81 protein-coding genes, 1 pseudogene and 1 riboswitch (1 of these 83 running past the window's edge) are annotated in these 98,055 nt (G+C 68.2%); of the genes and pseudogenes, 41 read left to right on the plus strand and 41 right to left on the minus strand.

The window, feature by feature from the left end; genetic code table 11:
* A protein-coding gene (locus AB0M24_RS10815) for a polysaccharide deacetylase family protein (RefSeq protein ID WP_363764085.1) crosses the window boundary here: on the minus strand, positions 1 to 184 show its 5' end (the start). The gene continues 521 nt to the left of window position 1, outside the view; only the first 184 of its 705 coding nucleotides appear in the window; its start codon is at positions 182 to 184; its stop codon lies off the left edge, out of view.
* 45 nt (positions 185 to 229) lie between these two features.
* Here AB0M24_RS10815 and AB0M24_RS10820 point away from each other — a divergent pair, with 45 nt between their 5' ends.
* The 4 genes from AB0M24_RS10820 to AB0M24_RS10835 are packed head-to-tail and all read left to right on the plus strand — an operon-like array spanning position 230 to position 4,700.
* Positions 230 to 1,180 (plus strand): glycosyltransferase family 2 protein, encoded by a 951-nt coding sequence (locus AB0M24_RS10820; protein ID WP_363764088.1) that lies wholly within the window; start codon positions 230 to 232, stop codon positions 1,178 to 1,180.
* On the plus strand, positions 1,177 to 2,016 hold the full coding sequence (locus AB0M24_RS10825; RefSeq protein WP_363764091.1) for a glycosyltransferase: 840 nt from the start codon (positions 1,177 to 1,179) through the stop codon (positions 2,014 to 2,016). Before AB0M24_RS10820 ends, AB0M24_RS10825 begins: the two co-directional genes overlap by 4 nt.
* A 60-nt stretch (positions 2,017 to 2,076) precedes the next feature.
* Positions 2,077 to 3,405 carry a glycosyltransferase family 4 protein gene (locus tag AB0M24_RS10830; RefSeq protein WP_363764094.1) on the plus strand — a complete coding sequence of 443 codons (1,329 nt, stop codon included), beginning with the start codon at positions 2,077 to 2,079 and terminating at the stop codon, positions 3,403 to 3,405.
* Positions 3,405 to 4,700, plus strand: coding sequence for a UDP-glucose/GDP-mannose dehydrogenase family protein (locus AB0M24_RS10835; RefSeq protein ID WP_363764097.1), 1,296 nt, complete (start codon positions 3,405 to 3,407; stop codon positions 4,698 to 4,700). The genes AB0M24_RS10830 and AB0M24_RS10835 overlap by 1 nt, the downstream gene beginning before the upstream one ends.
* Positions 4,701 to 4,931: 231 nt before the next feature.
* On the opposite strand, the gene AB0M24_RS10840 is transcribed toward AB0M24_RS10835, so the two are convergent.
* The gene (locus AB0M24_RS10840) at positions 4,932 to 5,312 is read right to left on the minus strand and encodes a hypothetical protein (RefSeq protein WP_363764100.1); all 381 of its coding nucleotides are present in this window, start codon (positions 5,310 to 5,312) and stop codon (positions 4,932 to 4,934) included.
* The gene (locus tag AB0M24_RS10845; protein ID WP_363764103.1) at positions 5,306 to 6,001 is read right to left on the minus strand and encodes a PIG-L deacetylase family protein; all 696 of its coding nucleotides are present in this window, start codon (positions 5,999 to 6,001) and stop codon (positions 5,306 to 5,308) included. The genes AB0M24_RS10840 and AB0M24_RS10845 overlap by 7 nt, the downstream gene beginning before the upstream one ends.
* Positions 6,002 to 6,035: 34 nt before the next feature.
* Here AB0M24_RS10845 and AB0M24_RS10850 point away from each other — a divergent pair, with 34 nt between their 5' ends.
* Complete coding sequence (locus AB0M24_RS10850; protein ID WP_363764106.1) at positions 6,036 to 6,491, plus strand: SLATT domain-containing protein; 456 nt, start codon at positions 6,036 to 6,038, stop codon at positions 6,489 to 6,491.
* Here the strand turns inward: AB0M24_RS10850 and AB0M24_RS10855 are convergent, their stop codons facing one another.
* Both AB0M24_RS10855 and AB0M24_RS10860 read right to left on the minus strand, forming a co-directional pair.
* Positions 6,492 to 7,259: an enoyl-CoA hydratase/isomerase family protein gene (locus tag AB0M24_RS10855; RefSeq protein ID WP_363764109.1), complete on the minus strand. Its 768-nt coding sequence runs from the start codon at positions 7,257 to 7,259 to the stop codon at positions 6,492 to 6,494.
* A 5-nt stretch (positions 7,260 to 7,264) separates the two neighbouring features.
* Positions 7,265 to 8,221 carry a magnesium transporter CorA family protein gene (locus tag AB0M24_RS10860; protein ID WP_363764111.1) on the minus strand — a complete coding sequence of 319 codons (957 nt, stop codon included), beginning with the start codon at positions 8,219 to 8,221 and terminating at the stop codon, positions 7,265 to 7,267.
* Positions 8,222 to 8,290: 69 nt separating this feature from the next.
* Here AB0M24_RS10860 and AB0M24_RS10865 point away from each other — a divergent pair, with 69 nt between their 5' ends.
* Entirely contained in the window at positions 8,291 to 9,616 is a 1,326-nt protein-coding gene (locus AB0M24_RS10865) for a serine/threonine-protein kinase (protein WP_363764114.1), read from the plus strand.
* On the opposite strand, the gene AB0M24_RS10870 is transcribed toward AB0M24_RS10865, so the two are convergent.
* Positions 9,601 to 10,470 carry a hypothetical protein gene (locus AB0M24_RS10870; protein WP_363764117.1) on the minus strand — a complete coding sequence of 290 codons (870 nt, stop codon included), beginning with the start codon at positions 10,468 to 10,470 and terminating at the stop codon, positions 9,601 to 9,603. The genes AB0M24_RS10865 and AB0M24_RS10870 overlap by 16 nt on opposite strands.
* Positions 10,463 to 10,954, minus strand: a complete 492-nt coding sequence (locus tag AB0M24_RS10875; protein ID WP_363764120.1) for an RNA polymerase sigma factor — start codon at positions 10,952 to 10,954, stop codon at positions 10,463 to 10,465. Before AB0M24_RS10875 ends, AB0M24_RS10870 begins: the two co-directional genes overlap by 8 nt.
* Before the next feature lie 325 nt (positions 10,955 to 11,279).
* Between AB0M24_RS10875 and AB0M24_RS10880 the strand changes: the two genes are divergently transcribed.
* Positions 11,280 to 13,814, plus strand: coding sequence for a glycoside hydrolase family 97 catalytic domain-containing protein (locus AB0M24_RS10880; RefSeq protein WP_363764123.1), 2,535 nt, complete (start codon positions 11,280 to 11,282; stop codon positions 13,812 to 13,814).
* Here AB0M24_RS10880 and AB0M24_RS10885 read toward each other — a convergent pair.
* Complete coding sequence (locus tag AB0M24_RS10885; protein WP_363764126.1) at positions 13,811 to 13,999, minus strand: MbtH family protein; 189 nt, start codon at positions 13,997 to 13,999, stop codon at positions 13,811 to 13,813. The genes AB0M24_RS10880 and AB0M24_RS10885 overlap by 4 nt on opposite strands.
* A 112-nt stretch (positions 14,000 to 14,111) precedes the next feature.
* On the opposite strand from AB0M24_RS10885, the gene idi reads away from it, so the two are divergent.
* Positions 14,112 to 14,687, plus strand: coding sequence for an isopentenyl-diphosphate Delta-isomerase (idi, locus tag AB0M24_RS10890; RefSeq protein ID WP_363764321.1), 576 nt, complete (start codon positions 14,112 to 14,114; stop codon positions 14,685 to 14,687).
* Here idi and AB0M24_RS10895 read toward each other — a convergent pair.
* Positions 14,665 to 15,972: a cytochrome P450 gene (locus AB0M24_RS10895; RefSeq protein ID WP_363764129.1), complete on the minus strand. Its 1,308-nt coding sequence runs from the start codon at positions 15,970 to 15,972 to the stop codon at positions 14,665 to 14,667. The genes idi and AB0M24_RS10895 overlap by 23 nt on opposite strands.
* A gap of 3 nt (positions 15,973 to 15,975) precedes the next feature.
* Positions 15,976 to 16,866: a terpene synthase family protein gene (locus AB0M24_RS10900; protein ID WP_363764132.1), complete on the minus strand. Its 891-nt coding sequence runs from the start codon at positions 16,864 to 16,866 to the stop codon at positions 15,976 to 15,978.
* A gap of 133 nt (positions 16,867 to 16,999) precedes the next feature.
* On the opposite strand from AB0M24_RS10900, the gene AB0M24_RS10905 reads away from it, so the two are divergent.
* Positions 17,000 to 18,043, plus strand: a complete 1,044-nt coding sequence (locus tag AB0M24_RS10905) for a polyprenyl synthetase family protein (RefSeq protein ID WP_363764134.1) — start codon at positions 17,000 to 17,002, stop codon at positions 18,041 to 18,043.
* Position 18,044: 1 nt separating this feature from the next.
* On the opposite strand, the gene AB0M24_RS10910 is transcribed toward AB0M24_RS10905, so the two are convergent.
* The 3 genes from AB0M24_RS10910 to AB0M24_RS10920 form a co-directional block, all read right to left on the minus strand.
* Positions 18,045 to 19,079, minus strand: coding sequence for a ribonucleotide-diphosphate reductase subunit beta (locus tag AB0M24_RS10910; RefSeq protein WP_363764137.1), 1,035 nt, complete (start codon positions 19,077 to 19,079; stop codon positions 18,045 to 18,047).
* Positions 19,079 to 21,433, minus strand: coding sequence for a ribonucleoside-diphosphate reductase subunit alpha (locus tag AB0M24_RS10915; RefSeq protein WP_363764141.1), 2,355 nt, complete (start codon positions 21,431 to 21,433; stop codon positions 19,079 to 19,081). The genes AB0M24_RS10910 and AB0M24_RS10915 overlap by 1 nt, the downstream gene beginning before the upstream one ends.
* A 108-nt stretch (positions 21,434 to 21,541) precedes the next feature.
* A riboswitch (cobalamin riboswitch) is annotated at positions 21,542 to 21,753 on the minus strand.
* A 197-nt stretch (positions 21,754 to 21,950) separates the two neighbouring features.
* A complete protein-coding gene (locus tag AB0M24_RS10920) occupies positions 21,951 to 22,493 on the minus strand; it encodes a LysE/ArgO family amino acid transporter (protein ID WP_363764324.1) in 543 nt (180 codons plus the stop codon).
* Positions 22,494 to 22,595: 102 nt separating this feature from the next.
* Between AB0M24_RS10920 and AB0M24_RS10925 the strand changes: the two genes are divergently transcribed.
* The 7 genes from AB0M24_RS10925 to AB0M24_RS10955 all read left to right on the plus strand — a co-directional run bounded on the left by AB0M24_RS10925 (position 22,596) and on the right by AB0M24_RS10955 (position 27,751).
* Positions 22,596 to 23,453 (plus strand): LysR family transcriptional regulator ArgP, encoded by an 858-nt coding sequence (locus AB0M24_RS10925; protein WP_363764327.1) that lies wholly within the window; start codon positions 22,596 to 22,598, stop codon positions 23,451 to 23,453.
* Positions 23,454 to 23,557: 104 nt separating this feature from the next.
* Positions 23,558 to 24,955: an alpha/beta fold hydrolase gene (locus AB0M24_RS10930; RefSeq protein ID WP_363764144.1), complete on the plus strand. Its 1,398-nt coding sequence runs from the start codon at positions 23,558 to 23,560 to the stop codon at positions 24,953 to 24,955.
* 40 nt (positions 24,956 to 24,995) lie between these two features.
* Positions 24,996 to 25,712 carry a glycoside hydrolase family 16 protein gene (locus AB0M24_RS10935; RefSeq protein WP_363764147.1) on the plus strand — a complete coding sequence of 239 codons (717 nt, stop codon included), beginning with the start codon at positions 24,996 to 24,998 and terminating at the stop codon, positions 25,710 to 25,712.
* 80 nt (positions 25,713 to 25,792) lie between these two features.
* Entirely contained in the window at positions 25,793 to 26,500 is a 708-nt protein-coding gene (locus AB0M24_RS10940; protein WP_363764151.1) for a DUF998 domain-containing protein, read from the plus strand.
* The gene (locus AB0M24_RS10945) at positions 26,425 to 26,835 is read left to right on the plus strand and encodes a hypothetical protein (protein WP_363764154.1); all 411 of its coding nucleotides are present in this window, start codon (positions 26,425 to 26,427) and stop codon (positions 26,833 to 26,835) included. The genes AB0M24_RS10940 and AB0M24_RS10945 overlap by 76 nt, the downstream gene beginning before the upstream one ends.
* A complete protein-coding gene (locus tag AB0M24_RS10950; protein WP_363764157.1) occupies positions 26,835 to 27,401 on the plus strand; it encodes a TIGR03086 family metal-binding protein in 567 nt (188 codons plus the stop codon). Before AB0M24_RS10945 ends, AB0M24_RS10950 begins: the two co-directional genes overlap by 1 nt.
* Positions 27,402 to 27,412: 11 nt before the next feature.
* Positions 27,413 to 27,751 carry a hypothetical protein gene (locus tag AB0M24_RS10955; RefSeq protein ID WP_363764160.1) on the plus strand — a complete coding sequence of 113 codons (339 nt, stop codon included), beginning with the start codon at positions 27,413 to 27,415 and terminating at the stop codon, positions 27,749 to 27,751.
* An 11-nt stretch (positions 27,752 to 27,762) separates the two neighbouring features.
* On the opposite strand, the gene AB0M24_RS10960 is transcribed toward AB0M24_RS10955, so the two are convergent.
* Genes AB0M24_RS10960 through AB0M24_RS10975 form a run of 4 tightly spaced genes read right to left on the minus strand, consistent with a single transcriptional unit; the run spans position 27,763 to position 31,784 of the window.
* A complete protein-coding gene (locus AB0M24_RS10960) occupies positions 27,763 to 28,458 on the minus strand; it encodes a class I SAM-dependent methyltransferase (protein WP_363764163.1) in 696 nt (231 codons plus the stop codon).
* Positions 28,451 to 29,119, minus strand: a complete 669-nt coding sequence (locus AB0M24_RS10965) for an NAD-dependent protein deacetylase of SIR2 family (RefSeq protein ID WP_363764165.1) — start codon at positions 29,117 to 29,119, stop codon at positions 28,451 to 28,453. The genes AB0M24_RS10960 and AB0M24_RS10965 overlap by 8 nt, the downstream gene beginning before the upstream one ends.
* Positions 29,119 to 30,726: a hypothetical protein gene (locus AB0M24_RS10970; RefSeq protein WP_363764167.1), complete on the minus strand. Its 1,608-nt coding sequence runs from the start codon at positions 30,724 to 30,726 to the stop codon at positions 29,119 to 29,121. The genes AB0M24_RS10965 and AB0M24_RS10970 overlap by 1 nt, the downstream gene beginning before the upstream one ends.
* Complete coding sequence (locus tag AB0M24_RS10975) at positions 30,723 to 31,784, minus strand: MoxR family ATPase (protein ID WP_363764170.1); 1,062 nt, start codon at positions 31,782 to 31,784, stop codon at positions 30,723 to 30,725. The genes AB0M24_RS10970 and AB0M24_RS10975 overlap by 4 nt, the downstream gene beginning before the upstream one ends.
* Positions 31,785 to 31,941: 157 nt before the next feature.
* On the opposite strand from AB0M24_RS10975, the gene AB0M24_RS10980 reads away from it, so the two are divergent.
* Together AB0M24_RS10980 and AB0M24_RS10985 are read left to right on the plus strand one after the other, a co-directional pair.
* Positions 31,942 to 33,624 carry a cellulase family glycosylhydrolase gene (locus tag AB0M24_RS10980; protein ID WP_363764173.1) on the plus strand — a complete coding sequence of 561 codons (1,683 nt, stop codon included), beginning with the start codon at positions 31,942 to 31,944 and terminating at the stop codon, positions 33,622 to 33,624.
* Positions 33,625 to 33,968: 344 nt separating this feature from the next.
* Positions 33,969 to 34,601: a hypothetical protein gene (locus tag AB0M24_RS10985; protein ID WP_363764176.1), complete on the plus strand. Its 633-nt coding sequence runs from the start codon at positions 33,969 to 33,971 to the stop codon at positions 34,599 to 34,601.
* A gap of 39 nt (positions 34,602 to 34,640) precedes the next feature.
* Here the strand turns inward: AB0M24_RS10985 and AB0M24_RS10990 are convergent, their stop codons facing one another.
* From AB0M24_RS10990 to AB0M24_RS11005, 4 genes are all read right to left on the minus strand, one after another.
* Positions 34,641 to 35,114, minus strand: a complete 474-nt coding sequence (locus tag AB0M24_RS10990) for an NUDIX domain-containing protein (RefSeq protein WP_363764179.1) — start codon at positions 35,112 to 35,114, stop codon at positions 34,641 to 34,643.
* Entirely contained in the window at positions 35,111 to 36,595 is a 1,485-nt protein-coding gene (locus AB0M24_RS10995; RefSeq protein ID WP_363764329.1) for a glutamate--cysteine ligase, read from the minus strand. The genes AB0M24_RS10990 and AB0M24_RS10995 overlap by 4 nt, the downstream gene beginning before the upstream one ends.
* Before the next feature lie 128 nt (positions 36,596 to 36,723).
* A complete protein-coding gene (locus AB0M24_RS11000; RefSeq protein WP_363764182.1) occupies positions 36,724 to 37,218 on the minus strand; it encodes a ricin-type beta-trefoil lectin domain protein in 495 nt (164 codons plus the stop codon).
* A gap of 90 nt (positions 37,219 to 37,308) precedes the next feature.
* Positions 37,309 to 37,791: an RICIN domain-containing protein gene (locus AB0M24_RS11005; RefSeq protein ID WP_363764185.1), complete on the minus strand. Its 483-nt coding sequence runs from the start codon at positions 37,789 to 37,791 to the stop codon at positions 37,309 to 37,311.
* A gap of 186 nt (positions 37,792 to 37,977) precedes the next feature.
* Between AB0M24_RS11005 and AB0M24_RS11010 the strand changes: the two genes are divergently transcribed.
* Positions 37,978 to 40,836 carry a BTAD domain-containing putative transcriptional regulator gene (locus AB0M24_RS11010; protein ID WP_363764188.1) on the plus strand — a complete coding sequence of 953 codons (2,859 nt, stop codon included), beginning with the start codon at positions 37,978 to 37,980 and terminating at the stop codon, positions 40,834 to 40,836.
* 51 nt (positions 40,837 to 40,887) lie between these two features.
* On the opposite strand, the gene AB0M24_RS11015 is transcribed toward AB0M24_RS11010, so the two are convergent.
* Positions 40,888 to 42,048, minus strand: coding sequence for an FG-GAP-like repeat-containing protein (locus AB0M24_RS11015; RefSeq protein WP_363764191.1), 1,161 nt, complete (start codon positions 42,046 to 42,048; stop codon positions 40,888 to 40,890).
* A gap of 1 nt (position 42,049) precedes the next feature.
* Positions 42,050 to 43,360 carry a VCBS repeat domain-containing M23 family metallopeptidase gene (locus AB0M24_RS11020; protein ID WP_363764194.1) on the minus strand — a complete coding sequence of 437 codons (1,311 nt, stop codon included), beginning with the start codon at positions 43,358 to 43,360 and terminating at the stop codon, positions 42,050 to 42,052.
* Between the two features lie 122 nt (positions 43,361 to 43,482).
* On the opposite strand from AB0M24_RS11020, the gene AB0M24_RS11025 reads away from it, so the two are divergent.
* On the plus strand, positions 43,483 to 46,308 hold the full coding sequence (locus tag AB0M24_RS11025) for a BTAD domain-containing putative transcriptional regulator (RefSeq protein ID WP_363764197.1): 2,826 nt from the start codon (positions 43,483 to 43,485) through the stop codon (positions 46,306 to 46,308).
* On the opposite strand, the gene AB0M24_RS11030 is transcribed toward AB0M24_RS11025, so the two are convergent.
* From AB0M24_RS11030 to AB0M24_RS11060, 7 genes are read right to left on the minus strand one after another with little or no spacing between them, the layout of a single operon-like run.
* On the minus strand, positions 46,277 to 47,077 hold the full coding sequence (locus AB0M24_RS11030; protein WP_363764199.1) for a carbohydrate ABC transporter permease: 801 nt from the start codon (positions 47,075 to 47,077) through the stop codon (positions 46,277 to 46,279). The two genes, AB0M24_RS11025 and AB0M24_RS11030, sit on opposite strands and share 32 nt — an antisense overlap.
* Positions 47,077 to 47,886, minus strand: coding sequence for a sugar ABC transporter permease (locus AB0M24_RS11035; protein ID WP_363764202.1), 810 nt, complete (start codon positions 47,884 to 47,886; stop codon positions 47,077 to 47,079). The genes AB0M24_RS11030 and AB0M24_RS11035 overlap by 1 nt, the downstream gene beginning before the upstream one ends.
* Positions 47,883 to 49,103: a sugar ABC transporter substrate-binding protein gene (locus AB0M24_RS11040; RefSeq protein WP_363764205.1), complete on the minus strand. Its 1,221-nt coding sequence runs from the start codon at positions 49,101 to 49,103 to the stop codon at positions 47,883 to 47,885. The genes AB0M24_RS11035 and AB0M24_RS11040 overlap by 4 nt, the downstream gene beginning before the upstream one ends.
* Positions 49,100 to 49,840: an amidohydrolase family protein gene (locus tag AB0M24_RS11045; protein ID WP_363764208.1), complete on the minus strand. Its 741-nt coding sequence runs from the start codon at positions 49,838 to 49,840 to the stop codon at positions 49,100 to 49,102. Before AB0M24_RS11045 ends, AB0M24_RS11040 begins: the two co-directional genes overlap by 4 nt.
* Positions 49,837 to 50,586: a hypothetical protein gene (locus AB0M24_RS11050; RefSeq protein WP_363764211.1), complete on the minus strand. Its 750-nt coding sequence runs from the start codon at positions 50,584 to 50,586 to the stop codon at positions 49,837 to 49,839. The genes AB0M24_RS11045 and AB0M24_RS11050 overlap by 4 nt, the downstream gene beginning before the upstream one ends.
* Before the next feature lie 35 nt (positions 50,587 to 50,621).
* Positions 50,622 to 51,260, minus strand: a complete 639-nt coding sequence (locus tag AB0M24_RS11055; protein WP_363764214.1) for a 4'-phosphopantetheinyl transferase superfamily protein — start codon at positions 51,258 to 51,260, stop codon at positions 50,622 to 50,624.
* Position 51,261: 1 nt separating this feature from the next.
* Positions 51,262 to 52,080: a metallophosphoesterase gene (locus AB0M24_RS11060; protein WP_363764217.1), complete on the minus strand. Its 819-nt coding sequence runs from the start codon at positions 52,078 to 52,080 to the stop codon at positions 51,262 to 51,264.
* Positions 52,081 to 52,709: 629 nt separating this feature from the next.
* Between AB0M24_RS11060 and AB0M24_RS11065 the strand changes: the two are divergent.
* A pseudogene (locus AB0M24_RS11065) lies at positions 52,710 to 53,108 on the plus strand (transposase); the annotation flags it as partial.
* A gap of 129 nt (positions 53,109 to 53,237) precedes the next feature.
* Here the strand turns inward: AB0M24_RS11065 and AB0M24_RS11070 are convergent.
* Complete coding sequence (locus tag AB0M24_RS11070) at positions 53,238 to 53,771, minus strand: CbrC family protein (protein ID WP_363764220.1); 534 nt, start codon at positions 53,769 to 53,771, stop codon at positions 53,238 to 53,240.
* A 15-nt stretch (positions 53,772 to 53,786) separates the two neighbouring features.
* A complete protein-coding gene (locus AB0M24_RS11075) occupies positions 53,787 to 54,446 on the minus strand; it encodes a hypothetical protein (RefSeq protein WP_363764222.1) in 660 nt (219 codons plus the stop codon).
* A gap of 213 nt (positions 54,447 to 54,659) precedes the next feature.
* Here AB0M24_RS11075 and AB0M24_RS11080 point away from each other — a divergent pair, with 213 nt between their 5' ends.
* Both AB0M24_RS11080 and AB0M24_RS11085 read left to right on the plus strand, forming a co-directional pair.
* The gene (locus AB0M24_RS11080; RefSeq protein ID WP_363764225.1) at positions 54,660 to 55,967 is read left to right on the plus strand and encodes a NucA/NucB deoxyribonuclease domain-containing protein; all 1,308 of its coding nucleotides are present in this window, start codon (positions 54,660 to 54,662) and stop codon (positions 55,965 to 55,967) included.
* A 19-nt stretch (positions 55,968 to 55,986) separates the two neighbouring features.
* Complete coding sequence (locus AB0M24_RS11085) at positions 55,987 to 56,517, plus strand: hypothetical protein (RefSeq protein WP_363764228.1); 531 nt, start codon at positions 55,987 to 55,989, stop codon at positions 56,515 to 56,517.
* Here AB0M24_RS11085 and AB0M24_RS11090 read toward each other — a convergent pair.
* The 6 genes from AB0M24_RS11090 to AB0M24_RS11115 form a co-directional block, all read right to left on the minus strand.
* The gene (locus tag AB0M24_RS11090; protein WP_359852475.1) at positions 56,504 to 57,679 is read right to left on the minus strand and encodes a histidine kinase; all 1,176 of its coding nucleotides are present in this window, start codon (positions 57,677 to 57,679) and stop codon (positions 56,504 to 56,506) included. The two genes, AB0M24_RS11085 and AB0M24_RS11090, sit on opposite strands and share 14 nt — an antisense overlap.
* A gap of 4 nt (positions 57,680 to 57,683) precedes the next feature.
* On the minus strand, positions 57,684 to 59,435 hold the full coding sequence (locus tag AB0M24_RS11095) for a cation acetate symporter (protein ID WP_363764232.1): 1,752 nt from the start codon (positions 59,433 to 59,435) through the stop codon (positions 57,684 to 57,686).
* On the minus strand, positions 59,432 to 59,779 hold the full coding sequence (locus AB0M24_RS11100; RefSeq protein ID WP_363764235.1) for a hypothetical protein: 348 nt from the start codon (positions 59,777 to 59,779) through the stop codon (positions 59,432 to 59,434). Before AB0M24_RS11100 ends, AB0M24_RS11095 begins: the two co-directional genes overlap by 4 nt.
* A 53-nt stretch (positions 59,780 to 59,832) precedes the next feature.
* Complete coding sequence (locus AB0M24_RS11105) at positions 59,833 to 60,741, minus strand: LytTR family DNA-binding domain-containing protein (protein WP_363764238.1); 909 nt, start codon at positions 60,739 to 60,741, stop codon at positions 59,833 to 59,835.
* Between the two features lie 311 nt (positions 60,742 to 61,052).
* On the minus strand, positions 61,053 to 61,340 hold the full coding sequence (locus tag AB0M24_RS11110; protein WP_363764241.1) for a hypothetical protein: 288 nt from the start codon (positions 61,338 to 61,340) through the stop codon (positions 61,053 to 61,055).
* Between the two features lie 390 nt (positions 61,341 to 61,730).
* Positions 61,731 to 63,026, minus strand: a complete 1,296-nt coding sequence (locus AB0M24_RS11115) for a polyketide synthase dehydratase domain-containing protein (protein ID WP_363764243.1) — start codon at positions 63,024 to 63,026, stop codon at positions 61,731 to 61,733.
* A 371-nt stretch (positions 63,027 to 63,397) separates the two neighbouring features.
* Here AB0M24_RS11115 and AB0M24_RS11120 point away from each other — a divergent pair, with 371 nt between their 5' ends.
* The 4 genes from AB0M24_RS11120 to AB0M24_RS11135 all read left to right on the plus strand — a co-directional run bounded on the left by AB0M24_RS11120 (position 63,398) and on the right by AB0M24_RS11135 (position 70,894).
* Entirely contained in the window at positions 63,398 to 65,092 is a 1,695-nt protein-coding gene (locus AB0M24_RS11120; RefSeq protein WP_363764246.1) for a fatty acyl-AMP ligase, read from the plus strand.
* Between the two features lie 108 nt (positions 65,093 to 65,200).
* Positions 65,201 to 68,752, plus strand: coding sequence for a cytochrome P450 (locus AB0M24_RS11125; RefSeq protein WP_363764249.1), 3,552 nt, complete (start codon positions 65,201 to 65,203; stop codon positions 68,750 to 68,752).
* 19 nt (positions 68,753 to 68,771) lie between these two features.
* Positions 68,772 to 69,521, plus strand: a complete 750-nt coding sequence (locus AB0M24_RS11130) for a maleylpyruvate isomerase family mycothiol-dependent enzyme (protein WP_363764252.1) — start codon at positions 68,772 to 68,774, stop codon at positions 69,519 to 69,521.
* A 44-nt stretch (positions 69,522 to 69,565) separates the two neighbouring features.
* Entirely contained in the window at positions 69,566 to 70,894 is a 1,329-nt protein-coding gene (locus AB0M24_RS11135) for a hypothetical protein (RefSeq protein ID WP_363764255.1), read from the plus strand.
* Here the strand turns inward: AB0M24_RS11135 and AB0M24_RS11140 are convergent.
* Genes AB0M24_RS11140 through AB0M24_RS11150 form a run of 3 tightly spaced genes read right to left on the minus strand, consistent with a single transcriptional unit; the run spans position 70,891 to position 76,934 of the window.
* Positions 70,891 to 73,041, minus strand: coding sequence for a VCBS repeat-containing protein (locus AB0M24_RS11140; protein ID WP_363764258.1), 2,151 nt, complete (start codon positions 73,039 to 73,041; stop codon positions 70,891 to 70,893). The two genes, AB0M24_RS11135 and AB0M24_RS11140, sit on opposite strands and share 4 nt — an antisense overlap.
* A gap of 58 nt (positions 73,042 to 73,099) precedes the next feature.
* Positions 73,100 to 75,589, minus strand: coding sequence for a DUF3516 domain-containing protein (locus AB0M24_RS11145; protein WP_363764261.1), 2,490 nt, complete (start codon positions 75,587 to 75,589; stop codon positions 73,100 to 73,102).
* 10 nt (positions 75,590 to 75,599) lie between these two features.
* A complete protein-coding gene (locus AB0M24_RS11150; RefSeq protein ID WP_363764264.1) occupies positions 75,600 to 76,934 on the minus strand; it encodes a glutamine synthetase family protein in 1,335 nt (444 codons plus the stop codon).
* Between the two features lie 316 nt (positions 76,935 to 77,250).
* On the opposite strand from AB0M24_RS11150, the gene AB0M24_RS11155 reads away from it, so the two are divergent.
* The 14 genes from AB0M24_RS11155 to AB0M24_RS11220 all read left to right on the plus strand — a co-directional run bounded on the left by AB0M24_RS11155 (position 77,251) and on the right by AB0M24_RS11220 (position 97,805).
* Positions 77,251 to 77,826, plus strand: coding sequence for a MarR family winged helix-turn-helix transcriptional regulator (locus tag AB0M24_RS11155; protein WP_363764267.1), 576 nt, complete (start codon positions 77,251 to 77,253; stop codon positions 77,824 to 77,826).
* Positions 77,827 to 78,629: 803 nt separating this feature from the next.
* Positions 78,630 to 79,691 carry an ABC transporter ATP-binding protein gene (locus AB0M24_RS11160; RefSeq protein ID WP_363764332.1) on the plus strand — a complete coding sequence of 354 codons (1,062 nt, stop codon included), beginning with the start codon at positions 78,630 to 78,632 and terminating at the stop codon, positions 79,689 to 79,691.
* Positions 79,688 to 80,473: an ABC transporter permease gene (locus tag AB0M24_RS11165; protein WP_363764270.1), complete on the plus strand. Its 786-nt coding sequence runs from the start codon at positions 79,688 to 79,690 to the stop codon at positions 80,471 to 80,473. The genes AB0M24_RS11160 and AB0M24_RS11165 overlap by 4 nt, the downstream gene beginning before the upstream one ends.
* 3 nt (positions 80,474 to 80,476) lie before the next feature.
* Complete coding sequence (locus AB0M24_RS11170; protein WP_363764273.1) at positions 80,477 to 81,286, plus strand: ABC transporter permease; 810 nt, start codon at positions 80,477 to 80,479, stop codon at positions 81,284 to 81,286.
* A complete protein-coding gene (locus AB0M24_RS11175) occupies positions 81,283 to 82,599 on the plus strand; it encodes an MCE family protein (RefSeq protein ID WP_363764276.1) in 1,317 nt (438 codons plus the stop codon). The genes AB0M24_RS11170 and AB0M24_RS11175 overlap by 4 nt, the downstream gene beginning before the upstream one ends.
* On the plus strand, positions 82,596 to 83,627 hold the full coding sequence (locus AB0M24_RS11180) for an MCE family protein (RefSeq protein ID WP_363764279.1): 1,032 nt from the start codon (positions 82,596 to 82,598) through the stop codon (positions 83,625 to 83,627). The genes AB0M24_RS11175 and AB0M24_RS11180 overlap by 4 nt, the downstream gene beginning before the upstream one ends.
* Entirely contained in the window at positions 83,624 to 84,625 is a 1,002-nt protein-coding gene (locus AB0M24_RS11185; RefSeq protein WP_363764282.1) for an MCE family protein, read from the plus strand. The genes AB0M24_RS11180 and AB0M24_RS11185 overlap by 4 nt, the downstream gene beginning before the upstream one ends.
* Entirely contained in the window at positions 84,622 to 85,788 is a 1,167-nt protein-coding gene (locus tag AB0M24_RS11190; protein WP_363764285.1) for an MCE family protein, read from the plus strand. Before AB0M24_RS11185 ends, AB0M24_RS11190 begins: the two co-directional genes overlap by 4 nt.
* Entirely contained in the window at positions 85,785 to 86,936 is a 1,152-nt protein-coding gene (locus AB0M24_RS11195) for an MCE family protein (protein WP_363764288.1), read from the plus strand. The genes AB0M24_RS11190 and AB0M24_RS11195 overlap by 4 nt, the downstream gene beginning before the upstream one ends.
* Positions 86,933 to 88,162, plus strand: a complete 1,230-nt coding sequence (locus AB0M24_RS11200) for an MlaD family protein (RefSeq protein WP_363764291.1) — start codon at positions 86,933 to 86,935, stop codon at positions 88,160 to 88,162. Before AB0M24_RS11195 ends, AB0M24_RS11200 begins: the two co-directional genes overlap by 4 nt.
* Positions 88,162 to 88,662: a hypothetical protein gene (locus AB0M24_RS11205; protein WP_363764294.1), complete on the plus strand. Its 501-nt coding sequence runs from the start codon at positions 88,162 to 88,164 to the stop codon at positions 88,660 to 88,662. Before AB0M24_RS11200 ends, AB0M24_RS11205 begins: the two co-directional genes overlap by 1 nt.
* A gap of 12 nt (positions 88,663 to 88,674) precedes the next feature.
* Positions 88,675 to 89,505: a hypothetical protein gene (locus tag AB0M24_RS11210; RefSeq protein WP_363764297.1), complete on the plus strand. Its 831-nt coding sequence runs from the start codon at positions 88,675 to 88,677 to the stop codon at positions 89,503 to 89,505.
* An 815-nt stretch (positions 89,506 to 90,320) separates the two neighbouring features.
* The gene (locus AB0M24_RS11215; RefSeq protein ID WP_363764300.1) at positions 90,321 to 93,806 is read left to right on the plus strand and encodes a DNA-directed RNA polymerase subunit beta; all 3,486 of its coding nucleotides are present in this window, start codon (positions 90,321 to 90,323) and stop codon (positions 93,804 to 93,806) included.
* 102 nt (positions 93,807 to 93,908) lie between these two features.
* Positions 93,909 to 97,805: a DNA-directed RNA polymerase subunit beta' gene (locus tag AB0M24_RS11220; RefSeq protein ID WP_363764303.1), complete on the plus strand. Its 3,897-nt coding sequence runs from the start codon at positions 93,909 to 93,911 to the stop codon at positions 97,803 to 97,805.
* Positions 97,806 to 98,055 lie beyond the last annotated feature (250 nt).

Below are 98,055 nucleotides of genomic sequence, written 5' to 3' on the forward strand. Positions count from 1 at the left end.
CGCGGCCCAGCAACACGAAGAACGTTGCCGTGCAGCCGAATTCCGCCAACGCGGACAGCACCCGCTCGGTCGCGCCCGGTTGTGGTCCGTCGTCGTAGGTGAGCACGACATCGGGCCGTGGTGAGGAGATCTGCTTGACGGACCCGATCGGCGCTGTGAGCGGAAGCACAAGGCGGCGGAGCATGCCGATCACTGTAACGACACTCCAGCAGCCCTCGATCCAACTGACATGAGTCGTGGCTCCGGGCTGGTCGGTTTGTCGATCTTGATGGTGTCCTACAACGCCGCCGATCACCTGGGTGCCACGTTGCGTTCACTCCAGGGAGCGGCCGCGCCGTCGGATCCCCACGAGGTTCTGGTCACCGACAACGGATCCGCCGACGACGCCGCCGACGTGGCCGAGGACCTGCTCGGCACGGGCGCGGTCGAACGCCTGAACCGCAACACCGGTTTCGCCTTCGCCGTCAACCGGACGGCGGAACGGGCGAAGGGCGACTACTTCCTGTTGCTGAACCCGGACGCGTGTCCCCGGCCGGGAAGCATCGACGCGGCACTGGCTCTGCTGCGCGCCCGGCCGCAGACCGGCATCGTGGGCGGCCGGTGCGTGACACCCGACGGTCAGGTCGATCCGCGCAGTTGTTTCGGCCGCATCACCGCGTGGAGCCTGACCAGCGGCATGCTGGGCCTGTCGAGCGTGTTCCGCGGTTCCGCCTTGTTCGACCCCGAGTCGCTCGGGGACTGGCAGCGCGACGACGACCGGCCCGTCGACGTGGTCAGCGGTGGCTTCCTGCTGGTCTCGCGGGAGACCTGGGAGCGGCTCGGCGGGTTCGACGAGACCTACCGGATCTACGGCGAGGACCAGGACCTGTGCCTGCGCGCGGCCGCCGCGGGACTGCAGCCGCGCATCGCGCCGTCGGCGGAGTTCGAGCACGCCGTCGGCGCGTCGTCGGCGAACCGGGCCAACCGGGACGTGCTGGTGCTCACCGGTCGCGCGACGGTGGTGCGGCAGCACCTGAAGCACAAGGAGTACGGCCTCTTCGCCATGCGCACCGGAGTCGCGTTGCGCGCACTGGCCGAAAGTGTGCTGCGCAAGCAGCCCCGGTGGCGCGAGGTGTGGCGCCGGCGGGCCGACTGGTCGGGTGGCTGGCAGGCGCGCGCACAGGAGATGACGTCGCTGTGACACGCTCGATCGCGGGTGTCGTGATCCCCGCGCACAACGAGGAACGGGGCATCGCGCGCTGCCTGGAGGTCCTGCTCGCCGGGACGTCGGCGGGTGAGCTGGACGTCGTCGTGGTGGCGAACGCCTGCGACGACGCGACCGCGGACGTGGCTCGTGCGGCGGGCGTGAGGGTGGTCGAGACCGCGATCGCCGGCAAGGTGCACGCGATGACGCTGGGGGACAAGGAGTGCTCGGCCTTCCCGCGGCTGTACCTGGACGCGGATGTCGATCTGGACGCGGAGTCGTTGCGCGCCATGGTCTCCGCTCTCGCCGACAGCGGCGCGCTCGCCTGCTCTCCCGTCCCGGAGCTCGATCTGGAGGGGGCCGGTCGGGTCGCGAAGGGTTTCCACCGGGCGATGGGCGCGTTGCTCGCGGATCGGCGTGGCCTGTCCGGCACGGGTGCCTATCTGCTGGCCGAGATCGGGCACAGCCGCGTGTTCCCGATGCCGGAGATCATCAACGACGACGGGTACGTGCAGCGCAGCTTCTCCCCGGCGGAGAAGAGGATCGTGCCGCAGGCGCGCGCGGTCGTGCGTCCGGCGCGGACGGTCTCCGCGCTGGTGCGGCGGCGGGCGCGAGTGCGGCTCGGCAACCGGGAGTTGGACGCGCTCGGGCTGCGCGCGGACCAGCCGCCGCTGGGGCTGGGGCGGTTGCGGGCACTGGTCCGCGCGGGGGAGGTCACCACGCCGGACGCGGCGTGTTTCCTGGCGGTTCTGGTGGTCGAGAAGGTGCTCGCGCGGTGGCGCAGCCTGCGCGGCGAGGCCGGGACGTGGTCCGCCGACCGCACCACGAGGTAACGGAGTCCCGTGGTGCGAACGACTAGATGAGCGTTGAAACCTTTGCTGGAGAGGCTTGCCGTGAGTGCACCGCACGTGTTGATCATCGTGCAGAACCTGCCGGTGCCGCTGGACAGACGCGTCTGGCTGGAGTGCCGCGCGCTGACCGCCGCCGGGTACGAGGTTTCGGTGATCTGCCCGAAAGGTCCGGGAGATCCCGCCTACCAGCTCCTCGACGGAGTGCACCTGTACAAGTACGCTCCGCCGCCGCAGGCCGAAGGTGTGCTCGGCTACGCGTGGGAGTTCCTGTACTGCTGGGTGCGCACGGCGTTGCTGAGCGTGAAAGTCCGTGCCCGCAAGCGATTCCACGTCATGCAGGCGTGCAACCCGCCGGACACGTACTGGGCCCTCGCGCTGCTGTGGCGGCTCGGCGGCGTGAAGTTCGTCTTCGACCACCACGACCTCAACCCCGAGGTGTTCCTGTCCCGCTTCGGCGAGCCGACGGGCGCCGCGGGCAAGCTGCAGTACCGGATCCTGAAGTGGCTGGAGCGCCGGACGTTCCGCACGGCCAACCGGGTGACGTCGACCAACACCTCGTACCAGAAGATCGCGTGGACGCGCGGTTCCGTGCCGCCCGAGCACACCACGGTCGTGCGCTCCGGCCCGGACACCACCGTGATGCGACCTGTCGAGGGCGTGGACGAGCTTCGACGCGGCGGCAAACACCTGGTGGCCTATCTGGGAATCATGGGCCCGCAGGACGGCGTCGACGGTGTGCTCGAAGTCGCACGGAGAGTTGTTTTCGACCGCGGCCGCACCGACGTCCGCTTCGCGCTGCTGGGCTTCGGCGACTGCCTCGAAGACCTGAAGAAGCAGGCCACGGCCTGGGGCCTCGACCCGTACGTCGAGTTCACCGGACGCGTCGGGCCCGAACAGATCACCCGTTATCTGTCAACGTCCGCGGTGGGACTCGGTCCGGATCCGTTGTCGCCTTTGAACGACGTGTCCACTATGAACAAGACCATGGAGTACATGGCCTACGCTCTGCCGGTCGTCTCGTACCGGCTGACGGAGACCGTGGTGTCCGCGGGGGACTGCGCGGTCTACGTCGAGCCGGGTGACGTGGAGGCGTTCACCACGTCGCTGCTCGACCTGCTCGACGACGCGGAACGCCGTGGCCGCCTCGGCTTCGAGGGCAGGCGTCGCTGCGAGGCGGAGCTCGACTGGCGACCGCAGGCCGAGAACTACGTCGGGGTGTTCGACGGGCTCACCGGGTTCGTCTCGCGGGGCCCGTTCCCCGACGGGAGGCCGGAGCTGACCCCGGGCACCGACCAGTGGGGCAACAAGATGATCGACGTGAGCGACGACGCCGTGCTTCGCGCGTTCGCCGTCAATCGAACGGGAGAATGATGTTCGTCAGAAGGATCGCGGTCGTCGGCACCGGGTACGTCGGTCTGACCACCGGCGCGTGCCTCGCGTCGCTGGGGCACAGCGTGGTGTGCGCGGACGTCGACCAGGCCAAGGTCGAACGGCTCTCGCGCGGTGAGGTCGACATCCTCGAACCGGGTCTCGCGGATCTGGTGAGCGAGGGCATCGCGTCCGGCCGGTTGTCCTTCGTGCTCGGTGCGTCCGCCGCGGTGGCCGACGCCGAGGTCGTGTTCCTCTGCGTGCCGACGCCGATGGGTGTGGGCGGCGTCGCGGACCTGCAGGCCGTCGAGTCCGTTGTGGACGAGACGCGCGACCTGCTGCCGTCCGGCTGCGTGATCGTCAACAAGTCCACGGTTCCGGTCGGCACGTCGATCCGCACGGCCGAGCTGCTGCGCCGCGACGACGTGGCAGTCGTCTCGAACCCCGAGTTCCTGCGCGAGGGTTCCGCGGTCCACGACTTCCTGAACCCGGACCGGATCGTCGTCGGCTGCGACCAGCAGGACGCGGCCGAGCGGGTGGCCGCTCTCTACGCACGCCTTGGCGCGCCTACGGTTCTGACGGACGCGGCCTCGGCCGAACTGGTCAAGTACGCGGCGAACTGCTTCCTCGCGATGAAGCTCTCGTACGTCAACGCGGTGGCGGAGCTGTGCGAGCGGCTCGGCGCGAACATCTCCGACGTCACCGAGGGCATGGGCTACGACAAGCGCATCGGCCAGGCGTTCCTGTCGCCCGGTCCCGGCTGGGGCGGCTCCTGCCTGCCCAAGGACACGCACGCGATGCTCCAGGCCGCGGACGCCGCGGACTTCGAGTTCCGCCTGCTGCGCGCCACGATCGACACCAACGAGCGCCAGCGCACGCGGATGGTCGAGAAGGTCCGCCTCGCGGTCACCGGCAAGCGCGGCGGCTCGCTGTCGCACGTGCGCCTCGGGATTCTGGGTCTGACGTTCAAGGCCGGCACGGACGACCTGCGCGACTCGCCGGCACTGGCGGTGGCGGCACTGCTGAAGCAGGCCGGCGCGGATCTCGTCGGCTACGACCCGGCGCTGGCCGCCGGCACGGACCTCGGTCCGGTGTCCGTTGTGGACGATCCGTACCAGGCGGCGAAGGACGTCGACGCTCTGGTCGTGCTGACCGAGTGGCCGGACTTCCGCTCGCTCGACTGGGCGCGTCTCGCGGAGACCGTGCGGCAGCCCGTTGTCGTTGACACGCGGAACATTTTGGACCCGGACGTTATTCGCCGGGCGGGCTTCACCTGCACGTCACTGGGTCGTCGGTAGTCCTATTAAGACAGTCCTTTTAGCTCAATGGTGTGAGTGGGCGCGCGGTGTTCGTGTGCTAGCGCTTTGATTCCCGGCAACACCCGGTGGGACACGCTCACCGGGTCTTGTCGGGGAGGTCCCACCGATGGACGCACTGATGAGCACGGTCATGGGTCTCGTGAACCAGGCGAGCAGCCTTCTCTCCCAGGCGGCCGACCTCGTGCAGGGTCTGCTGTCCGGCCTGGGAATCTAGATTCCCGCGAACAGATCGGTCTCGGGCAACGGGGCGTTCGTCGTGTCCAGGGCGCGGAAGTAGTGCTCCTGGCTCGCGTTCGCCCCGTCCCCGGTGTCGATGACCGTCGAGCCGCCGGTCGTCGTCAGGTAGAGCTTGGCCGGGATTCCGGTGCTGTAGATGGCCTGCTTGGTGATCCGCAGGACGTAGAGGTCCTCGTAGCCGGTGATGACGACCTGAGGCTGGTGCCGCTCGATCAGCGCGGCCAGGTGCAGCGCCGTGAGGTCGTCCGAAGGCGGGACCACGACCGTTCTCACGCCTTCCGCCTCGTAGCGGGCGAGCGTGCCGCGGGCCTCGTCCAGGTCGCCGACGACCAGCAGGGTTCTTCTTCTCACCATCTGGGCAGGTCCGGTCCACTCGTCGTGATGCCGGCGAACAGGTCGGTCTCCGGCAGTGGGGCATCGGTGACGTCGATCTCGCGGAAGTACTGCTCCTGCACGGCGAACGCCCCGTGCACCTGCTGGCTCGCGTGACACCGCAACGCCTTGCGCTTCACGTCGGCGACCTCGCTGATGTCGATCGTGGTCGAGCCCTCGCGAGCGGTCAGGTAGAGCTTGGCGGGGATGCCGGTGCGGCGGACGGCGAGCCCGGCGACCCGGCACACGTGCAGGTGGTCGCGGTGCGAGCTGTAATGCGTCACCACGACCTGCGGCTGGTAGTGCTCGATCAGCGCGGCGAGCCGGCCCGCCGCCGTCTCCACCGGGATCGTGCAGAACCCGCCGGCCGGCACCTCGCCGGTGTGGCCGGAGTCGTGATACCCCAGCAGTTCCACGTCTGTGACGCCCAGCACGTCGCACGCCGCCAGCAGTTCCGCGCGCCGGTGCGACGCCACGGCCTGCGGGTGGTGGCCGACCTCGCCGGGCACCGCTCCGCTCGGCGCGTCGTCGAACTCGCCGTTGGTGCACGTCACCACCACGGTTCTGGCGCCGTGTTTCGCGTACAAGGCGAGTGCGCCGCCCGTTGACGTCGACTCGTCACCGGGGTGGGCGTGAACGGCCAGCAGGGTTCTGGGTCCGGCGAACTGCACGCGCGGAAGGTACCCGCTCACTAATCTCTCGCGCGTGACCGACTTGCCGTCCGGCCTGAAGCCGCTGGAACTCGCCCAGTACGTCCGCGACCAGATCCAGCGCGGCCACACCTACTCCCGTGCCCGCAAGCACCGGTTCCGCTGGAAGTCGGTGACGGTCCGGCTGACCACGCTGGTGCTGTCGGCGGCGTCGACGATCATCCTCGGCCTGCAGAACCTGGATCCCTGGACCGGCACCGCGTTCTCGCTCGTCGCCGTCGTCACCGTGGTCAGCGCGCTGGAGCCGTTCTTCGCGTGGCGTTCTCTTTGGGTGCTGATGGAAGAGGCCAGCTACCGGTTCCACCGGCTGCAGGACGATCTCGGCTACTACATCGCCTCCACCCCGCCCGAGCAGATCGACCTCGAGCGGGTGCGGGAGATGTTCGAGCAGTACCAGCAGATCTGGGACGGGTTGAGCGACAGGTGGCTCAAGTTCCGGGAGAACGGCTGATCAGCGGCCCTGGAACGTGGCCTTGCCCGGACCCTCGTTGAGGAAGCTGCGCACGGCTCGTTGCAGGTCCTGGGTCTCGAACAGCGCGGACGCGATCGTGGTGACGTTCGCGTCCGCCTCCGGGACGCCGCCGTGCTCGAAGTGCGCCAGGACCTGCTTCGTCGCGGCGTGTGCCTGCGTGGGGCCGACGGCGAGACTCGCCGCGAACAGTTCGGCGGAGTGGGCGAACCCCTCGTCCGGCAGCACGCGGTTCACGACGTTCCAGCGCTCCAGCGTGGCGGCGTCGTAGAGGCCGCCGGTCATCACGAACTCCTTGGCGCGTCCGACACCGGCACGAGCGGCGAGGCGTTGCGTGCCGCCCATCGTCGGCGTGAGGCCCACGACCTTCTCCACCAGGCCGAACTTGGCGCTCTCGGCCGCGACGATGAGGTCGCACGCCACGGCCAGCTCGAACGCCCAGGTCAAGCACAACGCGTGCGCGGCGAACACGGTCGGGATCGGCAGCGCGGCGAGTCGCTGGGGCAACAGGAGCATGCGGTCGAACAGCTCCTGGGCCTCCGCGCGGTCTTCCTGGGCCTTGAACAGCGACACGTCGACACCGCCGCTGACGACCCGGCCGGTCGCGTTGATCAGCAACGCCCGTGCGTCGCCCAGCTCGTCCAACGCGTCGTGGAACTCGGCGTCGAGGTCGAGGGCGTAGAGGTTGAGCGGCGGGGCGTCGATCGTGATGATCGCGAGCTCGTTCTGCCTGGTCAGGTGGATCTTCATGGGATTTACAGCCAATCGCGGCGCTTGAACATCAGGTACAGGAGGAAGGAGAGGCCGAAGATACCCAGCGTCGACGCCCACACGCCCCACGGCTGGGAGAAACCGGGGTAGGGCACGTTCATGCCGTAGTAGCCGGAGATCGCCGTCGGCACGGCGATGATCGCGGCCCAGCTGGTGACCTTCTTCATGATCGAGTTCAGCCGGTTGCCCTGCACCGCGACCTCGGCCTCGCGCAGGTTCGTGACCAGCTCGCGCATCGACTCCGTCAGCTCGGCGGTGAACAGCGTGTGGTCTTTGACGTCCAGGTAGTACGGCATCATCGTGTCGTCCACGATCGTGTGGTCCTTGTGCATCAACGAACCGAGGACCTCGCGCATCGGCAGCGCGACCCTGCGCAGTTGCACGAGCGAGCGGCGCAGCTTGATCGCCTTGTGCCCGACGTGGGGTTTCTCCTGGTAGATCTTGTCTTCCAGGTCCTCGATGTCCTCGTCGAGCTTCTGCGCGGCCGTGTACTGGGTGTCCACGACGTCGTCGAGCAGGCCGTGCAGCAGGAACCCGACACCGGACTTCGCCAGCGTCGGCGCGCTGTCCCACCGGCGCTGGAGTTTGCCGAGGTCGTACGACTCGTTCTCCCGCACGGTCACGACCGCGTTCCCGGTCACGAAGACGTCGACTTCCGTGGTCGTGAACTCGTGGTTCTCGTACTCGGCGGCGTAGACCGTCAGGAACAGGTGGGTGGGGTAGCGGTCGACCTTGGGACGCTGGCGTTCGGCCATCGCGTCCTCGATCGCGAGCTCGTGCAGGCCCAGCTCGTCGCGCAGCAGACCTATCTCGCCCTCCGACGGCGCGCAGAGGTCGAACCACACGACCGAACCTGGATCTTGGAGGTGCCGCGCCACGTCGGTGACCGGGAACCCGTGGTCCACGAGTTCGCCGTTGCGGTACAAGCGGGTCCGACCCATGGGTGACAACGATACGTAGATCTACTCAGATGTGAGGATTCGCGCCCAACTCCCGCTACCCTCGATCCGGTGAAGGTGGACCAACCCCAACGCATAGGCGACTACCTGCTGCTGGGCAGGCTTGGTCGTGGTGCCATGGGAACGGTCTACCTGGGCCAAGGCAGCGACGGACGGCAGGTCGCCGTCAAGGTCGCCCGCGCCGAGCTCGCCGACGACCCGCGCTTCCGCGAGCGCTTCCGCCGCGAGGTCCAGATGGCCCGCGCGGTCGGTTCGGCCGGCACCGCGGCCGTCGTGGACGCCGACACGCGCGCGGCCCGCCCGTGGATGGCGACGGAGTACGTGCCCGGCCCGACGCTGCAGGAAGCGATCGAACGGCACGGCCCGCTGCCCGAGCACCACCTGCGCCGGCTGGCCGAGGGGCTCGCTGAGGCGCTGACGGCGATCCACCGGGCCGGTCTGGTGCACCGCGACCTCAAGCCGTCCAACGTGCTGCTGGGCGCCGACGGGCCACGGGTGATCGACTTCGGCATCTCGCGCGCGATGGAGCACACCGCGCTGACCGAGACCGGCATGGTGTTCGGCACGCCGGGCTTCCTGTCACCGGAGCAGATCACCGGCCAGGAGGTCGGCTGTCCGTCCGACGTCTTCGCCCTGGGCGCGGTGCTGGTCTACGCCGCCACCGGCAAGGGGCCGTTCGGCGAAGGGCCGACCGCGACGTTGCTGTACCGGGCGGCTCACGGCGAGCCCGACCTGGACGGGGTGCCGAAGCCGCTGCGTCCGCTGGTGCAGAAGTGCATGCACCGCGACCCGGCCCGCCGCCCGGACCCGACCGAGGTCACGCGCCTGATCTCGCAGGTCGTCTCCCCGAAGCCGCCGACCACCAAGCTGCCCGCGCCGATGACGCCCGCGGCCGCGACGTTCTCGACGTCGCGGATCGTGCCTTTGGCGTGGGGCCTGACGAACCTCGCGGCGGGGCTCCTGGCCGCCGCGATCGCCGACCCGGCCGCGCACGCCAACGGCGCCACGCAGCTGCTGGCGCTGGCCGCGTTCTGCGTGCTCGTCGTGCGTGCCGTGCGGTTCTTCAGCGCCGCCGCGCGCAGCAGAGTCGTCATCGAAATCAGTCGTGAGGGCATCGCCACCACGCGCAACGGCAAGTTCCACCAGTACTGGTGGTACGAGCTGGCGCGCGTCCGGGTCGTGCCGCACAAGAAGCGCCCGTGGGTCGTCGTCTGGCTGAAGGACCCGGCACCGCGCCGCTTCTTCGGCGCGCACAACGGCGGAGTGCGAGTGTTCCCGATCGCCCACGAACGGACCCGCAGGCGGCGCGAGCGCGACGTGGCCGAGCTGCGCGCCGCCCTGGCGTGGTACCTGCCGCGCTCCTACGACGGGCGCTGATCGGTCCACTCGTAGGTGATCGTGACCGACAGCGTCACGGTGCCCGCGGGCAGCGTCCTCGGGGACGACACGCGTTGCTCGACGCCGGCCAGCTCGCCGGTCGCGGGGTCGAGGGTGAAGCTCGTCGGTCCGTCGGTGGTCACCGCGCCGTTGTCGTAGCGGATCTCGGGGGCCGCGGCGAGCTGGCGGTACAGCACCGCCTTCTCCTGGTTGGTGGTGTAGGGCGACATCAACGTCTCCGTCGCGCTGTCCAGCTTCTCCGCCGGCTGCACGGGCAGCGGGTTCAACATGCTCACCTCGTGGCACGGCGTGTGCGTGCACAACGTCTGCCACAGCCCCGGCCCCTTGTCCGCCTTGCCGAGGTAGTGGTCGGCGGGCTTCTGCACACCGCCGATCGCCCGCTCGGCACCGGTGGCCCGGCGGTTGACCAAGGGAACCTGGCCCTGGGCGACGGGCAGCCACACGTCGGTCTCGAACTCGAACTGGGTGGCGCCCCAGGTCGCGGTACCGGGTTCGCCGGTGCTGTAGGTCTGCCACGCGTTGTACTTGATGTGCCGGTACTTGCCGCGCGGCTCCGCGGACATCTCGAGCAGGCCCGCCGCCTCGCTCAGCGAGGTCGCGGGGGCGACGGGCATCGTGGCGACCGGCGCGTCGTGCGGGGCCGGCCGCAGGTACACCACGAGCCCCGCGACCAGCACGACCCCGGCGACCGCCGCCGCGATCCCGATCCACCTGCGTCCGCGGCGTTTCGGCTGCTGGAAGAAGAGCTGTTCGCGCAACCGGGCCAGTCGCACGTCGTCGGCGGGCCGGACCGTGTAGAGCTCCGCCAGGTCGTCGTCCAGCACGTCACGCATGTTCCACTTCCTTCAGCTTGGCCCGCAGGCGGTGCAGCCGGGACCGCGCGGTGCCCGCGTTGAGATCGAGCGCCTCGGCCGCTTCCTGGACGCTCAGACCCGCGAGTGACACGAGCAGCACCAGGTCGCGGTCGGTGTCGGACATCCTGGCCAGCTCACCGGCGATCCGCCGCAGATGCGACCTCGCGTCGATGCGGGCGACCACCGTGTGTTCCAGCGTCTCGGCGACACCGAGGTCGACGCCGTAGCGTTCGGCGGTGCGCAACAGCCGGACCTCGCGTTTGGCGTGGCCGCGCAACAGGTTCGTCGCGATGCCGTAGAGCCAGCCGACGACGCTGCCGCGTTCGGGGTCGTAGGTCCGCTGGCCTTTCATCGCCGTCAGAAAGGTTTCGCTGACCAGGTCGTCAGCCACGTCGACGCCCACCCGCCGCGCCAGATATCGGTGCAGCGGCTGAGCGTGCTCGTCGAACAGCTCCGCGAACATCACGCCCCCAGTTGGCTCGCCACGCCTCCAGTGTTGCAGTGACCTGAGTCACAGTTGGTGGTGCTCGCGGGATGAGCGCATGACCGACTGGATCGTGACGGCTGAGACGTGGGCGGCGGACTCCGAGCTCAACCACGACCGCACTGCTGGGGTCGATGGAGGCCGGGAACCTCTACGACGGGCACTGGTTCGAGAAGAAGCTGCCCTAGTCATCGGAGTTCTCACGGTTGTTACATCCATTGACTCGGACGAAATGCCTGACATAGCGTCCGAGTCATTGGATGTCTTCCGGTGACCGCCGCCCCGGATCACGAGGGGAGTGTCCGTGGCGGTGAGAACACTGGCCGTGATCGCTCTGGTCGCGGGGTTGGTCGTCGTGCCGCCTGCGCAGGCCGGTTCGAGCGGTCCGCAGGCGGTCGTGAACGTTGCCGGGGGAGCTGTCACCCTGGCGGTGAAGTACGGGTCCAAGACGGTCGTCCAGCCGTCGCCGGTCGGGATCACGACCGAGCGCGCCGACCTGTCAGCCGGTCTGACGTTGACCGGCAAGTCGAAGCGGGCGATCTTCGAGCGCTACCACACCACGTCCGGCAAGAAGCTGGACCGGACCGTGCGCGCCACCGAGACCACGTACCGGTTCAAGGCGGGCGTCAACGACCTCAAACTCGTCGTCCGCGAGTCCCAAGACGGCGTCGCCTACCGCTACGAGCTGCCGCAGGACACCGGCGCCGTCACGGGTGAGGCCTCGGCGTTCGTCCTGCCCGCCGACTCGACGACGTGGCTCGCGAAGTTCCGCCGCGACTACGAGAACCCGTTCCTGCAGTACACCACCGGGACCGCCGAACAGGCCGAGTACATGCACCCGGCGCTGTTCGACGTCGGCGGCACCTACGCGCTGATCACCGAGTCCGATGTGGACGGACGCTACTCCGGTGGCCACCTCGTGCACACCGGCGGCGGCAGGTTCCAGATGAAGCTGTGGGACGAGAAGGTCGCGGTGAACGGCGCCCTGAAAACCCCGTGGCGCACGATGATCGTGGGCTCGCTGGCCACCGTCACCGAGTCGACGCTGGTGGACGACCTCGCACCCGCCTCGAAGATCCGCGACACCAGCTGGATCAAGCCCGGCCCCGCCATCTGGACGTGGCTCGCCGGCGGCCGCGGTGTGCAGCAGGACCTGGCCAGGCAGAAGGAGTTCGTCGACTACGCGGCGGCGCGCGGCTGGCCGTACGTGGTGGTCGACGCTGGCTGGTACGACGACCCCAACTGGCGCCAGACGAGCTTCATCCCCGAACTGGTTCAGTACGCGAAGGCGCGCAGGGTCGGCATCCACACGTGGGTGCGGTTCAGCAGCGTCGACACCCCGGAGAAGCGCGCGGACTACCTGCCGTGGCTGCAGAAGTGGGGCGTGCAGGGCCTGAAGATCGACTTCATGGACTCCGACGGCCAGGAGCGCTACCGCTGGTACGACGAGATCCTGCCCGAGACCGCGCGCATGCACTTCCTCGTCAACTTCCACGGCGCCACGTTGCCGCACGGCATCCACCGCACCTGGCCGCACGTCATGACGACCGAGGCCGTGCACGGCGCGGAGAAGTCCAGCGGCCTCACCACTTCGCACATCACCGCGCTGCCGTTCACCCGCAACGTGGTGGGCGGCATGGACTACACGCCCGGCGGTTTCCATCGCACTCGTTCCAACACCGACGCCGGCGAGCTCGCGCTGACCGTGCTGTACGAGTCGGGCATCCAGAACCTCGCAGGACGGCCGGACTCCTACGACGCCAAGCCGTTGACGCGGTGGTTCCTGGAGCAGGCGCCGACCGCGTGGGACGAGACTCGGCTGCTCTCGGGCCGTCCGACGGAAAGCGTTGTGATGGCACGGCGCAGCGACGACCGGTGGTTCGTCGGCGGCGCGATCGCGGGGGAGGCCAGGACTCTGGATCTGCCGGCGCTCGGCAAGGGCCGCTGGCTGGTGGAGGTCGTGCGCGACGGCGCGGCCGGTCTGATCAAGGAAACCCAGGTCACCGACCAGAAGCTGACGATCCCGGTGGCGAAGGACGGCGGGTTCGTGGCTCTGGTCTGCCGCCCGGTCCGCGACACCTGCGCGCGGCCCACGGACGGGTTGCCGTCCACGACCGTGGTCACGACTCCGGAGCAGGTGTCGGTGCAGCCCGGTCAGACGTTCGAGATGAGCGGCACCTTCACCAACACCTCCGCGCAGCCGCTGTACGACGTGACGTTCGCGCCGCGCGTGCCGTCCGGCTGGAGCGCTTCCGTTGCCACGAGGGCGTTCCGGGTCGCTCCTGGCGAGTCCTTGAGCGGCAAGTGGACGGTCAAGGTCGGTCCGAACCCTGTCGTGGGCCTGACAGACGTGCCCGCGGTCGCGCAGTTCCAGCCTTCCCGCTTCGGTTCGGGCGTCGAGGCGGAGAAAGCCGTGCGCACGCACGTCTGGAAACCGTTGCCCGCCGGACAGGTCTACGTCGCGGGCAACGATCGTTCCGTCGAGGGCAGGACGTTGACGACGGGCGGCACCAGGTTCGGCAAGGGCATCGGCACCACGCCCGCCGACAAGGTCTTCGAGCTCGGGACGTGCACGCGCTTCGACGCGACCGTCGGCGTGGACGACGAGGTCGACGGCCGCGTCGACCGCGCGGCAGGGGTCGGAGGATCCGTCACGTTCGTCGTGGTGGGCGACGGTCGCGTGCTCTACGAGAGCGCACTGCGCAGGTCCGTCGACCCCGCGATGCCGGTCAGCGTCGACGTGAGCGGTGTGAAGTCGTTGACGTTGCGCGTGACTGATGGCGGCGATGGCACCAGTCTCGACAACGCTGTGTGGGGTGACGCGCGGCTGACCTGCTAGGCAGCCACGGGCAGGTCGTCGCGGAGCGCGTGCACGTAGTCCACACAGGACTGCTTGCACGCGACGCCGTGGACGACCTGCCAGCCGGCGGGCACCTGCAGCACCGCCGGCCAGATCGAGTACTGGCCCGTTGGGCTGACCAGCACCAGGAACATGGTGTGAGCCTGAACGAACGGGATGGTCATGCCCCCAGGGTGACCTGGACCACCTAGGGCGCGGCTATCTCTGCGCTCAAGCTCACTACTTTCGTGCGGCTTCCGAATCCGGGTGCGGTTGTGATTACGTGGAGTCGTGACTGTGGAACAGGTGGTCCTCCTGGCTGAGGACGGTTCGGCCATCGGCGTCGAGGACAAAGCCGTCGTGCACCACGCGGACACCCCTCTGCACCTGGCGTTTTCCAGCTACGTCTTCGACTCGGCGGGCAACACCGTGCTCACCCGCCGGGCGTTGCACAAGAAGACCTTCCCCGGAGTGTGGACCAACACCTGCTGCGGCCACCCGTTGCCGGACGAGGACATGGCCGAGGCCGTGTTGCGCCGGTTGAGCGACGAGCTCGGCATGAAGTGCTCGGACCCCGAGCTGCTGCTGCCCGGTTTCCGGTACCGCGCCGAGATGGACGGCGTCGTCGAGAACGAGATGTGCCCGGTGTTCCGGGTGCTCTCCGACGACGAGCCGAACCCGAACCCGGACGAGGTCGACTCGACCGAACGCGTGCCGTGGACCGAGTTCGCGTCCAGCGTTCTCGACGGCACGCGCGTGGTCTCGGCGTGGTCGCGGTTGCAGATCGCCGAGCTGGTGAAGCTCGGGCCCGACCCGTTGCGGTGGCCGGTCGCAGGACGCGAAGGGCTGCCTAGCGCGGTTCGACTCGCATGACGGAGTCCTTGAGCCGGTAGGTCAGGTCGCACCTGGCCTCCGGCTCGCCCACCTGCCGCAGCCGCCATCGGGCCGTCACCGCGGCCACCGTCGTGAGCACCTCGGCCTGGCCGAACGCGTCACCGACGCACTTGCGGAAGCCGGTGCTGAACGGGATGTAGGCGTGCCGGGGAGACTCTCCCGCCCGTTCCGGCGTCCACCGGTCCGGGTCGAACTCGTCCGGGCGCGGGAACGACCTCGGGTCGTGGTGCAGCACGTACGGGCTGAAGAACACGTCCGAGCCCGCCGGGATCCGCTCTCCCGCGATGACGACGTCCTCGGTGTTGCGCCGGGACACCAGCCACGCCGGCGGGTGGTGCCGCAACGCCTCGGCGACCACCCGTTTCGCGTACTCCAGCCGCTTCAGGTCGTCGTAGGTCGCGGTGCGCCCGTCCAGCACCTCGTCGACCTCGGCCTGCACGCGCTTCTCGACGTCCGGGTGGGCGGCGAGCGCGTGGAACGTCCACACCGCGGTCTCGGCGGGAGTGGCGACACCGGCGAACATCATCGTGATGATCTCGTCGCGCAGCTGGTCGTCTGTCATGCCCTCGCCGGCGTCGTCCCTGGCCTCGACGAGCATCGACAGCAGGTCACCGCGGTCGCCGGGAGTGGCCCGGTACTCCGTGATCGTGCGGTGGACGAGGTCGTTCAGCTCCCGTTGCGCCGCCTCGTACCGGCGGTTCATCGGCAGCGGCAGCCGGTGCGGCCAGGTGAGCGGCAGGAAGACCCGGCGGCCGAGACCCGCGACCAGCTCGGGCAGCGCGGCGGAGAGGACCTTGGTGACGTCGGCGTCCGTGGCGATCAGCGTGCGCCCCAGCATCGCCGACTTCAGCATGTGCATCTCGTAGGTCATCGAGATCTCCTGGCCCGGCAGCCACGAGGACGCTCGTTGCTCGGCGAGCGCGGCCATCGTGGCCGTGTAGCCCGCCATCCTGCTGTGGTGGAACGCGGGCTGCGCCATCTTGCGGTGACGGCGGTGGATCGGCCCGTCCGACGTCGCGATGCCGTTGCCGACGACGGCGCGCGCGGTGTCGAGCACGGCGCCGCCCTTGCCGAACTTGGCCAGCTGGGTGATCTGGACCTCCCGCACCGCGTCCGGGGTCGTGAGCAGGTAGGCGGTGCTCGGGCCCAGCCGGAAGCCCACCACCTCGCCGAGGTCGCGCAGTGAGCTCAGGAACTCCAGCGGCCGGCGCATCAGGTCGAGCGCGTGGCCGGCGAGGGGCAGACCGCCGGGTGCGGTGATCACGGGTCAGTCCTCCTGGCGGTACGGGACGGTCGGGGTGATCCACTCGCTCGTGTCCGCGAGCGTGTAGCGGGTCGAGCAGGACGTCCACTCGATCAGCCCGGCCACGAAGTCGTTGAGGCCGCGGACGAACTGCCTGATGTCCCGGCGTCGGCCGAGCGGCGAGGCGAGGACGGCGTCGGCCGCTCGGTCCGTGCGGGCGTTGGCGTCCTTGAAGAACACACACGCCTGGGCGACGGCTTCGGTTCGCCCGCAGCCGGTCTCGGCCGCGATCACGTGGACGAGGTTCTCGTGCTCGCCGGCGTGCAGCTCCTTGTGCAACGACAGCACGTCCTGGCAGGCGATGACCCGTTCGACGTCGCACCGGACGAGCTCAGCCATCAGGGGATCGCTCAGGGAGTCGCTCACGTCGATTCCCAGACTGATTTCGATCAGCACGTGGTCGATCAGCTGGCCTATCGTCAGGTATCTCGATTGGAGATAGGAGCCGACGTCCTGCGGAATGTCACCTTGGATTAATTTCCGCTCGTACTCCTCAGTTCCCGCTTTGTATGCCGAAACAGCGTCGGTCAACCGGGACATCTGTCGCGGATCGATGTGCGACGCCAGTCGTGTCCAGATCTCGGCGATCAGCGGATCCCAGTGATCCGCCCAGTCGTCGTCCTGTTCCGACATCGTCGCGCACACCCCGGAGAACTCCCACAACAACCTTTCGTTGCAGGCAGGGAAGGCGATCGAAGCGAGGTAGACGTAATCTTTGGCTGCAAACGAAGCCAGTGCGGCCGGTGTTCGGTAGGGTCCTTTCGCGGCCATCCACCTGTGGAAATCGGTGGCGGTCGCACTGTAGTGAGGGCTCTGCCGAACGGGGTACGTGCGGTCCAAGACCGGAATTTCCATGCGCGGCATCCATCCGATGTGGCGACCTGGGAGAGATCGAGAGTAAATGCGCTCACCTTCTCGGGTAAACGACGTCGTCTCATATCGAACGGTTCGTTGACAACGCACCGACCCGTGCCCTCATCATTGCCGCATGACCACCGCGCCTATTTCCACCGCGACCGCCGCACGCGCCGAACTGACCGCGCTGCTGCGCGACGTCGAAGTGGGTTTGGCCGACCACCTGGCCCTGGAGGCCGCCCGCCGCGCCGATCCCGACCCGCGCGGCGCCCTGCCCGTCCTGGACATCGCGTCCTTGGTGCACGCCGGCGGCAAGAGACTGCGGCCGCTGTTCTGTCTCACCGGGTTCCTCGCCGCGGGTGGCGCCCCGGGATCGTTGCCCGTGCCAGCCGCGATGGCCGTCGAGCTGCTGCACATCGGCGCGCTGATCCACGACGACGTGATGGACGACTCGGACCTGCGGAGGGGTTCGCTCACCGTGCACGCGCGGCATGCGTTGGCGCACAAGGAGAACGGCTGGCGCGGCGAGTCACGCCGCTACGGCGAAGCGCTGGCGATCCTGGCCGGCGACCTCGCGTGGACCTACGCCGACGGCCTGATGGCGGGCTTCGGCGCCGACGTCGCCCGCGAGTGGTGCGAGATGCGCGCGGAACTGTGCGGCGGCCAGGCCCTGGACGTGGTCGCGGCCGCCGAGTTCGCCGCGAACCCGGTGCTGGCACGGCACATCGCGGTCGTGAAGTCGGGCCGCTACACGATCCAACGACCGTTGACCCTGGGCGCGTTGATCGCCGGCCGTCCTGACCTGGCACCGGCCTTCGCCGTCTACGGCGAAGCGCTGGGGGAGGCGTTCCAGCTGCGCGACGACCTGATCGACGCGTTCGGTTCTTCCGTTGCCAGCGGCAAACCCGCGGGCCTCGACTTCCAGCAGCACAAGATGACGTTGCTGATCTCGCTTGCCATGCGGCACAACGCATCGGTGCGCGCGCTCGTCGAACGGGGTGCGTTCGACGAGCTGCGCGACCACCTCGTGACCTCCGGGGCGGTGGACGCCGTGGAGGACCACGTCGCCGACCTGGTGCGGATCGCGCGCACCGCGGTCGGCGAGGCCCCGATCAGCGACGAGTGGCACGACGAGCTGTGTGCGCTCGCCGTGCGCGTCGCCTATCGGGACTGCTGACTCACCACTCCAGCGAGCCGCCGTTCTGGTACTCGATCACGCGGGTCTCGAAGAAGTTCTTCTCCTTCTTGAGGTCCATCATCTCGGACATCCACGGGAACGGGTTCTCCGTTGCCTCCCAGACGGGTTCGAGGCCGAGCTGCGCGCACCGGCGGTTGGTGATGAACCGCATGTACTGCTCGCAGTGGTCGGCGTTGAGGCCGAGGATCCCGTTCGGCATCGTGTCGCGGCCGTAGGCGATCTCCAGCTCACAACCCTCGGCGAGCATCGTGCGCACCTCCTTCTGGAACACGTCGTTCCACAGGTGCGGGTTCTCGATCTTGATCTGGTTGATCGCGTCGATGCCGAAGTTCAGGTGGATCGACTCGTCGCGCAGGATGTACTGGTACTGCTCGGCGATGCCGACCATCTTGTTGCGCCGCCCCATCGACAGGATCTGCGCGAAGCCCGTGTAGAACCACATGCCCTCGAAGACCACGTAGAACGCCACGAGGTCCTTGAGGAACGCCTGGTCGTTCTCCGGCGTACCGGTCTTGAACTCCGGGTCCTCCAGGTGCTGCGTGAACTGCAGCGCCCACGCCGCCTTGTCCGTGATGGACGGGATCTCCCGGTACATGTTGAACAGCTCGCCGTCGTCCAGGCCGAGCGACTCGCAGATGTACTGGAACGTGTGCGTGTGCACGGCCTCCTCGAAGGCCTGGCGCAGCAGGTACTGGCGGCACTCTGGGTTGGTGAGGTGCCGGTACACCGCGAGCACGATGTTGTTGGCCACCAACGACTCCGACGTCGCGAAGAAGCCGAGGTTGCGCTTGATCATGCGGCGCTCCTCCTCGGTCAGCCCGTCCTTGGACTTCCAGAGGCTGATGTCCGCCTGCATCGAGACCTCGGTCGGCATCCAGTGGTTGTTGCAGCCGTTGAGGTACTTCTCCCACGCCCAGTGGTACTTGAGCGGCAGCAGCTGGTTGACGTCGGCGCGACAGTTGATCATCGCCTTGTCGTCGACGGACATGCGTGCCGCGCCTGCTTCGATACTCATTACTGGCAAGCCTCACAGTCGGGGTCGGTGATGGAGCAGGACGGGTCGACGGCCACGGGGGAGACGGCGTTGAGCTTGCCGTCCGTGCCCTGCAACGTGGACTTCTCCACGTGCGTGGCCGACTGCGTCCGCAAGTAGTAGGTGGTCTTCAGCCCGCGCAGCCACGCCAGCTGGTACAGCTCGTCGAGCTTGCGGCCACTCGGCGCGGCCAGGTAGAGGTTCAGCGACTGCGCCTGGTCGATCCACTTCTGCCTGCGCGAACCCGCCTCGATCAGCCACGAGCTGTCGACCTCGAACGCCGTGGCGTACAAGGCCTTCAGGTACGGCGGCACCCTGTCGATCGCGCCGAGGCTGCCGTCGTGCAGCTTCAGGTCCGAGATCATCCGCTCGTCCCACAGCTTGCGCTGCTTCAACGCCCGCACCAGGTCCGGGTTGATCACGGTGAAGTCGCCGGACATGTTCGACTTCACGTACAGGTTGCGGTACAGCGGCTCGATCGACTGGTTCACACCGGTGATGTTGGCGATGGTCGCGGTCGGCGCGATGGCCATGACGTTCGAGTTCCGCATGCCCTTGCGCGCTTTCTCGCGGACCGTCGCCCAGTCCATCGTGGACTCGCGGTCCTGCTCCAGCTCGGCCTCGCCGCGGTTCCGCGCGAGGATCCCGATGGAGTCGATCGGCAGGATGCCCTGGCTCCACAGGGATCCCTCGAACGACTGGTACGCGCCACGTTCCTGCGCGAGCTCGGCACTGGCCGTGATCGCGTAGTAGCTGATCTCCTCCATGCTGCGGTCCGCGAACTCGACGGCTTCCTTGCTGGCCATCGGCGTGCCGAGCGTGAACAGGGCGTCCTGGAACCCCATCAGCCCCAGCCCGACCGGCCGGTGCTTGAGGTTGGAGTTCCTGGCTTCCGGGATCGTGTAGTAGTTCACGTCGATGACGTTGTCGAGCATGCGAACCGCCGTGCGCACGGTCTTCTCGAGCCGCGCGTGGTCGATGCCGTCTTCGGTCACGTGCTGCGCGAGGTTGACACTGCCGAGGTTGCACACCGCGACCTCGTCGACCGTCGTGTTGAGCGTGATCTCGGTGCAGAGGTTGCTGGAGTGCACGACCCCGCTGTGCTGCTGCGGCGAGCGCAGGTTGCACGGGTCCTTGAACGTGATCCACGGATGCCCGGTCTCGAACAGCATCGTGAGCATCCGCCGCCACAGGTCGACGGCCGGGAGCTGCTTGAAGACCTTGATCTCGCCGTTGGCGGCCTTCTCCTCGTACGCCCGGTACCTCGCGGCGAACTCGTCACCGAACGCGTCGTGCAGATCCGGCACCTCGTCCGGCGAGAACAGCGTCCACTGCCCGTTGGCGCGGACCCGGCGCAGGAACTCGTCCGGTACCCAGTTCGCGGTGTTCATGTCGTGGGTGCGGCGCCGCTCGTCGCCGGTGTTCTTGCGCAGGTCGAGGAACTCCTCGACGTCGATGTGCCAGGTCTCCAGGTAGGCGCAGACAGCGCCCTTCCGTTTTCCTCCCTGATTTACAGCTACTGCCGTGTCGTTGGCGATCTTGAGGAACGGCACGACGCCCTGCGACTTGCCGTTGGTTCCCTTGATGTGCGCGCCGATGCCGCGCACCGGTGTCCAGTCGTTGCCGAGCCCGCCGGCGAACTTCGAGAGCAGCGCGTTGTTGCTGATGCCGTGGAAGATGCCGGCGAGATCGTCGTCCACTGTGGTCAGGAAGCACGACGAGAGCTGCGGGCGGGTGGTGCCCGAGTTGAACAGGGTCGGGGTCGAGCACATGAAGTCGAACGACGAGAGCAGCTCGTAGAACTCGACGGCGCGGGCGTCGCGGTCGTCCTCCTCCAGCGCGAGCCCCATGGCGACGCGCATGAAGAACGCCTGCGGCAGCTCGTAGCGGCGGCCGTCGTGGTGCAGGAAGTAGCGGTCGTACAGGGTCTGCATGCCCAGGAACTGGAAGTTCAGGTCGCGCTCTGCCCGCAGCGCGCTTCCCAGCCGGACCAGGTCGAAGGAGGCGAGGCGCGGGTCGAGCTGGCCGAACTCGATGCCGTACGCGACGAACGAGGCGAAGTACGACGGGTAGCGCTCGGTCATCTCCGCGTGCGACAACGGGATTCCGCAGGCCTCGGCGCGGAGTTTGTCGAGCAGCAGGCGGGCGCTGACGTACGAGTAGTCGGGGTCGACCTCGACCATCGTGCGCGCGGCCATGATCGGCGCGAGGGCCAGCTCGGCGTCGGTGATGCCGGCGTAGAGATTTCGCTTGGTCTCGGCCAGAACCGCCTCGGCCGACGCGTTGGGCAGGTCGGCGCAGGCCTCGTTGATGACCACTGACAGGCGGTCGGGCACGCTCTCTCCTCGCGAGCTAAGCCCGAGGAGATGCGCGGCGCACGCCAGCAGGACACGCCGCTGGTGCACACAGCCGCCCTCCCTCGGGGCACCGTGTCGTGCGCGCAGGCTTGCGCGCACACCAGTGGCAGGTCTTCGGACTCGTGGGCGCACTTCCAACGCCTACCGGCCGTCGCTTCCCAGGCCTCACGACCCAGTGCTCAGTTGACGGCTTTCGTTCCCACTCACCGCTGCGGGGCAGTCCTGGTTTTTCACCAGGTTCCCTCTTGCCTCACCGGCCCGTTGCTCCGAGTCGGTGAACCACCAGCGCGGCAGATACTACATGTAGGGGTGGGGTCTGGATCACCACCCAACATGGGCGTGTCGTGGGTTAAGGTCGGAAACGTGGGTGATCATCGGCCGAAAGTCCTCGCAGGTGCTCTCGTCAGTGCGGGGCTGGCTTCGGCGTCGCTCGCGGTCGGTGCCGCGGCGCCCGTGACGAGCGGGGTGCTGGCCGTGTCGGCGGTGCTGGTGATGATCACCACCCGGCGATCAGGGTCACGCCGAGACTGATCATCACGGCCGCGATCACACCGTCCAGGACGCGCCACGCACGGGGCTTCGCGAACAGCGGGCTGAGGATTCGCGCGCCGAAGCCGAGTGCGAGGAACCAGACGACGCTGGCCGTGACCGCGCCGACGCCGAACAGCCAGCGCCCGGCCGCGATCGAACCCAGCAGCAGGACCGTGTCGAGGTAGACGTGCGGGTTGAGCCACGTCAGCGCGAGCGCGGTGAGCACGGGCCTGGCGCTGTCGCCGCCGGCCTGCATCGACTGCGGGCGGAAGGCGCGGCGCGCTGCCAGAAACCCGTATCCCAGCAGGAAAAGCCCGCCAACGATCGCGGCGGCGGTGATGGCCTGCGGGAACATCTTGACGATCGCGCCGAACCCTGCGACGCCCACCGCGACCAGGATCGCGTCCGAGATGATGCAGACGGCGACGACACCGGCCACGGCCTGGCGTCGAAGTCCTTGGCGCAGCACGAAAGCGTTCTGCGCGCCGATCGCGACGATCAGGGTCATCGTGGTGCCGAAGCCGAGCAGCAGGTCAGTCACCCCACCGACGGTATTTACGCGGTCTTGATGAGACCAGCTAAAGATTCTTACGTATCATTAGCAGCCGTGATGGATCTGGACCTGGTGCGCACGTTGCTCGCGGTCGTCGACGCGGGCACGTTCGACGCGGCTGCCGCGAACCTGCACGTCACGCCTTCCGCTGTCTCACAACGGATCAAGGCTCTGGAGCAGCGAACCGGTCGCGTGCTGCTGGTGCGGGCACGGCCGACCAGGCTGACCCCGTCCGGCGAGGTGCTGGTCCGCTACGGTCGGCAACTGCTCGCTCTGGATCAGGACCTCGACGCTGCTTTGGGCGAGGACGCCGTCGTCAGGGTTCCGATCGCGGTCAACGCCGACTCGCTCGCCACGTGGTTCCTGCCCGCGCTGCAACGGGTTTCACCGGACCTCAAGATCTCGTTCGACCTCCACCGCGAGGACCAGGACCACACGACGGCGTTGCTGAGACAAGGTCTCGTGATGGCCGCGGTGACGTCCTCGCGCGAACCCGTCGCGGGTTGCTCGGTGCGCAAGCTGGGCAGCATCCGTTACGCGGCAATGGCCACCGAGTCCTTTGTGGAGCGCTATGCGCAAGGTGGGCTCAAGTCCTGGCTACCTCAAGCGCCAGTGGTGGTGTTCGACCGCAACGACGACCTGCAGGACCGGTTCGTGCGCACGCTGACCCGTGGCCGTGGCGCGTCCGAGCACCGTCACTACGTGCCTTCCTCCGAGGTCTACGTGCGCACGATCGTGGCCGGTCTCGGCTGGGGAATGGTTCCGCCGCAACAACTCCAGGAAGGTCTTGTCGACCTCGCACCTGGCAGGACCGTCGACATCCCGCTGTACTGGCAGCAGTGGAAGCTCGACTCGCCCGCGCTCACCGCTGTCGCCGACGCGGTGACGAAGGAAGCGAGAATCGCCTTGCAGTAACCGGATTCGGGTCGTGGACATTAGGCCATTGTCGTCTCAAATAGGCGCTGCGAACCTCCAACCGCTCACATTTTCGAGCGACACCAACGGAGGAAGCACCCGAAATGAAACGCGTTCTCGCCGTGCTCGTCAGCGCGGCCGTCCTCAGCGGCACCGGCGTCGCCACCGCAGGCCCGCGCATCGGCTGGCTGCCCTGTGAGAAGGCTCCCGCGTCCGAGTGCGCCACGCTGACCGTGCCCGTCGACCACTCCCGTCCACTGGGCGACGAGTTCGGCCTCGCCATCGCCCGGCACAAGGCAGATCCGGCCAAGCGCATCGGCACCCTCGTCGCGATCAGGGACATCGCCGACTCCGGCGTCGACCTCGTGGCGGATCCCGGCGCGTACTTCAGCCCCGCGATCGTCGAACGGTTCGACATCGTTGCCATGGACACCCGCGGCAACGAACGCAGCCGGCCGATCACCTGCTCGCTCGACCTGCTCAGGGCGTGGCCGAGCGGTTTCCCGAAGACCCGGGCCGAGTTCGACGGCGTGCTCGACTTCAACCAGCGCCTGCGCGACGACTGCCGCGCGAACAGCGGGCCGATCTTCGACCACGTCTCCAGCGCCGACGTGGCACGTGACGTCGAGGCGATCCGCAAGGCCTTGGGGGAGCGGCAGATCAGCCTCTACACCACGGGCTACGCCACGATCACCGGCCAGCAGTACGCCGAACGGTACGGCTCGCACCTGCGCGCCCTGGTCCTCGACACCGCGTTCGACCACAGCATGAACGCCGAGCGGTACGTCACCAGCGCCGCTCGTTCGGCGGCCGGCGCCTTCGCCGAGTGGGAGGCGTGGAACACCCGCACGCCGTCGTCCCCGCTGCACGGCCGCGACATCGGGAAGTTCTGGGACGACCTGGCCGCGCAGGCCGACTCCACCGGCCTGGTCGACCCGCGCTACCCGGACTGGACCATGGACCAGCAGGCGTTCAGCTCGGGCTTCTTCGGCCTCGGCAGCCGCGGCGACTTCACGGCCCTGTCGAACTGGGCGCTGTCGCTGAAGCCCGCCTCGCAGCAGCGCATCGCGGCGGACCAGGCCGTCAACTACCCGTTCAACGCGATGATCTGCAACGACTACGACTACCGCCACCAGTCGTTCGCCGACTACCAGCGCCTGACCGCCCTGGAAACCTCCATCGCGCCGCACACCCGCGGCATGTTCCACCCGCACAACACCGTGATCGAGTGCTCCGGCCACCCCAAGCCCTCCAACCCGCAGCGGCCCGTGCGCGTGACCAGCGGCCCGAAGATCCTCGTCACGAGCATCTCGAACCCCACCTGGTCGGCGACCGAGTGGGCGTCGTCCGTGCGCGACCAGCTCGGCGACCGCGCGGTCCTCGCCACCTACGAAGGCGTGCATTACGGCTTCTACGAGAGCGGGACCTGCGGCCGCGCGGTGAACGACGACTACCTGATCGCGTTGAAGGTGCCCGCCGACGGCACCAAGTGCTCCGGCTGAGTTCCCAGCCGCGCGGCAGGTGGTGTTCTAGCCTCGATCCATGACCGGACGAGACCTCGAGTTCGAGGACCGGTTCACGACCCTGGACCGGTGGCACCCGCACTACCTGCCGCACTGGAGCTCCAGCGCGGCCACCGCGGCCCGCTACACGACCGCCGACGGCTTGACCCTCCGGATCGACGCTGACCAGCAGCCCTGGTGTCCCGAGTTCGACGGCGACACCAGGGTGTCCGGCTTCCAGACCGCGCTGACCTCGGGGCAGTCGAGGTTCCGGCCCGACCTGGAAGTGCGCGAGAAACAGCAGGACCTGCGGCTCTACACGCCGACGTACGGCAGGTTCGAGATCCGCTGCAAGGCCGTCGACGACCCCAACTGCATGGTCGCGCTCTGGATGATCGGCCTGGAGGACGTCCCGGAGCGTTCCGCCGAGATCTGCATCGCCGAGATCTTCGGCAAGCACGTGTGGCCCGCCAACACCGGCGTGGGCATGGGTGTGCACCCGTTCGGCGACCCGGTGATCCGCGACGAGTTCGAGGTCGTCGACGTGCCGATCGACGGCCGCGAGTTCCACACCTACGGCGCCGACTGGCAGCCGGGTCGCGTCGACTTCTACGTGGACGACGAGCTGGTCAACACGGTGCTGCAGGCCCCGGACTACCCGATGCAGTTCCAGCTCGCGATCTTCGAGTTCGGGCCCGAGCGGACCGGCCGCTACCCGAAGGAGTTCGAGGTCGAGTGGTTCAGGGCCTACCGCTGAACCTGTCGGCGAGCTGGGAGCAACCTGTCGGCTTCCTGAACCCAGGAACCGCACGGGTTCACGCGGGCGTTGACCGATATGTGCTGATTCCTCGACTAGCCGCCACCGGCGGTTCACTCGCCGTCGTCGCCACCGTGGCCATGGTCGGGCTGCTCGACCTGACCGTCGGCCCGTTGCGCCGCACGATCAGCGAGTACGCGCTGGGCGACTACCGCCCGGTTTTCGACGTCGCCGTGCTGCTGCTGGCCGTCGGCTCGCTCGCGATCCTCGCCGCGCTCGTCCACAAGGGACTGACGAAGTGGCGTTCCGGCGGCTCGATCGCGCTGATCCTGTGGTCGGTGGGCTTGCTGCTGGTGGTCGCGTTCCCCAAGACGAACTGGGCGATGGGCACCAACGCACTCAGCGGCAGCATCCACCGGTTCGGCAGCATGATCGCGTTCGTGAGCCTGCCGATCGCGGTGATCCTGCTGGCGCGGCCGTGGCTCAAGGACCACGTGTGGGGCAGGCACGCGAAGGTCACGCTGGCGTCCGGTGTGCTCAGTGCTGTCGCATTCATGCCGATCCTCTACGCCATTGCGATGGGAGCGGCGTCGGACGTTCGGTGGTGGCGCGTGTTCCCGTTGGGCTACATCGAGAGGATCTTGCTCGCGGCCGAGGTCGGCGCCGTCCTGGTCGTCGGGCTGTGGGCGATCGCGGCAAGTAGGGTTGCGCCATGGCGAGTTGGGGAGACCTCGCGGATTACGTCCGCGCCGAGTACGACGTCATCCACGACGAGGACGAGGAGCTGAGGATCCTCTTCACCTTCGGGGACGAGGAGGAGGGCGACGACGAGCGCACGCAGGTCGTGATCATCGTCCGGGAAGTGCTCGACAAGATGCACGAATGGGTGCAGATCGCCTCCCCGTGCGGCCTCGCGAAGGACGTGAACCTCCGCGAGGTGCTGGAGGAGGTCGGCAAGTCCACCGTCGCGTGCGGTCTCGCGATCATGGGGGAGCACGTCGTGGTCCGGCACTCGTTGCCCCTGGCGGATCTCGACATCCACGAGTTCACCGATCCGCTCCAGCTGCTCGCCGGCACGGCAGACACGCTCGAGGAAACCTTCTGGGGAGGAGACGGCTACTGATGTTCGACTTAACGCCCGCGGCCGATCGGCTCGCGGGGTTGGTGCGCAACGTGACGGACGGGGACCTGAAGGCCCCGACCCCTTGTCCCGATTACACGGTCGGCGACCTGCTGGACCACGTCAACGGCCTGTCGGTGGCGTTCACCATGGCAGCGTTGAAGACGCCGCTCGACGGCACGGCGTCCGGCGACGCGTCCCGGTTGCCGCTGGACTTCCGCGAGTCGATGCCTTTGAGGCTCGGCGAGCTCGCGGAGGCATGGCGCGCGTCGTCGGCGTGGGACGGCATGACCCGGGCGGGCGGCGTCGACCTGCCCGGCGAGGTGGCGGGCGCCGTGGCGCTCGACGAGATCGTCCTGCACGGCTGGGACCTCGCCCGCGCGACGGGCCAGCCGTTCGACGTCGACGAGGACCTGCTCCAGGTCGTGCACGGCTTCGTGTCGTCGATCGGCCCGGACGACCGCGACGGCTCGCTGTTCGGCCGCGCGGTGGAGGTCGACTCGAATGCTTCTTTGTTGGACCGTGTCCTAGGACTCAGTGGGCGCAATCCGGCGTGGAGCCTAGGTTAGGCTCTCCTAACGTGAGAGCGATTACGGTGCAGGTTCGGGCAGGCCTGGGCGTGGGACGCCTGGCCGCCGCGGTGGAGTCCCTCGTGGAACTGCATCCCGAACTGTGTCGTTCCGGCTTCGTACACGTAGAGGTCGTGGACCCCGCCGGCGCCACGGACGCCGCACTGGCGCGGGCGGAGGCGGGGCTCGACCTGCAAGCAGGTGTCTTGATGCAGGCCGTGTGGCTCGATGCGGGACCCTCGCAGTCCGGTCGCATGATCGTGGTGCTGCACGACATCGTGGCGGACCGGATGCCGCGGATCCTGCCGTGGCTGGTGCAGGCGTGGAGGCAGCCCGCGCTGGTCAGCTGACGCCCAGATCTCTACTTCTTCTGGGCCACGAACACGTACTCCTTGCCCGGCCGGTCCGGCGCGTCGCGCACGTCCACGACCTCGAAACCGCACCGAACCAGGCCTGCCTCCACCTCGGCGCGGGAGCGGAACCTCAGCTTCGAGTCGGACGCGAGCTGCGAGCCGTCGGGGAACCGGTACGTGTGGCGGAACGACACGAACGGCAGGCTCACGTCGAGCAGCTCGAGCTGCTCGCGGACCCCGCCCCGCACCCTCGGTCCGGTCCGTGCCCAGTCCTCCCACGCCCGTTGCTCCGGCCGCCGCGTCTCGAACACCAGGTGGTCGCCGGGACGCAGGGCGGCGTGGATTCCGCGGAGGGACTCTTCCCAGTCCTCGCCGAGGAACACCTGCGCCACGTTCCCGGTCATGGTCGCGAGATCGACCTTCAGCGGTGGCAACGACGTCGCGTCGCCGTGGATCCAGGTGACGCGGGAGTCCTTGGCCCGTGCGATCTCCAGGGAGGCCAGCGCCGGATCCACCCCGACGACCTCACGTCCGGAGGAGGCGAGCAGCACCGCCAGACATCCGGTGCCACATCCGATGTCGAGCACCGAGCGAGCACCGACCTCGTCCGCGACACCCGTGTACAGCGCGAGATCGTCACGCTGCCCGTCGAAGGTGTCGTAGAGCCGAGCCAAGCGTGGATCGGCGAAAATGGCATCAGGCATGCCACATCCTAGGTCCGACGACGAACGGCATCAGCAGCTCGATCACCTCGCGGTCCGGCCGCCCGTGCAGTTCTTCCTCCGCGACGCGACGTGCGATCCCAGCCAGGAAGTCCGCGACCTGCACACGAGCGTCGTACTGGGAGTCCACCAGCGTCAGGCTTTCCAGCCGTGGCGCGAGCTTCTTGAGCTGCCGGATCCGCCCGTCCGTCAACGACAGCTGCTGGTCGTGCACGATCGACACCGGTCCGCACCACTGCGCCACGGCACGCAGAATCGCCGGGAACAGCGGATCCAGCGTCCCACGCGGGCCACGCGCGCGCAGCAGGTCGTTGTAGTGCTCCAGCGGCCCGGAAACCGCGCCGAACTCCGCGCGCACCCGCGAGGCCAGGAACCGCCGCTTGTCCACGAGCTGCACCCGAGCCCGTCCCGCGAGAGGCCCGCCGGGACCCAGGAACCACAACAGCACCCACCGGTTCTTCTCGCGCAGCAGGTGGTTCGCCTTGTACTCCACGGCAGGCGACTTGATCATCGAACGCAACGACGAGACACACGCGGACGCCTCGTCGGAAGACAGCCCCACGGCCGCGTGCGCGAAGACCGCCGTGACCCCGCCGACGAGCTTCTCGCCCTCGGATCCCGACTCGTCGCAGGCGATCTCCATCAGGACATCCGGAACACGGGTCCACGTGCGCGGAACGGCAGATGCGCGCCGGCGGGAATGAGGAACGCGTGCTCGCGCCGGATCCGCAGCACGTCGCAGTACCCGTCCGTGATGACCAGAAGAGGCCCGGTGGAAGGAAAGTCCTGGGCGCGTTCGAGCAGGTCGACGCCGGGCTGCAGCACCGTGCCGCCGCGCCCGCGCACAGTCACCCTGCCCGCGATGTCCTCGACGGGCACGTATCCGGCGTCATATGCCATCGCATCACAGAAAACCACGCGCGCGGCGGGCACGTCACGTGCCGCGGCATAGGAAGCGATCGCGCCCAACGCCTTGCCCAGCAAACGAGGATCCATCGAGCCGGACGTGTCGAGCACGACGCCGAACGTCGGCCGCGCGTCCAGGACCTCCGGGCGCACCCAGCCCGGCCGTGGAATGTCCGGAGTGGACGCTTGACGTCGAGAGGCACGCGCGTAGGTGCGGCGTTTTTCCACGGCGGGAACGAATTCCTCGAACCAGCGCGCCAGCTGGGCGTCCCACGACAACGGCGGGTGCTCCAGCGCGCGGATCTCCTCGACCAGCCCGGAGGGGAGCAGGCCGCGTGAGACGGTGTGACAGCTCAATCCGGTCAGCAGCGCGCGGCGGTAGAACTCGTCCAGGTCGGTGATATCGGCAGGTCCGCGCAACGGTGACCCGAGCAGATCGCCCTGATGGTGGCCGCGCAACGTCAGAAGCTTCCGGTACCGCCGCAGATCCGTCGTGATCAGGTCGTACACGGACTCGGCCGACATCCCGCGCAACGACGGGTCGTGCAGCACACCGGAAGGAGCCGACCCGACACCCATCTCGACCAGCCAGCCGTTGACCACGAAGTCCGCGGCGATGTTCCACAGGTACGCGTCGCGCCCGCCGACCCGGTCGCAGTGGCGCAACGCGGCGTGCAGCATCTCGTGCGCGAGAACGAACCGCCACTCCTCGCGGGACAGTCCGGCCAGTGGATTCACGTAGATCTCAGCAGAGGCCGTGGACACCGCCGCGATCGAGATGTCCCAGCCCCGCGCCAGTTCCGCGTCCGCCACCACCGTCATGGACGACGCCAGCGCGCCCAGCAGCGGGTAGTTCGACACGAACCAGCTCAGCGCGAGCTCCCACTCGGTCTTGGACGGCCGCGCATCGGACAACGAGGAACGCGCGCCGCCTGCCACGTCGATCGCGGCCACGGCGGCGTTCGACAGTCCGGTGGCGAACCGCTGCGCCCACTTCTCCGGTTCTTTGGAAGCCTCGCCGCGGACGCACTCGTGCGGTCTCCAGGAGTCCGGCCTGCTGCCGAACTTCAGCGCGGGCTGGAAGTCCAGCACGTCGTCGCACGAGTGCGTGCCGAAACCCAGGTGCAGCAGGCAATGTGCGAACACCCACGCCCACTCGTCCTCGCTCGCCTTCCGCGTCGGGTGGGCGAGTAGCGCGCCGTTCAACGAGATGTCCGCCCACGGGTGATCGGACTCCCGGCGCACGTAGGTGGTGAGCGCGGCGAACAGCGGATGCCTGTCGATCCGTCTGTTCGCCGCGGCGAAGGCCAACGCGGCCGGGTCCACCTGAGCGCGGCGGCTCATGCGCGTGCAGCCACCAGTCGGGGCAGATCGCGCGTGACCTCGACGAGGAACCACGCGGGCAGCACCGGGTTGCCCTCGTCGTCGGCCGCGATCACCATCTGCGCGATCTCCAGCGACAGCTCCGCGAGCTCCAGCAGCAGCGCCTTGCCCCGGTGCGCGAGCTGCTTGCCCGCCGAGGGCGCGTGCGCCTTGTCGTGCGGCAGCTCCTTCACCAGCCGGGCGCGGAACGCCTCGGCCAGGAAGTACAGCAGATCGCGGTCACCGGGCGCGGACGGCCAGCGGACATCCCCGCGCAGCACCGCTTCCAGCCCGTACGCGTGCCGCACGGTCTTCACGAACGCCTTGAACATCGAGGCGTGGTTCGCTGTGACCGTGCCGAACGCCAGCACGCCGAGGATCTCCTCGGAGACGTCCTCGCCGAACGAGTGCAGCGCGTCGGACAGCATGTGCCAGCCGCGCGGCGTGGAGAACGTCTCCTCGACCTTCGGCGCCGCGCTCCACAGGTGGTCCGGGCGTTGCGTGAGGTACTCGAGCACCCACGGGTGGATGTTGTTCTCGCGCGCCCACGCCAGCCAGTCGCGAGCCGACGCGGTGAGGTGCACGTGGACCATGCGGTTCACGAGTGCGGACGCCATGGGGCGCGCCAGCGCGTTGTCGACCGCCCGGTTGCCGGCGCCGATCACGATCGAGCCCTTCGGAAGTTCGTAGGAGCCGACGCGCCGGTCGAGGATCAGCGAGTAGAACGCCTTCTGCACCTCGGGGGAGCTGGCGTTCAGCTCGTCGAGGAACAGGCAGTACGGGTCGTGGCGCGCGATCGTTTCCGGTGGGGCGAAACGAGATCTGCCACCGACCAGTTCCGGAACTCCGATGAGGTCCTCCGGCGCGAGCTGCGTGCCCAGCAGCGTCACGCACTCCAGGCCCAGCTCGGCGGCGAACTTGCGGACGAGCGAGGACTTGCCGATACCCGGTGCTCCCCAGAGGAAGACCGGTCGGACGACGGCGACGTGCAGCAGCACCTCCGGAAGCTGTGCTGGTGTCACGGTGACTGTGGATCTCATCAGGCCTGCAGGATGCCGCACCCGACTTGTTCCGGTCGCCCGAATTTGTTGACACGGGCAGTGGTCTAGTGCTGTGATTCAACGCACAACAGATAGGAAACCTTCTTAACTAAATCGCCGCCGCACCCTGCTGTTCCTCTTACACAGGAGGCACCCTGTGGCCAGATCCCTGTTGCTGGTACTCCCGGCAGCGTTAGCGCTCGCAGTCCCGGCCATCGCGGTCGCCGCCCCGGTCCAGTACCAGGCGGAGAGCGCGACGGTCGAGAACGGCCTCGTCGAGTCGAACCACGCCGGCTTCACCGGCAGTGGTTTCGTCAACTACGACAACGAGGTCGGCAGCTCCGTCGAGTTCACCGTGACCTCGCCGAGTGCGGGTCAGGCGACGCTCACGTTCCGGTTCGCCAACGGCACCACGGCGAACCGCCCGATGGACATCTCGGTGAACGGCTCGCTGGCGGCGGACGAGCTCTCGTTCCCCGGCACGGGCGCGTGGACCACGTGGCAGACCCGAACCACCACGGTCGCGCTGAACGCGGGCACGAACAAGATCAAGACGGTCGCGACGACGGCCAACGGCGGCCCGAACCTCGACCGCCTCGACGTCGAACCGCCGTCGGGCCCGCCGGACACGGTCGCTCCCTCCGTGCCGGGCAACCTGCGCTCGACGGGCACCACTTCGTCGTCGATCTCGCTGGCGTGGGACGCGTCCACGGACAACGTGGGCGTCACCGGATACGTGCTGTCCAACGGCAACACCGCGACCGGCACCACGCACACGGTGACCGGCCTGACGCCGGACACCGCGTACACCTTCACCGTGCAGGCACGTGACGCGGCCGGGAACCTCTCCGGCGCGTCGAACTCTCTGACTGTGCGGACTACTCCTGGTACGCCGGGTGGCACGCGTCCGCACGACATCAACGGTCTGCTGCGTGTGTGTGGTGTGCAGCTGTGCAACCAGTACGGCAAGCCCATCCAGTTGCGCGGCATGAGCACGCACGGCATCCAGTGGTACCACCAGTGCGCCAAGTCCCAGTGGTGGGACGCGCTGGTGAACGACTGGAACGCGGACTTCATCCGCGTCGCCATGTACATCCAGGAAGACGGCTACGAGACGAACCCGCGCAAGTTCACCGACATGATGCACGGGTACATCGAGGAAGCCACGCGTCGCGGCATCTACGTTCTCGTCGACTGGCACCAGCTCTCGCCGGGAGACCCGAACTACAACCTGTCCCGCGCCAAGACGTTCTTCACGGAGATCGCTACGAGGCACAAGGACAAGACCAACATCATCTACGACATCGCGAACGAGCCGAACGGCACGTCGTGGGCGAAGGTCAAGTCCTACGCCGAGCAGATGATCCCGGTCATCCGCAACATCGACCCGGACAGCCTCATCGTCTCGGGCACCAACGGCTGGTCGACGTTCGGCCACTCCGACGGCGAGGACCCGTCGGTGGTGCTGAACAACAAGGTCAACGCGACCAACTTCATGTACTCGTTCCACTTCTACGCCAACTCGCACAAGCAGGCGTACATCGACGTCCTGAACCGCGTCTCCAGCGCTGTTCCGGTGTTCGTGACGGAGTTCGGCACGCAGACCGCGTCCGGTGGCGGCTCGAACGACTTCACGACGTCGCAGAAGTACATCGACCTGATGGCGCAGAAGAAGATCTCTTGGGCCAACTGGAACTACTCCGACGACGGGCTGTCGGGCGCGGTGTTCAAGACGGGCACCTGCTCCGGCACGAACTTCTCGGGGACCAGTGTGCTGAAGGAAGCCGGCGTGTGGGTGCGCGAGCGCATCCGCACCCCGGACAACTTCCCGACCAGCTGATCTGAGGGCGCAACACGAACGGCCTCGTCGCTTCGGCGGCGGGGTCGTTCTTTGTTGCTGTCACAGTGGAATCGGCCCACGATTGGGTGCGTGACGAGCACTCTGGAGGGTGGTGGAGCGGTGTGGCGGGCCGGTGGGTTCGCCGCGCTGTTCGTTGGTGGCGGGACCGTTCGCCCTTTCGTTGCCATCGCAGTGAAAGCGGCCCACGATTGGGTGCGTGACGAGCACTCTGGAGAGTGGCGGAGCGGTGCGGCGGGTGGGTGGGTTCGCCTCGCTGTACGTCGGTGGCGGGACCGTTCGCCCTTTCGTTGCCATCGCAGTGAAAGCGGCCCACGATTGGGTGCGTGACGAGCACTCTGGAGAGTGACAGAGCCCTGCGGCGGGCCGGTGGGTTCGCCGCACTGCTCCTTGCTGCGTGCTACCTGGCCATCACCGCGCTCTACGTCGTCGCCGGGGCCGTCCCGCCCGACGAGGACGGGGCCGCGTGGCTGGCGTACTTCGCCGACAAGACCCTGGTCTGGACGCTCATCGTTTTTCTGTCGGTGCTGACCGATATGCTGTTCCTGCCGGTGGTGGCGCTGGTCCGAGAACTGCGCCGCTCGCCGCCCCTGATCCTCGGTGCCGGGTTCCTGGTTCTCTTCGTCGTGCTGGACCTGGCAGTCACGTGGCCGAACTACGCGGCCCTGATCCGGATGAGCTCGCTTCCGGACCAGGCCTCGCCGGCGGCCGCGGCCACTTATGCGTCATCGGTGCTCGGTTCGGGCCTGTTCGCTCTGTACGCGATCGGGGTTCCCGCGCTGGGCATCGCGTTGATCAGCGTGGAGCTGCGCGGACTCACCCGGTACGCAGGCGTCGTGACGGGTGTCGTCGGTGTGGCCGCGGTGATCGGTGTGGGCGTCCTGGTGATCATCGTGTCCGTGCTGACGATCGCCTGGGTCGCGCTGGTCGGAGTCTGGCTGCTCAGGCTCCGCGACTGAACCGTGCCCGCGAGGGGAAAGGAGGAACCACCGAGGCGCTCAGTGCTGGACGAGGCCGCCGACCGGGACCGTGGCGACGTGTCCGGTCGCGGGCAGGGTTCGTGCGAGGTCGAGGCCGACGTCGACCAGTGACGATCGGCGAAGGCGCGCGACGTCGGAGATCGGCGTCCAGAGCGGGTCGGCGGTCGCGCCGTCCGGCTCCGGCCGCAGGGAGCCGCCGGTGATCCGGACGCGGTAGAACACGCCGACGTTCTGGTGTGGCAGAGGGTTGGGCTCGTGGCGTTCGGCCGCGGGGATCACCCTCGAGTCCACTCCGAGCAGGCGCTCGACCACCGCGTCGCAGCCCGTCTCCTCGGCCACCTCGCGGATCACCGCGTCGAACGGGTCCTCGGCGTGCTCGACCCGGCCACCCGGAAGACTCCAGTGGCTCTCGCCTGCCCGCGGCACGTCGCGGACGAGCAGCACACGCCCGTCCTCGACGCACACCGCGTAGGCGGCCAACCGGAAGCTCATGCTCCGGTGACGGGCCACGAATGCACGGGTTCGTTGGCGTGCATCAGTTCCACATAGGACTTGAGCATCGTGCGGAGTGCGTCCGCGCGGTCCAGGTGCGTGTGGTCGTAGTGCCGGTGGAACTCGCGTGCCTGCCAGGTCGCGCCGTTCACCCCGGTCAGACAGCGCTGCTCGATCACGCCCAGTAAACGGTCCCGTTCCGCCGAGTCGACACCCCAGCGGATCAAACCCTCGTGCGCGAGAGGAAGGAGGCGCCGCAACACCAACTCCACAACAGGCACGGTGCCGACACCGGGCCAGTACATCTGCGCGTCCATGCCGTTGCGGGAGGCGGCGTTGAAGTTCTCCTCGGCGGCCTGGAAGCTCATCTGCGACCACAGTGGACGCTCGTCCTCGGCCAGTGCGCGCACCAGGCCGAAGTAGAGCGCGCCGTTCGCCAGCGTGTCGACGATGGTGGGGCCCGCGGGCAGCACCCGGTTCTCGACGCGCAGGTGCGGCCTGTCCCGCACCACGTCGTACACGGGGCGGTTCCAGCGGTAGATCGTGCCGTTGTGCAGCTTCAGCTCGCTCAGCGCGGGCGTGTCGCCGTGGTCGAGGACGGCCAGCGGGTCCTCGTCGTCGCAGATGGGCAGCAACGCGGGGAAGTACCGGACGTTCTCCTCGAACAGGTCGAAGATCGAGTTGATCCACCGCTCGCCGAACCACACCCGCGGCCGCACGCCCTGTGCCTTGAGCTCGTCGCCACGGGTGTCGGTGGCCTGCTGGAACAACGCGATGCGGGTCTCGCGCCACAGCTCCTTGCCGAGGAAGAACGGCGAGTTGGCGCCGACCGCGACCTGCACGCCGGCGATGGCCTGCGCGGCGTTCCAGTAGGCGGGGAACTGCTCCGGCGACACCTGCAGGTGCAGCTGCGTGCTCGTGCAGGCGGCCTCGGGCACGATCGACGATGCGGTGAGGTGCAGCCGCTCCACGCCGTCGATCGAGATCTGCAGGTCCTCGCCCCGCGCCGCCAGCACCTGCTCGTTGAGCAGCGCGTACCGGGGGTTGCTCGACAGCTGGTCCGGCGTGACGTGCTTGGTGCGCAACGTCGGCAGGATGCCGTTGATGACCATGTGCGCGCCGATCTCGCGCGCCTTCTCCTCGGCCGAGTTCAGCGACCGTCGGACCGTCTCCTCGAACGAGGTGATGCCCCCGCCCGCGAGCCGCCGCGGCGCCACGTTGATCTCGATGTTCCACTGCCCGAGCTCGGTGACGAAGTCGGGATCGTCGATGACCGCGAGCGCCTCGTGGTTCTTCATCGCCGGATCGCCGTTCTCGTCGATCAGGTTGATCTCGATCTCCAGGCCGGTCATCGGCCTCTCGAAGTCGAACCGCGCCTCACGCAGCATCCGGGCGAACACGTCGAGGCACCGCCGCACCTTGGTGCGGTACCGCGTGCGGTCCTCGCGCGTGAACTCGTGCTTCGCGACGTCCTCGCCCATGGTGGCCTCCCGGCGGTCGAGAGCTAACCCCACCACTGTGCATCATGGTTGATCAATCCGACACCCGTGTGTCTTGTTCCGGAACAGCGGACCGCCCCTGGGGGTGACGGTCCGCCGGGTGCCTCGGCTCAGGCCGGGATGAAGCTCCAGCGCGTGGCCTCGTCGCAGTTGATCACGAACCCCCACTTGTTGGGCCCGCCGCTGTTGGTGTGCAGACACTTGGTCGTCTCCACCGCGTGCCTCACGTACTTCGGCGACGTGCCCGGAATGCGCCAGCCGCCCGACGGCGTGTAGCAGTCCTTCATGAGGAAGACCGTCTCGCCGTTCGACGCCAGGCACGCGTTGGCCGCGTCGTTGAGGAACCTGTCGACGCCGTCGCCGTCCGTGAAGTGGAGCCACCTCTGGTCGGACCGGCCGTCGCAGCCGAGGAGGAAGGCCCCGCCCTCCTTGGCCGCGGTCAGGCACAGCCGCGAGCTCGCGTGCCGGATGGTCACCCACCCCGAAGCAGCGCTGACCTCGTCCGGTGCCGCCGTGGCCGAGGCCGGTGCGATCAGCATCGTGCCCACTGCCGCGAGCGCCGCCCCCGCGCCGGCAATGCGGCGCATCAGTCGTCTGAATTCCATGAAACCCCCTTTGTCGGAGCTCCTGCACGAATTGCCGAAGCGGCGGGCCGCCTGGGGGCCGGCCCGCCGCACCCCCGTCTCAGCGGGTGGTCACACGGTCCGCCAGAACCAGCGCGACGCCTGCTCCCGCGGCTTCAGGTAGACGCGCTCGTTGTTGGCCCCCGACGAGTTCGCGTCCTTCTGGGTCGTGCGGTGGGTGATCCACTTCTTGTCACCGGAAGTGGTGTTCCACAGCTGCCACGCGTTGACCTCGCCCGGCTTGGCGCACGGGAAGGTGTAGACGTTCGTGCCGTCGGCGTCGAGGCAGTGGCCCGACTTCGGGTTGCGGATGATGCCGTTGGCGACGACCCAGACCATGGACGGGTTGTCCTTGTCGCACGTCGCGGTCGTGACCGCACCCTTGAAGTCCTGGATCGTCTTCAGGGTCAGGCAGGTGGTGCCCGTGTTCGCGTTGACGATCTGGATCGGCGTCGCGGCCTGCGCCCCCTGCGCGCCTCCGACCAGAAGCGTCGCGACGAACCCCGTGGCAATGCCGGCTCCGGCGACCCGGCGCAGCATCGACTTGAATTCCATGAAAAATCCCCTTTGTCAGAATCGCGCATTTCGCCGCGATCTGAGGGGAATCTAGAAAAACCGATCTACAGGCAACCTACAGAGCCTCTACACGGTGTTACCCAGGCGGGCACCAGCTCAGCTGTGCGCGCAGTGTGGAGCCGCTGCTACGCTCCGAAGTCGTTGCTTGGACCGGGTGGGGGAGCCTTGGTTACTACAGCGACGTTCGCGGTCCTCGGGCCGCTGCGCGTCACGAACAACGGCCTGCGCCTCACGCAGGCCAGTCAGCGTCAACGGGCTCTGCTCGCGGCGCTGCTGGTCAGGCCGCATCAGCCGGTCGGGCTGCCGGACATCGTCGAGGCGTTGTGGGGTGAGCGCCCGCCCGCTTCGGCCATCGCGAACGTGCACACGCACGTGAGCCGGTTGAGGCAGGACCTGGCCGGCATCGGGCTGAACGACCGGGTGGTCACCGACAGCGGCAGCTACCTGCTGCGCATCGAACCCGATGAGCTCGACAGCACGCATTTCCAGAAGGCCGCAGAACAGGCGCGTGCCGCGTTGCGGACGGGCGACGCGGTGACGGCGGTGGCCACGTGGGAAGAGGCGTGGAGCAGGTGGCGCGGGGCGCCGCTGGAGGACGTCGAGCGGGGCGGGTGGCTCGAGGTCGAGGTGGTGCGGCTGGAGGAGATGGCCGTGTCCGCCCGTGAGGACTTCGCCGACGCGCGGCTGGCGGCGGGTCAGCTCGGGGTCGTCATCGCCGAGCTCGGGGCGTTGGTGCGGCAGTTCCCGCTCCGGGAAGGGCTGTGGCGGAGATTGATCCTCGCGCAGCACCGGGCCGGGCGGCGGGCCGAAGCGTTGGAGACCTATCAGACGCTCAGGAACGTGCTGGTCGAGGCGCTCGGTGTGGAGCCGTGCGACGAGGTGAAGAGGCTGCACCAGGAGGTTCTCCGAGGGGCCGCGGCACGGCGGGTGGTGCGGCCGATGCAGCTGCCGTCCGAGGTCGAGAGCTTCACCGGACGCAACGATGAGACGAAGGAGCTCGTTCGGCTGCTCACCGCGCCGACCGAGCCGGGGCGCAGCGTGGTCGCGGCGATCACCGGCAAGGCGGGGGTGGGCAAGACGGCGCTCGCGGTGCGGGTGGCGCACGAGGTCGGCACGGGGTTTCGCGGCGGGCACCTCTACGTGCGGCTGGGCGGCACCTCGCCGTCGCCGCGCGATCCCGCGACCGTGCTGGTGGAGCTGCTGATCGCGCTCGGGGTGCACCCGCACGCCGTGCCGGACGACCTGGAGGCGCAGGCCGCGCTGTACCGGTCGCAGCTGGCCGCGCGGCAGGTGTTGATCGTGCTCGACGACGCGGCCGGCATGGCGCAGGTCCGGCCGTTGCTGCCCGGTTCGGCCGGGTCGGCGGTGCTCATCACCAGCCGGGTGCAGCTGGTCGAGGCGCACACGGTGCAGCTCGACGTCCTGGGTGAGCAGGACGCCGTCCAGTTGCTGGGGTCGATCGCCGGGCAGGAGCGCCTGACCGCGGAGCCTGAAGCCGCCGCCGAGGTCGCGCGCTACTGCGGCAACCTCCCGCTGGCGCTCAGGATCGCCGGCTCCAGGCTGGCGCGGCGTGCGCACTGGACGGTCGGCAGGCTCGCCGACCGGCTGGCGGGGGAGGGCACGCGGCTCAACGAACTGCGCATCGACGACCTGGAGGCGCGCGCCAGCCTGGCGTTGAGCTACGAGACGCTGACCGACGACCAGCAAAGAGCGTTCCGGTTGCTGAGCCTGCTCGACGTGCCCGACTTCCCCGGCTGGGTCGCGGGTCCGCTGCTCGACGTCGCGGTGCCGGACGCCGAGGAGATCACCGACAGCCTCGCCGACGTGCACCTGCTGGAGTCCGCCGGTCCCGGCCGCTTCCGGTTCCACGAGCTGCTCAGGGTGTTCGGCCGGGAGCGGGCAGTGGGAGACGAGAGCACCGAGGCGTTGCACAGAGCCTTCACCGCGTGGCTCGACCTGGCCGTGCGGGCGGAGAAAGACCAGCCGTGCCGGTTCCTCAAGACGAACGTGCCCGATCGGGGTTCGGTGCCGGCGGTGCGCACGGGCGACCCGCTCACTTTCCTCGAAACCGAGCGCGACGCCCTTGTCGCGGTGGCGGGCCAGGCGATCGCACTCGGCATGACGACGCTCGGGTGCGAGGTCACCGGCGTGCTGACGACGTTGTTCGACCTGCACGGCCACTACGACCTGTGGCGCCGCACCCACACGCTCGCGCTGGAGGCGGCTGAGCGCGACGGCGAGAAGCACCACCAGGCGGTGCTGCGCCAGGGGCTCGGAGCACTCGCGTTCTACCGCGACCACTTCCACGAGGCGAGCGCGTACTTCGCCCAGGCACAACGGCTTTTCGCTGATGCCGAGGACGTTCGCGGCCACGCCTACGCCGATCTCGGCGTCGGCAGCGTGCACATGTTCCACGGTCAGCACGACGAGGCGGTCGTGGAGCTGACCCGCGCGCTCGACGTCTTCCGCGGCTGCGAGGACGACTGCGGCGAGGCGTTCTCGTTGCAGGGACTGGGCGTCGTCCGCCGCAACCAGGGCCGTCTCGACGACGCCGAGAAGCTCCTCGACGACTCGCTGGCGATCTTCGTGGAACTGGGCTGCGCGTACGGCCGCGCGTGCACGTTGTTCAGCATGGGCCTGCACCACAACGCCAAAGGCGACCTGGAGGCGACCGAGCGCACTTTGATGGAGGCCGTCGACCTGTTCGGCGCGGCGTCCTGCCCCCGCGACGAGGCATTGGCGTTGCACGTCCTCGCCGCCGTCCACGCCCAGCGGGGCGACGCGAACAGGGCCGCCGAGCTGATGGCCCGCTCGCAGGTCGCGTTCTCGCCGGCGGACGAGAGCGTGGGCAAGGCCGAGACCCTCTACAGCCTCGGCTGGGTCGCTCACCGCACCGGCCGCGCGGACCACGCCGCAGCCTGTTTCGACCAGGCCTGGCGCCTCTTCAACCGCCTGGACATGCCCATGCACCGCTCGTGGACAGAGCACGCGCTGACCGGGCTGGGCCTCCCGCTTCCACGATGAAGGGAACTTCCTCCACGTGAGGTGGAGGAAGGTTCCCTTCATCGAGAGCGATCAGTTCGCTGCCAGGGTCCAGCCGGACCAGCCGGAGCCGACCTGCACACCGGACGAGAAGCCGCCTGAGCCGGTTCCGAGCCACTGCCAGAGGGTGTTGTCGGACGTGCGGATGGCTACCAGGTCGGCCTTGTTGTCGCCGTTGACGTCCATCGACGTCATCTGCCGGAACCCGTTCCAGCCCTGACCGACCTGCACGGCGGTCGCGAAGTCGGCGCCGTTGCGCTTCCAGAAGAAGAGCTCACCGGCCGAGTTCGTCGCCCAGATGTCGCCATCGGAGTCACCGTCGGCGTCACCGACCGAATGCCGTGCCAGCGACGCCCAGCCCTCACCGACGAGGACCCGTTCGGCGAACTTGCCCAGGCCACGGCCGACGTAGAGGTACATCTTGCCGCCATCACGAGCGAGGATGTCGGTTTTGTTGTCCCCGTTCACGTCGCCGAACGCCACGTTCTCCATGGCAGCCCAGCCCGTGCCGACAGCGGTGGCCGAGCCGAAGCTGCCGTTGCCCTGGTTGTGCCAGTAGTAGAGCGTGCCGCTGCCGATCGCCCACAGGTCGGCCTTGCCGTCGTTGTTCGAGTCGCCGATGCCGATCCGCGAGAACCCGCCCCAGCCCGGCCCGAGCCGCACACCGGCCGAGAAACCGCCGCCCGCCTTGCCGTAGTAGACGAACGCGGTCCCGGACGGGTCCACGCCGAGCGCGTCGTCGTACTTGTCGCCGTTCACGCTCTTCGACGGCAGCACCACGGCCGGGGGAGCACCCACCGCGGCACGGGCCTCGTCCATGAACTGCTTGTAGCGCCCGGACTTGTAGGTAGACCACGGCGACCAGTCCGAGCCCTGGTCGGAGATCTTGTACGCCTCACGGGCGTTGCACGCCGCGTTGTAGGCGCACGAGTCGCTGACCTCGGGGTGCCAGTAGTCGTTGATCTGCCACAGACCGCGGTCCACGGAGTTGTGGCTGTCGCTGTTCACGTACCGGGCAGCCGGGTCACACCGGGACTCGGCCATGCCCACCGCCACCGCGACGACGAGCCTCTCACCGCTGAATCCCGCGGCACGGCCGTTGGACACGCACAGGTCGATGTCGCCGGCAGCCTGAGCACTGGGCGTGAAACCCAGCAGCGCGGCCGCCACCAAAACGCCGGAGAGGAGCTTCATCTCAGTTCACCGCCAGGTCGAAGCCGGACCAGCCGCTGCCGATCTGCACTGCCTTGCCGAACGTGCCCGCACCGCCGCCCAGCCACTGCCACAACGTGTTGTCGGACGACCGGATCGCCACGAGGTCGGCCTTCGCGTCGCCGTTGACGTCCATCGACACCAGCTGCCGGAAGCCGTTCCAGCCGGAGCCCACCTGCGCCGCGGTCGAGTAACCGGACGCGTCCTTGCGCCAGAAGAAGAGATCACCCGCCGCGTTGGTCGCCCAGATGTCGCCGTCACCGTCGGCGTCCGCGTCGCCCGCGGTGTGCCGGGCGAGACCCGACCAGCCTTCACCGAGCAGCGACCGCGCCGCGAACGTCCCGCTGCCCTGACCGGTGTAGACGTACATCTTGCCGCCGTCACGGGCGAGGACGTCGGTCTTGTTGTCGCCGTTGATGTCCACAAAGGACACGTACTCGAACGCGCCCCAGCCCGGCCCGACCTCCTTGGAGGCCGCGAACGTGCCGTCACCCCGGTTGTTCCAGTAGTAGAGCGTGCCGTTCTTGACCGCGAACAGGTCGGCCCAGCCGTCGGCGTTGGAGTCGTTCACGGCGATCACCGAGAAGCCGCTCCAGCCGGGACCGAGACGAGTCGCCGCCGAGAAGCCACCACCCGCTTTGCCTCGGTAGATCCACGCGGTACCGGACGCGTCGACGCCGATCGCGTCGTCGTAGATGTCGCCGTTGATGCTCTTCGCTGCCTTGTTGGCGGTACCGCAGTTCTGCGACACGTACGTCTCGGTGCCCGCCGAGTAGTCGAACGCGTCACCGTGGAACGACGCGGGCCGGATGTAGTCGGGGTAGGACTGGCCGCTGCCCCGGTTGCGGTACTCGAAGTGCAGGTGCGCCGAGATGCCGGACGAATTGCCGTCGGTGTTCCCGACCGTGCCGATCAGCTCGCCCTGCCGGACCACATCACCGTTGTGCACGGACTTCTTGTCCAAATGCGCGTACAACGTCGAATAGCCACCACCGTGGTCGATTTCCACGTAGTTGCCGTAGTCGGACGTCTCGCCGCCCTCCCACCGCACGGTGCCGGCCGCCGCCGCGAGCACGGGCTCGCCGCGGTCCTCGTTTCCGCTGGTGCCGGACATGTTCCAGTCGATCTCGTTGTTGCGGTGCGCGCTGCTGGCACCGGAGTTGCCGACCCACGAGGTGCCGCAGATGAACGGCAGCTCGAGTGAGGGAGCGGCGTGGGCGGTGCTCGGCGCGAGCGTCACCGCCATCGCGGCCACGGCGGCGCCGACGACCGTTCTGCCGATTCTGGAGGCCATTTCCCAATCCCGTTTCTCGTCGTAAGAAGGACGCTGAAACGGAATTTAGGAACCCGTTCTACACGGGTCCTACAAGAGCTCTACAAGGTTTCGTGCAAGGTGTGTGGTGCAGCCTGCGCGGCGTGGGAACCACGGCCAGTTTCGAGATCCTCGGTCCGCTGCGGGTGGCCAACTCGGGTCAGCCGCTCAAACCAGCCGGTCCACGGCAACGCGCGCTGCTCGCCGCGTTGCTCGTGCGGGCCGGGCAGTCCGTCAGCCAGGCGGGCCTCATCGACGCGTTGTGGGGCGAGAACCCGCCCGTCTCCGCCGTCGCCAACGTGCACACCTACGTGAGCCGGTTGCGCCGCGACCTCACCGACATCGGCCTGCCCGGCAGGCTCACCACCGACAGCGCGGGCTACCGGCTGCACGTCGAGCCGGGCGAGCTGGACAGCGAGATCTTCGAGGCCACCGCGGCGAAAGCCCGCGAAGCGCTCACCAACGGCGACGCGGGCAGGGCCGTGGCGCTCTGGCAGGACGCCTGGCAGCTCTGGCACGGCACGCTCCTCGAAGACGTTCCTCGCGCGGGCTGGCTGGAGGCGGACGCGGTCAGGCTCGACGAGATGGCCGCCGCCGCAAGGGAAGACTCCGCCGACGCACGCCTCGCCGCCGGCCAGTACGGCGCGTTGATCACCGAGTTGGGCGTGCAGGTCCGCCAGTTCCCGCTGCGAGAAGGCCTGTGGTGGCGGCTCATGCGGGCCCAGCACCAGGCCGGACGGCGAGCGGAGGCGCTGGAGACCTACCGCGCGGTCCGCGAGGTGCTCGTCGACGCGCTCGGCGTCGACCCGTGCGACCAGATCCAGGACCTGCACCAGGAGATCCTGCGAGGCAGACCGGAAAGACACGACCCGGTCCGTCCGATGCAGCTGCCGCCCGAGGTCGACGACTTCACCGGCCGCGCAGCCGAACTGACCCAGCTGCGCGAGATCCTCACGCACCGCACCAAGTCCACACTCGCCGCCATCACGGGCAAGGCGGGCGTCGGCAAGACGTCACTCGCCGTCCGCGCCGCCCACGAGATCGGCGACCAGTTCAGCGGCGGCCAGCTCTACGTCCGGCTCGGCGGCACCGGCTCGTCACCCCGAGACCCCGCGACGGTGCTCGCCGAGCTCCTCATCGCGCTCGGCGTCCACCCTCACGCGGTCCCGGAGGACATCGAGGCCCGCGCCGCCCTCTACCGCTCCCAGCTCGCCGCCCGCCAGGTGCTGATCGTCCTCGACGACGCCAGGAGCATGGCCCAGGTCCGCCCGCTGCTGCCCGGCTCCGACTCGTCCGCCGTGCTCGTCACCAGCCGCGTGCAGCTGGTCGGCGCGCAGACCGTGCACCTCGACGTGCTCGGCGCCCAGGACGCGATCAAGCTGCTCGGCGAGATCGCGGGCCAGGACCGGATGACCGCCGAACCGGACGCGGCCGCCGCCGTCGCCCGCTACTGCGGCAACCTCCCGCTGGCCCTGCGCATCGCCGCTTCACGACTGGCCCGTCGCGGCCACTGGTCGGTCCGCAGGCTCGCCGAACGCCTTGCGGGAGAAGGAACCCGGCTCAACGAGCTGCGCATCGACGACCTCGAAGCCCGTGCCAGCCTCGCGTGGAGCTACGAGGCGCTCGACGACGTGCAGCGCCGCGCGTTCCGGCTGCTCGGTCTGCTCGACGTGCCGGACTTCCCCGGCTGGGTGCTCGCCGCGTTGCTGGAAGTCGACGTCCACGACGCCGAGGAGATCGTCGACAGCCTCGCCGACGTGCACCTGCTGGAGGTCTGGCAGGGCCGCTACCGCTTCCACGACCTGCTGCGAGTGTTCGCCCGTGAGCACGCCAACGAGGACGATGACCGGAAAGAGGCGTTGCACAGGGCTTTCACCGCGTGGCGAGACCGTGCTGTCCAAGCAGAGTCCGGGCTGCCGTGCCGGTTCCTCAAGGTGACGCTCGATCCCGGCGGTGTCCAGGCTGTCGGCAACCCGCTGACGTGGCTCGAAGGCGAACGGGACGCGCTCGTCGGCGTCGTCGAACAGGCGTTGAAACTCGGCATGACGACCGTGGCGTGCGACCTGGCCTGCGCGCTGACCACGTTGTTCGACCTGCGCAGCCACTACGACCTCTGGCGCCACACCCACGAGCTGGCCCTCGCCGCCGCCACCGACGAACGGCACAAGGCCATGCTGCACCAGGGTTTGGGCGCGCTGGCGTTCTACCGCGACCGCTACGGCGAGGCCAGTGAGCACTTCGCGCGCGCCCAGGAGATCTTCGCGGGCACGGACGAGCACCGCGGCCACGCCTACGCGCACCTCGGGCTCGGCAGCGTGCACCTGTTCCACGGCAGACAGGACGAGGCCGCTGTCGAGCTGACTCAGGCGCGCGAGACGTTCAGCGACTGCCAGGACGAGAGCGGCGAGGCGTTCGCGTTGCAGGCACTGGGAATCGTCCACCGCAACCAGGGCAGACAGGCCGCAGCATCGGAATCCCTCGGCCACGCGCTGGAGATCTTCACGAGACTCGGCAACCGGTACGGGCAGGCCTGCGCGTTGTTCAGCCTCGGCCTGCACCACAAGGCCACGGGAGATCTCGCCCGGACCGAACGCGCGTTGCTCGACGCCATCGACCTGTTCCGCGCCGCCTCCTGCCCACGCGACGAAGCGCTGGCGTTGCACGTCCTCGCCGCCACCTACGCCGAACAGGGCGACGCGGGCAAGGCGTCCGAGATGATGTCCCGCTCGCTCACCGTCTTCTCGCCCGAGGACGAGAGCGTCGGCAAGGCCGCCACCCTCTACAGCCTCGGCTGGGTCGCGCACCGCAACCAGCGCGCCGACGAGGCCGCGGCGTGCTTCGAGCAGGCGCTGCACCTGTTCGTGCGCCTGGACATGCAGGTGCACGTCCGCCGCACCGTCACCGCGTTGCAGCAGCTTGGACTGTGTTGACCAACCTCCGTTGCACCAGGAGGAACACCAGCAGGCACGGCAGCCCGGTGACGGTCGCCGCGGACATCAGCTCGGGCATCGTGAGGTGCCCGGCGTCCAGTGTGGACAACCCGACCGTCAGCGTGGCCGTCTCGCCGCTCCCGGACACGACCAGCGGCCACAGGAAGTCGTTCCAGTGCCACAGGAACACGAACACGGCCAGCGTGGCGAGCACCGGCCGGCACAGCGGCAGCACGATGTTCCAGTAGACCCGCCAGTCACCGGCGCCGTCGATCCTGGCGGCGTCGAACACCTCGTCCGGCAGCGCGCGGATGAACTGCCGCAGCAACAGCACGGCCTGCGCGTTGGCGAGCGTCGGGACGATCAACCCCCAGTACGTGTCCGCCCACCCGAGCAGCTGGATGAGCACCACCGACGGCATGAGCACCGCGTGGAACGGCACCATCAGCGTCGACAGCAACGACCACAGCAGCGCGTCCCGGCCGGGAAAACGCTTGCGCGCGAACACGTACCCGGCCATCGACGCCGACAGCAGCACGAGCACCACGGACACCGACGAGTAGATCAGCGTGTTGCCCGTCCACCGCAGGAAGTCCTCCGTCGACAGCAGCCCGACGAAGTTGTCCAAGGTCAGCGAGCTCGGCCACGCGTAGGGGAGCGTCGGCGCGAGGCGTGGCGTCAGCGCGACCACCACCATCAGCACGAACGGCCCGATCGCGAGCAACGACACGATCGCGAGCAACACCGTCAGCCCAACACGGCTTCTCATCAGGGATTCCGTTCGAACGCACGCCGCTGAGTCAGCGACACCAGCAACACGATCGCCCACAGCACCAGCCCGGCCGCCGCGGCCTTGCCGACCTCGAAGTACGTGAAGCCGTACTGGTACACCGCGTACGCCAACGTGTAGCTGGCTCGCGCGGGACCGCCGGTGGTCATCACGTAGACGAGGTCGAACACCTGGAACGCGCCGATGGTCTCCACCACGACGACGAAGAACATCGCGGGCCGCAGCGACGGCAACAGCACGTGCCGGAACCGCTGCCAAACGCTTGCACCGTCCACTTTGGCCGCTTCCAGGCAGTCGGCGGGGACGTTGCGGATACCCGCGAGCAGGATCAGCATCGCGTAGCCGAAACCCTTCCACACCCCGACGATCGCGAGCGCCGGCAACACCGTCGAAGGGTCCCGCAGCAACCCGGCCGGCTCGAACAGCCACTTCCAGATCACCCCGCTGAGCACCAGGCTCGTCACGTACGGCGCGAACAACGCGGCCCGGAAGAACCCACGCCCCCACGGCACCGAGTGCAGCAACAACGCCGTGCCCAGAGCCACCACGAGGATCAACGGCACGTAGATCGCCACGTACGTCACCGTCGTGCACAGGCTTTCCAGGAAGTACCGGTCCTCGAACAACCCCGTGTAGTTCTCCGCGCCTGCGAACGCGAAATCGCCGCCGGGCTGGTAGTCGGTGACGCTCAACCCGGCCGCGCCGAGCATCGGCAGGAACCGGAACGCACCGAACAACACCAGCACCGGCAGCAGGAACGCCAGCACCGTCAGTGGCTCGCGCCTCATCGTTTCCGCAGCAACGCGTCGACCTCTCCCGCGGCGTCGGCCAAAGCCTGCTCCGGTGTCCTCTGACCGAGCAGAGCGGCCTGCAGGTGCGGTGCCAGCAACCCCATCGCCTTGCGCGCCTGCGGATGCGCGTCCCCGGCCCGCGCGACCGGCAGTGCCTGCGCGAAACCCTTGTCCACCTCGTCGACGACCGGAGGCGACGAGTCCGTCCACGGCAGGAAGTAGCCGGAGTGCACGCACAGCTCCTCGACGACCTTCGGCGTGCTCATGTACGAGAGGAACTTCCGCGCCGCGTCCGGGTTCTTCGCCGTGCGCAGCAACGACAACGCGCCGGGCTGCCCGAACGTCGCCTGCACCTTGCCCGTCAACGGAGCGCCGACCACGGTGTTCCCCGCCCCGATGGAGCTGACGACGTTGCGCGCCGTCGCCGGGACCATCGCATGCGCCATCGCGGCTCGACCACCTGCCACCGCTTCCTCGGCCAGCAGGGACCGCTTGGTCGCCGCGTCACGAGGCAGCCCGCCCATCTCCTTCAGGTCGACGAGGAACTTCAGCGCCTCCACCCCCTGCGGCGACGAGAAAGCACTCCTCGTGCCGTCGGCGGAGAACACGGATCCGCCCGCCTGCCACAGCAGCGGGTAGAAGGTCATGTTGAGCGTTTCCTCGGTGGAGCCCGCGTAGTCGAGGACCGGGATGCCGCGTGCGGCCAGCTTCGGCGCGGCCGCCTTGACCTCGTCCCACGTGTCCGGCAGGTCCGAGATCCCGGCCTCGGCGAACAGCTTGCGGTTGTACACCGTCGTCGTGACGGTCTGGTAGATCGGCAGCCCGTAGGCCTGGCCCCGCACGGTCAGCGCGTCGACCGCCGACGGCCGGTACGTGTGCTCGGCGCTCAGCACCTCGCTCACCGGCAGCAGCGCCTTCTGCTCCACGTACTGCGGAATGATGTCCGGCTGCAGCAGCACGACGTCCGGCCCGCTGCCCGCCATCAGCGCGGCGCCGAGCTTCTGCTCCCTGCCCTCCCACGGCTGGAGCTCTATGCGCAGCTTGACCCCGTGCTCGGCTTGAAAGCCCGTCTCGACCTTCTGCCAGTACGCGCGGTTCTGCGCCTGGTCGGCGATCACCGGGAACATCCACAACGTCACGGCGTCCTCTCCTGGCTTCGCGGCGCATCCGGTGGCGACCAGAGCGAGCGCGAGCAGTGCTGCCGTTGCCTTCATGCGGCGACTTCCGTTCTGATGCCGAAGAGGCGCGCGGCGTTGCGCCACATCACGTGCTCGGTCTCGTGCGCACTGAGGTGGGCGTCCGCGACCACGCCCAGCGCGATCGCCGGGTCGACCAGCGTGCTGTCCGTGCCGAAGAGCATCTGCGCGAGCGGCACCCGGTCGAGCGCGTACCGGTAGCGGCCGGCGTCGGTGATCGAACAGCACGGTTCCAGATAGAGCCGGTCGGTGCGAGTGGCCGCCTCGACCGCCGTCCGCCACGCCGGTCCACCCATGTGCCCGGCGATCACTCGCAGGTCCGGGTACCGGTCCAGGACGTCGACCAGGCCGAGCACCGACTCGTCCCACGTGTGCACCAGCACCGGCAGCCCGGCGTCGGCGGCCAGGGCCATGGTGTCCTGGATGGCCTTCGACAGCAGGGTCTGGCCGGGGTAGGTGGTGTGGATCTTGACTCCGACGAACCGGCCCGTGGGCAGGTACTTCTCCAGCTCACGGGCCCCGGCGGCGAGGTCGTTGGGGTTGAGCACCACGTACCCCAGCAGGCGCGGGTGGACGGCGAGGACCTCGGCCATCCACCGGTTGCCGGACACCATGTCGTAGGTGACGGCCTCCGACGCGGACACGATCTGGAGGTCGATGCCGTAGCGGTCCATCAGCGTGAGGTTGAGCTCGGCGGCACCCACGTCCGTGGCGAAGAACCACGGTCCGGCGTGCGCGTGGACGTCGATGATCACAGCTCTTCTCCTAGCCAGGCCGCTGCCGTTCCGCCAGCCACTTGTGTCCACTCCTGCTTCGTCAGACCGGCCATGCGCAGACGTAGTGCTGACGGCATGACGTCGTGCAACGGCGTGCGCGACCCGTAGGCGAGGTGGTGCGCGCCGACCTCACCGGCGATGCGCTCTATCGAGTCCGGGCCGACCAGCATCCGGGTCGACGCGACGAAACCGGGCTCGCGGCGGGCCGTCACCACGAAGTCCGCCACCCGGTAGGCGTGCACGTCGAGGAAGCACACCCGCGCGCCCCGGTCCGCGAACGGCCGCCAGAACTGGCTGAAGTCGCCGCTCGTGAGCAGCACCAGGTCGTGGCCGACGGCGGTGTCGATGACCGCCGCGAGACCGGGGGAGCCGGGCTCGACCCACTGCTCGGGCGGGAACAGCCGCAGGATCCTCACCCCGGACTCCGCGAGCCTGCCGATCTCGTCCTCGGCGCCCAGCGCGTCCCGGATGTCGACGCTGCCGACGGGCACGAACCGGGGCTGCTGCTCGGCCGCCTTGTGCGTCTCGTCGTTGCCGGAGCAGACGTCGAACAACGGACCGCGCAACGAGCACAGCAGGCCGCGGCGGATTCCGTGGCTCTCCTGCTGCATGACCACCGCGTCCAGCGACGCGTCGAGACGGCGGTTCGGAACGGCGCCGAACAGCACGTCGACGTCGATGCCGATCTCGTGCCGCTCGGCGGGTGTCGGAGGGAGGGTCACCATGACGGTCGAGTCTGGTGATCCTCTCTACACGTCCCCTACACGCTGACGGCGATCGCGGTGATGAGGATGTCGCCCTGGACGAGCCACCGGCCGTGGAAGCCCGCGATCGGGGTGTCCGGCAGCAGGATCCGCGAGTGGAACGTGCCGTCGGCGTTCAGCGTGATATCGGCGTCCTCGAAGCCCAGCCACCGCTGCGTGATCGGGTACCAGGCCTTGTAGGTCGACTCCTTCGCGCTGAACAGCAGCCGGTCCCAGCAGATCTTCGGGTCGTCGACCTTCAGGCCGGGCATCCGCCGGATCTCCGCCGGGATCGCGATGGCCTCCAGCACGCCGTCGGGCGCCGGTCCGTGCGGCTCGGCGTCGATGCCGATCGTCCGGTAGTCGGTGTCGAGCGCGAGCGCCGCGGCCCGGAAGCCGGCGCAGTGGGTGAGGCTGCCGACCACGCCCCGCGGCCACTTCGGCTCGCGCTTCGGGCCGGGCAGGATCGGCGCCGGCTCGACGCCGAGCCGCTTCATGGCCTCGCGGGCGCACCACCGTGCCGTGCCGAACTCGAACTTCCGCTTGGGGACGGCGTTGCCGAGCAGTGCCTCCTCCTCGGGGAAGAGCTCGACCGGGAGTTCGTCGTTGTACCGCTCCACCGCGGCGATGGGCGGGGGAAGAAGCTGTTCCAGCACGTCACGACTCCCGCAGCACGTCGTGCAGCTTCACCTGCGTGGTGCCGCGCGGCTTCCACTCGCGCGGGTAGCCGAGCGAGACCTCGTCGAAGCGCACGCCGTCGTAGTGCGTCGTGCGGGGGATGTGCAGGTGGCCGTAGACCATCTCGACGGCGTTGAACCTCTTGTGCCAGCCGGCGGTCAGTGTCGTGCCGCACCAGAGCGCGAACTCGGGGTAGCGGAGCACGAACGTGGGGTCGCGCACGAGCGGGTAGTGGTTGATCAGCACGGTCGGGCCGGTGATCTGGGAGAGCCGTTCCTCGGTCTCCTGCACGCGCGCCTGGCACCAGGCCTCGCGGGACGGGTACGGGTCGGGGTGCAGGAAGTACTCGTCCGTGCACACCACGCCCGCCTTGTGCGCGATCTCGAGAGCGGACTTCACGTCCGTGGCACCGTGCGGCCGGAAGGAGTAGTCGTAGCCGAGGAACAGTGGACAGACAGTGACCGGGCCTCCCTCGCCGTGGAAGACCTCGTACGGGTCCTCCGGTGTGACGACGCCGAGGCTGCGGCAGAGCTCCACGAGCTGCTTGTAGCGCATCTCGCCGCGGGCCTGGTTCTCGTCGTCCTTGGTGGTCCAGAGCTCGTGGTTGCCCGGCGACCAGATCACCTTGCCGAACTTCGGCCGCACGGTCCTGAGGGTCCACTCGACGTCGGCGAACTTCTCGCCGATGTCCCCGGCGATGATCAGCCAGTCACCGGGGTCGGGTGACGCGATCGCCTCCACAACCTGACGGTTGTCCTGGTAGGAGACGTGCAGGTCGCTGGTGGCCAGAAGCTTCACGCCTCGACGGTATCTCTGGCGTCAACGACTGGATCATTACCGCTCAGTGGCGGAGCTGTCTGTGAGCGGTCGGTTCCACTCTGTCGTGGGTTGAGGTACCCGACCGGTTATCCGTTCGTCGCAGACAGTGGTCCACTCGTCTCAACAGGACAGGCCGTGTATCGCCACCGCACGTCCGCTCATCGCCTTTTACGGTCTACCTACTTACCTGTTTTCTGGCCGCCTTCTTACTGTGAGCGCTGTCACCTGACGGAAAAGTCCTGGCGGAGGACCCACTCATGACCGACTCACAGTTCGCACGCACCCCGGACCCGCGACTCGCGCGGCAGGTCCCGCCCCGTCAAGTGCCCCAGCGGCCCCTTCCCCCACGTCAGGCCCCGGTCGGCCAGGTGCCGACCCGGTACGGCCAGCCCGTGGACCCGCGCCTGGCCGGCAACCCCTCGTTCCGCCGCACGGTCGGCGCCGAGATCGCCCGCCACGCCCAGCAGCACTCGGCCTACGCCGTTCCCCAGCGCCGCACGACGGCCGAGGACACCGCCCTGGCCACGTTGCTGCGCTCCCGTCAGCGCGCCGAGTCCGCCCGCCAGGACACACGGCCCGTCGACTCCGCGCCGCGCCAGGACTCCTGGATGCGCACCTCTGCGTGGCCGGAGCACGCTTGCGAGACCGGTCGTGGTGACGTCATCGAGCAGCTCTCGTCGCGCCTGGTCAGCCCGAACCTGTGGGCCGTCGTCGAGCCGCTGATCCCGCCGGCCAAGGTCCGTCGCCAGGGTGGTGGCCGCGGCCGCGTGTGCAACCGCGCTGTCTTCACCGCCATCGTCTTCGTGCTGTCTTCCGGCTGCGCGTGGCGGCACCTGCCCGCGTCGTTCGGCGTGACCGTGCCGACCGTGCACCGCCGCTTCCAGGAGTGGACCGACCTGGGCCTGTGGGTTCGCCTGCGTCGTGCGGCGGCCGAGGGCGCCTGCGGTACCGACGAGATCGACTGGATCCGCGCGGTGCTGGACGCGGCCGACCGTCGTGCCGCGAAGGCCGCCAGCTGATTTCTCTTCGGCTTGCGCCGGGGTCACCCTGAGGAAGGGTGGCCCCGGCGTTTTTGTGCATGTTGCTAAGCAATGACCGCTCATCGCACTTTCGACCGCTCGTCGCGGCCTGAGCGGTCAGGTGGAGTCGCTGTAGGCGAGGTGCGTGCCGCAGACCCGGCACCGGAACAGGTAGGCGGTCGGCGAGCCGTCCCTGCTGAGCGCGTCGACGTACCAGTCGATCTGGTCGTCCGGCCACCCGCGGAGCTCCTCCCTGATGGCCTTCCTCGCTGCCGTGTTCAGCTCGTCGCCCCCACGCCTGCCGAGGAACTCCGCCCCGTCACCGCAGTGGAACAGCCACCGCCCCTCCTGCCACGCCGAGAACCCCGGTGTGCGCCGGCAGATCTCGTCCACGACCTCGTCCGGGACGTCGCCGGGCGCCTCGGCGTCGGTGAACGTCGCGTCGAACGTCTCGGCCGCGCTGCCGTCCGCGACGCACCACGGGCACACCCGGACCGTCTTCTCGGAGTAGATCGGTCCCTTGTAGAGGAACCCGCGCGCCTTCCCGCACCGCGCGCACTCCTCGTCGGACCAGTCGACCGAACCCGTGAAGAGCGGCTTGGGGTGGTAGCGGAACGACGGCAGTCGCTCGCCGAGAGGCGCGGGAGTCATGGGCGACATGATGAGCTACCACCACTGATGAGGCAGCCACCAGAGCCCCTTGTCCTCCAGTTCGGCCAGTTCCGCGAGGGCCGAGTCCTGGGCCTCTCCCGGCGGCAGTGCGAGGAGCAGGTCGACGCCGTCCCGCAGCAGCCATGCCCTGATCGCGTCCTGGGCGGCTTCCTGGTCGAAGTCGTCGACGAAGCTCGACCACGGGAGGTAGTCGTGGAGCAGGTCGCCGAGGTGGCGGGCGGCCGCGACCCCGCCGACGGCAGACCAGGTGGCCAGCCACGGTTCCACTCCGCCGCTCAGCTGACTGACAACGGTGAGAACGCCGGTCACCGGGATCGGGCTGGGGTGAGTGCTGAGCGTGGCCGCCCACCACGCCCGCAGCACGTCCTCGACGGCGGTGCGCCGGTGAGGCGGCCAGCCGGGCCAGCCGCACTGCGCGAACCGAGGGGCGATCACCCTCGTGTACGTCAGCTCACCGCTGGTGAGCAGTCGCAGGATGCGCGGCGCCCAGATCCGCATCTGCGCGGGCATGTCGAAGTCGTCGACGAACACGTACGGCCCGTGCCAGACGAAGATGTCGAACCGATCCTTGATCTCGAACGGGTCGTGAGCCGGGCCGGGATCGTCGGGGAAGGCGTCGGACAGCCGGAGCAGTGCGGCGGCGAGGTCGGTCATCGAGGTGCCTGACGGGACTCCGCGCGAGGCGAAGAGCGTGACGTTACGCGAAACCGGACGGTCGAGGAAGCGAATTGGTAACCGAGGAATCCGCGCATTTCAACGCCGAGTGGATTACTCCGAATGGTGGTAACTCCTCCGTCGTGCTTCCGACACTGTGAATTGCGTACGGCGGTACTGGGGGTACCGCCGCTTCGATTCCTGGGGGGAATCATGAAGTCGCACAGGCGACGTCGTGCTGCCGTGCTCACGATGGCATTGGCGGCATCTTTGTTCACACCGGTCGGCGCACATTCCGCGGAGTCCGGGATCGATCCTCGTGGCGGGATCACCTCGCCGACGCTGAATCAGGACGGCTCGGTCACCGCGCTGGTCGCCGAACCCCGAGACGGCACGGTCGAGGAATCGCGGCGCATCGCGATGAAGCGAGGTGCCGTCGCGGACGTCTCGGCCGCCGATCTCGCCAAGGCCGACGAGACGAAGAAACAGCTCGCGGTGGCGGCGGAGGAACCGCCGAAGGAGCTGCTGGACGCGTGCCTCAACAGTCCGGACGCCAAGAAGGTCGGCGGCAGGGTTCTCTTCCGCCACTTCTGGTGCCAGGAGAACGTGGTGCACGGTGAGTACATCAACACCACCACCGGCAAGGTCGAAGGCGAGTTCACGGTCAAATACCGTGCTGCGGCGATCGGGCATCCGTTCGAGCGCGAGATGCGCTACTACTTCCACGGCGACGACTACGAGACCGACGGCAGCTTCAGCGGGTGGGACAAGCTGTCGCTGAAGGTGCACTGCACCAAGCTCACCGCGGGCTGCAACAACGACCGCGAGTGGGTCAGCAAGGACATCGGCGACTGGGACGACGGCGAGTGGGAGCGCTGGGTCATCGGGTCCGACGAGCGGGTGGCCACGCAGCAGCCGGAGAAGGTGCTGCGCAACATCTTCACGGTGTCCGGCTACGCGGTGGACTCCTTCGGCCGCTCGGTCGAGCTCACCTCGCTGACCGAGCCCGGCTTCCGCTGCGACTCGGCGACCTACTTCAACCAGGAACCGCGGGCGTGCGTTTTCACCGACGTGCTGCCCCGGCTCAACTACACCTACGGCAACAATCACGACGAGGTCGTCACCCACATCAAAACCGCGTACGAACACCCGGAACTGACCGATCCTCGCAAAGAGGGGAAGTCCGTGCCAGGACGATTCCTGCTGGGGTCGGTGGATCCCCGTGCTCTGCACCGGGTGGCGTACGGCGGCACGACCTGGGCCAAGAACAGCGCCGTGAAGGACAAGGAATGCGCCAAGCTGCCCAAGAAGGACGGCCAGGATTGTGACGAGTTCCCCTTCGCCACGACCCGCGAAGGCGCCGCGTTCGGCGACGACAACTACTCGGTCAAGTACGTGAACGAATCGCACAACCGCAGTGCGGGTTCCGCGTTGAACACCTACTACCGCTGGGACCGCATTCTCTACGAAGAGGATCCCGCGGACGGTGTGCTGGACGAGTTCTGGGTGAGCGTTCCCTGAAAATGGTAGTTTTCACTTCATGAGCGCCTCGTTCCTGCGGTCCGCCGACGGTCTCGTCGGCATCGAGTACGGGCACTTCCTCGTCGAGTCGCGGGGGCTGACCGAGCCCCCGCGGCCCGCGTTCGAGGACGGGAAAGTCCTTTCCCCGGTCGACGACGCTTTCGCTGTCGGTGTCGTGTCGTCGTTCACTCGCCACGCACTGGTGCAAATCGAGTCCTGGGACGGCGAACCCGAAGGCGAGGTGACGGAGGAATGCGTCGTGCACTTCAGCGACGCGTCGATCGCCGCGCGCGCGGTGATGGCTCCCGGACCCGAGAGCGGCACGCTGGAGCTCCCGGCGCCGGGCACCTACCGCGTGCGCGTGCACCGCTGGGGCGGCGACCAGGTCGACCACCTGATGCGGACCTATCCGGATGCCCCGATCCACCGCGTCGAGCACGTGGTGCTGCGCCTCTGGCCGACGGACGAACCGGCGCAGCCGCGGGAGGCCCCGCTGACCGAACTGGGCGAGCAGCACCGAGCCCTCGGCAGCTGGCTCACATCCCGTTGATGCCCGCGTGGTACTTCGGCACCCGCACGGTGATCTTCGTGCCGAGCCCGCACGCCGTCTCCACCACGAGCCCGTACTCGTCGCCGTAGACGCGCCGCAGCCGTTCGTCGATGTTGCCGAGCCCGATGCCGGCCGACTCGTCGACCTGCCCGGCCAGCGTCCGGCGCAGCTTCTCCGGGTCCATGCCGATGCCGTCGTCCTCGATGGTGATCTGCGCTTCCGCGCCACCGTCGTTCGCGTGGATCTGGATGTGCCCCGGCTCGACCTTGCCCTCCATCCCGTGCCGCACCGCGTTCTCCACCAACGGCTGCAGGCACAGGAACGGCACGGTCACCGGCAGCACCTCGGGCGCCACCTGCAAGGTCACCTTCAACCGCTCACCGAACCGCGCCCGTTCCAGCGCCAGGTACTGGTCGATCGACCGCAGCTCCTCGGCCAACGTCGTGAAGTCGCCGTGGCGGCGGAACGAGTAGCGGGTGAAGTCCGCGAAGTCCAGGAGCAACGTCCGCGCGCGCTCCGGGTTCGTGCGCACGTAGGAAGCGATGGCGGACAACGAGTTGTAGATGAAGTGCGGCGAGATCTGCGCCCGCAGCGCACGCACTTCCGCCTCCACCAACCGGGTTCGCGACCGGTCCAGCTCCGCCAGCTCCAGCTGTCCGGCAGCCCACCGCGCGACCTGGTTCGTCGCGCGAACCAAACCCGCCGACGCCTCACGCGAGTAGGCCGCCAAAGTCCCGACGACGCGCCCTTCCACCGTCAGCGGAGCGACGACCGCGCAGTTGATCGGGCAGTTCGGTTCGGTGCAACCGATGTCGAACGCCTGGGTGCGGCCGGTCAGGAACACGTCCTCGGCCTGCGTCATCGCCTCGGCCGCGTGGTGATCCGAAACCCCTTCCCACGCAACGACTTCCGTCTCGTCGGTCAACGCCAACGCGGGTGTGTCCAGCAACGTGCGCAGGTGCCGCGCGGACTTCTTCGCGGCATCGGGCACCAGGCCGGCGCGCAGCGGGGGAGCGGCGGACCAGGCCGTGTGCAGTGTTTCGTAGGTGACGCGCTGGGCCTCGGTCGAGAGCGACTGCTTGTTGCGCGTGCCCCGCCAGAGCACGAGCACGGCCGCTCCGCCCACGATCAGGATCGCGGCTGCAGTCAGGAAGTCTTGCATCGCGTCACCTATCCAGCTTTTCGTCGGACGACGACGAGGGGCCCGAACCCTCGAGCCCGAGGTTCTCGGGTGCGTGCAGCTTGACCATCGTCCGTTGCACGCCCGGCGGAACGTGCCGCTGGGTGAGCAGGGAGACGACGTACATGACCGTGAAGCCGAGCGGCACCGTCCACGCGGCGGGACGCGAGAGCAGCAGCTCGTACCAGGAGTCGCCGGTGTCGGTGAACATCGTCACCAGGCCCGCGGTCAACGCCGGCAGACCGCCTGCGAGCATGCCCGCGATCGCGCCGACCGTCGTTATCCGAGTGGACCAGATTCCCAGCATCAGCAAGGGGCACAACGAGGACGCGGCCACGGCGAAGGCGAGGCCGACCATGTCCGCGACCGGCATGCCCGACGACACGAACGTCATCGCGAGCGGCACGAGCCCCGCGAGCACGGTGGAGATCCGGAAGCCGCGCACACCACCGAGCCGCAGCACGTCCTGCGACAGCACACCCGCCAGCGACACGACCAGACCGGACGACGTCGACAGGAACGCCGCGAACGCGCCACCGGCGACGAGAGCGCCGAGCAGTTGGCCCCCGATGCCGTCGATCATCCGGGTCGGCAGCACCAGCACCACCGCGTCGGTCTGCCCGGTCATCAACAGCTCAGGTGTGTAGAGGCGGCCGAGAGCGCCGTAGATCGGGGGCATCAGGTAGAACACCGAGAGCAGGCCCAGCACGATCAACGTCGTGCGGCGCGCGGCCGTGCCGTTCGGGTTGGTGTAGAAGCGGACGATCACGTGCGGCAGGCCCATGGTGCCCAGGAACGTCGCGATGATCAGCGAATACGCCCCGTACAACGGGAACTTCTCGGCACCGGACTCCGGCAGCGCCCACGTCTCGTTGGTGTTGTGGGCCATTGTGGACAGATGCGGGACGGGCGCGCCCTTGGGGAAGGTGAACTCCGCGCCGAGCCCGACGCGGTGGTAGCCGCTCGTCAGCTGGAGGTCCGCGTGGTCGATGTGCGTGTCGTCGACCTTGCCGGTGCCCTTGATGAAGATCGACTGCTCGACGTGGATCGTGGTGTCCTTGTGGAACTTCACCACGGTGTCCTGCGGGAAGTGCGGGAACTCCGGCTTCGTCAGCGACTCCGCGCCGTGCACCTGCCACACCACGATCAGGAACATGATCGGCACGGTGATCGCGGTCAGCTTGAGCCAGTACTGGAACGCCTGCACGAACGTGATCGACCGCATGCCGCCGGACATCACGTTCGCGGTGACCACGACCGTGACGATCAGCGCGCCCACCCAGTCCGGCGCACCCGTCACGGTGTTCAGCGTCAGACCGGCGCCTTCCAGCTGCGGCAACAGGTACAGCCAGCCGATCGCCAGCGCCAGGATCGACGCGACCGCGCGCACACCACGCGAACGGAAGCGGGCCTCGGCGAAGTCCGGCAACGTGTAGGCGCCGGAACGCCGCAGCGGCGCGGCGACCATCGTCAGCAGCACCAGGTAGCCGGCCGTGTAGCCGACCGGGAACCACAGCATGTCCGGCCCGTAGGCGAAGATCAGCCCTGCGATGCCGACGAACGACGCCGCCGACAGGTACTCGCCGCCGATCGCGGACGCGTTCCACCACGGGGACACCGTGCGCGACGCGACGTAGAAGTCGGACGTGGTGCGGGAGACGCGCAGTCCGTAGGTACCGACCAGGATCGTGCCCAGTGCGACGACCAGCACCGCCACGATGGCGTAACCACTCGTCATGGACGTTCGACCAGCTCCGCGAACTCGCGTTCACTGCGCTCGGCCTGCCGCACGTAGAACCAGCCCGCCAGCAGCAGCATCGGGAACGTCGCCACGCACAGCAGGAACCACGGCAGCCCGAGTCCGAGCACCCGCGCCTTGCCGAGCTCCGGTTCGATCGCGAACAGCAACGGCAGGACGCCCAGCGACGCGCACACCACCAGGCACACCGACAGCCCGAGCCGCCGTTGCGCGCGGATCAGCGTGCGCATGTAGACGGCGCCGAGCTCGCTCTGCTCGTTGATCTCCCGCGTACCCGAGTACGGACGGCGGGCGCGCGGTGCCCTCGTGCGAGGGCTCGTCACCACCACACGCTGGGTCGGCTTCGGCGCCGGCCCTTTCCGGGGTGGCGGCGTGGTCACGACCCCAGCCCGTTCCTGGGTTGCACGACACCGGCGGGCGTCGCACCCGACACCGGAGTCGGCCTCGCCCGGCGCACCAGCAGTTGCCGGAGATGCCGGGCGTGACGGCGGCTGACCGGCAGCACCGCGCCGCCGATCGTGACGCTGAGGTGGCCGTCCTCCAGACGCAGCTCGTCGATGTGGCCGAGCGAGACGAGGTGGCTGCGGTGGATGCGCACGAATCCCGCGCTGCGCCACCGTTCCTCGAGTCCGTTCAACGCCGCGCGCACGAGACCGCTGCCCGTCGCGGTGTGCAGGCGGGCGTAGTCGCCGTGCGCCTCCACGTACCGGATGTCGGCGAGGCGGATGAACCGCGTGACGCCACCGAGCTCGACGGGGATGACCTCGTCACCCATCTCCGGCGGCGTGGTGTTCGCGGGCTGCGCGGGTGCGGGCGCGGCCGGTTCGGCCGGGGTCTTGGAGTCCCAGACCTCGTGCACGATGCGGTGCACGGACTCGGCGAGCCGTTCCTGGCGCACCGGCTTGAGCAGGTAGTCGAGAGCCTTGAGCTCGAACGCCTCCACGGCGGGCTGCTGGTGCGCCGTCACGAACACGACGGGCGGCGGCTGCGCGAACCGGGAGAGCACGCGGGCGAGGTCGAGACCGTCGAGGCCCGGCATGCGGATGTCGAGGAACACCGCGTCCAACGGCTGCCCGGCGTCCATCGCGCGGTGCAGCACCCGAAGCGCCTTCGTGGCGTCGGTGACCGCTTCTACGTGTGCGATGCGCGGATCGGAGCGCAACAGGTACACGAGGTCTTCCAGCGCGGGTGCCTCGTCGTCGACGGCGAGCACCCGGAGGGAGCGCTCGAGGCTGCCACGTCGATCCGGCCCCTCGCAGACGGGGCAGGGCAGACCTGAGGTCATTCGAGATCGAGTCCAAACTGTGTACGGCCGATCCTCACGTGGCGGCGATTAGACCACGCTCGGTCATCGCGCGCCTGGTGAGCCGAGGGCGTCGGATACGCGATCATGCACCCTCACGGAGGGTGACCCGCCGCGGGGGTCCGATTGCACAACGTGTGCACACCTCACCCCCTCACCCCTGAAAAGCCCGCTCGGGCGCATCATCCGTCAGGGGGAGAAGGTGCGGAAACCCTCCGATCGGGTGTGTCTCGGAGGGCAGACGGAAACCGCTATCACGCAGCGTGCACTTGCCTGGTCAGGCTCGCTCGATCTCAGGGGTGGCGCAGGGCGCGGGGCTGGGCCGCCAGCGCGTCACCGAGCGTGATCTCCAGCTCGATGAACGACTCCTCGGCGCGGCGGGCGGCGACGCTCACCGACGCGGCCGCGGCCGGTCCGATCAGTCTGCGGGTGGGCGCGCGGAGTGCTTGAATCGCCTCGGACCACTGGTTCGAGAGCTTGGCGAGACCGCTCAGCGTGTCGACGAGGTCTTCGGTGTTGTCCGGCGGTGACGCGATGATCTCCGCCAGCCGGTCGCGCAATGCGTCCAGTGCCGGGTCCACGGATTCCTCCCGTCGGGAGACAATTACCCCCACTGAGCAACACCATATCTCGACCGCAGTGGTCCAGCGCAATGATGTTGCCCCAGCAGGACCACCCGGTCAATCGAGCACCCATTCCGTCTCAACAGGCGCTCGTCTCAACTGGTGCGCTCTTATGGCGGCCGGCTGAAATGAACGGCTTTCGACGTTCAGTCCACCGGCGTCGACGCGGTGTCGGTTCTACGTGCCTGGTAGGCCAGGTGGCGCCTGGGGTGTTGGGCCGAATCGGTGTGTCCTGGGTCGCATCAATCACGGCATTGCGTTCGCCGGTCGAGCTACTTCTCGACAGTTGTATTAACTCTTTTGCTCGAGTGTTCAGTCGTTCGGGTTCATACAGGATTATCGAACGGTTCAGCGGGGGTGGCGCAGCAGTCGTACTCCCCGCAGCTCCAGCCGTGCCGAGCCGTCGGCGTCCATCAGCAGAACGTCGCACTCGGCGTGCCCGTCGCGCACTCTTCCGGCGGACAGCGCGGCCTTTCCGGGAGTGGAAAGGAGTCCGGTCCGGTGCACCCCGACGTCGCGGATGCTCGTGGCGACCGCGAGACCTCCGAACTCCTCACTCGCCCACATCGCTGCGAACCGCAGACATTCGTCGGTGGCGGCCGGATCGGTTCGGCTGTGGTCCAGCGGCCAGCCGAGCGCCTGAGCGCCACGGACAGTGACGAGCCGCGCGGTTTCGGGATGCTTCGGCGGGCTCGTCGGGGCGGTTCTGGCACGGCCGTGCAGGACATTCGACACGAGAGCGAGCCGATTTCCCTGGCCACGCACGGTGATCGGACCGGTTCCGGTGCCGGGATCGCGCAGCAGTGAGACCTCGCGCAACGCCGTCGTGCCGGATGCGGCGACGAACCATTCGACCAGCCACGTGAGCGCGCTGTGGGACTCGCGGGTGAGGGAGTTCGGCGGGACTTCGGCGCGGAAGTGCCGGGGTGGCCGGCTCGGCTCGGTGATCAGCTCGTGGCGTTCGTTCGGATACCCCACCGCTTCGGCCGCGCCGCCGTGCAGGAGCTCGGTGGTGATGAGTTCCGCGGTGCGCGGGCTGCGAGGGATGTCGAACGCGCGGATCGTGCTGTCCGGCCATTCGGTTCGCAGGCGGCGGGTCAGTTCTTCGAGTCCATCTCGGCCGAATCGGCCACCGGTGTCCTGCACGGTGATGAACAGCTTTCGCTGCTCGCGCGCGGCGTGGAGGGCTTCGGTGTGCACGCGGGTGACGTCGGCGCGCAGGCCGCCGAGGAAGATCACGCCCGTCGCGCCGTACGGGACCTCGTCGACGATCGTGGCCGCGATCCCTTGCGCGGCAAGGTTCGCGCGTAACTCCTGTGCTGTGCCGCGGCCGTCGTCGGTGATCACGAGCGTGCCGCGCAGGCCGGCCGTGCGCAGGCCGGGCGCTGTTCTCGGTGTGAGGGTCCGGGTGTGACAGGTCTTCGCCGGGCGACCTTCGACCGCGGCCTGCAGCTCGCCGAGGGTGCGGAAGCCGAGGAGGTCCGCGACGGTGATCTCCGGCAGGCCGGGGTGCTGAACCCTCAGCGCGGCGAGCAGCTCGACGCGGGCGAGCGAGTCGAGGCGCAGATCGTCGGTCAGGTCGAGTTCCGCGGTGAGAACCGCCGCCGGTCGTCCCGTCCGCGCGGACACGAGTGCCAACAGCACGCTGCGCCCCTCATTCCTGTGCTTTGTGTGGAGCGACGGTACCGCAGCGGGCAATAGCCTTTGTCACACGCGACAGCTGTCTCATTTGGAAAAATCTTTACTCGTCTCAACAGGGTGCGGTCAAGTAGCCATGTTTGTGGACGAACGAGACGTTCCCATTGCTCTGTTCGAGTGTCTTGATGGCAGTTTTCGCAGGTCAGAGTACTTGCCGGAAATCGACGCGGTGTTGATTCCGTTCGACGTCAGGAGTGGATCGGGAATGCTCTGGGACTGGTCGAGTCAAGAATGTTGTCTTGTTGTGACACGCGATTGCGCTCTTCGGGTACGGGAGGGTTCCGTAGTCCAGGTGAGCGTTGCTACGGTCCTGCGACGTGAAAACCAGCGCCTCGCTCGGCACCGTTGTCTCGGCCTTTCTCCGATTGTGGGAACGCTCTCCCGAACGTTTGTTGTTCACGTTCGTCGACGAGCGCGGCCGGGACGAGGAAGCCGTCACCGCGGGCGCTCTGGGCGAGGCCGCGTCGTCGATCGCGAGTGCCCTCCGCGGCTGGGGTTTCCGTCCCGGCGACCGCGCCCTGCTGGTCTACCCGCCCGGCCCCGACTTCGTGCGCGCCCTGGTCGGCTGCCTCGCGGCGGGCGTCGTGCCGGTGCCGGTGTACCCGCCGAACCCGATGCGCTTGGGTCACGACCTGGCCGGCTTCCGGTCCATCGTGGACAGTTGCGCGCCCCACGCTGTGCTGACGAACGGTGCCTACGAACGCGCTCGCACCGTCGGCGCCGTGACGGGCTTCTTCGACCGAGGCAAGCCGGAGTGGCCACGCCTGCGCTGGCACCGCACCGACCGTGTGCGGGCCGCGGACTTCGACTGGGTTGTGGCTACTTCGGACGACCCGGCGTTGTTGCAGTACACCTCCGGCTCGACCGCGGCACCCAAGGGCGTCGTGCTCACCCACGGCAACCTGGCGTCCGAAGTGGCGTCGAACGCCGTCGACCTCGGCCTCGGCGACGACACGGTGGGCGTGTTCTGGCTGCCGCAGTACCACGACCTGGGGCTGATCAGCGTCATCCTGAGCACGCTGACCGGCAACTCGCACACGTACCTGATGTCGCCGCTGTCGTTCCTGCACCGCCCGGCCCTGTGGTTCGAGGTGATGTCGCGTGTGCGCGCCACCCACACCGCGGCGCCGAACTTCGCCTTCGAGCTCGCGGTCCGGAAGACTTCTGCCGAGCAACGGGCTTCGTGGGACCTCAGTGCCCTGCGGGTGGTGATGTCCGCGGCCGAACCGATCCGCGTGTCCACTGTGGATGCTTTCTTCGGTGCCTTCGCGCCGGCAGGTCTGCTGCGTTCCGCGTTCTACCCGGCCTACGGGCTCGCCGAGCACACCGTCAGCGTGTCGATGGGCGGGCAGGCGGTGCTGCGGCTGGACCGCGCGGCCTTGCAGCGCGGTGAGGTGGTGGAGTCCGCCGACGGGCTGCCGGTCGTGGGTTGTGGGCGCATCACCAAACCTTCGGCGTCCGTGCTGATCGTGGACCCCGCGACGGCGTCGGTCTGCGCTCCGGACCGGGTGGGCGAGGTGTGGGTGACCTCGTCGACGAAGGCTTCGGGCTATCTCGGGTTGCCGGACGAGACGCGGCGGACGTTCTCGGCACAGGTTCCGGGAGACGAGCGTGAGTACCTGCGGACCGGGGATCTCGGGTTCTTCCACGACGGCGAGCTGTTCATCACCGGGCGGCTCAAGGACGTGATCATCATCAACGGCCGCAACCACTATCCGCAGGACCTCGAGGACGCGGTGCGCGACTGCCATCCGCTGGTGCGGCCGGGCGGGGTGGTGGCGTTCGGAGTGCCGGGGGAGACGGGCGAGCGGCTCGTGCTGTTCGTGGAGACGCGTGAGAAGAAGGCCCCGTCGGAGGAGATCGCCGAGGCGGTGCGGCGGTGTGTGTTCGAGACGCACGGGCTCGCGGTCGACGACGTGGTGGTCGGCGCGCAGGGGCTCGTGTTGAAGACGACGAGCGGGAAGGTGCGGCGGCGCGCTTGCCGGCAGGCGTTCCTGGACGGCCGGGCATGACGGCGTTGCGCGACGCGGTGGCTGCTCACCAGAACGCACATGAGCACCCACCACACACACGAGTCCGGCCGGGTACCCCCAATTTCAAGTGTAGTGAGCGGGTCTGACATGAAGTCCGTCATCGTCATCGGCGCCGGGGTCAGCGGCCTCACCGCCGCCCGTGCCCTCCAGCAGGCAGGCCATCGGGCGATCGTCCTCGAACGCGGCGGCGAGGTCGGCGGCAAGTGCGCCTCGGTCGACATCGACGGGCACGCGTTCGACCTCGGTGGCCACGTCTGCACGACCAAGTACCAGCGGCTCGCCAAGCTGGCGACCGACCTCGGGCTCGACACCGAGCCGACCACACCCCACCGCGTGTTCGACGCGGCGGTAGGCGAGTCGCGGCCGCAGAGTTCGGCGTTCTTCACCTACGAGAACTTCCAGCGCTACACACGGGTGCGCGACGCCGAGTTCCCGCGCCTCGCCGAACCCGGCCTCGCGCATTCGGCGAAAGCGCTCAACGCTCCTGCGCTCCAGTGGCTCGCGGAACACGGGCTGGAAGCGATGGCCGAGTCGTTCGGCGCCGGCTACACAGCGGCGGGCTACGGCAGCCTCGCCGAGATCCCCGCGCTGTACTTCCTCAAGTACGCGGAGATGACCGGACTGCTGTCGAGCGCGCGTGATCTGCTCGGCCACGCCGGGAGCTTCACGATCAAGGGCGGCTTCGGCGCGCTCTGGAGGAAGGTCGCGGCCGACCTCGACGTGCGGCTCGACGTCGAGATCGAGCAGATCGCGCGCACCGCGGCAGGGGTGCGGGTCAAGACCGGCACGGAGTGGATCGAGGCGGACGCACTGGTGCTGACCGTGCCGATCGACCAGATCCCGGCACTCGACGCGACGCCCGAGGAACGCGACATCGCGCAGAGGGTTCGCTACCTCGACTACCGGACGATGATGTGCGCGGCGGACGGGTTGCCGCGCGAGGCGTTCTCGCTGGTCACGCAGCCTGCCAAGGTCGTGTCGTTCCACCATCGGTACGAGGACAGCGACGTTTACGCGTGCTATGCCTACGGGGCGGACGACGACAACTTCCAGAACGACGTCCGGGCGTTGGGCGGCGAGATCAAGGCGCCTTACCTGCGGAAGGACTGGAAGTTCCTGCCGCACTTCGGATCCGAGGACCTCAGGAACGGCGTCCTGGACCGAGTCGAAGGCCTGCAAGGTGAGCTGAACACGTTCCACGTCGGCAGCCTGCCCGCGTTCGAGCTGGTCGAGTGCACGATCGCGTACGCGGAAGACCTGGTCGGCAAGCACTTCTCCACGCACAAAGGCACGCACGCTGTCACGACCGCGCAGACGATCCGCGAGTGGCTGATCAAGCACATCGCCGCCGAGCTGAAGGTGCCCGCGATCTCCGCGCACCAGCCGCTCACCTCGCTCGGGCTGGAGTCGCTGTCGGTCGCGAGCCTGCAGAGCGAGCTGTCGGACTGGCTCGGTTTCCGGGTGCCGCACACGCTGTTCCTCGAACTGCCCACAGTGGACGCGATCGCGGAACACCTCGCCCGCCAGGACGTGCCCACCCAGGACAGCTCGCTCGCCCTCGCCCTCACGACGCCGCGACCGTTCTTCTGCATCGGCGGCGCGGTCGGAGCGGCCTACTACCTGCTGCCGCTGGCCCGCGCGGTCGGGCAGGGGCAACCGTTCTACGGCCTGCAGGGACCGGGTTTCGACGGCAGCGAGGAGCCGATCGACGACGTCGAAGAGCTCGCGCTCCGGTACATCGCGGAGATCAAGCAGATCCAGCCGTACGGGCCGTACCTCGTCGGCGGGCACTCGTTCGGCGGCATCGTCTCGTACGAGGTCGGCAGGCAGCTGCGCAAGCGAGGGGACGAGGTCGCGCGGGTCATCATGATCGACGCGTACCCCGCCGTGCCGGGCCAGCTGGAGCCGCCGTGGGACGAGCGCGCGGTCATCGAGGAGCTGTGGACGATCCAGCAGCACGCGTTCCGGACCGAAGGCGCGCCCCGGCGCCGCGTCGACCAGTCGCTGACGCCGAAGGAGCAGCGCGAGCAGCTCGGGCGGTTCCTCGGCGCGTCCGGCACGCGGCCGGTCGAGGAGCACATCGCCACGATCATGGGCGTCTACCAGGCCCAGGTCGAGGCGCTCGTGCGGTACGAACCGCAAGGCTCCGACCTCGACGTGACGCTGATCAAGGCGACCGGTGGCTTCCCGCACGTGCTCAAGGACGACCGGCACGTCGAGCTGTTCTTCGACGCGCCCGCGAACGGCTGGGAACGCGTCGCGACGCGGTCGTTGAACGTCGTGACCGTGCCCGGCGACCACTTCACGATGCTGGTCCCACCATCGCTGACGGCCTTGGCGGACGCCGTTCGCACCGCCATCGCCCAGGTGCCGCCGCCTCCACCACCACCGGCCGCGCACGTCGAGTCGTCCATCCACATCAACCCGATGCACCCGGACTTCCTCGCCGACCCGTACCCGTTCTACGCGCTGCTGCGGGACCTCGCGCCGGTCTACTACGACGACGCGCTCGACGGCTGGGTGCTCACCCGCCACGCCGACGTCACCGACGTGCTGCGCCGCACGACCGTCGTCCGCCCCTCCACCGCCACGCTGATGGCCCGCCTGCCGCAGGACGTCCTGGAGCGGATGAACCCGTTCATCCGCCGCCTCGACAGCTCACTGCCGTTCAGCAACCGCCCGTCGCACACGAGGCTGCGCAAGCTGATGAACCGCAGCTTCACGCCGCGAGCGATGGAACAGCGCCGCACGACGGTGGAGGAAACCTGCCGCGAGCTGCTCGACGGCTTCACCGGCGGCGACTTCCTGGCCGAGGTCGCCTACCCGTTCCCCGCGCGCGTGGTGATGGATCTCGTTGGCGTGCCACGAGCGGACCAGCGGCAGCTGACCAGGTGGGGCATCGACGTCATGAAGACGCTGGGCGAGGGCCAGTACGGCGCGGACCCCGTCGCCGTCGCCCACGCCTCGTCCGCCGCGATGGACGAGCTGATGGCCTACCTGCGCGACCTGATCGGCGTGCGCCGTCTCGCACCCGCGGACGACCTGATCTCCGAGCAGCTCAACGCCTCCGACGCGGACCTGTTCGGCGAGCGCGGCGAGTGGGACAGCGACGACGAGCTGGCCGTCAACATCATCTCGCTGATCAACGCGGGCCTCGAAACCACCGCGAACTACCTCGGCAACGGCGTCCTCGCCCTGCTGCGCAACCCCTCCCAGTACCAGCTCCTGCGCACCGAGCCGATCGCCACGACCGCGGCCGAGGAACTGCTCCGCTACGACTCACCCGCGCCGATCATCACCCCGCAGCTGGCCGGCGAGGACATGGAGATCGGCGGCCATCACGTCAAAGCGGGTGAGCTGATCTTCCCTGTGCTCGGCGCCGCCAACCGCGACCCCGCGAAGTACGCGAACCCCGACACCCTCGACCTGACCAGGTCCTCCGCCGTCACGCACCTGACGTTCGGCGCGGGCATCCACTACTGCGTCGGCGCGTTCCTCGGCCGCCTCGAAGGCCAGGTGCTGTTCCCGATGCTGGCCCAGCGGTTCCCGGACCTCAGGCTCGACCCACGAGCCGGAGAACCGTCGTTCCGGCCCGACCCGGCGCTGCGCGGACTTAAATCACTACAGCTGCTGATCTAGAAGTGGTAGACACCGCGCTGTGCACAACGCCCTGGGTTTCTCCGATCTGCTGCGTCTGATCGACGAGCGGTCGACCGCTTTCCGCGCCGCCATCTCGTCCGCCCCGAGCCTCGACGCGCAGGTGCCCTCCTGTCCGGAGTGGACGCTGCGGGACCTCGCGCACCACATCGGCAACGGCCGGTACGTCTGGGCCGCCACCGTCGCCGCGGGACCGGCGTCGGCCAAGGCGACCCCGGACGTTCCCCCGATGCCGGAGGACCGTGAGGCCCTCGTGGCATGGCTGGCCGACGCGGCTCAGCAGCTGCTGGACGCACTGCGCGAAGCCGGCCCGGACCGCGAGTGCTGGGTCGGCTGGACCGACTCGCAGTCGCCGCGGACCACCGGAGCCGTGGCGAGGCACCAGGTTCAGGAGATCGCCGTTCACACCTACGACGCCCAGCTCACCATCGGCGACCCTCGTCCGCTGCCGGACGACGTGGCGCTCGACGGCGTCGACGAGTTCCTGCTCACCTGCGTCTCCACGACCAGCGCGTGGCCGCACGAGCCCACCACCGTCGACTACCACGCCACCGAGGGCCGGTCCTGGCGCTTCCGGTTGTCGCAGGACGGCGCCAGGATCGGCCACGTGGACGGCGAGGCCGACACGTCCATCACGGCGACGGCGAGCGACTTCGTGCTGTGGTTCTACGGGCGGATCGCCCCGGACGCGCCCAAGGTCGAAGGCGACGCGCGGTTCGTCGACCGGATCATCGCCTGGGAGCCCGCCTGACGTTCGTGATATGACTGGTGCTCGACCGAATCTGGGGGGATGCGGTGAAGTACTTCGTCATTCGCGACGGTGGCCCTGTTCCACGAGCACTGGTGCGGACGCACCAGGGCGTGGTGGAGACGTTCACGGGCCGAGGTGAGTGGGTCGAAGCCGGACCGCCGGGCACGGCGGCGACCGAGGTCGACGCCTACGAGTTCTACGACCACGTCTACGAGGCGATGCGCGACGCACGGGCCGGTTTGCCGTGCGTCGCGCTGCTTTCCACGACCTACCGGGCCGACGAGCTGATCAACGTCGACGCGGTCATGCGGGTCAGGGACGGCGTCGAGGAGTGGCTCGATCGCGACAACGTCTGGCGCGCGGAACACCCGGACCTCGAGGGCAAGGTCCGCATGCCGATCAGCGAGGAAGAGCTCGACCGTCTCAAGTGGACGGCCGCGCGACCCGAGTGGTTCGTCGTGCACGACGAACGCGACTACCCGTACGCCGTGGTCAGGAAGATCCCGTCCGCGGAGGAGGCGTTCACCCGCGACCTGCGGTGGGAGTCGTCGGATCTGCTCGGGCGCACGGATCTGCGGGTCGAGAAGCAGGACTACCGGCCGTCCGACCAGCGCGCCGCCCTGGAGATCGGGGTGCGCCGCGACCGGCAGCGTGCTCGTGGCGGACCCGAGTACTTCACCTTGTGGCCCAGGGTCCGCTTCGAGCCGGCCGAGCTCTCCAGCGTGATCAGGCGCACGAAGGCGGGCGAGGAAGTCTGCGTCGGACACAGCGGATGGCTTCCGTCGCGCATGCTCGACGACATCCCGCGCGAGTACTACCCGTTCTGGTGGGTCCTGCCGATCTCCCCGGAGGAGGCCGACGAGATCCTCGCGCGCCGGGCAGAACCTCGCTACTACCACGTGCTGTCCGGAAACGACGGCCTCGATCTTCCGCACGCGGTCGTCGAGGTCGACGGCGGGCACGAGAAGGCGTTCACGTGGGACCTGGCCTGGGCGCCGTCTGATCTGCTGTCCCGCATCGCGGAGGAGCCCGATCTGCACGTGCAGGAGTTCCTGCCGGACTGGGGACCGCTGGAGGCGACCTTGCGGATGGCCCGCGCGGTCCGCCGCCGGCGTCGCAGCAGGGAGTGGAACGGGCAGTTCTGGTACCACGCGGTCTTCCCTGGCCGGGCGGCGGTGTTCGACCTCTCGAACGCCACCGAGCTCATCCGAACCGTCGCAGGCAGCCACTACCCGGAGGAGGCCTACCGCGACGGCGCGTGGACGCGTACCTATCTGCTGGAGGACATCGGCCGCGGCAAGGCTGACGGTGAGGATCTGCCGATCAGCCCTGCCGAGGCGGAGGCCCTGATGCGCCGGTGGTCCCAGCGCTAGGACGCGGACGGCGTGCCCCGCGTCTCGTCCTCCCATCCCAGCACCGGGAGGTCGAACGCGGTGCCCGTCGAACGCGCCGTCCACAGCTGCGTCCTGCCGTTCGCCGCCCGCACGACCGCGATGTCCTCCTTGCCGTCCAGGTCGAAGTCCCCGGCCGTCACGACTCCGGCGAACGAGCCCTGCGACCACACGCGCGGCGTGAAGCTCGCGGCGGTGTGCACGAACAACGCCTGTTCGCCCTGGATCACGACGTCTCCACGACCGTCACCGTCGACGTCCGCGCTGACCGGAGTCGCCCGGTCCGCGGGGTAGTCGTTGCCCTGCCAGCGGATCTCGCCGGTGCCGAACGCGCTGCCGGTCGAGGTGTAGGTGCGCAACGACGTGCCGGTGCCCTCGCTCCGGATCTCGGCGAGGTCGGCCTTGCCGTCCCCGTCGAAGTCACCCGCGACGATCTTGCCGCTGACCCCGTCCAGCCACGTCGACGGTGACCCGAGAGCACCACCGCGGAACACCTGCACGCGAGTCCCCGTGGCCGCCGCGACGTCGGTGCGGCCGTCGCCGTCGAAGTCGCCGGCCGCGAACCTGGTGCTGTCCAGCGGAAGCTCACCGGTCCACGGGAAGGGAGGCGCGTTCAGGCGGTTGCCGTCGGAGAGCATCAGCAGCATCCGGGTGTTCGCGCCGTTGCGCTGGAACATGATCACGTCGGAGCGGCCGTCTCCGTCGAAGTCGCCGCGCACGTGCGGGCCCCACTGCTCCGGCCCAGAGGAGATGCCCGGGTCGAAGACCTGGGTGCCGGCGTGGAAGCCGCCGTCGCGAGCGGTGACGTTCCACATCGTGTAGCGGCCGAAGTCGTTGCGCTCCATGAAGGTCACGTCCGCGCGGCCGTCACCGGTGTAGTCGGCCCGCACGTGCGGCTGTGGCGTCACGGGCGCGCGGGCGAACAGGTCCCAGCTCCGGTAGTCGCTGACGTTGCCCGCCCGGTCGACCGCCCGCGCGTAGAAGAACGACGTCCTCCGGTCGCGTGGCATCGTCACCGGGACGACCGCCCGCCCGTCGGGACCGGCCTTGACGAACGTCGTCGCCCGCTCCTGCTGCATCCCGAACTGGTAGCCGTAGACGTCGTCGCCCGCGGTGGCGGGGGAGAACGTGAGCGTCCCGGTGGTGCCGGCCGGGATCACGGAGGTGCCGTTCGGGTAGTCGGTCGAGGAGATGCGCGGCTTGGCCGGCCTCACGTCGTCGACCAGGAGCCAGCACTCGGTGCTGTACGGGCTGGAGTCCGTGTCGTCACTGGACTTCGCGCGGTAGCTGTAGACGTTCCCGTGCTGCAACAGGCCCTGCGGCAGCTCGGGCCAGGCGTAGGCCCCTCCCGAGCCGACGGAGATCTCACTGGTGTGCACCACAACACCCGCGGCGTCGCGAACCTCCAGCGTGCTGGTCAGGTTGTCCCCGTCGAGGTCCTTGGAGCTGCCCGAGAACTGGCTCGGCGGCGGCATCACGGTCGGCGCGTCCGCGGTGCCGCACGCACGCGGGTACGTCGTGCGCACGGTCGGCGCGCTCGGCGCGTTGTTGTAGGTCACCACCAGGAACACGCTGTCGGGCAGGATCACCTTGCCCTGCGCGGGATCGGTGTCCTGCGGAGCGCGCAGCCCGAAGCCCGTCGAGCTGTCACGGCGGTCGGCGGCCTCCTGCACCACCTGCCGGAGTTGGTCGCTGCGCAGCGCCAGAGGCGTGTTGTACTGGGCGCACGCCTGCCCGGACGCGCTCGCCAGCCGGGTGCTCCAGTGCTCCTCGGACGTCCGCCACGTCAGCGGCTTCGCCGGGTCGATCGCCTTCGTCTGCCACAGGTCCACCGGAGTCTCGTCGCACGACTCGGTGCGGTCGACCATGATCCGGACGGTCGCGTCGATGATCCGCGCGCCACCGAACTGCCGGGTGTCGAACTGGAACAGCGACCGCCACTGCCCGCCGTCGATCGCGCCCACCCGGACCGCGTCCCGGTGGGTCTCCCAGTACGACGTGTCCGGGTCGAGCTTGTTGACGTGCGTCCACGCGGACGGCGGCGGCGCGTACCCGATCGCCTGGGCCGGCGTCGTGATCAGCGTGCTGGCCAGGCCAGCCAAGGCCAGCACGGGCAGTGTTCTGCGCATGAGCTCTCCCCCTCGCTCACGAAATGCCGAATGCGAGGGGGAGGGTAGGTCGCGGTGCCTACAGGCGGCCTACATCGGTGATCGTCACCGCGGCCTCGCCGAGTTCGTCGGACGCCATCAGGTCGATCTCCGCGTTGAAGCCCCAGTCCTTGTCACCGGCCGGGTCCTCGAAGATCTGCCGGCACACCCAGCGTTCGCGCTCGACGTTGATGATCAGGAACGCCGGGCCGCGCGCGTTCGGGCCCGCGCCGATCTGGTCGTGCTCCTCGAAGTACGGCTCCAGAGCGTCCATCCACTCCTTGGCCGTCCAGCCCGACTCGTGGTCGAGCTCGCCCAGCGAGTACCAGTCGCGCTTCGCGGCCAGCTCCACGCGCCGGAACAGCGCGTTGCGGACGAGCACGCGGAACGCGCGGACGTTGGAAGTGACGGCGGGCGGCAGGTCGACGCGGACCTCGGGCGCTGCCTCGTCGCCGGGGTTGGTGAGCTTCTCCCACTCGTCGATGAGCGACGAGTCGACCTGGCGCACCAGCTCGCCGAGCCAGGACGTCAGGTCGTTGAGCTCCTCGGTCTTGGCCTCCTCCGGCACCGTCTGCGACAGCGCCTTGTAGGCGTCGGCCAAATACCTGAGCACCAGGCCTTCGGAGCGCGCCAGGCCGTAGAACGCCACGTACTCCGTGAACGTCATCGCGCGCTCGTACATGTCGCGCACGACGGCCTTGGGGGACAGGTAGTAGTCGCCGACCCACGGGTGGCCGCGGCGGTAGGTGAAGAACGCGGCGTCGAGCAGCTCGGCGAGCGGCTTCGGGTACGTGACCTCCTCCAGCAGCTCCATCCGCTGGTCGTACTCGATGCCTTCGGCCTTCATCGCGCCGATCGCCTCGCCGCGCGCCTTGTGCTCCTGGGCGCCCAGGATCTGCCGCGGATCGTCCAGAATGGACTCGATCACGGACAGCACGTCCAGCGCGTAGCCGGGGTCCTCGCGGTCCAGCAGCTCGATCGCGGCCAGCGCGAACGGCGACAGCGGCTGGTTCAGCGCGAAGTTGAACTGCAGGTCGACGGTGAGCCGGAAGTCGTCGCCGGCGCGTTCGACCACGCCCGCCGCGACCAGCGCCTTGTACATCGCCAGCGCGCGCTTGATGTGCTTGAGCTGCTTCGAGCGGTCCTCGTGGTTGTCCTCGAGCAGGTGCCGCATGGCCGCGAACGCGCCACCGGCGGGACGGCCGATCACGTTCAGCAGCATCGCGTGCGAGACCTGGAAGCTCGACGTCAGCGGTTCGGGCTCGGCGCCGACGAGCCGTTCGAACGTCGACTCGCTCCACGACACGAACCCGTCCGGCGCCTTCTTGCGGACGACCTTGCGGCGCTTCTTCGGGTCGTCGCCCGCCTTGGCCAGGGCCTTGATGTTCTCGACCTCGTGCTCCGGCGCCTGCACGACGACCGTGCCCACGGTGTCGTAGCCCGCACGGCCCGCCCGGCCGGCGATCTGGTGGAACTCGCGGGCCTTCAGGATGCGGGTGCGGGTGCCGTCGTACTTCGACAGCGCCGTGAAGACGACCGTGCGGATCGGGACGTTGATGCCGACGCCGAGCGTGTCCGTGCCGCAGATGACCTTGAGCAGACCGGCCTGCGCGAGCTGCTCGACCAGGCGGCGGTACTTCGGCAGCATGCCGGCGTGGTGCACGCCGATGCCGTGCCGCACCAGCCGCGACAGGGTCTTGCCGAACCCGGCGCTGAAGCGGAAGTTGCCGATCAGCTCGGCGATCGCTTCCTTCTCCGGCTTCGTCGCCACGTTGACGCTCATCAACGACTGCGCGCGTTCGAGCGCAGCGGCCTGGGTGAAGTGCACGACGTAGATCGGCGCCTCACGGCCGTGCAGCAGGTCCTCGATCGTCTCGTGCAACGGCGTGGAGACGTACTGGAAGTTCAGCGGGACCGGGCGCTGCGCCGAGCGGACCACCGCGGTCGGGCGGCCGGTGCGCCGGGTCAGGTCCTTCTCGAAGAACGTGACGTCGCCCAGCGTCGCCGACATCAGCAGGAACTGCGCCTGCGGCAGTTCGATCAGCGGCACCTGCCACGCCCAGCCGCGGTCGGGCTCGCTGTAGAAGTGGAACTCGTCCATCACGACCTGGCCGACGTCGGCCGTCGCGCCGTCGCGCAGCGCGATGTTCGCGAGGATCTCCGCGGTGCAGCAGATGATGGGCGCCTGGTCGTTGACGCTGGCGTCGCCGGTCATCATGCCGACGTTCTCCGGCCCGAAGACGTCGCACAGCGCGAAGAACTTCTCCGAGACCAGCGCCTTGATCGGGGCGGTGTAGAAGCTGCGCTGGTTGCCGGCCATCGCGACGAGGTGGGCACCGATGGCCACCAGCGACTTGCCGGATCCCGTGGGCGTGCTGAGGATGACGTTGGCCCCGGAGACGAGCTCGATGACCGCCTCCTCCTGCGCCGGGTACAGCTGCAGGCCGCGTTCACCCGCCCAGTGGGAGAAGGCGTCGAACAGTTCGTCTTCGTCGGCGATCGAGGTGAGCCGGTCCGTAAGTGCAGTCATCGCAGGTGAACTATAGGTGGTACGCGTACTCGGTGAACTCCCAGTCGGTCACGAACCGCTGGAACCGGGCCACCTCCTCCCACTTGAAGTCCACATAGGACCGCACGAAGTCCTTGCCCAGCACCTCTACCATCGAGGTGTCTTCTTCGAGGTAGGCGAGGGCGTCGGGCAGCGTGGCGGGCAGCGTCGGGGCCTTCGACGGGTCGTAGCCGTAGCCCGCGGACGGCCGCGGCGGCTCGATCCGGTCGCGAATGCCCAGGTAGGTGGCCGCGATGAGGCCCGCGATGCCGAGGTACGGGTTGGCGCTGGCGTCGCCGAGCCGCAGTTCGAGGCGGGTGGTCTCGCCACGTTCGGCCGGGACCCGGAGCATCGCGCTGCGGTTGTCGAGGCCCCAGTCGATCAGCCACGGGGCGAGCGAGTCCGGTCCGAACCGCTTGTACGAGTTCACCGTCGGGTTGAGCAGCGCGGCCAGGGCCGGGGCGTGCTTGAGGATGCCGCCGATGGCCCAGCGGGCTTCGTCACTCAGCCCGTGGCTCGTCCCGGCCGCCTGGAACGCGTTGCGGCCGTCCTTCTCGTGGCACGACAGGTGCAGGTGGAAGCCGGAGCCGCCGCCGTCGTTGAACGGCTTGGCCATGAACGTGGCGAGCCGGCCTTCTCTGCGTGCGAGTTCCTTGACGCTCGTCTTGAACCGGAACGCCCGATCGGCGGCGTCCATGGCGGGTGAATGGACGAGGTTGATTTCGAACTGACCGCCCGCGTACTCGTGGTTGCCGCCCGTGGTCTGCAGGCCGGCGGAGGAGAGCGTCCGAAGAGTTCTCAACAGATGACCGTCTGAATCGCCCCTGCGTCCCGTCGCATACACGTTGCCCGGCTCATCGCAGTAGGGCCGCCACCCGTTCGGGCGATCTTCGTCCGGTTCGCAGAGAAAATATTCCAACTCGGGGCCGACCACCGGGGACAGGCCGGTGGTCTCGAATATTTCCAGCGCCCGGCGCAGCACCTGCCGCGGCGATTCGTCGACAGGTCTCTCGTCGGCCGGGCTCACCGCGTCCCCGATGCACCACGCCACGCCCGGCTCCCACGGGATCGGCAGCAGTGTGTCGAGGTCCGGTACCACTATGACGTCGGGCAACCCGGCGTCGAGAACGCCCCCGTTCTCCGTCGTCTTGCCCCCTGGAGTCGTGCTGTAGACAGCACGGCAGAACGACAGCCCCCGCTGCGTAACCGCTGGTAGATGCTCCACGAGCACGTCACGGCCCCGATCCGTGCCGAGCAGGTCGGGGAAGACGACGCGCACGACGTCGATCCCGTCGTCGCCCAGCCTTGCCGCGAGTTCCCGTGTCACCTGTTCACCGACCACGTCGAACTACCTTTCCGGCACAGTGTGTAGCTGGCGCGGAGGGGATAACGTTGAGGGGCAAACGCTATCGACCCGTCCGTGGAGTAAAGACCATGATCGGTCTCAGTGGGTGCTCCACACTCATCGTCCACCACGGGGCAACAGTCCGTAACTGGACGGGTGACGACCGTCACGAGATCATGCACGATGTGGGATCGTGATCAAAGTGCGTGTGGTCCGACTCGCACCACAACACAGACATAGTTCGGAACCGCAAGTATTGTGCCGGGAACACCTGAGCTCGAGCACGGGAGACTTTGAGTTGTCTGGTCACCACACGATTGCCGAGACCGAGAAAGCCGTCCAGGCCAAGCTCGGTGCGGTGCCGCTGCATCGCGAGCAGATGGCGGCGGTGTCGAACATCCACCGCGCCGCCACCGCGATCCGCCAGCACCTCGAGAACTCGGTGCTGCGCACCAGCGATCTGACCTGGACCGGCTTCGTCGTGCTCTGGGTCGTGTGGATCTGGGGCGAGATGGAGACGCGCTACGTCGCCGAGGAGGCCGGGATCTCCAAGGGCACCCTGACTGGCGTCGCGAAGACGTTGCAGTCGCGGGGGCTGCTGGAGAGGCTCGGGCACCCCACCGACGGGCGGCTGGCCGTTCTTCGGCTCACCCCTGAGGGTGAAGAACTGATGGGAGATCTCTTCCCGAAGTTCAACGAGGAAGAGGTCTTCGTCTCGGATCCGCTGGAGTCTGCCGAGGCTCAGTCGTTGGCGGAGATGCTGCGCCGGATGGTGACGCATCTTGAAGCCAACGGGGAGCAGCGGCGGCTGGATCTGCGTGGCGACACGCCGTTGCCGCCTCGGCGGTCTGGGCGGCGGGCCAAGCACGGCTGATCGGCTGTGCGCCGTTGGGGCGACTCACCTGGCTGGGGAATCACCGGCCCCGCTTGGTGAGCCGCTCGTTTGGCGTTTCTGCTGGTTGAGGGGCGGGGCGGCGCTGCGCTGCGCGACCATGCGGGTGGTTGCGTTGCGTTCGGCGTGTCCCGTTCTGTGTCCGTGCCGTTCCCCTGTTGCGTAGTCAGAGTTCCTGTTGCGTGCTTCCCCTTGGGAGCTCTGCCCCAAACCCCGCCAATCTGATCAGGGGGCCAGCGCTGTGGGCGGGTTGATGGCACGCCTGTTGCTTACAGCGGCTGCGCGTTGCGTAGGTGGTGCGGTCCGGCGGGCCCCGTCACGAGTCGTACCGGAGCGAGCCGCAGCCGGGAAGGGAGGTCAACTCGACGAAAAGCGTGTCGAGTTGACACCCCTTCCCGGCTGCGGCCAACGATCAGGCACGACTCGTGACGGGGCCCGCCGGAGCGCACGTTTCAAGCAGCTCGGCTTCGCCGTCGCCCAGGCAGCTCGCCTTCGGCGTCGCCAAAGACTCCTCGGCTTCGCCTTCGGGTCGCCTCGCCTTCGGCTTCGGGCTTGATCTTGACTGCCGCCGTTGGCGGTGTGTGTGAGTTCACATCTGGTCTGGATTTCCCGGTTGTCCGGCAGTGGTGTAGGTGGCGGTGACCGTTTTGCGAGGTCACGCTGTGTGGTGTTATCTGAACGCAACCGGCATTAGGCCAACTGGTGAGTAACCTGCCGCGAACGAACTCGTTGCCCCAGTGTGACGCCGATCGCCACGGCGTCTTCGGGCGTGTGCGGAGGTGCGGATGGGCGTCGAGGTGGTCGTTGAGGGCCTGACCAAGTCCTTCGGCAAGCAGACCATCTGGCAGGACGTCACGCTCACGCTGCCGCCGGGTGAGGTCAGCGTGATGCTCGGGCCGTCCGGTACCGGCAAGAGCGTGTTCCTGAAGTCGTTGGTCGGGTTGCTCAAGCCGGAGCAGGGCAAGATCGTCATCAACGGGACGGACCTTGTCAGGTGTTCTGAGCATCGGTTGTACGAGATTCGCAAGATGTTCGGCGTGCTGTTCCAGGACGGTGCGTTGTTCGGGTCGATGAATCTGTACGACAACATCGCGTTTCCGTTGCGGGAGCACACCCGCAAGACGGAGGCCGAGGTTCGCAGGATTGTTCTTGAGAAGATGGAGATGGTCGGTCTCGTCGGGGCCGAGAAGAAGCTTCCCGGGGAGATTTCCGGCGGTATGCGCAAGCGGGCTGGGCTCGCCAGGGCGCTGGTGCTGGATCCCGAGATCATTTTGTGCGACGAACCGGACTCCGGGTTGGACCCGGTGCGCACGGCGTACCTGAGTCAGTTGCTGATCGATCTGAACGCTCAGATCGACGCGACGATTTTGATCGTCACGCACAACATCAACATTGCTCGGACCGTGCCGGACAACCTCGGGATGTTGTTCCGGCGGGAGCTTGTCATGTTCGGGCCGCGCGAGGTGCTGCTGACCAGTGACGAGCCGGTTGTCGAGCAGTTCCTGAACGGGCGGCGGCTCGGGCCCATCGGCATGTCCGAGGAGAAAGACCAGGCCACGATGGCTGCCGAGCAGGCGCACGCGGACGCTGGGCACTCGGACGGGTCGCCTGATGAGGACATGCGTGGCGTTGTGCCGCAGTTGGAGCCGACGCCCGGGCTGCCGTTCCGGGATGCGGTGAGGCGGCGCAAGGATCGCGTTATGTCGATCATTCACCAGCTGCCCCACGAGGCGCAGCAGGGGATTATCGCGAGCCTCACGGCCGATGATTTGGCTCGGTACAACGTGCATGCCGGATCGCCCGCGCCCACGCCCAGCCCCTGGCCTCGTCAGGGTGGTGTGCTGTGACGACGCAGACGACTTTTCCCGGCGCAGGTGCGCTGAGGGAGACCGGGAAGCTTTGCCAGCTCGGCATTGACGTCGTGCGGGGGTCGTTCCGCAGGCCGTTCCAGTTGCGCGAGTTCATTCAGCAGAGCTGGTTCATCGTCAGCGTGACCGTGTTGCCGACGGCGTTGGTGTCGATTCCGTTCGGTGCGGTCATCGCGCTGCAGCTCGGGAGTTTGACGAGGCAGATCGGTGCGCAGTCGTTCACCGGCGCGGCCAGTGTGCTCGCGATCATTCAGCAGGCCAGTCCTATCGTGACGGCGCTGTTGATCGCGGGTGCCGGTGGTAGTGCGATTTGTGCGGACATCGGTTCGCGGAAGATCCGTGAAGAGATCGACGCGATGGAAGTCCTCGGCGTCAGTCCGATCCAGCGCCTGGTCGTGCCCCGCGTGCTCGCCACGATGCTGGTGGCTGTGCTGCTCAACGGCATGGTGAGCGTCGTCGGTGTGCTCGGTGGGTACTTCTTCAACGTGATCATGCAGGACGGCACGCCCGGCGCTTACCTCGCGAGCTTCTCCGCTCTCGCGCAGTTGCCGGACCTGTGGATCAGCGAGCTCAAGGCGCTGATCTTCGGGTTCATCGCGGGCATCGTGGCCGCGTATCGCGGGCTCAACCCCGCTGGTGGTCCCAAGGGCGTGGGTGACGCGGTGAACCAGGCCGTGGTCATCACGTTCCTGTTGTTGTTCTTCGTCAACTTCGTCCTCACCACGATCTACCTGCAGGTCGTGCCCGCGAAGGGGAGCTGACGAATGGCGAACAAGGCGCTGTCCACTCTGGACGGGTTCGGCGACCAGCTGGCGTTCTACATCAAGGCGCTGGCGTGGACGCCTCGTGCGTTGAAGCGCTACTCGAAGGAGACGCTGCGGCTGCTGGCCGAGGTCAGCTTCGGGTCCGGGGCGCTGGCGGTCATCGGCGGCACGATCGGCGTGATGGTCGGGCTGAGCGTGTTCACGGGCACGGTTGTCGGTCTGCAGGGCTTCACGGCCCTCAACCAGATCGGCACGTCGGCTTTCGCCGGGTTCGTGTCCGCGTACTTCAACACCCGCGAGATCGCGCCGCTCGTCGCCGGGCTGGCGCTGTCCGCGACGGTCGGTAGTGGCTTCACGGCTCAGCTCGGTGCGATGCGGATCTCCGAGGAGATCGACGCGCTCGAGGTCATGGGCATCCCGAGCCTGCCGTTCCTGGTGACCACGCGGATCATCGCCGGGTTCGTGGCGATCATCCCGCTGTACGTGATCGGGCTGCTGACCAGCTATCTGGCGGCGCGGACGATCACCGTGGAGTTCTACGGGCAGTCGGCCGGTACGTACGACCACTACTTCAACCTGTTCCTACCCCCGATCGACGTGCTCTGGTCGTTCGGCAAGGTGCTGGTCTTCGCGGTCGTGATCATCATGACGCACTGCTACTACGGCTACCGCGCTTCCGGCGGTCCGGCCGGCGTGGGTGTGGCCGTCGGCCGCGCGGTGCGGACGGCGATCGTGACGACGGCGCTGCTGGACTTCTTCCTGAGCCTCGCGATCTGGGGTGCCACGACGACGGTGAGGATCGCGGGATGAGGAAACGTGTGCTGGGCATCGCGTTCCTCCTCGCGATCGCCATGTTCCTGTCGCTGACGGTGGCGCTGTACAAGGACGCCTTCAGCGACTACGTGAGGGTCACGCTCAAGACCGACCACATCGGCAACCAGCTGCAGACGGCCAGCGACGTGAAGGTGCGCGGGCTGATCGTCGGTTCGGTGAAGGCCATCCGCACGGTCGGGGACGGCGCCGAGCTGGAGCTCGCTCTGTTGCCGGACAAGGTGAACGAGATCCCCGGCAACGTCAGCGCGCGGTTGCTGCCCAAGACGTTGTTCGGCGAGCGCTACGTGAACCTCGTGCTGCCGCAGCAGAAGCAGGCCGCGATCAAGGCCGGCGCGGTGATCGAGCAGGACAGGACGAGCAGCGCGATCGAGCTGGAACGCGTGCTGGACAACCTGATGCCGGTGCTGCAGGCCATTCAGCCGGAGAAGCTCGCCACCACGCTGACCGCGCTGTCGCAGGCGCTGGACGGGCGGGGCAAGCCGCTCGGCGAGACGCTGGTGTCGCTGGACTCCTACCTCGGCGAGCTCAACCCGCAGCTGCCCGCGTTGAAGGAGAACATCTCCAAGCTCGCGGACGTGAGCAACGTCTACGCGGACGCGGCGCCGGATCTGTTGCAGGCGCTCAACGACATGACCACGACGACCAAGACCGTCGTGGAGCAGCGGGACAACCTGCTCGCGCTGTACGGGTCGCTGACCACGACGTCGCAGGACGTCACGAGCTTCGTCACGGTCAACAAGAACAACCTCATCGCGCTCGCCGACACCAGCCGCCCGACGCTGGAGCTGCTGGCCAAGTACGCGCCCGAGTACCCGTGCCTGCTCAAGGGGCTCGCGGAGTTCCAGCCGATCATCAGCAAGGCGTTCGGCGAGGGCACCAACGAGCCCGGTCTGCACATCACGCTGGAGATCACGCAGAACCGCGGCAAGTACAAGCCGAACCTCGACGAGCCCGAGTACAACGACAAGCGCGGACCCCGCTGCTACGACCTGATCCCGCGGCCGGACCCGTTCCCGCAGTACCCGCCGGAGGGCCCGGTGAAGGACGGCTCCAGCTCGCCGCCGCCCGCCCGCGTCGCCAACGACGGGATCCTGCCGCCTGCCAACGCGGGCAACGTGACGGTGCCGCAGTCCGCCGACGTGCTCAGGCTCGCCAACTCCCCGGAGGAGGCCAGGTTGATCGCGGCGCTGTACGGGCCGCAGCTCGGCGTGGACCCGCGTGACATGCCCAGCTGGTCGAGCCTGCTGCTCGGACCGCTCGTGCGTGGAACGGAGGTGACGGTCAAGTGAGGGGAGTGCTCGCTCCGCTGATCAAGCTGATCACCTTCGCGGTGGTCACGATCCTCGCCACGACGCTGCTCGCGGTCACGATCGCCAACGTGAACCTGGCCGGTGCCACGGACTACAAGGCGCGGTTCACCGACGTCACGGCGTTGAACAAGGGTGACGACATCCGCATCGCCGGTGTGCGCGTCGGGCAGGTCGACGAGATCAAGGTCGTCGACCGCAAGACGGCAGAGGTCGAGTTCTCGATCGACGGCGACCGCAAGCTGCCGGAGTCGGTGCTGGCGACGATCAAGTACCGCAACCTGGTGGGACAGCGGTACATCGCGCTGGAGGCCGGCACCGGTGACACCAAGGCCGTGCTGCCAGAGGGCGGCACGATCCCGTTGGAGCGCACCAAGGCCGCGCTCGACCTGACGGTGTTGTTCAACGGCTTCAAGCCGCTCTTCCAGGCGCTCTCGCCGGAGGACGTCAACAAGCTGTCGTTCGAGATCATCCAGGTGCTGCAGGGAGAAGGCGGCACGATCGACAGCCTGTTGCAGCACACGGCGTCGCTGACCAGCACACTTGCCAGCAAGGACAAGGTGATCGGCGAGGTCGTCGACAACCTCAACACCGCGCTGGACACGGTGAACTCGCGCGACGAGGACTTCAACAACCTCGTGATCACGTTGCAGCAGCTCGTTTCCGGGCTCGCGCAGGACCGCCAGCCGATCGGTGACGCGATCACCGCGCTCGGCGACCTGACCAACGCGACGGCGGGGTTGCTGGAGCAGGGCCGTGAGCCGTTGAAGAACGACATCGCGCAGCTCGGTCTGGTCTCGAAGACGCTGGGCGACAACGAGCAGATCGTCGAAGGCGTGCTGCAGCGGCTGCCGAACAAGCTGGAGACGATCACGCGGACCGCGACCTACGGCTCGTGGTTCAACTTCTACCTGTGCGAGGCGAGCGGCCAGGTCGCCGTCCCGCCGGTCATCCCGAACCCGATTCCGATCACGGCGTTGCCGGTGACACAGCAGAGGTGCCGCCGATGAAAACGCGCAACCCGATCAGGACCGGCGCGATCAGCCTGACACTCATCGCGCTGCTGTTGCTGGCCGCGTTCTACTCGGACGACCTGCCGATCGTCGGCGGTGGCACGAGCTACGCCGCGGACTTCAGCGAGGCGGCGGGGCTGGTGCCGGGCAACGAGGTCCGCGTCGCCGGCGTGAAGGTCGGCAAGGTCACCAAGGTCAAGCTCAACGGCGACCGGGTGCGGGTGACGTTCAAGGTCAAGGACGCCTGGGTGGGCGACCGGACGACCGCGATGATCCGCATCAAGACGTTGCTGGGCCAGAAGTTCCTGGCGCTCGACCCGCAGGGGCAGCAGCCGCTCTCGCCCGGCGACCCGATCCCGAAGGAACGCACGCTCGCGCCGTACGACGTGAACGAGGCGTTCAACGGGCTCGCGACGACCGTCGGCCAGATCGACACCAAGCAGCTCGCGGACAGCTTCACGGTGCTGTCGGACACCTTCCAGAACTCGCCGGAGCACGTGCGGGGTGCGCTGGACGGCCTGTCCGCGCTCTCGAAGACGATCTCGTCGCGGGACGAGCAGCTGGCGAAGCTGCTGGACAACACCAGGAAGCTCACCAAGACACTGGCCGACCGCAACGAGGAGTTCGAGAAGCTCCTCGCGGACGGCAACCTGCTGCTCGGCGAGCTGCGCAAGCGACGTGAGGCGATCAGCGCGCTGCTGACCGGCACGCGCGACCTGTCCCGCGAGCTCAGCGGTCTGGTGCAGGACAACCAGAACCAGCTCAAGCCCGCGCTGGAGCAGCTGGGGCGCGTGACCACGATGCTGCAGCGCAACCAGGACAACCTCGACCGGAGCCTGGCGTTGCTGGCGCCGTTCTACCGGGTGTTCGCGAACACCCTGGGCAACGGGCGCTGGTTCGACACCTACATCTGCGGTCTGCTGCCGCCTTCGGTGAACCTCGGCCTCGTCGGGTTCAACGAGGAAGGCTGCCTGCCTCCGGGGGTGCAGCGATGACCACGGTTGCCAACTCCAAGCTGGGGCGCGGAATCGCGATGGCCTGCGTGCTCGCGCTGGTCGCGACCGCCGCGCTGTGGTGGATCTTCTCGGGCATGAACGAGCGCAAGGTCACCGCGTACTTCGCCGCTGCCGTGGGTGTTTACCCCGGTGGTGACGTGCGGGTGCTCGGCGTGAAGGTCGGCACGATCGACGAGGTCGTGCCCGAGGGCAAGACCGTGCGGGTCGTGTTCACCGTCGACCGCGAGGTGCGGATTCCGGAGAGCGCGCAGGCCGTCGTCGTGTCGCCGAGCGTGGTCAGCGACCGGTACGTGCAGCTCGCGCCCGCCTACACAGGTGGGCCGACGATGGGCGACAACGCCGTGATCCCGCGCGAGCGCACCGCGACGCCGGTCGAGCTGGACGAGCTCTACCAGTCGCTGGACAAGCTCACGACCGCGTTGGGGCCCAACGGTGCGAACGCCGACGGAGCGTTGGCGGACCTGCTGAACTCGGCCGCTCGCAACCTCGAAGGCAACGGCCAGGCGCTCAACGACACGTTGAAGAACCTCGGCCAGGCCACGCGCACGCTGTCCGGGTCCAAAGAGGACCTGTTCGCGACCGTCGACAACCTGCAGAAGTTCACCGCGATGCTGGCCGCGAACGACAGCCAGGTGCGGGACTTCAACAAGCAGCTCGCGGACGTCACGAAGATGCTGGCCGACGAGCGCGGTGACCTCGGTGCCGCCCTGAACGAGCTGGCGACGGCGCTGCAACAGGTGCAGGGGTTCATCAAGGACAACCGCGCGGTGCTCAAGTCCAATGTGGACAAGCTTGCCTCGATCACGCAGGTGCTGGTGAACCAGCGGGCGGCGCTGGCGGAGACGCTCGACGTGGCCCCGTTGGCGCTGGGCAACCTGCAGAACTCCTACAACGCGGCGTCCGGCACGCTCGACACCCGCGCGAACATCAACGAGCTGAACCAGCCGCCGATCGTGCTGGTCTGCAAGCTGGTGCAGCAGGCGACGCCGAACAACGTGCCGCCGATCCTCGCGCAGACGTGCAAGCAGCTGGAGCCGATCCTGTCGGGCGCGATACCGCTGCAGTCGCCGGCGCAGGTCGTCAGCGACCTGCAGGCGGGCAAACTGCCGCTGCCCCTGCCGGTTGGGGGGACGCCGCGGTGACATCAACTACGGGAACGAAGCTCGTTGTCGCTGTGACGGCGTTGTTGTTGGTCTCGGGCTGTGGTTCTGGTGGGTTCGACGGCGTCTACAACATGCCGCTGCCCGGTGGTGCCGACGTCGGCGACCACCCGTACCGGGTCAAGGCGCAGTTCAAGGACGTGCTGGACCTGGTGCCGCAGGCGGGCGTGAAGGTCAACGACGTGCCGGTCGGGCGGGTCGAGCAGATCGATCTCGGTGCCGACGGGTGGACCGCAGAGGTCACCATGCTGGTCAACGGAGACGTGCAGCTGCCGGCCAACGCGTTCGCGAAGCTGCGCCAGTCCGCGTTGCTGGGCGAGAAGTTCGTCGAGCTCGGCAAGCCGAAGGACGCATCGGGCAAGCTCGCCGACAACGCGGTGATCCCGGTGGATCGCACGAATCGCAACCCCGAGGTCGAAGAGGTCTTCGGCGCGTTGTCGTTGCTGCTCAACGGTGGTGGTGTGGCGCAGCTGCAGAACATCACCAAGGAGCTCAACGCCGCGATGGAGGGCAACGAGCAGGAGATCCGCTCGTTGCTGGGCAACCTCAACACGTTCGTGGGTGAGCTCGACAAGCACAAGGCGGAGATCGTCCGCGCGCTGGACTCGATCAACCGGCTCGCCGGCACGCTGGCGGACCAGCGCGAGAAGATCGCGGTGGCGCTGACGGACCTGGAGCCGGGCCTGCGGGTGATCGCCGAGCAGCGCACGCAGCTCGTGACGTTGCTGAAGTCGCTGGACAAGCTCTCCGACGTCGCGACGGACACGGTGAACAAGAGCCGTGACGACATCGTGGCGGACCTCAAAGCGCTGCAGCCGACGTTGCAGAAGCTCGCCGAGTCGGGGCAGAACCTGCCCAAGGCGTTCGAGCTGCTGCTGACCTACCCGTTCCCGGACGCGGCGGCCGACGGCATCAAGGGCGACTACACGAACGCGTTCATCGACCTCGACCTGAACCTCGGCACGATCCTCGACAACCTCGGCCGGTCGCGGCAGTCCCCGCTCGACGGGCTGGTGCCGTCGCAGGGCACGCCGTTGCCGTTGCCGAACATCCCGCTGCCCGGCCTCGGCCAGAGCAACGGTTCCGGGCTGGGCGACCTGCTCGGCGGCCTGCTGGGAGGTCGCAAGTGATCACTCGCGGGACGAAGCTCAAGATCGGCGCGTTCGTGCTGGTCGCGTTGCTCGGCATCTCGTACGTCAGCGCGACGTACGTGGGTCTGTTCAAGTCGTCGTCGACGGTCGTGACGATGCAGCTCGCCGACTCGGGCGGGATCTTCACCAACGCCGAGGTCACGTACCGCGGCGTCACGATCGGACGGGTCGGGCAGCTGCGGCTGACCTCCGACGGCATCGAGGTGGACCTGGAGCTCGACTCGGACGCGCCGCGCGTGCCCTCGTCGACCGAGGCCGTGGTGGCGAACCGGTCGGCTGTCGGTGAGCAGTACGTGGACCTGCGGCCGAAGACCGACTCCGGGCCTTATCTGGAAGCCGGGTCGGTCATTCCGCGGTCGGCCACTCGCACGCCTCCGCCGGTCGACGGCCTGCTGTCGAACCTGGACGCGTTCGCGTCGTCGGTGCCCACGGACTCTCTGCGGACCGTCGTCGACGAGCTGCACACGGCGTTCAGCGGCACCGGCGGCGACCTGCAGGTGCTGATCGACAACACGGCGGCGTTCACGGCGGCTGCTCGCGAGCATCTGCCACAGACGACCCAGCTGCTGAAGGACGGCAAGATCGTGCTGTCCACGCAGGCCGCTCAGGGTGGGGCGATCCGGTCGTTCAGCGGTGACCTGCGGTTGATCGCGGAGCAGCTGAAGGCGTCCGACGGCGACCTGCGGCGGTTGATCGTGGCGGTGCCGCCGGCCTCGGAGCAGGTGTCGGCGCTGCTGAAGGAGAGCGGGCCGAACCTCGGGGTGGTGTTCGCGAACCTGCTGACCACCTCGAACATCCTCGTGACCAGGCGCGATGGTTTGGAACAGATCGCGGTGACGTACCCCATCGCCGTCGGCGGAGGCTTCACCGTGGCGCCGGGCGACGGGTCCGCGCACTTCGGCCTCGCGCTGAACGTGTTCGACCCGATGCCGTGCACCGTCGGGTACGAGAAGACCGACATCCGCCCTGGCAGCGACACCTCCGCGGTGCCGCTGAACACGCAGGCGTACTGCGCTCTCGCGCGCGGTTCCGCGACCTCGGTGCGGGGCTCGCAGAATGCGCCGTACGGTGGAACGCCGACGACGCCGGTCGGCAACGCGACGACGCAGCCGGGCCAGGAGCCGACCGGCCAGCAGGCCGCCGCGGAGCTGCCGCTGCTGACGTCGCTGGGCCAGCTGCTCGGTTTGCCGGAGGAGAAGAAGTAATGCGGGTCTTCACCGTCCTCGCCGCGGTGTTCGCGGTGGTGACGTTCGCGTTCGCCGTGTTCAGCGGCTTCGTCTGGTACAACTCCGCGAACTCGTCGGAGTCGTCCTTCGCCGCCACGCGCGACGACGCCCTGCGCTCCGGTCAGGTCGGCATCTCGAACTTCCTGACGCTGGACTACAAGAAGGTCGACGAGGACCTGCAGCGCTGGCTCAACTCGTCCACCGGCGACCTGCGCGCGGAGATCGACAAGGACAAGGACTCGCGCAAGAAGCAGCTGGTCGACGCCAAGTCCGTGACCACCTCGAAGGTCCTGGACAGCGCCATCACCGAGCTGGACGACCGCGCCGGCACCGCCTCGATGATCGCCGTGGTCGAGAGCACGGTGACCCCCGCCGACGGCAAGCAGGTCACCAAGATCAACCGGTATCTGACCAAGCTCACCCGCACCGAGGACGGCTGGAAGCTTTCGCAGCTGGGCCCGTTGCGGGCGGGCGTCTGATTGGACACGCACGTGCCTGGACCCCGCCGCCGCCCCATCCCGACGCCGCCCGCAGGAGGCCGCCCCAAGGTCGCCGGTCTGCACCGCCGTGCCGCCGCGGAGGAGACCCCCGAGGCCGTGGCCGCGGGCGCTCCGGAGATCGAGGAGCTCGCGGAGGAGCTGGAGGCCGACGAGCTGAAGGCACCGGAGGCCGTCGACTGGACGCCGCCGCCGGCGTCGTCGCAGAAGCCTTCCGCGTCGAAGAAGCCTTCCACCGAGAAGAAGGCTTCCGAGAAGAAGGCCGCCGTGCCCGTCGAGCCCGCAGCGCCTTCCCGGCCCGCGTGGCTCCTCCCGGTGGCCCTGGTCGTGGTCGGCGTCCTGCTGGGCGGCCTGGGCGGGTTCTTCCTCTACAAGTCGCGCGCGGTGTCCTACGACGCCGCCCTCGTCGACTCCGCGACCACCTCGGCGGTGAACGGCCAGATCCGCGAGGCCGTCGAGAAGTCGTTCTCGTACAACTTCGCCGACGTCGAGTCGACCGAGAAGGCCGCCCGCGAACTGCTCACCGGCAAGGCGCTGTGCCAGTACAACGCCGTGTTCGGCCCGGTCAAGGAGGTCGCACCCCAGCAGAAGCTCGTCGTGACCGTCCGAGTCGTCTCGTCCGCGGTCTCGTCCCTGAAGGACGGCCGCGCCACGGTGCTCGTGTTCGCCGACCAGGTCACCACCCGCACCACCGACAACCAGTCGGGCGGCGGCACGGCCATGCTCCGGGTGAGCGCGATCGACGACGGCGGCCGCTGGAAGATCGACAACATGGAGATGTTCGGCGCCACGGCCGACCAGAACCGCCAGCTACAGGGCTGCTGAAGGGGCGGGCAGCGCCGGCTCGCCCGCCTACGCCCGCTTCGCCCCGCTCCGCTCCGCCCCGCCTCGCCTCGCCCCGCCTCGCCCCGCCTCGCCCCGCCTCGCCCCGCCTCGCCCCGCCTCGCCCCGCCTCGCTCCGCCTCGCCCCGCCTCGCTCCGCCTCGCCCCGCCTCGCCTCGTCCCGCCTCGCCCCGCTCCGCCTCGCCCCGCTCCGCCCCGCCCTCGCCGCAGCCCGCGCCTGTGCCAGCAACCGCCTCAGTGCCCAGCTCTCTACCGCCCTGGCCGCGCGCCCTTCCTTCTCGCACCCACCTGCAGCCGCCACCACAGAACCGATCGTTTGGGTCGGGCCGGTGCTGGTCCGAAGATCGTCGTGTCCTAAGATCAACAACCCTCAGAGGTGCCCTGGAAGCACTGCTGAGACACCCTCCGCCAGTCCCGACACGCGTGATCTCGGTCACACAAATCTAGTGGCGCTCTGTAAGTTCACTTGAAGCCGCCAACTTCCCACCAAATCGGCCGCACGCGTGTTTATGCAGGTCAAATGGGTGACAGTCGGTAAACGACGCTCCATCCACAGGGTGGATCGACTGTCCACATCTTGACTGCGCGCTCATGCAGGGTCACTCTGTCGGTGAGCAAGAGGAGGGTCCTTCCAGGTGCCTCTCGACAGTCGCCGTGCGCGTGGCTAGACTGCCCCTTTGCGCTGCCCATTTTCCGCTTGCCCTTCGCCGAGAGCGTGGATTAGTCGGGCATCGCCGCACCCTTGACAGCCGTGCTAGTTCGCTCTAGCCAGCTACCTGTCCCTGGAAGGACGCATCTTGGCGATCTCTCGCGCGACCAAGGCCACTGCTGCGACCAACTCCACGTCGGGGATCCCTGGAGCGCCGAAGCGGGTCTCGTTCGCGAAGATTCACGAGCCGCTTTCGACGCCCAACCTGCTTGACCTGCAGATCCAGTCCTTTGAATGGTTGACCGGCGATGAGGCGTGGTTCCAGCGCCGCGTCGACGCCGGCGACGAGACCCCGACGGGCGGCCTCGAAGAGGTCCTCAACGAGATCTCGCCGATCGAGGACTTCTCCGGCTCCATGTCACTGTCCTTCTCCGACCCGCGCTTCGACGAGGTCAAGGCCTCGACCGAAGAGTGCAAGGACAAGGACATGACGTACGCGGCACCGTTGTTCGTCACGGCGGAGTTCACCAACCACACCACTGGCGAGATCAAGAGCCAGACGGTGTTCATGGGTGACTTCCCGATGATGACGAACAAGGGCACGTTCATCATCAACGGCACTGAGCGCGTGGTGGTCTCTCAGCTCGTGCGTTCGCCTGGTGTCTACTACGACACCGCGGTCGACAAGACGACGGACAAGGACGTCTTCAGCGTCAAGATCATCCCGTCCCGGGGTGCCTGGCTGGAGTTCGACGTCGACAAGCGCGACACCGTTGGTGTCCGCATCGACCGCAAGCGTCGCCAGCCGGTGACGGTGCTGCTGAAGGCTCTGGGCTGGAGCACGGAGCAGATTCGCGAGCGGTTCGCGTTCAGCGAGACGTTGCTGACCACGCTCGAGAAGGACCACACCGCGGGTACCGACGAGGCGTTGCTCGACATCTACCGCAAGCTGCGTCCGGGCGAGCCGCCGACGAAGGAGTCGGCGCAGGCCCTGCTGGAGAACCTGTTCTTCAAGGACAAGCGCTACGACCTGGCGAAGGTCGGCCGGTACAAGGTCAACAAGAAGCTGGGTCTGACCACCGAGATCAACACCGGTGTGCTGACCGAGGACGACATCGTCACGACGATCGAGTACCTCGTTCGCCTGCACGCGGGTGAGACGCAGATGGACGGTGCCGACGGCACCGAGGTTCCCGTCGAGGTCGACGACATCGACCACTTCGGCAACCGCCGCCTGCGCACTGTCGGTGAGCTGATCCAGAACCAGATCCGCGTCGGTCTGTCCCGCATGGAGCGCGTCGTTCGCGAGCGCATGACCACGCAGGACGTCGAGGCCATCACGCCGCAGACCCTGATCAACATCCGTCCCGTCGTGGCGGCGATCAAGGAGTTCTTCGGCACCTCGCAGCTGTCGCAGTTCATGGACCAGACCAACCCCCTGGCGGGCCTGACCCACAAGCGTCGTCTGTCGGCGCTGGGTCCGGGTGGTCTGTCCCGTGAGCGGGCGGGCATGGAGGTCCGCGACGTCCACCCGTCGCACTACGGCCGCATGTGCCCGATCGAGACGCCGGAAGGCCCGAACATCGGTCTGATCGGTTCGCTCTCGAGCTACGCGCGGGTCAACCCGTTCGGCTTCATCGAGACGCCGTACCGCAAGGTCACCGACGGCCGGGTCACCGACCAGATCGACTACCTGACCGCGGACGAGGAAGACCGCTTCGTCAAGGCGCAGGCGAACTCGCCGACCGACGACGAGGGCAACTTCACCGACGACCGCGTTCTCGTTCGCAAGAAGGGCGGCGAGGTCGAGTTCATCGACCCGACCGACGTCGACTACATGGACGTCTCGCCGCGCCAGATGGTGTCGGCCGCGACGGCCATGATCCCGTTCCTCGAGCACGACGACGCGAACCGCGCCCTGATGGGTGCGAACATGCAGCGTCAGGCCGTGCCGCTGCTCCGCTCCGAGTCGCCGCTCGTCGGCACCGGCATGGAGCTGCGTGCCGCGGTCGACGCCGGTGACGTCGTCGTCGCGAAGAAGACGGGTGTGGTCGAGGAGGTCTCCGCCGACTACATCACCGTCATGGCCGACGACGGTGCGCGCAACACCTACGCGCTGCACAAGTTCCGTCGCTCGAACCAGGGCACCTGCATCAACCAGAAGCCCATCGTCAACGAGGGCGACCGGATCGAGGCGGGTCAGGTTCTGGCCGACGGTCCTTGCACCGAGAACGCCGAGATGGCGCTCGGCAAGAACCTGCTCGTGGCGATCATGCCGTGGGAAGGCCACAACTACGAGGACGCGATCATCCTGTCGCAGCGCCTCGTGCAGGACGACGTTCTCACCTCGATCCACATCGAGGAGCACGAGATCGACGCCCGCGACACGAAGCTCGGCGCCGAGGAGATCACCCGGGACATCCCGAACGTCTCCGAAGAGGTCCTGGCCGACCTGGACGAGCGCGGCATCATCCGCATCGGTGCCGAGGTTCAGCCTGGCGACATCCTCGTCGGCAAGGTCACGCCCAAGGGCGAGACCGAGCTGACGCCGGAGGAGCGCCTGCTCCGCGCGATCTTCGGTGAGAAGGCGCGCGAGGTTCGCGACACCTCGCTCAAGGTGCCGCACGGTGAGTATGGCAAGGTCATCGGCATCCGCGTCTTCTCGCGTGAGGACGACGACGAGCTGCCTCCGGGCGTGAACGAGCTCGTCCGCGTCTACGTGGCCCAGAAGCGCAAGATCCAGGACGGTGACAAGCTCGCCGGCCGCCACGGCAACAAGGGCGTCATCGGCAAGATCCTCCCCGCGGAGGACATGCCGTTCCTCGAGGACGGCACGCCGGTCGACATCATCCTGAACACCCACGGTGTGCCGCGTCGTATGAACATCGGCCAGGTGCTGGAGACCCACCTCGGGTGGATCGCCAAGCAGGGCTGGAGCATCAACGGCGACCCGGACTGGGCGAAGAACCTGTCCGAGGACCTGTACGAGGTCGAGCCGGGCACCAAGACCGCCACGCCGGTGTTCGACGGTGCCAAGGAAGAAGAGATCACGGGTCTGCTGGGTTCCACCATCCCGAACCGCGACGGTGAGCGGATGGTCAAGGAGAACGGCAAGGCGCAGCTCTTCGACGGTCGCTCCGGCGAGCCGTACCCGTTCCCGGTGTCGGTCGGCTACATGTACATCCTGAAGCTGCTGCACCTGGTCGACGACAAGATCCACGCGCGTTCGACCGGCCCGTACTCGATGATCACGCAGCAGCCGCTGGGTGGTAAGGCGCAGTTCGGTGGTCAGCGCTTCGGTGAGATGGAGTGCTGGGCGATGCAGGCGTACGGCGCCGCGTACACCCTGCAGGAGCTTCTCACCATCAAGTCCGACGACGTGCTCGGCCGCGTGAAGGTCTACGAGGCCATCGTCAAGGGCGAGAACATCCCGGAACCCGGTATCCCGGAGTCCTTCAAGGTGCTGCTCAAGGAGCTGCAGTCGCTCTGCCTCAACGTCGAGGTCCTGTCTTCGGACGGTGCCGCGATCGAGATGCGCGACGGCGACGACGAGGACCTGGAGCGCGCGGCCGCGAACCTCGGCATCAACCTGTCGAGGTCCGAGTCGCCCTCCGTGGACGACGTCGTCAACTAGTCACTCGCCTGGTCGGGGAGGGCAATGCCTCCCGCGTAGCCCTCTCCGACCTTTCCGACCAGCTCCTGCTGCCACCGATCTAAAAAGGGGAAGAGAGTAGACGTGCTCGACGTCAACTTCTTCGATGAGCTCCGCATCGGTCTCGCGACCGCGGACGACATCCGCCAGTGGTCCTTCGGCGAGGTCAAGAAGCCCGAGACCATCAACTACCGCACGCTCAAGCCCGAGAAGGACGGCTTGTTCTGCGAGAAGATCTTCGGTCCCACCAGGGACTGGGAGTGCTACTGCGGCAAGTACAAGCGCGTGCGCTTCAAGGGCATCATCTGTGAGCGCTGCGGCGTCGAGGTGACCCGTGCGAAGGTGCGTCGTGAGCGCATGGGCCACATCGAGCTCGCCGCTCCGGTCACGCACATCTGGTACTTCAAGGGCGTTCCCAGCCGGTTGGGCTACCTGCTCGACCTGGCCCCCAAGGACCTCGAGAAGATCATCTACTTCGCCGCCTACGTCATCGTGGGCGTCAACGCCGAGCTGCGCCACAACGACCTGCCGACGCTCGAGAGCGAGATGCAGGTCGAGCGCAAGCGCGTCGAGAACCGCCGCGACGCCGACGTGGAGGCCCGCGCCCAGAAGCTCGAGGCCGACCTGGCCGAGCTCGAGGCCGAGGGTGCCAAGTCCGACGTGCGCCGCAAGGTCAAGGAGGGTGGCGAACGTGAGATGCGCCAGCTCCGCGACCGCGCCCAGCGCGAGCTGGACCGCCTCGACGAGATCTGGTCCACCTTCACCAAGCTCGAGCGCGCTCAGCTGATCGCGGACGAGCTGCTCTACCGCGAGCTGTACGACCGCTACGGCGACTACTTCACCGGTGCCATGGGCGCGGAGGCCATCCAGAAGCTCCTGGGTGACTACGACGTCGACGCCGAGGCCGACATCCTGCGCGAGACGATCCGCAGCGGTAAGGGCCAGAAGAAGCTGCGTGCGCTCAAGCGCCTCAAGGTCGTTGCCGCCTTCCAGGCGACCCGCAACAACCCGCAGGGCATGGTCCTGGACTGCGTCCCGGTCATCCCGCCGGACCTGCGCCCGATGGTGCAGCTCGACGGTGGCCGCTTCGCCACGTCCGACCTGAACGACCTGTACCGCCGCGTCATCAACCGCAACAACCGGTTGAAGCGACTGATCGACCTCGGTGCGCCCGAGATCATCGTCAACAACGAGAAGCGGATGCTGCAGGAGGCCGTCGACGCGCTGTTCGACAACGGCCGCCGCGGCCGCCCGGTCACCGGTCCCGGTAACCGCCCGCTGAAGTCGCTGTCCGACCTGCTGAAGGGCAAGCAGGGCCGGTTCCGCCAGAACCTGCTCGGCAAGCGCGTCGACTACTCCGGCCGTTCGGTCATCGTGGTCGGCCCGCAGCTCAAGCTGCACCAGTGCGGTCTGCCCAAGCAGATGGCCCTGGAGCTCTTCAAGCCGTTCGTGATGAAGCGGCTCGTGGACCTCAACCACGCGCAGAACATCAAGTCCGCCAAGCGGATGGTCGAGCGTGCGCGCCCGGCCGTGTGGGACGTGCTGGAAGAGGTCATCACCGAGCACCCGGTGCTGCTCAACCGTGCACCTACGCTGCACCGCCTCGGCATCCAGGCCTTCGAGCCGCAGCTGGTCGAGGGCAAGGCCATCCAGCTGCACCCGCTGGTCTGTGAGGCGTTCAACGCCGACTTCGACGGTGACCAGATGGCGGTCCACCTGCCGCTGTCCGCCGAGGCGCAGGCCGAGGCCCGCGTCCTGATGCTGTCGTCGAACAACATCCTCTCGCCGGCCTCCGGCAAGCCGCTGGCCATGCCGCGTCTGGACATGGTGACGGGTCTGTACCACCTGACCCGCCACAAGAAGGGCGACATCGGCGAGGGCCACTTCTACTCGTCGCCGGCCGAGGCGCTCATGGCGTTCGACCGCAAGGTCCTGGGCCTGCAGGCGATGGTGAAGATCCGCGTCTCCGACAAGAACCCGCCCAAGGGTGGGGAGCCGGAGGGCTGGGAGCCCGGTCAGCCGTGGCTCGCGGAGACCACGCTGGGTCGCGTGCTGTTCAACGAGATCCTGCCGCAGGACTACGCCTTCATCAACGAGGTCATGCCCAAGAAGCGGCAGGCCGTGATCATCAACGACCTCGCCGAGCGGTACCCGATGGTCACCGTCGCCCGGACGCTGGACAAGCTGAAGGACGCCGGTTTCCACTGGGCCACCCGTTCCGGTGTGACCGTCGCGATCTCGGACGTCCTCGTCCCCGCCGCGAAGCAGGACATCCTCGAGGAGCACGAGCGCCTCGCGGACGCGGTGGAGAAGCGCTACCAGCGCGGTCAGCTCTCCCACGAGGAGCGCAACTCCGAGCTGGTCAAGGTGTGGACCAAGGCCACCGAGCAGGTCCACGAGATCATGGAAGACAACTTCCCCGAGGACAACTCGATCCGCGTCATCGTCCAGTCCGGCGCCGCCGGCAACATGACGCAGGTCCGTTCGCTCGCGGGTATGCGTGGTCTCGTCACCAACCCGAAGGGTGAGTACATCCCGCGTCCGATCAAGAACTCGTTCCGCGAGGGCTTGTCGGTGCTCGAGTACTTCATCGCGACGCACGGTGCCCGCAAGGGTCTGGCCGACACCGCGCTGCGTACCGCCGACTCGGGTTACCTGACCCGTCGTCTGGTGGACGTCTCGCAGGACGTCATCATCCGCGAGGTCGACTGCGGCACCACCCGTGGTGTCCAGATGACCGTCGGTGAGCAGCTGGGCGACAAGGTCGGCCTGCACGAGTTCGCGCAGACCTCGGTCTACGCCCGCACGGTCGCGGACGACATCACCGACGCTCAGGGCAACCTGGTCCTGAACCGCGGCGACGACCTCGGCGACCCGGCGCTCGCGTCGCTGGTCGAGGCCGGCATCGTCCGCGTCAAGGTCCGCTCGGTGCTGACCTGCGAGTCCGCGGTCGGCGTGTGCGCGTCCTGCTACGGCCGCTCGATGGCCACCGGCCAGCTGGTCGACGTCGGCGAGGCCGTCGGCATCGTCGCCGCCCAGTCGATCGGTGAGCCCGGCACGCAGCTGACGATGCGTACGTTCCACCAGGGTGGTGTGGCCGGTGACGACATCACGACCGGTCTGCCCCGTGTCCAGGAGCTCTTCGAGGCCCGCGTCCCGAAGGGCAAGGCGCCGATCGCCGATGTCGACGGCCGCGTCCGCATCGAGGACGGCGACCGCTTCTGGAAGATCACGCTGATCCCGGACGACGGCTCCGAGGAGATCGTGTTCGAGAAGCTGTCCAAGCGTCAGCGTCTCGCCAACACGGCGACCGGCCCGCTGCAGGACGGCGACCACGTGGCCGTCGGCCAGCAGCTGCTGGAAGGTACTCCGGACCCGCACGAGGTCCTGCGCGTCATGGGCCCGCGCGAGGCCCAGCTGCACCTGGTGCAGGAAGTGCAGAAGGTGTACCGCGCCCAGGGTGTGGCCATCCACGACAAGCACATCGAGGTCATCGTCCGGCAGATGCTCCGCCGGGTGACGATCATCGACTCCGGCGCGACCGAGTTCCTGCCGGGTTCGCTGGTCGAGCGTGCCGACTTCGAGTCGGGCAACCGCGCGGTCGTCGCCGAGGGTGGCGAGCCGGCTGCCGGTCGTCCGGTGCTGATGGGTATCACGAAGGCCTCGCTGGCGACCGACTCGTGGCTGTCCGCCGCGTCGTTCCAGGAGACCACTCGTGTGCTGACCGACGCCGCCATCAACGGGCGTTCGGACAAGCTCATCGGTCTGAAGGAGAACGTGATCATCGGTAAGTTGATCCCGGCTGGTACGGGCATCAACAGGTACCGCAACATCCAGGTTCAGCCGACCGAGGAGGCGCGGGCTGCGGCTTACGCGATTCCTTCTTACGACGACGGGTACTACACGCCTGACGTCTTCGGGACTGGGACTGGTGCCGCTGTGCCGTTGGACGACTACGACTTCGGGCGGGACTACCGCTAGTCGTTGTAGCTTGAATTGAGACAGCCCCTGGGAGCCTTTGGCTTCTGGGGGCTGTTTCGGTTTGTTGGGCGCGTCGGTTGCCGTTGCCGTCTCCCTGTTGGGTTGGCGGGTTCCGGTTTGGTGTTCGTAGGTGGTGCTGTTGCGGGCGTCCGGTTCCGGTTGCGTTCTGGGAGCTCTGCCCCAGACCCCGCCAATCTGATCAAAGACCCACCAGCGCCGTGGGTGGGTTGATGGCACGCCTGTTGCTTTG

It is taken from the genome of Lentzea sp. NPDC051838 (genome assembly GCF_040681245.1).
In the GTDB taxonomy this organism is placed as follows: Bacteria; Actinomycetota; Actinomycetes; order Mycobacteriales; family Pseudonocardiaceae; genus Lentzea.

Coding starts and splice junctions, on each gene's coding strand:
- AB0M24_RS10905 (WP_363764134.1), top strand. CDS start 17,000: ATGACCACCGCGCCTATTTCCACCGCGACCGCCGCACGCGCCGAACTG.
- AB0M24_RS10970 (WP_363764167.1), bottom strand. CDS start 30,726: ATGAGCCGCCGCGCTCAGGTGGACCCGGCCGCGTTGGCCTTCGCCGCG.
- AB0M24_RS11085 (WP_363764228.1), top strand. CDS start 55,987: ATGAGCGCCTCGTTCCTGCGGTCCGCCGACGGTCTCGTCGGCATCGAG.
- AB0M24_RS10875 (WP_363764120.1), bottom strand. CDS start 10,954: ATGTTCGCGGAGCTGTTCGACGAGCACGCTCAGCCGCTGCACCGATAT.
- AB0M24_RS10975 (WP_363764170.1), bottom strand. CDS start 31,784: ATGAGATCCACAGTCACCGTGACACCAGCACAGCTTCCGGAGGTGCTG.
- AB0M24_RS10855 (WP_363764109.1), bottom strand. CDS start 7,259: ATGAAGATCCACCTGACCAGGCAGAACGAGCTCGCGATCATCACGATC.
- AB0M24_RS11040 (WP_363764205.1), bottom strand. CDS start 49,103: ATGAAGGCAACGGCAGCACTGCTCGCGCTCGCTCTGGTCGCCACCGGA.
- AB0M24_RS10820 (WP_363764088.1), top strand. CDS start 230: ATGAGTCGTGGCTCCGGGCTGGTCGGTTTGTCGATCTTGATGGTGTCC.
- AB0M24_RS11000 (WP_363764182.1), bottom strand. CDS start 37,218: ATGGAATTCAGACGACTGATGCGCCGCATTGCCGGCGCGGGGGCGGCG.
- AB0M24_RS11170 (WP_363764273.1), top strand. CDS start 80,477: ATGGCGAACAAGGCGCTGTCCACTCTGGACGGGTTCGGCGACCAGCTG.
- AB0M24_RS11175 (WP_363764276.1), top strand. CDS start 81,283: ATGAGGAAACGTGTGCTGGGCATCGCGTTCCTCCTCGCGATCGCCATG.
- AB0M24_RS11035 (WP_363764202.1), bottom strand. CDS start 47,886: ATGAGGCGCGAGCCACTGACGGTGCTGGCGTTCCTGCTGCCGGTGCTG.
- AB0M24_RS10990 (WP_363764179.1), bottom strand. CDS start 35,114: ATGAGCTTCCGGTTGGCCGCCTACGCGGTGTGCGTCGAGGACGGGCGT.
- AB0M24_RS11125 (WP_363764249.1), top strand. CDS start 65,201: ATGAAGTCCGTCATCGTCATCGGCGCCGGGGTCAGCGGCCTCACCGCC.
- AB0M24_RS11080 (WP_363764225.1), top strand. CDS start 54,660: ATGAAGTCGCACAGGCGACGTCGTGCTGCCGTGCTCACGATGGCATTG.
- AB0M24_RS11005 (WP_363764185.1), bottom strand. CDS start 37,791: ATGGAATTCAAGTCGATGCTGCGCCGGGTCGCCGGAGCCGGCATTGCC.
- AB0M24_RS10840 (WP_363764100.1), bottom strand. CDS start 5,312: ATGGTGAGAAGAAGAACCCTGCTGGTCGTCGGCGACCTGGACGAGGCC.
- AB0M24_RS11030 (WP_363764199.1), bottom strand. CDS start 47,077: ATGAGAAGCCGTGTTGGGCTGACGGTGTTGCTCGCGATCGTGTCGTTG.
- AB0M24_RS10995 (WP_363764329.1), bottom strand. CDS start 36,595: ATGGGCGAGGACGTCGCGAAGCACGAGTTCACGCGCGAGGACCGCACG.
- AB0M24_RS11185 (WP_363764282.1), top strand. CDS start 83,624: ATGAAAACGCGCAACCCGATCAGGACCGGCGCGATCAGCCTGACACTC.
- AB0M24_RS10960 (WP_363764163.1), bottom strand. CDS start 28,458: ATGCCTGATGCCATTTTCGCCGATCCACGCTTGGCTCGGCTCTACGAC.
- AB0M24_RS11090 (WP_359852475.1), bottom strand. CDS start 57,679: ATGCAAGACTTCCTGACTGCAGCCGCGATCCTGATCGTGGGCGGAGCG.
- AB0M24_RS10965 (WP_363764165.1), bottom strand. CDS start 29,119: ATGGAGATCGCCTGCGACGAGTCGGGATCCGAGGGCGAGAAGCTCGTC.
- AB0M24_RS10885 (WP_363764126.1), bottom strand. CDS start 13,999: ATGACCATCCCGTTCGTTCAGGCTCACACCATGTTCCTGGTGCTGGTC.
- AB0M24_RS10920 (WP_363764324.1), bottom strand. CDS start 22,493: ATGACCCTGATCGTCGCGATCGGCGCGCAGAACGCTTTCGTGCTGCGC.
- AB0M24_RS11015 (WP_363764191.1), bottom strand. CDS start 42,048: ATGAAGCTCCTCTCCGGCGTTTTGGTGGCGGCCGCGCTGCTGGGTTTC.
- AB0M24_RS11205 (WP_363764294.1), top strand. CDS start 88,162: ATGCGGGTCTTCACCGTCCTCGCCGCGGTGTTCGCGGTGGTGACGTTC.
- AB0M24_RS10935 (WP_363764147.1), top strand. CDS start 24,996: ATGACCGGACGAGACCTCGAGTTCGAGGACCGGTTCACGACCCTGGAC.
- AB0M24_RS11190 (WP_363764285.1), top strand. CDS start 84,622: ATGACCACGGTTGCCAACTCCAAGCTGGGGCGCGGAATCGCGATGGCC.
- AB0M24_RS11105 (WP_363764238.1), bottom strand. CDS start 60,741: ATGACCTCAGGTCTGCCCTGCCCCGTCTGCGAGGGGCCGGATCGACGT.
- AB0M24_RS11140 (WP_363764258.1), bottom strand. CDS start 73,041: ATGCGCAGAACACTGCCCGTGCTGGCCTTGGCTGGCCTGGCCAGCACG.
- AB0M24_RS10925 (WP_363764327.1), top strand. CDS start 22,596: ATGGATCTGGACCTGGTGCGCACGTTGCTCGCGGTCGTCGACGCGGGC.
- AB0M24_RS10950 (WP_363764157.1), top strand. CDS start 26,835: ATGTTCGACTTAACGCCCGCGGCCGATCGGCTCGCGGGGTTGGTGCGC.
- AB0M24_RS11070 (WP_363764220.1), bottom strand. CDS start 53,771: ATGACTCCCGCGCCTCTCGGCGAGCGACTGCCGTCGTTCCGCTACCAC.
- AB0M24_RS10860 (WP_363764111.1), bottom strand. CDS start 8,221: ATGGGTCGGACCCGCTTGTACCGCAACGGCGAACTCGTGGACCACGGG.
- AB0M24_RS11020 (WP_363764194.1), bottom strand. CDS start 43,360: ATGGCCTCCAGAATCGGCAGAACGGTCGTCGGCGCCGCCGTGGCCGCG.
- AB0M24_RS11095 (WP_363764232.1), bottom strand. CDS start 59,435: ATGACGAGTGGTTACGCCATCGTGGCGGTGCTGGTCGTCGCACTGGGC.
- AB0M24_RS10945 (WP_363764154.1), top strand. CDS start 26,425: ATGGCGAGTTGGGGAGACCTCGCGGATTACGTCCGCGCCGAGTACGAC.
- AB0M24_RS11075 (WP_363764222.1), bottom strand. CDS start 54,446: ATGACCGACCTCGCCGCCGCACTGCTCCGGCTGTCCGACGCCTTCCCC.
- AB0M24_RS11145 (WP_363764261.1), bottom strand. CDS start 75,589: ATGACTGCACTTACGGACCGGCTCACCTCGATCGCCGACGAAGACGAA.
- AB0M24_RS11050 (WP_363764211.1), bottom strand. CDS start 50,586: ATGGTGACCCTCCCTCCGACACCCGCCGAGCGGCACGAGATCGGCATC.
- AB0M24_RS10930 (WP_363764144.1), top strand. CDS start 23,558: ATGAAACGCGTTCTCGCCGTGCTCGTCAGCGCGGCCGTCCTCAGCGGC.
- AB0M24_RS11160 (WP_363764332.1), top strand. CDS start 78,630: ATGGGCGTCGAGGTGGTCGTTGAGGGCCTGACCAAGTCCTTCGGCAAG.
- AB0M24_RS10900 (WP_363764132.1), bottom strand. CDS start 16,866: ATGGAAATTCCGGTCTTGGACCGCACGTACCCCGTTCGGCAGAGCCCT.
- AB0M24_RS10870 (WP_363764117.1), bottom strand. CDS start 10,470: ATGCGTGACGTGCTGGACGACGACCTGGCGGAGCTCTACACGGTCCGG.
- AB0M24_RS10835 (WP_363764097.1), top strand. CDS start 3,405: ATGTTCGTCAGAAGGATCGCGGTCGTCGGCACCGGGTACGTCGGTCTG.
- AB0M24_RS10910 (WP_363764137.1), bottom strand. CDS start 19,079: ATGAGTATCGAAGCAGGCGCGGCACGCATGTCCGTCGACGACAAGGCG.